The organism is Halobellus captivus, from assembly GCF_003697845.1.
Classification (GTDB): Archaea; Halobacteriota; Halobacteria; order Halobacteriales; family Haloferacaceae; genus Halorubrum; species Halorubrum glutamatedens.
In genome coordinates, this window is sequence record NZ_RDQE01000003.1 from 87,174 (window position 1) to 199,100 (window position 111,927).

General features: G+C 66.7%; 112 protein-coding genes and 3 pseudogenes (1 of these 115 cut by a window edge). 54 read left to right on the plus strand and 61 right to left on the minus strand.

Features of this window, described 5'->3' with window-relative positions; all coding sequences use genetic code 11:
* A partial coding sequence (locus EAO78_RS18720) for an AN1-type zinc finger domain-containing protein (protein WP_394337601.1) occupies positions 1 to 355 on the plus strand: 355 nt, incomplete at its 5' end.
* A 459-nt stretch (positions 356 to 814) separates the two neighbouring features.
* Here the strand turns inward: EAO78_RS18720 and EAO78_RS04240 are convergent.
* The 5 genes from EAO78_RS04240 to EAO78_RS04260 all read right to left on the minus strand — a co-directional run bounded on the left by EAO78_RS04240 (position 815) and on the right by EAO78_RS04260 (position 4,371).
* Complete coding sequence (locus tag EAO78_RS04240; protein ID WP_122104618.1) at positions 815 to 1,435, minus strand: DJ-1/PfpI family protein; 621 nt, start codon at positions 1,433 to 1,435, stop codon at positions 815 to 817.
* 102 nt (positions 1,436 to 1,537) lie between these two features.
* Complete coding sequence (locus EAO78_RS04245) at positions 1,538 to 1,996, minus strand: pyridoxamine 5'-phosphate oxidase family protein (RefSeq protein WP_122104619.1); 459 nt, start codon at positions 1,994 to 1,996, stop codon at positions 1,538 to 1,540.
* A gap of 85 nt (positions 1,997 to 2,081) precedes the next feature.
* On the minus strand, positions 2,082 to 2,771 hold the full coding sequence (locus EAO78_RS04250; protein ID WP_122104821.1) for an SCO family protein: 690 nt from the start codon (positions 2,769 to 2,771) through the stop codon (positions 2,082 to 2,084).
* 143 nt (positions 2,772 to 2,914) lie between these two features.
* Positions 2,915 to 3,778, minus strand: a complete 864-nt coding sequence (locus tag EAO78_RS04255) for a sulfite exporter TauE/SafE family protein (RefSeq protein ID WP_122104620.1) — start codon at positions 3,776 to 3,778, stop codon at positions 2,915 to 2,917.
* Between the two features lie 89 nt (positions 3,779 to 3,867).
* Positions 3,868 to 4,371, minus strand: coding sequence for a winged helix-turn-helix transcriptional regulator (locus EAO78_RS04260; RefSeq protein ID WP_122104621.1), 504 nt, complete (start codon positions 4,369 to 4,371; stop codon positions 3,868 to 3,870).
* Between the two features lie 180 nt (positions 4,372 to 4,551).
* Here EAO78_RS04260 and EAO78_RS04265 point away from each other — a divergent pair, with 180 nt between their 5' ends.
* On the plus strand, positions 4,552 to 4,983 hold the full coding sequence (locus tag EAO78_RS04265) for a pyridoxamine 5'-phosphate oxidase family protein (RefSeq protein WP_122104622.1): 432 nt from the start codon (positions 4,552 to 4,554) through the stop codon (positions 4,981 to 4,983).
* 83 nt (positions 4,984 to 5,066) lie between these two features.
* On the opposite strand, the gene EAO78_RS04270 is transcribed toward EAO78_RS04265, so the two are convergent.
* The 4 genes from EAO78_RS04270 to EAO78_RS04285 form a co-directional block, all read right to left on the minus strand.
* The gene (locus EAO78_RS04270) at positions 5,067 to 5,276 is read right to left on the minus strand and encodes a DUF1328 family protein (RefSeq protein WP_122104623.1); all 210 of its coding nucleotides are present in this window, start codon (positions 5,274 to 5,276) and stop codon (positions 5,067 to 5,069) included.
* A gap of 148 nt (positions 5,277 to 5,424) precedes the next feature.
* A complete protein-coding gene (purM, locus tag EAO78_RS04275) occupies positions 5,425 to 6,417 on the minus strand; it encodes a phosphoribosylformylglycinamidine cyclo-ligase (RefSeq protein ID WP_122104624.1) in 993 nt (330 codons plus the stop codon).
* A 67-nt stretch (positions 6,418 to 6,484) separates the two neighbouring features.
* The gene (locus EAO78_RS04280; RefSeq protein WP_122104625.1) at positions 6,485 to 7,153 is read right to left on the minus strand and encodes a metalloprotease; all 669 of its coding nucleotides are present in this window, start codon (positions 7,151 to 7,153) and stop codon (positions 6,485 to 6,487) included.
* A gap of 18 nt (positions 7,154 to 7,171) precedes the next feature.
* Positions 7,172 to 8,917: a TraB/GumN family protein gene (locus EAO78_RS04285; RefSeq protein ID WP_122104822.1), complete on the minus strand. Its 1,746-nt coding sequence runs from the start codon at positions 8,915 to 8,917 to the stop codon at positions 7,172 to 7,174.
* A gap of 207 nt (positions 8,918 to 9,124) precedes the next feature.
* On the opposite strand from EAO78_RS04285, the gene EAO78_RS04290 reads away from it, so the two are divergent.
* The 3 genes from EAO78_RS04290 (at position 9,125) to EAO78_RS04300 (ending at position 10,985) form a co-directional block, all read left to right on the plus strand.
* A complete protein-coding gene (locus EAO78_RS04290) occupies positions 9,125 to 9,883 on the plus strand; it encodes an ArsR/SmtB family transcription factor (RefSeq protein WP_122104626.1) in 759 nt (252 codons plus the stop codon).
* 73 nt (positions 9,884 to 9,956) lie between these two features.
* The gene (locus EAO78_RS04295) at positions 9,957 to 10,409 is read left to right on the plus strand and encodes a bifunctional nuclease family protein (protein ID WP_122104627.1); all 453 of its coding nucleotides are present in this window, start codon (positions 9,957 to 9,959) and stop codon (positions 10,407 to 10,409) included.
* Between the two features lie 132 nt (positions 10,410 to 10,541).
* Positions 10,542 to 10,985: an acyl-CoA thioesterase gene (locus EAO78_RS04300; protein ID WP_238987623.1), complete on the plus strand. Its 444-nt coding sequence runs from the start codon at positions 10,542 to 10,544 to the stop codon at positions 10,983 to 10,985.
* On the opposite strand, the gene EAO78_RS04305 is transcribed toward EAO78_RS04300, so the two are convergent.
* The 8 genes from EAO78_RS04305 to EAO78_RS04340 all read right to left on the minus strand — a co-directional run bounded on the left by EAO78_RS04305 (position 10,982) and on the right by EAO78_RS04340 (position 17,073).
* The gene (locus EAO78_RS04305) at positions 10,982 to 11,479 is read right to left on the minus strand and encodes a GIY-YIG nuclease family protein (protein WP_122104629.1); all 498 of its coding nucleotides are present in this window, start codon (positions 11,477 to 11,479) and stop codon (positions 10,982 to 10,984) included. The two genes, EAO78_RS04300 and EAO78_RS04305, sit on opposite strands and share 4 nt — an antisense overlap.
* Before the next feature lie 4 nt (positions 11,480 to 11,483).
* On the minus strand, positions 11,484 to 11,918 hold the full coding sequence (locus tag EAO78_RS04310) for a thiol-disulfide oxidoreductase DCC family protein (RefSeq protein WP_122104630.1): 435 nt from the start codon (positions 11,916 to 11,918) through the stop codon (positions 11,484 to 11,486).
* A 73-nt stretch (positions 11,919 to 11,991) separates the two neighbouring features.
* Complete coding sequence (locus EAO78_RS04315; RefSeq protein ID WP_122104631.1) at positions 11,992 to 12,276, minus strand: DUF7545 family protein; 285 nt, start codon at positions 12,274 to 12,276, stop codon at positions 11,992 to 11,994.
* A gap of 142 nt (positions 12,277 to 12,418) precedes the next feature.
* Complete coding sequence (locus EAO78_RS04320) at positions 12,419 to 13,480, minus strand: metal ABC transporter permease (RefSeq protein WP_122104632.1); 1,062 nt, start codon at positions 13,478 to 13,480, stop codon at positions 12,419 to 12,421.
* Entirely contained in the window at positions 13,477 to 14,220 is a 744-nt protein-coding gene (locus EAO78_RS04325; protein WP_122104823.1) for a metal ABC transporter ATP-binding protein, read from the minus strand. The genes EAO78_RS04320 and EAO78_RS04325 overlap by 4 nt, the downstream gene beginning before the upstream one ends.
* A gap of 71 nt (positions 14,221 to 14,291) precedes the next feature.
* A complete protein-coding gene (locus EAO78_RS04330) occupies positions 14,292 to 15,371 on the minus strand; it encodes a metal ABC transporter substrate-binding protein (protein WP_122104633.1) in 1,080 nt (359 codons plus the stop codon).
* Between the two features lie 121 nt (positions 15,372 to 15,492).
* The gene (locus EAO78_RS04335; protein WP_122104634.1) at positions 15,493 to 16,479 is read right to left on the minus strand and encodes an alpha/beta hydrolase; all 987 of its coding nucleotides are present in this window, start codon (positions 16,477 to 16,479) and stop codon (positions 15,493 to 15,495) included.
* Between the two features lie 72 nt (positions 16,480 to 16,551).
* On the minus strand, positions 16,552 to 17,073 hold the full coding sequence (locus EAO78_RS04340) for a YbaK/EbsC family protein (protein ID WP_122104635.1): 522 nt from the start codon (positions 17,071 to 17,073) through the stop codon (positions 16,552 to 16,554).
* A gap of 200 nt (positions 17,074 to 17,273) precedes the next feature.
* Here EAO78_RS04340 and EAO78_RS04345 point away from each other — a divergent pair, with 200 nt between their 5' ends.
* The gene (locus tag EAO78_RS04345; RefSeq protein ID WP_122104636.1) at positions 17,274 to 17,921 is read left to right on the plus strand and encodes a hypothetical protein; all 648 of its coding nucleotides are present in this window, start codon (positions 17,274 to 17,276) and stop codon (positions 17,919 to 17,921) included.
* 39 nt (positions 17,922 to 17,960) lie between these two features.
* Here EAO78_RS04345 and EAO78_RS04350 read toward each other — a convergent pair whose 3' ends face one another.
* On the minus strand, positions 17,961 to 18,686 hold the full coding sequence (locus EAO78_RS04350; RefSeq protein WP_122104637.1) for a ribosome assembly factor SBDS: 726 nt from the start codon (positions 18,684 to 18,686) through the stop codon (positions 17,961 to 17,963).
* 230 nt (positions 18,687 to 18,916) lie between these two features.
* On the opposite strand from EAO78_RS04350, the gene EAO78_RS04355 reads away from it, so the two are divergent.
* Positions 18,917 to 19,792: a helix-hairpin-helix domain-containing protein gene (locus EAO78_RS04355; RefSeq protein ID WP_136516482.1), complete on the plus strand. Its 876-nt coding sequence runs from the start codon at positions 18,917 to 18,919 to the stop codon at positions 19,790 to 19,792.
* A 3-nt stretch (positions 19,793 to 19,795) separates the two neighbouring features.
* Positions 19,796 to 22,495 (plus strand): hypothetical protein, encoded by a 2,700-nt coding sequence (locus tag EAO78_RS04360; protein WP_122104639.1) that lies wholly within the window; start codon positions 19,796 to 19,798, stop codon positions 22,493 to 22,495.
* 92 nt (positions 22,496 to 22,587) lie between these two features.
* On the opposite strand, the gene EAO78_RS18080 is transcribed toward EAO78_RS04360, so the two are convergent.
* The 5 genes from EAO78_RS18080 to glpA form a co-directional block, all read right to left on the minus strand.
* On the minus strand, positions 22,588 to 22,764 hold the full coding sequence (locus EAO78_RS18080) for a DUF7576 family protein (protein ID WP_203227822.1): 177 nt from the start codon (positions 22,762 to 22,764) through the stop codon (positions 22,588 to 22,590).
* Positions 22,765 to 22,842: 78 nt separating this feature from the next.
* On the minus strand, positions 22,843 to 24,246 hold the full coding sequence (locus EAO78_RS04365; protein WP_122104640.1) for a CRTAC1 family protein: 1,404 nt from the start codon (positions 24,244 to 24,246) through the stop codon (positions 22,843 to 22,845).
* Positions 24,247 to 24,373: 127 nt separating this feature from the next.
* On the minus strand, positions 24,374 to 25,945 hold the full coding sequence (locus EAO78_RS04370; RefSeq protein ID WP_122104641.1) for an anaerobic glycerol-3-phosphate dehydrogenase subunit C: 1,572 nt from the start codon (positions 25,943 to 25,945) through the stop codon (positions 24,374 to 24,376).
* On the minus strand, positions 25,942 to 27,321 hold the full coding sequence (gene glpB, locus EAO78_RS04375) for a glycerol-3-phosphate dehydrogenase subunit GlpB (RefSeq protein WP_122104642.1): 1,380 nt from the start codon (positions 27,319 to 27,321) through the stop codon (positions 25,942 to 25,944). The genes EAO78_RS04370 and glpB overlap by 4 nt, the downstream gene beginning before the upstream one ends.
* Positions 27,308 to 29,110 (minus strand): anaerobic glycerol-3-phosphate dehydrogenase subunit GlpA, encoded by a 1,803-nt coding sequence (gene glpA, locus EAO78_RS04380; protein WP_122104643.1) that lies wholly within the window; start codon positions 29,108 to 29,110, stop codon positions 27,308 to 27,310. The genes glpB and glpA overlap by 14 nt, the downstream gene beginning before the upstream one ends.
* A 384-nt stretch (positions 29,111 to 29,494) precedes the next feature.
* On the opposite strand from glpA, the gene glpK reads away from it, so the two are divergent.
* On the plus strand, positions 29,495 to 31,036 hold the full coding sequence (glpK, locus tag EAO78_RS04390) for a glycerol kinase GlpK (protein WP_122104645.1): 1,542 nt from the start codon (positions 29,495 to 29,497) through the stop codon (positions 31,034 to 31,036).
* The gene (locus EAO78_RS04395; protein WP_203227823.1) at positions 31,037 to 32,122 is read left to right on the plus strand and encodes a hypothetical protein; all 1,086 of its coding nucleotides are present in this window, start codon (positions 31,037 to 31,039) and stop codon (positions 32,120 to 32,122) included.
* 23 nt (positions 32,123 to 32,145) lie between these two features.
* Here the strand turns inward: EAO78_RS04395 and EAO78_RS04400 are convergent, their stop codons facing one another.
* Entirely contained in the window at positions 32,146 to 32,547 is a 402-nt protein-coding gene (locus EAO78_RS04400; protein WP_122104646.1) for a hypothetical protein, read from the minus strand.
* Between the two features lie 112 nt (positions 32,548 to 32,659).
* On the opposite strand from EAO78_RS04400, the gene EAO78_RS04405 reads away from it, so the two are divergent.
* The 3 genes from EAO78_RS04405 to EAO78_RS04415 all read left to right on the plus strand — a co-directional run bounded on the left by EAO78_RS04405 (position 32,660) and on the right by EAO78_RS04415 (position 34,853).
* The gene (locus EAO78_RS04405) at positions 32,660 to 32,860 is read left to right on the plus strand and encodes a hypothetical protein (protein WP_122104647.1); all 201 of its coding nucleotides are present in this window, start codon (positions 32,660 to 32,662) and stop codon (positions 32,858 to 32,860) included.
* Positions 32,861 to 32,924: 64 nt separating this feature from the next.
* On the plus strand, positions 32,925 to 34,094 hold the full coding sequence (locus EAO78_RS04410; protein WP_122104648.1) for a Cdc6/Cdc18 family protein: 1,170 nt from the start codon (positions 32,925 to 32,927) through the stop codon (positions 34,092 to 34,094).
* 57 nt (positions 34,095 to 34,151) lie between these two features.
* Positions 34,152 to 34,853, plus strand: coding sequence for an HAD-IIB family hydrolase (locus EAO78_RS04415; RefSeq protein WP_122104649.1), 702 nt, complete (start codon positions 34,152 to 34,154; stop codon positions 34,851 to 34,853).
* A gap of 47 nt (positions 34,854 to 34,900) precedes the next feature.
* Here EAO78_RS04415 and EAO78_RS04420 read toward each other — a convergent pair whose 3' ends face one another.
* Positions 34,901 to 35,179: a ribonuclease P protein component 4 gene (locus EAO78_RS04420; protein WP_122104650.1), complete on the minus strand. Its 279-nt coding sequence runs from the start codon at positions 35,177 to 35,179 to the stop codon at positions 34,901 to 34,903.
* Between the two features lie 116 nt (positions 35,180 to 35,295).
* Between EAO78_RS04420 and EAO78_RS04425 the strand changes: the two genes are divergently transcribed.
* A complete protein-coding gene (locus tag EAO78_RS04425; protein WP_203227824.1) occupies positions 35,296 to 35,490 on the plus strand; it encodes a methytransferase partner Trm112 in 195 nt (64 codons plus the stop codon).
* A gap of 69 nt (positions 35,491 to 35,559) precedes the next feature.
* Here the strand turns inward: EAO78_RS04425 and EAO78_RS04430 are convergent, their stop codons facing one another.
* Positions 35,560 to 36,453, minus strand: a complete 894-nt coding sequence (locus EAO78_RS04430; RefSeq protein WP_122104651.1) for a universal stress protein — start codon at positions 36,451 to 36,453, stop codon at positions 35,560 to 35,562.
* A 104-nt stretch (positions 36,454 to 36,557) separates the two neighbouring features.
* Between EAO78_RS04430 and EAO78_RS04435 the strand changes: the two genes are divergently transcribed.
* The 3 genes from EAO78_RS04435 to EAO78_RS04445 all read left to right on the plus strand — a co-directional run bounded on the left by EAO78_RS04435 (position 36,558) and on the right by EAO78_RS04445 (position 37,885).
* Positions 36,558 to 37,139 carry a DUF7524 family protein gene (locus EAO78_RS04435; protein WP_122104652.1) on the plus strand — a complete coding sequence of 194 codons (582 nt, stop codon included), beginning with the start codon at positions 36,558 to 36,560 and terminating at the stop codon, positions 37,137 to 37,139.
* Between the two features lie 105 nt (positions 37,140 to 37,244).
* A complete protein-coding gene (locus tag EAO78_RS04440; RefSeq protein WP_122104653.1) occupies positions 37,245 to 37,433 on the plus strand; it encodes a DUF1918 domain-containing protein in 189 nt (62 codons plus the stop codon).
* A gap of 14 nt (positions 37,434 to 37,447) precedes the next feature.
* Entirely contained in the window at positions 37,448 to 37,885 is a 438-nt protein-coding gene (locus tag EAO78_RS04445) for an RNA-binding protein (protein ID WP_122104654.1), read from the plus strand.
* Positions 37,886 to 37,928: 43 nt separating this feature from the next.
* On the opposite strand, the pseudogene EAO78_RS04450 reads toward EAO78_RS04445, so the two are convergent.
* A pseudogene (locus tag EAO78_RS04450) lies at positions 37,929 to 38,216 on the minus strand (DUF5779 family protein); the annotation flags it as partial.
* A gap of 73 nt (positions 38,217 to 38,289) precedes the next feature.
* Positions 38,290 to 39,306, minus strand: coding sequence for a methyltransferase domain-containing protein (locus EAO78_RS04455; protein ID WP_122104656.1), 1,017 nt, complete (start codon positions 39,304 to 39,306; stop codon positions 38,290 to 38,292).
* A 54-nt stretch (positions 39,307 to 39,360) separates the two neighbouring features.
* On the opposite strand from EAO78_RS04455, the gene EAO78_RS04460 reads away from it, so the two are divergent.
* From EAO78_RS04460 to EAO78_RS04480, 5 genes are all read left to right on the plus strand, one after another.
* Positions 39,361 to 40,026, plus strand: coding sequence for a DsbA family protein (locus tag EAO78_RS04460; RefSeq protein ID WP_122104657.1), 666 nt, complete (start codon positions 39,361 to 39,363; stop codon positions 40,024 to 40,026).
* Positions 40,027 to 40,103: 77 nt separating this feature from the next.
* Positions 40,104 to 41,345 (plus strand): MFS transporter, encoded by a 1,242-nt coding sequence (locus EAO78_RS04465; protein ID WP_122104658.1) that lies wholly within the window; start codon positions 40,104 to 40,106, stop codon positions 41,343 to 41,345.
* Between the two features lie 100 nt (positions 41,346 to 41,445).
* The gene (locus tag EAO78_RS04470; protein WP_122104659.1) at positions 41,446 to 42,219 is read left to right on the plus strand and encodes an NAD(P)-binding domain-containing protein; all 774 of its coding nucleotides are present in this window, start codon (positions 41,446 to 41,448) and stop codon (positions 42,217 to 42,219) included.
* Between the two features lie 51 nt (positions 42,220 to 42,270).
* A complete protein-coding gene (locus tag EAO78_RS04475) occupies positions 42,271 to 43,719 on the plus strand; it encodes a small ribosomal subunit Rsm22 family protein (protein ID WP_122104660.1) in 1,449 nt (482 codons plus the stop codon).
* 115 nt (positions 43,720 to 43,834) lie between these two features.
* Positions 43,835 to 44,686 (plus strand): VOC family protein, encoded by an 852-nt coding sequence (locus EAO78_RS04480; RefSeq protein WP_122104661.1) that lies wholly within the window; start codon positions 43,835 to 43,837, stop codon positions 44,684 to 44,686.
* Between the two features lie 51 nt (positions 44,687 to 44,737).
* Here EAO78_RS04480 and EAO78_RS04485 read toward each other — a convergent pair whose 3' ends face one another.
* Both EAO78_RS04485 and EAO78_RS04490 read right to left on the minus strand, forming a co-directional pair.
* Positions 44,738 to 45,670 (minus strand): DUF4349 domain-containing protein, encoded by a 933-nt coding sequence (locus tag EAO78_RS04485; protein WP_122104662.1) that lies wholly within the window; start codon positions 45,668 to 45,670, stop codon positions 44,738 to 44,740.
* A 119-nt stretch (positions 45,671 to 45,789) separates the two neighbouring features.
* Positions 45,790 to 46,518, minus strand: coding sequence for an SOS response-associated peptidase (locus EAO78_RS04490; RefSeq protein ID WP_122104663.1), 729 nt, complete (start codon positions 46,516 to 46,518; stop codon positions 45,790 to 45,792).
* Between the two features lie 105 nt (positions 46,519 to 46,623).
* Here EAO78_RS04490 and EAO78_RS04495 point away from each other — a divergent pair, with 105 nt between their 5' ends.
* On the plus strand, positions 46,624 to 47,046 hold the full coding sequence (locus tag EAO78_RS04495) for a universal stress protein (RefSeq protein ID WP_122104664.1): 423 nt from the start codon (positions 46,624 to 46,626) through the stop codon (positions 47,044 to 47,046).
* Between the two features lie 521 nt (positions 47,047 to 47,567).
* Positions 47,568 to 48,371: a serine hydrolase domain-containing protein gene (locus EAO78_RS04500; protein ID WP_238987625.1), complete on the plus strand. Its 804-nt coding sequence runs from the start codon at positions 47,568 to 47,570 to the stop codon at positions 48,369 to 48,371.
* On the opposite strand, the gene EAO78_RS04505 is transcribed toward EAO78_RS04500, so the two are convergent.
* The 6 genes from EAO78_RS04505 to EAO78_RS04525 all read right to left on the minus strand — a co-directional run bounded on the left by EAO78_RS04505 (position 48,295) and on the right by EAO78_RS04525 (position 52,870).
* The gene (locus tag EAO78_RS04505) at positions 48,295 to 48,876 is read right to left on the minus strand and encodes a flavodoxin domain-containing protein (protein ID WP_122104826.1); all 582 of its coding nucleotides are present in this window, start codon (positions 48,874 to 48,876) and stop codon (positions 48,295 to 48,297) included. The two genes, EAO78_RS04500 and EAO78_RS04505, sit on opposite strands and share 77 nt — an antisense overlap.
* Positions 48,873 to 49,442: a CPBP family intramembrane glutamic endopeptidase gene (locus tag EAO78_RS04510; protein WP_162498046.1), complete on the minus strand. Its 570-nt coding sequence runs from the start codon at positions 49,440 to 49,442 to the stop codon at positions 48,873 to 48,875. Before EAO78_RS04510 ends, EAO78_RS04505 begins: the two co-directional genes overlap by 4 nt.
* Entirely contained in the window at positions 49,400 to 49,672 is a 273-nt protein-coding gene (locus EAO78_RS17855) for a hypothetical protein (RefSeq protein WP_203227825.1), read from the minus strand. Before EAO78_RS17855 ends, EAO78_RS04510 begins: the two co-directional genes overlap by 43 nt.
* 436 nt (positions 49,673 to 50,108) lie before the next feature.
* Positions 50,109 to 50,744 carry an IS6 family transposase gene (locus tag EAO78_RS04515; protein ID WP_122104666.1) on the minus strand — a complete coding sequence of 212 codons (636 nt, stop codon included), beginning with the start codon at positions 50,742 to 50,744 and terminating at the stop codon, positions 50,109 to 50,111.
* A gap of 503 nt (positions 50,745 to 51,247) precedes the next feature.
* Complete coding sequence (locus EAO78_RS04520; RefSeq protein WP_122104667.1) at positions 51,248 to 51,967, minus strand: competence/damage-inducible protein A; 720 nt, start codon at positions 51,965 to 51,967, stop codon at positions 51,248 to 51,250.
* 117 nt (positions 51,968 to 52,084) lie between these two features.
* On the minus strand, positions 52,085 to 52,870 hold the full coding sequence (locus tag EAO78_RS04525; RefSeq protein ID WP_122104668.1) for a creatininase family protein: 786 nt from the start codon (positions 52,868 to 52,870) through the stop codon (positions 52,085 to 52,087).
* Between the two features lie 237 nt (positions 52,871 to 53,107).
* Between EAO78_RS04525 and mftA the strand changes: the two genes are divergently transcribed.
* The 6 genes from mftA (at position 53,108) to EAO78_RS04555 (ending at position 58,712) form a co-directional block, all read left to right on the plus strand.
* Positions 53,108 to 53,248: a mycofactocin precursor MftA gene (mftA, locus tag EAO78_RS04530; RefSeq protein WP_122104669.1), complete on the plus strand. Its 141-nt coding sequence runs from the start codon at positions 53,108 to 53,110 to the stop codon at positions 53,246 to 53,248.
* A 1-nt stretch (position 53,249) separates the two neighbouring features.
* On the plus strand, positions 53,250 to 53,489 hold the full coding sequence (gene mftB2 / locus EAO78_RS04535; protein ID WP_122104670.1) for a mycofactocin biosynthesis chaperone MftB2: 240 nt from the start codon (positions 53,250 to 53,252) through the stop codon (positions 53,487 to 53,489).
* Positions 53,479 to 54,456, plus strand: a complete 978-nt coding sequence (mftC, locus tag EAO78_RS04540) for a mycofactocin radical SAM maturase (RefSeq protein ID WP_122104671.1) — start codon at positions 53,479 to 53,481, stop codon at positions 54,454 to 54,456. The genes mftB2 and mftC overlap by 11 nt, the downstream gene beginning before the upstream one ends.
* 3 nt (positions 54,457 to 54,459) lie before the next feature.
* Positions 54,460 to 56,820: an FkbM family methyltransferase gene (locus tag EAO78_RS04545; RefSeq protein ID WP_122104672.1), complete on the plus strand. Its 2,361-nt coding sequence runs from the start codon at positions 54,460 to 54,462 to the stop codon at positions 56,818 to 56,820.
* A 226-nt stretch (positions 56,821 to 57,046) separates the two neighbouring features.
* Entirely contained in the window at positions 57,047 to 57,868 is an 822-nt protein-coding gene (locus EAO78_RS04550) for a mycofactocin-coupled SDR family oxidoreductase (protein ID WP_122104673.1), read from the plus strand.
* 22 nt (positions 57,869 to 57,890) lie between these two features.
* Positions 57,891 to 58,712, plus strand: coding sequence for a mycofactocin-coupled SDR family oxidoreductase (locus tag EAO78_RS04555; RefSeq protein ID WP_122104674.1), 822 nt, complete (start codon positions 57,891 to 57,893; stop codon positions 58,710 to 58,712).
* Between the two features lie 104 nt (positions 58,713 to 58,816).
* Here EAO78_RS04555 and EAO78_RS04560 read toward each other — a convergent pair whose 3' ends face one another.
* From EAO78_RS04560 to EAO78_RS04585, 6 genes are all read right to left on the minus strand, one after another.
* Positions 58,817 to 59,674, minus strand: a complete 858-nt coding sequence (locus EAO78_RS04560) for an electron transfer flavoprotein alpha/beta- subunit (protein WP_122104675.1) — start codon at positions 59,672 to 59,674, stop codon at positions 58,817 to 58,819.
* Positions 59,671 to 60,450, minus strand: a complete 780-nt coding sequence (locus tag EAO78_RS04565; RefSeq protein ID WP_122104676.1) for an SDR family NAD(P)-dependent oxidoreductase — start codon at positions 60,448 to 60,450, stop codon at positions 59,671 to 59,673. Before EAO78_RS04565 ends, EAO78_RS04560 begins: the two co-directional genes overlap by 4 nt.
* Positions 60,451 to 60,452: 2 nt before the next feature.
* The gene (locus tag EAO78_RS04570) at positions 60,453 to 60,743 is read right to left on the minus strand and encodes a ferredoxin family protein (protein ID WP_122104677.1); all 291 of its coding nucleotides are present in this window, start codon (positions 60,741 to 60,743) and stop codon (positions 60,453 to 60,455) included.
* Between the two features lie 84 nt (positions 60,744 to 60,827).
* A complete protein-coding gene (locus tag EAO78_RS04575) occupies positions 60,828 to 62,141 on the minus strand; it encodes an FAD-dependent oxidoreductase (protein WP_122104678.1) in 1,314 nt (437 codons plus the stop codon).
* Complete coding sequence (locus EAO78_RS04580) at positions 62,138 to 63,142, minus strand: electron transfer flavoprotein subunit alpha/FixB family protein (RefSeq protein WP_122104679.1); 1,005 nt, start codon at positions 63,140 to 63,142, stop codon at positions 62,138 to 62,140. The genes EAO78_RS04575 and EAO78_RS04580 overlap by 4 nt, the downstream gene beginning before the upstream one ends.
* A 16-nt stretch (positions 63,143 to 63,158) precedes the next feature.
* Positions 63,159 to 65,087 (minus strand): oxidoreductase, encoded by a 1,929-nt coding sequence (locus EAO78_RS04585; RefSeq protein ID WP_203227826.1) that lies wholly within the window; start codon positions 65,085 to 65,087, stop codon positions 63,159 to 63,161.
* Positions 65,088 to 65,207: 120 nt separating this feature from the next.
* Between EAO78_RS04585 and EAO78_RS04590 the strand changes: the two genes are divergently transcribed.
* The 7 genes from EAO78_RS04590 to EAO78_RS04620 all read left to right on the plus strand — a co-directional run bounded on the left by EAO78_RS04590 (position 65,208) and on the right by EAO78_RS04620 (position 72,683).
* Entirely contained in the window at positions 65,208 to 67,196 is a 1,989-nt protein-coding gene (locus tag EAO78_RS04590; RefSeq protein ID WP_122104681.1) for a VWA domain-containing protein, read from the plus strand.
* Positions 67,197 to 67,234: 38 nt separating this feature from the next.
* A complete protein-coding gene (locus EAO78_RS04595) occupies positions 67,235 to 68,326 on the plus strand; it encodes an ATP-binding protein (protein WP_122104682.1) in 1,092 nt (363 codons plus the stop codon).
* Positions 68,327 to 68,508: 182 nt separating this feature from the next.
* On the plus strand, positions 68,509 to 69,330 hold the full coding sequence (locus tag EAO78_RS04600; RefSeq protein WP_122104683.1) for a mycofactocin-coupled SDR family oxidoreductase: 822 nt from the start codon (positions 68,509 to 68,511) through the stop codon (positions 69,328 to 69,330).
* A gap of 9 nt (positions 69,331 to 69,339) precedes the next feature.
* On the plus strand, positions 69,340 to 70,164 hold the full coding sequence (locus tag EAO78_RS04605) for a mycofactocin-coupled SDR family oxidoreductase (RefSeq protein WP_122104684.1): 825 nt from the start codon (positions 69,340 to 69,342) through the stop codon (positions 70,162 to 70,164).
* 22 nt (positions 70,165 to 70,186) lie between these two features.
* Positions 70,187 to 71,008: a mycofactocin-coupled SDR family oxidoreductase gene (locus EAO78_RS04610; protein ID WP_122104685.1), complete on the plus strand. Its 822-nt coding sequence runs from the start codon at positions 70,187 to 70,189 to the stop codon at positions 71,006 to 71,008.
* A gap of 22 nt (positions 71,009 to 71,030) precedes the next feature.
* Positions 71,031 to 71,855 (plus strand): mycofactocin-coupled SDR family oxidoreductase, encoded by an 825-nt coding sequence (locus tag EAO78_RS04615; RefSeq protein WP_122104686.1) that lies wholly within the window; start codon positions 71,031 to 71,033, stop codon positions 71,853 to 71,855.
* 6 nt (positions 71,856 to 71,861) lie between these two features.
* The gene (locus EAO78_RS04620) at positions 71,862 to 72,683 is read left to right on the plus strand and encodes a mycofactocin-coupled SDR family oxidoreductase (RefSeq protein WP_122104687.1); all 822 of its coding nucleotides are present in this window, start codon (positions 71,862 to 71,864) and stop codon (positions 72,681 to 72,683) included.
* 25 nt (positions 72,684 to 72,708) lie between these two features.
* Here EAO78_RS04620 and EAO78_RS04625 read toward each other — a convergent pair whose 3' ends face one another.
* A complete protein-coding gene (locus tag EAO78_RS04625) occupies positions 72,709 to 72,996 on the minus strand; it encodes a hypothetical protein (protein ID WP_122104688.1) in 288 nt (95 codons plus the stop codon).
* 85 nt (positions 72,997 to 73,081) lie between these two features.
* Between EAO78_RS04625 and EAO78_RS04630 the strand changes: the two genes are divergently transcribed.
* Positions 73,082 to 73,900, plus strand: coding sequence for a mycofactocin-coupled SDR family oxidoreductase (locus EAO78_RS04630; protein WP_122104689.1), 819 nt, complete (start codon positions 73,082 to 73,084; stop codon positions 73,898 to 73,900).
* A 214-nt stretch (positions 73,901 to 74,114) separates the two neighbouring features.
* Here EAO78_RS04630 and EAO78_RS04635 read toward each other — a convergent pair whose 3' ends face one another.
* The gene (locus EAO78_RS04635) at positions 74,115 to 76,070 is read right to left on the minus strand and encodes an oxidoreductase (protein WP_203227827.1); all 1,956 of its coding nucleotides are present in this window, start codon (positions 76,068 to 76,070) and stop codon (positions 74,115 to 74,117) included.
* A 268-nt stretch (positions 76,071 to 76,338) separates the two neighbouring features.
* Between EAO78_RS04635 and EAO78_RS04640 the strand changes: the two genes are divergently transcribed.
* On the plus strand, positions 76,339 to 77,106 hold the full coding sequence (locus EAO78_RS04640) for an IclR family transcriptional regulator (protein WP_122104690.1): 768 nt from the start codon (positions 76,339 to 76,341) through the stop codon (positions 77,104 to 77,106).
* A gap of 349 nt (positions 77,107 to 77,455) precedes the next feature.
* A pseudogene (locus EAO78_RS18665) lies at positions 77,456 to 77,651 on the plus strand (transposase); the annotation flags it as partial.
* A 314-nt stretch (positions 77,652 to 77,965) separates the two neighbouring features.
* Here EAO78_RS18665 and EAO78_RS04650 read toward each other — a convergent pair.
* The 6 genes and pseudogenes from EAO78_RS04650 to EAO78_RS04675 form a co-directional block, all read right to left on the minus strand.
* A complete protein-coding gene (locus EAO78_RS04650) occupies positions 77,966 to 78,997 on the minus strand; it encodes a tyrosine-type recombinase/integrase (RefSeq protein WP_122104691.1) in 1,032 nt (343 codons plus the stop codon).
* A complete protein-coding gene (locus tag EAO78_RS04655; RefSeq protein WP_122104828.1) occupies positions 78,990 to 79,370 on the minus strand; it encodes a DUF5805 domain-containing protein in 381 nt (126 codons plus the stop codon). The genes EAO78_RS04650 and EAO78_RS04655 overlap by 8 nt, the downstream gene beginning before the upstream one ends.
* 421 nt (positions 79,371 to 79,791) lie before the next feature.
* A pseudogene (locus EAO78_RS04660) lies at positions 79,792 to 80,426 on the minus strand (IS6 family transposase).
* Between the two features lie 569 nt (positions 80,427 to 80,995).
* Positions 80,996 to 81,901, minus strand: a complete 906-nt coding sequence (locus EAO78_RS04665) for a hypothetical protein (protein WP_122104692.1) — start codon at positions 81,899 to 81,901, stop codon at positions 80,996 to 80,998.
* Between the two features lie 48 nt (positions 81,902 to 81,949).
* Positions 81,950 to 83,473: a hypothetical protein gene (locus EAO78_RS04670; RefSeq protein ID WP_122104693.1), complete on the minus strand. Its 1,524-nt coding sequence runs from the start codon at positions 83,471 to 83,473 to the stop codon at positions 81,950 to 81,952.
* Between the two features lie 141 nt (positions 83,474 to 83,614).
* Positions 83,615 to 84,448: an MBL fold metallo-hydrolase gene (locus EAO78_RS04675; RefSeq protein WP_122104694.1), complete on the minus strand. Its 834-nt coding sequence runs from the start codon at positions 84,446 to 84,448 to the stop codon at positions 83,615 to 83,617.
* Between the two features lie 243 nt (positions 84,449 to 84,691).
* Here EAO78_RS04675 and EAO78_RS04680 point away from each other — a divergent pair, with 243 nt between their 5' ends.
* Positions 84,692 to 86,188 (plus strand): NAD(P)H-hydrate dehydratase, encoded by a 1,497-nt coding sequence (locus EAO78_RS04680; protein ID WP_122104695.1) that lies wholly within the window; start codon positions 84,692 to 84,694, stop codon positions 86,186 to 86,188.
* Positions 86,181 to 86,714, plus strand: a complete 534-nt coding sequence (gene moaC, locus EAO78_RS04685) for a cyclic pyranopterin monophosphate synthase MoaC (protein ID WP_122104696.1) — start codon at positions 86,181 to 86,183, stop codon at positions 86,712 to 86,714. Before EAO78_RS04680 ends, moaC begins: the two co-directional genes overlap by 8 nt.
* An 11-nt stretch (positions 86,715 to 86,725) precedes the next feature.
* Here moaC and EAO78_RS04690 read toward each other — a convergent pair whose 3' ends face one another.
* A complete protein-coding gene (locus EAO78_RS04690) occupies positions 86,726 to 88,438 on the minus strand; it encodes a formate--tetrahydrofolate ligase (protein ID WP_122104697.1) in 1,713 nt (570 codons plus the stop codon).
* A gap of 153 nt (positions 88,439 to 88,591) precedes the next feature.
* Positions 88,592 to 90,751, minus strand: coding sequence for a formate dehydrogenase subunit alpha (gene fdhF / locus EAO78_RS04695; RefSeq protein ID WP_122104829.1), 2,160 nt, complete (start codon positions 90,749 to 90,751; stop codon positions 88,592 to 88,594).
* A 129-nt stretch (positions 90,752 to 90,880) separates the two neighbouring features.
* Between fdhF and EAO78_RS04700 the strand changes: the two genes are divergently transcribed.
* A complete protein-coding gene (locus EAO78_RS04700; protein WP_122104698.1) occupies positions 90,881 to 91,504 on the plus strand; it encodes a hypothetical protein in 624 nt (207 codons plus the stop codon).
* A 63-nt stretch (positions 91,505 to 91,567) separates the two neighbouring features.
* On the opposite strand, the gene EAO78_RS17655 is transcribed toward EAO78_RS04700, so the two are convergent.
* Positions 91,568 to 91,774: a hypothetical protein gene (locus tag EAO78_RS17655; RefSeq protein WP_136516483.1), complete on the minus strand. Its 207-nt coding sequence runs from the start codon at positions 91,772 to 91,774 to the stop codon at positions 91,568 to 91,570.
* Between the two features lie 160 nt (positions 91,775 to 91,934).
* Between EAO78_RS17655 and EAO78_RS04705 the strand changes: the two genes are divergently transcribed.
* The 7 genes from EAO78_RS04705 (at position 91,935) to EAO78_RS04730 (ending at position 99,066) form a co-directional block, all read left to right on the plus strand.
* Positions 91,935 to 93,104 (plus strand): glutathione-independent formaldehyde dehydrogenase, encoded by a 1,170-nt coding sequence (locus EAO78_RS04705; protein WP_122104699.1) that lies wholly within the window; start codon positions 91,935 to 91,937, stop codon positions 93,102 to 93,104.
* A 90-nt stretch (positions 93,105 to 93,194) separates the two neighbouring features.
* Positions 93,195 to 93,347: a hypothetical protein gene (locus EAO78_RS18085; RefSeq protein WP_185955725.1), complete on the plus strand. Its 153-nt coding sequence runs from the start codon at positions 93,195 to 93,197 to the stop codon at positions 93,345 to 93,347.
* Positions 93,348 to 93,468: 121 nt separating this feature from the next.
* Complete coding sequence (locus EAO78_RS04710; protein WP_122104700.1) at positions 93,469 to 94,521, plus strand: glycerophosphodiester phosphodiesterase; 1,053 nt, start codon at positions 93,469 to 93,471, stop codon at positions 94,519 to 94,521.
* A gap of 323 nt (positions 94,522 to 94,844) precedes the next feature.
* Positions 94,845 to 96,032, plus strand: coding sequence for an ABC transporter substrate-binding protein (locus tag EAO78_RS04715; RefSeq protein WP_122104830.1), 1,188 nt, complete (start codon positions 94,845 to 94,847; stop codon positions 96,030 to 96,032).
* Between the two features lie 18 nt (positions 96,033 to 96,050).
* Entirely contained in the window at positions 96,051 to 96,935 is an 885-nt protein-coding gene (locus EAO78_RS04720) for a carbohydrate ABC transporter permease (protein ID WP_122104701.1), read from the plus strand.
* A gap of 1 nt (position 96,936) precedes the next feature.
* Positions 96,937 to 97,845 (plus strand): carbohydrate ABC transporter permease, encoded by a 909-nt coding sequence (locus EAO78_RS04725; RefSeq protein ID WP_122104702.1) that lies wholly within the window; start codon positions 96,937 to 96,939, stop codon positions 97,843 to 97,845.
* A 33-nt stretch (positions 97,846 to 97,878) separates the two neighbouring features.
* On the plus strand, positions 97,879 to 99,066 hold the full coding sequence (locus tag EAO78_RS04730; protein ID WP_122104703.1) for an ABC transporter ATP-binding protein: 1,188 nt from the start codon (positions 97,879 to 97,881) through the stop codon (positions 99,064 to 99,066).
* A 9-nt stretch (positions 99,067 to 99,075) separates the two neighbouring features.
* On the opposite strand, the gene EAO78_RS04735 is transcribed toward EAO78_RS04730, so the two are convergent.
* The gene (locus EAO78_RS04735; protein ID WP_122104704.1) at positions 99,076 to 100,227 is read right to left on the minus strand and encodes a CobW family GTP-binding protein; all 1,152 of its coding nucleotides are present in this window, start codon (positions 100,225 to 100,227) and stop codon (positions 99,076 to 99,078) included.
* Between the two features lie 150 nt (positions 100,228 to 100,377).
* Here EAO78_RS04735 and fer point away from each other — a divergent pair, with 150 nt between their 5' ends.
* The gene (gene fer / locus EAO78_RS04740) at positions 100,378 to 101,034 is read left to right on the plus strand and encodes a ferredoxin Fer (RefSeq protein ID WP_122104705.1); all 657 of its coding nucleotides are present in this window, start codon (positions 100,378 to 100,380) and stop codon (positions 101,032 to 101,034) included.
* Between the two features lie 70 nt (positions 101,035 to 101,104).
* Here the strand turns inward: fer and EAO78_RS04745 are convergent, their stop codons facing one another.
* Together EAO78_RS04745 and EAO78_RS04750 are read right to left on the minus strand one after the other, a co-directional pair.
* Positions 101,105 to 103,318: a DHH family phosphoesterase gene (locus EAO78_RS04745; RefSeq protein WP_122104706.1), complete on the minus strand. Its 2,214-nt coding sequence runs from the start codon at positions 103,316 to 103,318 to the stop codon at positions 101,105 to 101,107.
* Between the two features lie 96 nt (positions 103,319 to 103,414).
* Entirely contained in the window at positions 103,415 to 104,032 is a 618-nt protein-coding gene (locus EAO78_RS04750) for a YIP1 family protein (protein WP_122104707.1), read from the minus strand.
* A gap of 129 nt (positions 104,033 to 104,161) precedes the next feature.
* Between EAO78_RS04750 and EAO78_RS04755 the strand changes: the two genes are divergently transcribed.
* A complete protein-coding gene (locus EAO78_RS04755; RefSeq protein ID WP_122104708.1) occupies positions 104,162 to 104,626 on the plus strand; it encodes a type IV pilin in 465 nt (154 codons plus the stop codon).
* Between the two features lie 197 nt (positions 104,627 to 104,823).
* Here EAO78_RS04755 and EAO78_RS04760 read toward each other — a convergent pair whose 3' ends face one another.
* The 3 genes from EAO78_RS04760 to EAO78_RS04770 all read right to left on the minus strand — a co-directional run bounded on the left by EAO78_RS04760 (position 104,824) and on the right by EAO78_RS04770 (position 108,380).
* Complete coding sequence (locus tag EAO78_RS04760; protein WP_122104709.1) at positions 104,824 to 106,008, minus strand: M20 family metallopeptidase; 1,185 nt, start codon at positions 106,006 to 106,008, stop codon at positions 104,824 to 104,826.
* A gap of 237 nt (positions 106,009 to 106,245) precedes the next feature.
* On the minus strand, positions 106,246 to 107,376 hold the full coding sequence (locus EAO78_RS04765) for a Gfo/Idh/MocA family protein (RefSeq protein ID WP_122104710.1): 1,131 nt from the start codon (positions 107,374 to 107,376) through the stop codon (positions 106,246 to 106,248).
* 32 nt (positions 107,377 to 107,408) lie between these two features.
* On the minus strand, positions 107,409 to 108,380 hold the full coding sequence (locus EAO78_RS04770; RefSeq protein ID WP_122104711.1) for a sugar phosphate isomerase/epimerase family protein: 972 nt from the start codon (positions 108,378 to 108,380) through the stop codon (positions 107,409 to 107,411).
* A gap of 162 nt (positions 108,381 to 108,542) precedes the next feature.
* Between EAO78_RS04770 and EAO78_RS04775 the strand changes: the two genes are divergently transcribed.
* On the plus strand, positions 108,543 to 109,424 hold the full coding sequence (locus EAO78_RS04775; protein WP_122104712.1) for a PspA/IM30 family protein: 882 nt from the start codon (positions 108,543 to 108,545) through the stop codon (positions 109,422 to 109,424).
* 5 nt (positions 109,425 to 109,429) lie between these two features.
* On the opposite strand, the gene thiL is transcribed toward EAO78_RS04775, so the two are convergent.
* A complete protein-coding gene (gene thiL / locus EAO78_RS04780) occupies positions 109,430 to 110,380 on the minus strand; it encodes a thiamine-phosphate kinase (protein WP_122104713.1) in 951 nt (316 codons plus the stop codon).
* A gap of 118 nt (positions 110,381 to 110,498) precedes the next feature.
* Between thiL and EAO78_RS04785 the strand changes: the two genes are divergently transcribed.
* A complete protein-coding gene (locus tag EAO78_RS04785) occupies positions 110,499 to 111,773 on the plus strand; it encodes a DHH family phosphoesterase (protein WP_122104714.1) in 1,275 nt (424 codons plus the stop codon).
* A gap of 60 nt (positions 111,774 to 111,833) precedes the next feature.
* Here EAO78_RS04785 and EAO78_RS04790 read toward each other — a convergent pair whose 3' ends face one another.
* Positions 111,834 to 111,927: the 3' portion of a DUF106 domain-containing protein gene (locus EAO78_RS04790; protein ID WP_122104715.1), read on the minus strand. Its footprint extends 821 nt past the window's final position; the window shows 94 of its 915 coding nt (coding positions 822–915); its start codon lies off the right edge, out of view; its stop codon occupies positions 111,834 to 111,836.

The window sequence follows — 111,927 nt, forward strand, 5'->3', positions numbered from 1 at the left end:
TTTTGACACCTGCGGGAACTCTGTAGAGCATGCATTCTCATGCAACTTTTGCGGGCAGTCGTTCTGTGGAAGCCATCGACTACCGGAAAATCACAAGTGTCCGTCTCAAAAAATAGGTGGTAATTCAACCAGCTTTGCTGGGGACGGGCCACAAATTCGGGATCGGCGGGGAACGGGTCGGAAACGGCGAGAAAGGGTTCGAGATAAAGAAACAAGCCGAATGAATCCACCCGAGAATATCACTCTCCAAAACAAAGAAAATCAGAACAAAGGCAAATCAGAGACAGATATTTTGACTTGTCCAACCTGTGGAAGTAGTACTGATCAAATCCTTGAGTGTGGGAGATGTAGTTAATCAATCTGTCCAAACTGTGAAGGGGTTGACGAACATGAATGTCCTGAAAGTGATGCGGTAGACGATAGTAGCTCATCAGATGAGGTTTCTCTTTTCGATAAAATATATAACCTATTCAGATGAGACACTCTGTCAGTAGTAGAACTAAGATGATGTTTGTTTTCTCGTAAATAGTTCGTTCGACCGGTTTATACATCATATTAATGCGGAAACGAATGAGACATCCGTGCCGAATATACTCCCTCTATTCAGCAGTCACGTTATGAAATTTTTCGAATAAACCGGTATCTGATCCGGTATCCGCCTCAGCTGTAGTGAGCATCGCGAGCGGAGCGAGCGATTCACCGACGGAGCCGTCGGAGACGGCGGAGTCGGCTTTTTCCCTCCAGGTTTTTCGAGGAGTGGTTCCCGAAGCGAACGCAGTGAGCGAAGGGAATCCGACGAGAAAAAGGTGGACCGTCAGTCGCGACTCACCACCTCGTAGCGCCGCTCGTACTCGATCACGGTCGCGACGCGGTCGGCGACCGCCTCGCCGAACTCCAGTTCCACGACGTACAGCGCCAGGTCGAGCCCCGAGGTGACCCCGCCCGCGGTCAGGAGGTCGCCGTCGTCGACGACGCGGGCGTCGACCACGTTCGCGCCCGACTCCCGGAGCTCGTCGACCGCGCCCGCGTGGGTGACCGCGCGGCGGCCGTCCGTGACCCCCGACTCGGCGAGCAGCATCGACCCGGTACAGACGCTCGCGATCCGCGTCCCCGCCTCGTGGTGGTCGGCGAGCGCGGCCGGGATCGCCCCGCGGTTCGCCTCGGCCCACGCACTCGCGGTCTCGTCACGCGCGTTCCACCCCCCGCCAGGAACGACGAGGAGGTCGGGAACGTCGTCGTCGCCCGCCTCGGGGAGCACGCCGTCGATCCCGACCCGGGTACCGTGGCTCGCGGTCACCGTCTCGCGCTCCTCGAGGGTGACGTAGCGGACGCGTCCCCCTCGGTCGGCGTAGTCGATCGCGTAGTCGAACACCTCGTAGGGCCCGATCCCGTCGAGTTCGTCGAAGCCGTCGTACAGCAGCACGTCGACGTTCATACGCGGAGGAGAACCTCAGCGAGTATGGGCGTTCCCCCTCCGGCAGGCCGTCCACCGTCGCGCGGATGGAAGCGACGGGGCGTCGGACTCACCCGGGAGGGGTCACTCCACGGACCCACCCTGCCGGATCCCCGTCCACTCGTCGATCCGGAACCGATAGCCTCGGACGCCCCGCATCGGCTCGGCGGAGCTGAACAGGTCCGGATGCCAGGCGTTGGCCATCGCCTCCCGGAGGTCGGCCCAGTCGTCCTCCTCGATCGCCTCGATCCGTCCCCGGAGGTTCACGCTGCGCCACTCGTGCGGCGATCGGGCCTCGTACACGAGGAACCGTGCTCCGGAGGCACGCTCGCTCAGCGTCTCCTTCCGACTCTCGGGGCCGAACAGCAGGAACGTGAAGTAGAGCGCCGACGCCCCGTCGTACCCGAACGACATCGGCACGAGGTAGGGGGCGTCGTCGTCGGGGAGTGCGAGCGTCCCGACGCCCTGCTCGGTCAGGAACTCCCGGATCCGGTCGTCGGTCATCGCCGCCGCGCTCGATTCTAGTAACTCATCTGTTGACATATCGCACAATTCCCTCTCAACGATATTAAATCACGAGACGGATCCGGGGGCGTGCTCACCGCCCGAAACGGAGAGTCTCAGCCGATCACTCGGCCGAGAACGACTCGACGACCGCAGAGATGTCGTCGGCCACCCGCTCCCGATCGACGCGCTCGCCGCGGTAGGCTCGCTCGACGATCCCGTCCGGGTTGGCGAGCAACGTCACCACGGCGTGAGTGAAGTCGTATCCCTCGAGACGGTCGCTCTCCGTTGTCCGCTCGAAGCCGATTCCGAGGCGGTCCTCGACGACGTCCTTGGCCCGACCGGGCGACGACGGCCGCAGGTAGTGCCAGTTCCCCGCCTCCAGATCCACGCCGAGAGACTCGGCGTTCTCGCGGAGCGCCCGCTCGTCGTCGCGCTCGGGATCGAACGTGATCGGGAGGAAGACGGTCGAATCGGTCAGCCCCGACTCGGCGACGCGACGTTGAACCTCGACGAGACGACGAAGCAGTATCCCGCACTCCGCGGGACACGACGTGAAAATCGCCGTGACGACCGCGGTCCGATCGAGCGATGCGCCGTCGATCGTCTCCCCGGAGAGCGGCGCTCGGAGTTCGAACTCGGGGAGCGGCTGGCCGTAGGCGGGATACGCGAGGTCGTCGGAGTCGGCGAGTTGGTCCTCCTGAGGATCGAGGACGACTCCCTCGGGTTCGTCGTTCGACAGCGCCGCCGTACAGCCGGCGACGCCTCCGGTCGCGACCGTTCCGATCCCCCCGAGCAGCGCTCGGCGTCTCATGTCGGATCCGACGGACGGCCGGGGCATAACCGGTCTGGTGCGACGTTCGAACGAACCGCGATCGAAGGGATCGGAGCCGAACGAGCCGCAGTCGAACCACTCCGACGCGAACGCACGGACGGTCGCCGCCGACGGCCGTCGGGTCAAAACGGCGTGTAGTACGGGATCGGCGGGTGTGGAAGCGGCACGCCGAGAGTCACCAGTCCATGCTGGAGCGGCACGTAGCCGAGGACGACGAACGCCACGCCGAGGACCCGGTGGAGTCGAGTCCGAGTCTCGACGCTCACCGACTGAAACACCGTTCCGAAGAGGAACATCGCCGGGATCGTTCCGATCCCGAGGGTACCGAGCGCGACGACCCCGCCGGCCGCACTTCCCTGAACGAAGGCGTAGAGGAACGCCGGGTACAAAAGCGGGCACGGGAGCGATCCGTGAGCGGCGCCGAGTCCGAGTATTCGCCAGTCGCCGACCCACGCGTCGACGCGCGGGACGATCCGTCCGGCGACGATCCCGGAGAGGTGATCGACGCCGGGCACGGGAAACGAGTGGAGTTCCAACCGGAGCGCGTACCGGACGCCGAGCGCGACGATGACCCCGCCGACGAGGATCCCCGTGAGCGCGTGGACGTCATCTGCGAGCGTCGTGACGGTTCGACCGGTGACGAACGCGAGGCCACCGGCGAACCCGAACAGGCCCCCGATCGCGGCGTAGCTCGCCGTTCGACCCACGTTGAACAGCGCGTGTTGACGGACCTGTCGAACCGTGAGGTCGTCGTCGCGGCGTCCACCCTCCCGCATTCGGTCGGCGTACGTCGTGACGAGCGGCCCGCACATGCCGAGGCAGTGTGCCCCGCCGAGTAACCCGATGAGGAGGAACACGGCCAGGCTCAACGGTTCGGTCGAGTGGAGGGACCCGGCCGGTTCACACGTCGCCGTGGCGGTCGTCGGAACGGTACCGAGCCAGGTTCGGGCCGGCTCGGAACCGAACGCGACCGGGAGCGCGCGCATGCCTGACGGTCGGGACGGCCGTCCCTAACCGATCTGGTGTGATCGACGAACGGGCGGGCCACCCGGGAGAAACTCGGGTGTCCGATGGCTCACTCGAAGAGGCTGTCGACGGTCCGGACGAAGCGGTCGACGATCCGATCCGGCAGCGACGGCGAGACCACGTCCAGCAGCTCGGCGGTCCGGTCGGGACGAGCCAACGCGACCGTCATCGGTCGGTCCGCGGACTTCTCGACGATCCCCGCGTCGACGAGGTTCGAGACGTGCCAGGCGATCGTGCTCCGGGCGAGATCCAGGTCGTCCGCGAGCGTCGTCGGCCGCGTCGGCCCCTCGGCGTGGAGCCGGAGGAGGATCCCCCTGGCGGTCTCCCGGCGGAGGAACGCGATCGCCCGGCGCTCCCAGGGATCGAACGCCGGGTCGAAGTAGTGGGCACGGCCGGCGACGTGCTCGACGGCGATCTCGTCGTCGCGGACGAGCCGACGGAGATGGTACTGCGCCTGTCCCGTGGCGATGTCGAGCTCCCGGCCGACCCGGTTGAAGTGGACGCCCGGGGTCTCCCGAACGTGGCTCCGTACCCGGGCTCTTGTGTCCGGCATGGTCGTCACCGACGCTACCGGACCTCCGCGTAAAAACCGCTCGTGTGTTCCCTCTCGCCGGGATCGGTTCCTCGTCGCGAGTGGACGGGGAGCGTGGGCGCGAGGGGTTCCGTTTCGGAGCGTCGTCGCTGCTCGTTTTGCCGGCGAGTCTATTTGGGTGAGCGTCGCGTGCCGGTCCACATGGACCACGTCGAGTACGTGTACACCGGCGGAATGGACGAGTCCGAGGTCGACGACCGATTACGATCGGGCGAACACGGCGTCCTCGGGTTGGCGGACGGGAACGACGCGTACGCGATCCCGCTGAGCTATCACTACGACGGCGATCGGTTTCTCCTCAGAGTGAGCGAACACGACGCCGACAGCGAAAAGGGACGGTTCTTGGAGACGACCGAGACGGCCACGTTCGTGTGCTACGACGCATCGACGAACGAGTCGTGGAGCATCCACCTCCGTGGCCCGATCCGTGAGTGGGAGGGAGACGCCGACGAGACGACGCTCAACGAGTGGTTTCAACCGTTTCGTCTCTTCGACGAAAGGGTCGAGACCGTCGAGTTCGCGCTCTACGAACTCCGGATGCAAACCGTCGTCGGCCGACGGACGATCGAGTAGCTTCGTCACGGACACGTCCGGCGGGGCTCGAGGGCACGTGGACCGTAGGGTGGCACTCGGAGCGTTCCTTCACCGGACCCGTCTCACAATACGAACGTCAGGATCGCGAGCACGACGAAGAGGATGACGAGCCACTTGGCGATACGCATGCTTAATCCGGCAACCCCGCCGGCACCCGCGATCCCTGCGATCACCGCCAGAACCAGAAAGGCGATCGCGAGTCCGAGAAGGTCACCTCCGAACTGGAGGGGGATGAGCGTGGCGTAGTCGACGACGGTGCGGACGGGTTCCATGTTCGGTCTTTCGTCTCCAGCCGGTTAGTTAATGCATGGGTAGCGGACGGGTGAACGGAGCGTCTACGCATAGGGTGACGTTTCCGACGGAGCGCGGTCGACCGTCAGGTGGGAAGACCGGCCCTCCCGAGAGAGACGCGAGTGAACATCACAGCTCCAGGCCGCGGATCGAAACCGATCCGTCCGCTCCTTCGGCTTCCTCGACCCGCCCTATCACGCGTCCGCCGGTCGCCGCCGCCAGCGACTCGGCGGCCTCGGGGTCGAGCGCGGCGACGAACCCGGTCCCCATGTTGAAGGTACGATGCATCTCCTCGTCGGAGACGTTGCCGGCGGACCGGACGAACTCGAAGACGGGCTGGGCCTCGAAGGGATCCTCGATCACGTATCGGTGCGCGCCGAGCCGCGTCAGGTTCGTCCAGCCGCCGCCGGTGACGTGGGCCGCGGCACGAACCCCGTGATCACGCATCGGGTCGAGCAGGTCGGTGTAGATCCGGGTGGGCTCCAGGAGCGCCTCGCCGAGCACGTCGTACCCCTCGAACGGGCAGGGATCGTCGTACGCGTGCTCGCGGGTGACCGCCTCGCGTGCGAGCGTCAGTCCGTTCGAGTGGATCCCCGAGGACGCCCAGCCGACGAGCGCGTCGCCGGGCTCCGCCTCCCCGTCGAACACGCCGTCCTTCGCGGCGAGTCCGGCACAGGTCCCCGCGAGGTCGAGCCCGCGGACGACCTCGGGCATCACCGCCGTCTCGCCGCCGACGAGCTCGATGTCGGCGCGCTCCGCGCCCGCGGCGAGCCCCTCGCCGACCTGTTCCGCGAACGTCTCGTTCGGCTCGTCGACGGCGAGGTAGTCGACGAACGCCACCGGACGTACTCCGGCGGCGACGAGGTCGTTGACGTTCATCGCGATGCAGTCGATCCCGACCGTCGAGTAGTCGGAGAGCGCCTCCGCGACGAGCAGTTTCGTCCCGACGCCGTCGGTCGCCAACGCGAGGTAGCGGTCGCCGATGTCGAGCAGGCCGGCGTAGTCGCCCTCGCCCTCGCCAACCATGCCGATCAGCGCGGCGGTCGCCGCCTCGCTCGCGTCGATGTCGACGCCCGCGTCGGCGTACGTGAGTTCGTCGCCGTCACCGTCGTTCTCGGCCATACCCGTGTCGTGGCGCGCCGGAGCAAAAGGACACCGTTTGCCTCCTCGAAGGGCGGTTCGATCGCACTCAGAACGGCCCGCCGAAGCCGAGGCCGAGCACGAACACGAGGAGCACCGTGAGCAGGACCGAGGGGACGAACGCGACCACCCACACGACGCGGCTCCACCCCATCACCGTCCTCCCGTCGAGGGGGCCGTACGGGACCAGGTTGAACGCCGCGAGGAAGACGTTGATCGCGATCCCCCGCTCGCCGACGAGGGCCAGGACCTCGCTGCCGAGGAGGGTTCCGGCGTACAACACCGGGACGAAGACGAGCACCAGGAGCAGGTTGACGACGGGCCCCGCGAGCGCGATCCGGCCGTGTTCGCCCGGAGTCAGCCGTCCGCGATGGTGGACCGCGCCCGGTGCGGCGAAGATGAACCCGAGCAGGGAACTCGCCACCGCGAGGAACAACATCCCGTTGTCCGCGCGGAACTCCGCCACCTGGTCGTAGCGCACGGCGACGACCTTGTGAGCGATCTCGTGGAGCAGGAATCCCACGCCCGCGGTCAGGAGGCCGACGAGGAGCGGGAGCACCACGCCGGCGTCCACGATCCGACCGATACCCGCTGTCCCGCCGACGAAGAAGAGCGTGAACGCCACCCCGAGCGCGAGCCACGCGACGAGGAGGTCTCTGAGTTCGGTACCGCTGAAGTAGAGGCCGCCGATCCGGCGGCCGGTGAGGTTCGTTGACATGTCGTGTGTGTGCGTGTATCAGGGGGCGACCAGTCCGCGGATCAACTCGGCGCTGTTTCGTGCGCCCTGGATCATCAGCCGCGAGACCTCCTCGACGCCCCCGATGTCGCCGAACATCGCGGGCAGGACGTAGACGGCGAAGAGGAAACTCGCGACGATGCTGCCGACGTTCGTCATCGCGACCACCACGATGAGCTTGAACAGCGGGACGTCGAGCATCTCCTTGACGAGCTCTCCGGGCGGTCGCGTCTCGTCGGCCAACAGCTCGTTGAGCGTGCCGATGTCGCCGACGTTCACCGTCAGGTGGCGTAACTCGACGTAGCCGGTGAACCAGCCGGGCGCGAGGAGCGGGTTGATCGAGGTCATCCACGCCACCGCGCCGCCCACGCCCGCCGAGGACCACCGTGCGCCGGCGAGCTTCGCGAACCCGAACGCGAAGGCGGCGTTGATCAGGAACCACGCGCCGAACAGCCGGAGCAGGAACCCGTTTCGGACGCCGGCCATCGCGAGCAGGACGAAGAAGCCGACGAACCCGACCGTGATCGCGTAGCCGATCGCCTTCTTCCAGGGGAATCCCCGTCCCGACTCCTCGCCGACCAGATCCGCCATCGGCGGCAGCGTTCCCGGGTCCGCGAGGTAGCGGTCTATCCCCGCCCGGTGGCCCGCGCCGACGACGGCGACCACGTCGCGCCCGGCCTCCCGTAGGGCGACGAGCCGGTGGGCGATGAACGCGTCGCGCTCGTCGATGAGCGCCTCCGCGCCGCCCGGGGAGAACTGCCGGAACTCCTCCATCATCATCGTCACCACGTCGGTGTCGGTGAGCTCCTCGATGTCGATGTCGTCGATCCCGCCGTACTCCGCGTCGTCTCCGGTCCCCGCCCGTCCGAACAGGCCGAGCAGCGTCGCACCGAGGACGCCGACCGACAGTCCGAGCGCGAGCCCGAGACCGAGGCTGCCGATCGCGCGGACCGTGAGCCCGCCGAGGTAGGTCGCGACGAGCCCGTCGGCGACGCCCGAGACCGCCACCGCGACCCCCGAGAGCGGCCCGATCGCGGCCGCGGCGTACAATCTGGCGTCCGGCGAGAGGGCGGCCTTTCCGACCTGGTCGACGACGAGCGCGACCAGGACCGCGGACAGCATCCCCGCGGTCACGCTCGTCAGGATCGGCATGGTGACGCCGAAGGAGCCGCCGAAGAGCCCGATCGCGGGGCCGGCGATCACCCCGATCAGGATCCCGGCGACCACTCCGACGACGCGGGAGTCCGTAACCCCGAACGCGAGCCCGCCGACCATCCGGAGCTTCTCGACGAGGGTCATGCGCGCCCAGAACCGCTGGATCGTGGTCTGGATGTCGCGGTCGACCAACGCGACGTCGATCCCGAGGTCCTCGGCGGCGTCGACGGCGGCTTTCATGTCCGCGCCGGGCTCGATGTCGAACCGCTCGCCGAGTTGCGTCTGGACGTACGAGAGCATCCAGTAGGCGAGAAACTGGAAGACCGTGTTCCCCTGAAGCAGGTCGCTCGCGTCGAGGTCGTCCGGGGTCTCGCCCTGCATCTGGCGGTAGCGACCCTCGTCCAGCTCGACCGCGACGACGTCGGGCCGTTCGCGCGCTATCGCCTCCTCGACCTCCTCGACGGAGCGCTCCGAGACGTGTGCGGTTCCGACGACCGTCACCGACCCCGATCCGCGGGCCTCGGGGGCGACGGGAGTGCTCTCGGAGGGGGCCGACGCGGCGTCGGCCGGTCCCTCGGGCGTCTCTGTCATCGTCCCGACGTACTGCGTCACGTCGTTTAGGGTTTGTGAGTCGGTATCGAGCGGTCGCGGGCCTCTTTCGCATCGCCGAATCGACCGTGGATCCCTTCGAGTTCGCCGAATCGACCGTGACCCGCCGGGAGTTCGACGGGTCGGCCACCGCGAGTTCATCGAGCCCGTCCCAACAGATTTGTATTCACACCCCGCGCATACCCGCGTATGTCGCGGCTGTTGCCCTCCCTGCCGGACCCCGAACCCGACGACCGCGAACCGCGCGTCGTCGGCGTCGACGACGAGGAAGCCGAGGAGCTGCTCGCGGCGCTCGGCTCCGAGACCGCCCGGAACGTCCTCTCGACGCTCCACGAGGAGCCGGCGACGACCTCCGAGCTGGCCGACGAACTCGACACGTCCCTCCAGAACGTCCAGTATCACCTCTCGAACCTCACCGACGCGGCGGTCGTCGACGTCATCGACACCACCTACTCGGAGAAGGGTCGCGAGATGAACGTGTACGCGCCGTCGGACGAGCCGCTCGTGTTGTTCGCGGGAAGCGAGGAGCAGTCCTCCGGGATCAAGACGGCGCTGACGCGGCTCCTCGGCGGCTACGTCCTCCTCGGACTCGCCGCGTTCGTCGTCCACCGACTCGCGGCGATGGCGGCCCCCGACGCCACGGCGACCGGGGGATCCGTCGAATCCGCGGGCGGCGACGACGCCGGGACCAACGGTGCCGGTGATGGCGGCGGGGGCGGCGACGTCGGGATCGCGACCGAGGATCAGGACGCTCCCGCGCCGGAGCCGACCGTGGACGCGGAGGCGAACGACGGCGTTCTCGACGTCGTCACCGACCTGGCGACCGACCTGCTCGCCGATCTCGCCGCGGCGCTCTCGGAGCCGGGCGTCGTGTTCTTCCTGGGGGCCGCCCTCGTGTTCTCGATCGCCTGGCTCTACTGGTACCGCCGGGGGCGGACCGCGGCCTGAAGGGTCTGAAGGGTCCACCCGATCGCTCCGAGAGCGGGGACAGCTATTCATGCGGGTGTACCCATCTACCCGTATGGAACACGAAGCCGAGGTCGTCGGGGTCGGAGCCGGCTCGGCACCCGGCGGGGACGTCCCGGCGGTGATCCTGAGCGTCCGCGGCGAGTACGTCCCCATCTTCGTCAGCGGCGACCAGGCGCGGTCGATCGCGACCGTCCTCGAGAACGAACCGTTCGACCGGCCGCTCACGCACGACCTCCTCGTCGAGATCCTCACCGAGTTCGGCGGCGCGATAGACCGGGTACGGATCGACGACCTCTCCGACGGGACGTTCTACGCGAAGGTCGACGCCGAACGCTACGAGTCCGGCGAGCCGGAGCGGTTCGTCTTCGACGCGCGACCCTCCGACGCGCTGGCGCTTGCCGTCCGGATCGAGTGCCCCATCATCGTCTCCGAGGAGGTGATCGACGAGGCGGGTCGGCCGCCCGACTCGATCCGCTTCGGCGACGGTCGACGTGACGGCCCGTAGCCGCGGATTCAAGTGATCGCTCGACAGACCGGGGGCATGAGCGATCCAGACGCCGGATCGACGGACGAACCGGACTCGGCCGTCGACGCGAGCGACGCGGACCACGCGACCCTCGCCGACTCCCACACCGAGATGACCGAGATGCTCCTGCCGAACGACACCAACAACCTCGGGCGGGCGCTCGGGGGCGCGGTGTTGCACTGGATGGACGTCTGCGGTGCGATAGCCGGAATGCGATTCTCGAGCCGGCAGGTCGTCACCGCCTCGATGGACCACGTCGACTTCATCGCCCCCATCGAGATGGGCGAGGTCGTCGTGATCGAGGGATACGTGTTCAACACCGGACGGACGAGCCTCGACGTGAAAGTCGAGGTCCACGCGGAGAACCCGCGAACCGGCGAGGAGCGCCGCACCACCGCGTCGTACTTCACGTTCGTCGCGCTCGACGAGGAGGGCCGACCGACTGCGGTCCCGGACCTCGCGTGTCCGACGGACGCGGAGCAGGCACTCCGGACGCGGGCCGTCGAGGGACGCCGCGAACAGCTCCGTGAGGTCGTTGACCGATACGACCTCTAACGGTCGGAACCCTCCGTCCGGACGGTCGCCCCCTCAGCGTCGTAGGCGCGGGTCACGCGCTCGCTCAGATCGCCGAGGCCCTCGGCCGCCGAGAGGTGGCTCGAACACCCGCAGTCGGACGCGCCGAACCCGTCGAGCGGCCCCGCCGGGAGCCGATCGGAGACCGCGCACTCCGCGTCGACGCCGGGCGCGTGGACGACGCGGTCGATCCGGGCGTCCGTCTCGCCGAGCAGGTAGTCGACGTGCCAGTGGCGCACGTCGTGGTCGCCGCGGGCGGTCCGTCGGTGACGTCGGACCCGCGAGAACCCGCCGGACCCGAGCGCGCTACCCGTGTAGGCGTACGCGCCGGCGGGGAATCGGCACTCGCCGAGCGCGCCGACGGACAGGGTGGTCGCGGTCGGGAGCTCGACGACGAGCGTGTACGTGCCGCCGACGGCGCCGTCGGGCAGATCACGGTCGCCTTCCGGCCGGCCGTCCGCGTTCGGTCCGGGCACCGTCTCAGGCCGCCGGCTCCGGCGGCTCGCTCGCGGCCGGCCGCAGCGTCTCGACCAGGCCGGCGGCCTCCTCGGTGAGGTCGTACGCGTCGTGGAAGTCGGCGGGGTCGCGGTCGCGTCCGGACAGCGCGCCGACGACGCCGGCGATCCGGTCGTAGTTGTCACGGACGAGCCCGCCGACGATCCCGGGCGTCCCCGCCCGTTCGGCGAGCTCCTCGGCGGCCGACCGACCCGCGTACACCCGCCGCTCCTCGGGGTCGACGAGCACCATCGCGAACGGCCGCGCGCCGAACTGCGCGTCGAGGAACGGGCCGACGGGATCGGCCTCCCACGGCACCGCCTCCACGTCGTCGAGCCGACGGAGCGCGACCGCCGCGATCGAGCAGTACGGACAGTCACCGTCGAAGATCAACACCGGTGAACCCGCCGTGTCACTCATGAGTGAACGTACGCTCCGTTCCGACTTAAGCGGTCGGCCGCGTCGCCGAACGCCCTTCTCCCGGCCGATACGACTAGTGCGAGTGGCCGAGAGCGTCCTGGAGCGACTGGCCGAACCGCTCCTCGAAGAGCTCCTCCGCGGTCTCGTTCATCTCGGCGATGTCGTCGGGGACGCCGCCCTCGCTGTGGTGGGCGATGACGTGCGCCTGCTGGGCCATCGCCTGGACGATCACGTCGGTGACGACCCGGGTCGACGGCTCGCCCTGCTCGCTGAGCACGTCGACGAGGCCGGCGGGCAGTTCGAACGACTCCTCCTCGCCGTCGGGACCGGTGAGGGTGTAGGTTTCCGTGTCTCCCATACCGGCCACTCGCGGTCGGGACATAAGGGTCTGTGGAAACCGGGTTCGGCGCGCGCACGAACGAGGAAGAGCGAGGGGAAACGAGAGAAAACCAGGGGAACACGCGGTTCGTCCGTGAACGTCGCTCGTTCGGGGACGGCGTTCATCCGTGGGCCGAGATCGCCCGCACGGAGAATCCGGAGGCGGCGACGGTGAGGAGGTAGATCGCGATCGCGACGACGACGATCGACCCGCCGGAGGGCAGTTCTCCACCGATCGCGACCGCGAACCCCCCGATCACCGACAGCTGGCCGAAGATCACGGACAGGTACGTCGTCTCCCGGAAGCTCCGGGCGATCTGCGAGGCCGCGGCGACGGGCACGACGAGCATCGCGGCGACGAGGATCACGCCCAACACCTGCATCGCGCCGACGACGACCACCGCGGTCAACACCACGAGCAGCGTGTTGTAGCCCGTCACGTTCAACTGCGCGACCCGCGCGGCCTGTTCGTCGAAGGTGATGAAGAGCATCTGCTTGTAGGTGGCCGCGACCGCGACGACGACGACGACGGAGAGTCCGGCCATCAGCCGCGCCCCCTCGACGGTCACCACGCCGAGGTTGCCGAAGAGATATCCCTCGATGGCGATCCCGGTGAGGCCGCGGCCGTAACTGACGATCAGGGTCCCGACCGCGAAGCTCCCCGAGAGCATGATCGCGATGGGCACGTCGCCGTAGGCGTCGGTCCGCTCCGTGAGCCACTGGACGCCGATCGCCCCCACGATCCCGACGACCAGCGCGATCAGGAGCAGCGGGCCGTCCCAGCCGGTGACCGCGTTCACGAGGAAGCCGAGCGCGACCCCCGCGAACGCCGTGTGCGCGAGGGTCTCCCCGATGAGCGCCATCTCGCGGTGAACCAGGAAGACCCCGACGAGCGGGGCGACGACGCCGATCAGCACGCCGGTCGCCATCGACTGCCACATGAACGGATGCCTGAACACGTTGGTGCCGAACGCGGCGTCCATCCCGCGTCCGAGCGAGCGGAAGCCGGCGTACAGGCCGCCCGCGACCGGCAGGTCCTGTGCCCAGTAGAGGAGCACGAACCCGATCATCGCGGCCGCGAGGAGGGCCGTAACGGCCACGCCCGAGAGCTCGACGATCCGGCGGCGATCGCGGGTGGAGCCGGTCGCGTCCCCGCTCGCCGCGGCTGATTCCCCGCCGTTCATGGGTGGTGGTGGTGGACGACCTGTCCGGTTGCCCCATAGGCGTCCGCCAGGGCGTCGCTCTCGACGAACGACTCGGTGTCGCCGTGGTGGTATAGCTCGGTGTTGATACACGCGACGTGGTCGGCGCGGTCGGTGACGACGCCGATGTCGTGTTCGATCAACACGATCGTGATCCCGTCGTCGTTGAGCCGGTCTAAGAGCGCGTAGAAGGCGTCCCGGGACTCGGCGTCGACGCCGACCGTCGGCTCGTCGAGCGCGAGCAGATCCGCCTCGCTCGCCAGCGCCCGGGCGATGTACGCGCGCTGGCGCTGTCCGCCGGAGAGCTCGTTCATCAGCCGGTCCGCGAGGTCGACGATGCCGACCGTCTCCATCGCGTTCGCGATCGCCCTCCGGTCGGCCTCGCCGAGCCGACCGTGGCCGACGTGGGCGAACCGACCCATGGTGACGCACTCCCGAACGGTGACCGGCATCGCCCCGCCCCGGTTCGTCGCCTGCTGGGAGACGTACCCGATCCGGCTCCCGTCGTCGACCTCGTCTATCGGCCGGTCGAACAGCCTGACGGTTCCCTCGTCGGGGGTGTGAAGCCCCAACATGAGGTGGAGGAGCGTGGTCTTCCCCGAGCCGTTCGGGCCGACGAGCCCCAGAAAGTCGCCCGCCTCCACCGTCAGCGAGACGTCTCTCACGGCGACGGTGTCACCGTACGCGAACGTCACGTCCTCTAGCTCGATGACCGGCTCCACGGTGTGTGGCGACCATCCGTCCTCCGGACGTTTAGCTCTTCCATTCGATGCGGCGATCCGGTCGACGTCCATCACTCCGCGCCGAGCGCGCGTCCGAACGCGGGGACGTTGACCTCGAGCATCTGCTCGCGGTAGCCGTAGCCCGCCTCGTTCCACTCTCGGGTCGACCCGCCCACGGCCGTCACCGCCATCGTCTCGCTCGCGCCGCTGTCCTCGACGATCGTTTCGGCGAGGTTCGACGACTCGAACCGGTCGTGCAACACCACGTCGATCCCGTTCTCGTCGACGACCTCTATCGTGTCGGCGATGTCGCTCCCGCTCGGTTCGTTCTGCGGCGACACGCCCACCGGCGAATGGATCTCGAAGCCGTACCGTTCCGAGAGGTACTGAAAGGAGTCGTGGCCGGCGAGCACGACGACGTCTCGTTCGGCATCGTCGACCAGCGAGGAGAACGCCTCGTCGACCTCATCGAGGTCCGACTTGTACGCCTCGGCGTTCTCGACGTAGTCGTCGGCGTTGTCCGGGTCGACGTCGCCCAGCCCGCCCGCGATGGTGTCGACGACCTCCGTCGCGAGAACCGGATCGACCCAGACGTGCGGGTCGATCTCGCTGCCGTGGTCATGTTCGTCCTCACCGTCGTGGTCGTCCTCCTCCTCGTGGTCGTGATCGTCCCCTCCGCCCTCCTCATCGTGGCCCTCCTCCTCGTGTGACTCCCGTCCGTGATCCCACGCGAGCAACTGTTCGTCGAGGTCGCTCAGTCCGTCGATGACCGCCACGTCCTCGTAATCGGACTCGAGCGTCGACGCGAGGTCCTGCGCCCAGGTGAACTCGGCACTGTCGAAGTACACGAACGCGTCGGTCGAGGCGACGTCGGCGGCGAGCGTCCCGCTCGGCTCCCAGCCGTGGCCGAGCTGTCCCACGTCGACCGGGTTCGTGAACGTCGCGTGGTCGCCGGCGACGCGGTTCGCCCAGTCGTGGAGGGGAAAGAACATCGCGTAGCCGGAGTCGAGCCCGTCGGCCGCCTCGCCATCTCCTCCGTCGCCGGCATCCGATCCGCCGCCCGTACCGGCACAGCCGGCGAGGGACCCGGCAGCGCCGACGCCGAGGAGTCCGGCGCTTCGACGCAACACCGACCTGCGTGTGTCGTCCATACCGATCGATGGGTTCGATTAACACAAAAAGGTTATTATTTCATAAACAGAATTTAATAACTCAGGACAGATACGGTCGGTCGAGTTAACAACGGCCGACGGATCGGGTCGCCACTCCCCGTCACTCCTCGCCGAACGCCCGATCGAGGGCGTTCACGCGCGCGTCCCACGTCTCCCGCGAGAGCCGGGCCTCGGGGGCGAACGTCTCGTAGGCGTGGTACGCGCCGGGCCAGAGGTGGAACTCGGTCTCGACGCCGCCGCCGAGCAGCCGCTCGGCGTAGGTGCTCGTCTCGTCCCGGAAGACGTCGTGGGTCCCGACGTCGAGGTACGTCGGCGGCAGCTCCGAGAGGTCCCCGACCCGCCCGGGCGCGGCGTACGGCGGGAGGTCGTCCGCACCGCTCGACTCGCCGAGGTACGCCTCCCAGGCCCGGACGTTCATCCCGCGGTCCCAGATCCCGATATCGGTGACCTGCTCGCTCGACTCGGAGACGTTCCGGTCGTCCAACATCGGGTAGATCAGGTGCTGGTGGCACAGTTCGGGTCCGTTCTCGTCACGCGCACGAAGCGCCACGGCGGCCGAGAGCCCCCCGCCGGCGCTCTGCCCGCCGATCGCGACCCGGGAGGCGTCCACGCCGAGGTCAGCGGCGTTCGCCGCGACCCACTCCAGCCCGGCGTAGCAGTCGTCGACGGGTGCGGGATAGGGGTGTTCGGGCGCGAGCCGGTAGTCGACCGAGACCACGACGCACCCGACCTCGTCGACGATCCGCTCACAGGTGGGGTCGTCCCGGTCCAGGTCGCCCAACACCATGCCGCCGCCGTGGATCCAGTAGAGACACGGCAGGGGGCCGTCGCCGTCGGCGTCGACCGGACGATACGCCCGGAGCGGGAGGTCCCGGTCGTCCGTCGGACCGGGGACGGCCACGTCCTCGGACTCGACGCCGGGACGATCGGGCACCTCGGCCAGCATCGCCTCCAACAGCTCGGTCATCCGCTCGCGCGTCGCGGGCAGGTCGTCGAAGTCGACGACGTTCGCGAGGAGGAACTCGTCCGGGATCTCCTCGAGGACGGCCGATAGCTCCGGATCCATCGGGGGTAAGTCTCGTGCCATGCTACCGCTTGGGCTTCCTGACGCGATAAACGTCAGGATCGATCGAGTGAGTTTCCGCTACGCTCTCCTCGGTTACGACTCCGTCAGGTCCACGACCGTCGCGTCCGCCAGGTCGGCCAGCCGGTCGGGCTCGATCGGGAAGACCGCGCTCGGGGTTCCCGCGGCCCCGTACACCGTCTCGAACGTCCGGAGGGTCGGGTCCATCACCGTCGGGACCGCCTCGTCGTGACAGATCGGGGGAACGCCGCCGATGCTCCAGCCGACGACCTCGCGGATCCGTTCGGGATCGCCCATGGTGGCGGACGTGGCGTCGAAGTGCTCGGCGACGGCGTCCAGATCGAGACGGTTCGCCCCGCTCGTGATCGCGGCGACGAGGTCGTCGGACGAACCTCGACTGCCGGAGGCCCGTCGCGCCTCGCCGTCGCCGCCCGACAGCTCGACGACGATGGTCGAGGCGATGGCCGCGGTCTCACAGCCGACCGCGTCCGCCGCGGCCGCCGCCGTCTTCGTTCCGGCGTCGAACTCCAGGACCTCGAGGTCGACGTCGTAGCGGTCGTGCGCGCGCTCCGCGAACTCCGAGGCTCGCTGGTGCATGACCGATCCGGCGCGGTCGTGCGGCATCAAGCCTCGGAATGCGGTAGACCCCGACGCATCCGGAAGCCGGAGCGACCGTCCCGCGGAAACAGCTGATGGAGTCGTCCGGCCCCTCGACGGAGTCCCGCCACGGATGTCATTCGCGACGGCCTGCCCCGCCCGGCCGATCAACGTATATCCCCTCACGGCCTGTCTGTTGCATGACATCGACACGACGACGCTACCTCCGTGGCGTCTGTGGGTCCGCGTCCGTCGGCCTCGCGGGGCTCGCCGGCTGTGCGATCCGCGCGCCCACCGCCCCCGGTGACGGAGGGCTCGACGGCGACGACGACACGGACGGGAACGGATCGGGCGGCACGCGCCCCTCCGGAACCGGCGGGCCGGGCGTCACCGTCGTCGCCGTCGACGACGGGCCGGATCTCCCGATCCGCCCGGCGATCGAGGTCGTCCGCGAGGCCGCCACGCCGGAGGCCCCGCCGCAGCTCCGGACGACGCTGACCAACGCGGGCGACGAACGCGTCAGGATCGGCGAGGGACGAGCGGCCCATTTCGAGTACGTCGCCGACGACTCCGGGCTGTTGATCCTCCTTCCGCCCGCCGACGAGTATCCCGCGGAGCCCGACTGCTGGCGGCTCGACGAGGGGATCGCCGTCACCGAGGAGTACCGAACGTTCGAGGTCGCCGCCGGCGGGTCGAGCGACCGCGTCGTCGACCTCTACGCGACCTCCGAGGCGGACGGCTGTCTCCCGGTCGGGGAGTTCCGGTTCGAGACGACCGTCGCGGTCGTGTCGGCCGACGCCGAACCGCTGTCGTCGGGGCAGTGGGGGTTCACGGTCCTGTTGGAGTAGGCGACCGGCACGGCGACGACCTGCCGCCCGACCCCGGCTTCACCGCGTCCGAAGCTCGTCCTTGTCCTTGATCACGCGGGCGTCGCCCTCCCCGGAGGTGACCTCGTTGACGAGTTCGTAGAGGTCGTTCTGTAACCCGGCCGGGAAGGTGAGCACGCCGACCCACGAGCCGTCGTTCTGCCACTCCTCGCGCTCGAGGTCGCCGAACTCCCTGACCCGTGCCTGTCCGGATCCCGCGTAGTCCGCGGGGAGTTGAACCGCCATCGTCACCTCCTCGAACCGGATCGGGATGACGGGTCGCAGCGCCTCGAGCGCGTCGTCGACCTGGTTCTCGACCGGCTCCATCGGATCGATCTGGAACCCGGCCTCCTCCAACGCACGCTCGATCCGCTCCGGCGGATGCGGCGAGTCGTCCATCTGCGGGTTCACGGCGTTGCGCGTGATCGTGTTCACGAGCCCTCTGTGCTTCCGCTCCTGCATCTCCTCGCGCTGTTCGGCGGTGATCTGGATCTCGCCCCGCTCGACCACCTGTGGAATGATCTCCAGGGGGTCCGTCGTCCCGAAGACGGTCTCTAAGTCCTCCTCGGCGGGTCGATCGCCTCGAGAGGCGTTCTCGAAGACGTCCTCGGCGGCGATCACGTCCTCCAGCTCGCCCTCGAACTCCCCGCGTTTCATCGCCAACGCGGCGTCCGGGTCGATGAGCACCTCGAATCGCTCCCCGTGTGACTCCAGCCTGGCGGTCACCGCCTCGTCGAGTGATATCATACGTGTGGATACCACCCCTGCGATAAAAAGCCTCCCGCGCCGCGGCGAACCGCGCTCCTCCGTCCCGAGAGCCCGAGAACCGTTTCGACAACGACCACTGATCATTAAATTACCATATATATTTATTACAAATTGAGGCCATTATCGGGAATGGTTCCGGAAGCGCACCGTCGGGGATCGGAAGAAAGGAACGCTGAACGGGTAGGTATACGGATGCCGGCGGTGTGTCGATGAGCGAACCGTCGCTCGAATCGCTCGACGGCGTCGGTGAGAAACGAGCCGAACTCCTTCGACGACACGGGTACACGAGCGTCGAGTCACTGGCGAAGGTCGACCCGAAGGAGCTCGTCGGGATCCAGGGGATCGGTCCGGCCACGGCGACGGATCTCCTCGCGTCCGTGGTGCGAGTGTTGGACGACGCCGATACCGCGGTAAGGACGTCGGACGCCAGCGATCCCGTAATGACGACGCCGCGTTTCGGAACGCCGTTCTCCGCGGTCGATCGAGTCGCTCGGTCGCCGGCATGGAGACGATCGAAACCGGGTGCGGGCGCAGCGGCGGACTCGACCGCGGAATCGGATCGATCCGAAGCCCCGGATGTCGGGATCGCTCCCGGCCGAAGGAAGACGCGGTCGGACGACGCGCCGACACACGAGTCGGGCGGGGACGTCGCGGCCACGGTCGCGCTCGCCCACGAACTGCTGAGCCGGGAGGCGGACGGGACGGGTCGTATCGGCCGCACGCCGATCGACACCTCGAACGTCGACGCGAACATCACCCTCCGATTCACACGCGCCTCGCGCTTCGACGCCGATCCCGCCGCGGTGCTCGCGAACGCCCGCCTACCGAAGCGAACGCTCGATTCGCTCCCGGAGTTCGAGGACCGCGTCCTCGATCGGCTCGCGACGGATTCGGGATTCGCCGCGGATCTAGTGGCGTCGCCGGAGACCGCGATCCGCTCGCTCGACGCCGACGATCCGATCTCCGAGCTGTTCGCGCTGCCACCCGCGTCGCCGGGGCGGTGCGCGGGACGCACGCTTGCGCCGGTCGGCCTCGCCTCGCTCCGGATCGAGACGGACGACGCCTCGTCCGCCGGGGGTGACTGACGGATGCGAACGCCGTACGAGACCGGCGACTACGATCTGGTCGTTCAGATCGCCGAGCGGGAGTACAACGACCAGCTGGCCGCGTTGTACGCCGCGGGGTCCGACGTGTTCCCCGCACAGATCCGCCGGCCGTTCGACACCCTCGTCTCGGGCGAGGTGAACTTCCTCTTCGACACCCCGTGGATGGCCTTCGAGCGGGACCCACAGGTGCGCCGCGAGGTCGCGCGATACGACTGGGGCGTCTCGGACGCGCAACTCTCCACGAGCGGCGAGCAGATCACGCTGTGTCTCCCGTTCAGCGAGGCGTTCGTCGCGCTCGACGGCGGGGCGACCCTTAGCGACCTCGACGGCGCGATACTCGTTCAGGAGACAGTCGCCGTCGGAACGCCCGCGACCGACGGGAACGCCCGGGTGGTGGGGCTCGACTTCGAGGACGGCATCGACCGGATCGAGGTCGGGTTCACCCCGGAGACGGTCGACCGACTGAACGACGTCCACGCCGCCTTCCCGGGGCTCCTTCGTGGGACCGTTCAGGGCGAAGTCGAGGACCTGTTGGTCGACGACGTCGAGTGGATCCCGCTCTCGCCGCGACCCATCCCGATCGGCGGGGACGACGACCCGACCACGCCGATCGACGTCGAAACCACCCTCGTTCGGAACGGCGAGGACGCGCTCGCCTTCCTCCTGCCGACTCGGGAGGGAGCCGACGAGGACGGGATCGAGAGGGACGCGGCCGATCTCACGACGGCGAGCACCGCGCCGGGATCTCCCGTGGTCGTCCTCGTCGACGCCGAGACGCTGCTCGCCGACATCGTCCGTCCCTCGCTTTCGGACTCGCTCGACGCGCCTCCGGAGGCGTTCGCCCGACCGTGTCGGCTCACGACTCCGGTTCCGCTGGACGTCTCGGACGAGGGGACCATCGACACCCTCGTCGTCACGCGGCTGGAGGCCCGCATCGCGAACGGCCGCATCGACGTGACCGGGGCGTTCGAGGGCAACGGCTCGGCGGAGGGTGCCCCCTTCGACGTCACCGGCGACTTCCGTGTCCGGGTGTATCTGGAGATCGAGGACGGAGCGATCGACGTCCGCGTCGAGATGGACGACCCGAACGTGGACGTGAGTTTTCCCTGGTACGTCGTGCTCGCGGGGATCGCGCTGGGGGCGATCACGGGCGGCATCGCGGGCGTCGTCCTCGCCGCGGTCGCCGTCGTCGTCGCCGACGCGGTCGCCGACGGCGTCGCGAAGGGGATCGCGAAGGACGTCTTCGCGGATCGGCTCAGCGACGTGGACGACCTCTCGATCCCGCTCGGACCGGCCGCCGAGGGGTTCGAGCTCACCGAACTCGACCTGACGGCCGACGCCCTCGCGATCGGGGGGCGACCGGTGACGGACGCGTCCCTCCCGGTGGTCTCGTCGTCGACGCGACGCTCGCTTGCCCCCGGCCGATCGATCGACCTCGACGCGGGGACGGTCCGGTCGGGCGTCTTCGACGGTGCCGACCTCTCCTGGAGAAGCGGTCCCGACGGACCGGGACTGTACGCCCGGTCCGCCGCCGTGATGGCACCGCTCGCCGGGTCCGCCTTCGACGGTCTCACCGTGGTGGACCTCGAACAGGCCGAGTACGAATCCACGGCGTTCCGCCGACACCTCCCGGCGTCACGGGTGCCGACGCGGGTTCAGTTCCTCGGCGTCGAGTTCGGCGGAACGATCGTAGTGGCCGTCCAGACGAGCGAGAACCGCTACGCGAAGGTCCGCTGCTCGCAACGCGACGGCCGGCTTCGGCTGGAGTACGTCACCTACGGTCGGCCGACGCCGCAGGTCGCGATCGACGCTCGGTCGCGGGTGACCGACGCGGTCGAAATCGAGAGCGGGACCGAGTCGTGGCCCGTCGTGGGTTGTTTCCCGTCGTTCGGGTTCGACGGAGGACGGGTCGGCGGCGGCCTCGAGGTGGAGAACCGGTCGGCGGAGTATACCGTCGAGGAGGTCAGTTATCGAATCGTCGCCACGGCACGAACCCGGCTGCTCGCCTGGCCGCTCGACGGCTACATTTGGACGTTCGACGGCCGAACCGTCGACGGTCAGGGGACGCTCGTCCACGACGGGAACACCGTCACCTACGACGTGAACGGATCGACCTGCGTCCTCGAGACCGAGCGAGGCGCGGGTCTCTCGGGACGCCTCTCGGTGAGCGTCACCGACGATCGCGGGATCACGGTCACCGATCGCGACCGACTCTCCTACGCCGATACCCGGAAGACCGGCGGGCTCCCGTCAGGGGCCATCCGGGAGGCGAACGACGAGATCACGCGATGTCTGGCGGACCGCCATCGACGGTTCCCGCCGGACGGACCGGGCGGACACTGGTCCGGCGGACCGGGCAGTGCCGAACCCGACCCACTCCCGCCATGGGCCCTGGACGAGCACGTCCAACCGCCAGCGATCGGAGGGCTTCCGGCGACCGATCCCGGCGCGTTCGAGCGACTCCTCGACGGGGTGATCGCGACCGGCGACTCGACCACACGGCCGACGGGAGTCGACGCGTCGAACGCTCCGGCGAAGAGGGTCGATCCGCTTCGGCTCGACCCCGATCGACTCGCCTCGTTCCGGATCGACCCCGTCCGGTCCGATCGTCCCGCTCTCGACGAGCGTTCGGTACGGGCCGCGCTCGAACGAGGGATGGTGACCGATCCCGACCGGATGTGAACCGGTTGCGATCCAGGCTCGGTAGCAACGATCCACGCTCGGCCGCGATCGCATAAGGGAGCCCCGGATCGACGGAGCGCCGCTCTATCCGGCTACTCGGTCACCGCCTCGCGACACGCGTCCCCGCAGAAGTGCCGTCGTTCTACCGCGCCGTTCTCCACCCACGTGGTCGTCCGTCGGCCGACGCCGAACGCCGGCTCCCCGCAGTTCTCACACCGCGGCGCGGACGCCTCGTCGTCCTCGCCGAGGTCGGATGTCGGGTCCACCATACGACCCCCCTCGGGCCGCGCACACTTGAACCCGGCAAGCCCGGCAGTTCTGGCCGGCCGGAGGACGACCGGCCCGCCTCACTCGTCTCGGTCGGTCGGGTGGGCCACGTCGAGTTCGCCGTCGGGCTCCGGGTCGCGGATCGTCCGCTCGCGTCCGTCGGGCCAGCGCACGACGACGCGGTCCGGATCCGCCCCGCCCAGCCCGAAGTGTGCGACCGGCTCGGTCTGACAGAGGTAGCCGCCGCCGGCGTCGATCACGCGCCGCTGGGTCCTCCCGTCGGCGTGGAGCCGGACGGTCGCGCCACGGGCAGGCGCACCCTGTGGGGTCGTCGGCCGGACGCGAAGCCACCCGTTCTCGGCCGCGTCCGGGACGGCGAACACCGATATCGGCTGAGCGGCCACCTCGCCGTGGACGACGAGGAGTTCGAGAGCCCCGTCCCCGTCGAGGTCGGCGGCGACCGCCCCCGTCCCGAACCCCGTCCGTTCGGCGGCCGCCCCGACGTCGCCGGGGCCCCACCGCGGTCCGCGCTCAGCGGGATTCCCGCCGAGCGGGTCGACCCGCTCGAACAGCCGGCTCGGTTCGCCGAACCCGTTACAGAACAGCTCCTGTCTGCCGTCGTTGTCGAAGTCGGCTGCGACGACCGAGCGGACGCTCTCGGCGGCGCTCAGCTCCGGCGGGGCGACGTCGCGGTACACCCCGGACGCGTCGGGCCTGAGCAGCCGGCTCCGACCCTCCCAGTTGCCGACCGCGAGCGCGAACGTCCCGTCCTCGTCGACCAGCGCGACCCCGCGGGCGTCCCCTTCCGGATCCGCGAGCGCCCGGCCGCCGTCGACCGCCTCGTAGTGGCCGCCCTCGTTGCGGAACAGCCGGTTCGGCCCCCGCTCGACGCCGACGAACAGGTCGGTGCCGGGCGAGCAGAGCGGGCCGGGGAGCAGCGACCGACAGCCGTCGTCGACGGCGAGCCCGACCGCGTCGGCCATGTCGGACGCCTCGCCGTCGTCGCCCAGCTCGTAGAAGGCCAGCGGCGCGCCGTAGCTGGCGACCGCGACCCCGTACCGGCCGGTCCCGAACCGGTCGAGCGCGGCGACGGACCGGCCCGCGCGGAAGTTGAGCCGGTCGGCGTTGATCGGGAGCGCGAACGCGTCGGTCCAGCGGTACCGGTCGGCCTCCAGCCGATCCAGGAGGAGGTCGGAGTCGCCGGCGACCCCGGCGCTGTTGGCGCAGTTGTGGACGTAGATCTCCTCGCAGCCGTCGGCGTCGACGTCGGCCGCGCAGACCCCCATCGCGTGCCTGTCGCCGTCGGCGACGATCCCGCAGGCGGTGTCGGCGAAGCGGCCGTCCCCCTCACGGGCGTACAGCCGGTTCGGCTCCCCGTATCCGGCCACGAACACGAGCGGCCCGTCCCGTCCCGGAGTCACGGCGACCCCGTACCCACGAACGGGATCGGCGTCGACGAGCAGGTCGGAACGGTCCGCGAACATGGCCGTCCGTCACCGCCCGGGGGTTATGAACTCACGGGTTGGGATACCCCCGAACCGCCGGGGGTCGATCCACTTCGAAGCGATCCGCCCCGTCCTCCCCGGCGCTCGAGGGGACTATCCGGGCGGTTCAGGCGACGACGGTTTCTTCGAGCAGCTGGAGCGGATGTTCGATCTCGTAGCCGGTGCCGTGTTCCATCTGCATCGCGCAGGTGGGACACTCCGTCATCCCCACCTCGCCCTCGGCGTCTTCCATGTGATCGAACATCTCCTCGCCGATCTGCATCGACTTCTCGTACTTCTCGCTCTTCCAGCCGTAGGTGCCGGAGATCCCCGAACAGGAGTCGCCGACGTCCTCCATCTCGACGCCGTCGACGTCGCGGAACGTCTCGACCGCCTGCCGCGCGAGCCCCTGGTTGCGGGCGTGACACGGCGCGTGGTACGCGAGTTCGCGGTCGTCCTCGGGGCCGCCGCTCTCGGCGAGCGCGCCGTCCAGGTCCTCGTGGATCCGGAGGTACTCCAGCGCCTCGAAGGTGTGATCGGAGACGTCCTCGATCCCGTGGATGTCGAACAGCTCGGGGTACTCCTGGCGGAGCGACATCGAACAGGAGGTACACGACGCGATCACGTCCGCCCCGTCGCCGATCGCGGCGACCAGGTTCTCGACGTTCGTCTCGGCGTGCCGGCGGGCGTCCTTCAACATCCCGTTCGCGAACATCGGCGTTCCCGAGCACTTCTGCGGGGGAACCATCACCTCGTAGCCGAAGTGCTCGTAGACGCGCACCATCGCCTTCCCGACCTCCGGCGTGTTGTAGTTGGAGTAACAGCCGTGGAAGTACGCCACGCGCTTGTCGGGGTTCTCGACCTGCGCGCCGCCGCGGTCGCGCCACCACTCGCGGAACGTCCGGGTCGCGAACTCGGGGAACTCCCGCTCCTTCGGGATCCCCAGCACCTTGTCCATCGCCCAGCGGGCGGGACCGAAGTTCATCGCGAACGTGGAGAGCCGCGGGACCACGCTGGCCAGCCGCGCGGAGGTCCGGTAGTTCGCGAGGATCCGGTTGCGGACGTACTCCAGGGAGAGCTTCTCCATCTGCTCCTCGACGAACTGGCCGCGCGCCTCGTTGTGCATCTGCGAGAGGGGGACCGAGGAGGGACACGCGTCGTCACACCGCATACAGTTCGAACAGGAGGTGATCGACTCGTCGATGTCGTGGTCGTCCTTCCGCTTGAGCCGCCACTGCTCGGGCCCCTGGAACTTCGGTCCGGGGAACTCGTCGTCGACCTCCGCGACCGGACACGAGGTGTCACAGGAGGTGCATTTGTAACAGGAGTCGGCTCCGTCGCGCAGGTCGAGGTCGCCCTCGGGGAACACGTCGATCGGGTCGTAGGCGTCGGGGTCGAGCTCGGCCGAGTCGCTGCCGCCCGTTGCGCTCTCGACGCCGCCGTCGGTCGCGGTTCGTTGGTCGGTCGCGGTCCGCGGATCCGTCGAGGTTCGCGGGTCCATCGCTTCCCCGGCCCCGCTTCCGGCAGCCTCGTCCCCCTCGCCCTCCTCGTCGTCCGGCACGAAGATCGCCGGCTGCTCGTCGCGGCCGAGCTCCGGAACCCCCGGCCGTGAGCGCGTCCCGTCGTCCGCGTCGCCGTGCCGTTCGGAAGCCCCGGTTCCACTCGCCTCGTCGCCGTCGTCCCCTGTGTGTCGTGTCATTGCTGAACCTCCCGTGCCGCCTCCCGACCGGCCACGAGGCCGGTCGCGAGCGAGACGCCGCTCGCCGATTTCTCCCGTGCCACGTCCGCGCCGCCGACGACGCCGCCGGCGACCCGGACGTCGTCGTACGCCACCTCTCCCGCCGCGTCGAGCGGGCGGAGCCGCTCGTCCGGTCGCACGCCGAACCGCGCGTACGGCTGCTCGCCGAACGCGTCGTCGACGAACCACTCGTACCGGTCCGCCGGCTGCGGGACGTGGAGGTCGAGGACGGGCTCCCGGACGCCCTCGCGGTCCGAGTCGAGCCCCTTCCCGACCAGCCCGCCCGTCGCGAGCACGACCGCCTCCGCGCCGTACGGCACCTCGCTTCCCTTCCGGTCCATCACGAGGTGGTCGATCCGGTCGTCGCCGTCGACCTCGTACCCCACCGCGGGCGTCCCCGTCTCGAACCGAACCCCCGCGTCGTCGAGCGCGTCGTACAGCAGGTCCTCGAGCCGGAGCCCCGGCAGGCTCGGCGGGCCCATCGGTATCTCGAAGACGTCCGCGCCGAGCCGGTCCGCGAGGTCGGCCCGGACCTCCGCCGCGTGGTCGTCGCCGAGGAACGCCGGAAACCCGACCCGCTCCACGCGGTCGACGCCGCCCTCGTCGTCGACGACGTCGTGGAGGTGCGGCCCGACCGCCTTCGCCAGCGCCTCGCGGGCCGGCGTTCCGTCGATCGGCTCGTCGCGGTCGAGCGCCTTCGCGAGGCGCGTTATCTTCGCGTCCGCGCGGAACGCCTCCGCGAACTCCACCTCCGTTCCCGCGACGTCGAACGGGACGCCCGCCGCCGCGAGCCGGTCGGCGAACGCCCGCGCGTCGTACTCGGTGAGCGAGCGGAACCCCACGATCAGCGTCGGGCGGTCGTCGCTCGCGAGCGCCGCCGCCGCCGACGCGGGATAGCGGGCGGTGGGCTTCACGCTCCCGCCGAAAGTGGGGACCAGGGCGTTCCGGTCGGTGTGTCCGCCCAGGTACGCGTCGCCGACGAGGTCGTCGAACAGTTCGAGGCCCTCCCGCAGCGCGTCCGCGCCGACGAGCCGATACGGGTGGTCGTCGGGGAGCCGGTCCATCGCCTCGAACGGGTCCGCGAGCGGCCCCTCGGGGTCGGGCCACTCGTCGGGATCGAGGTTCCGGCCCGCGGTCGGCGGCCCCTCCCGGAGGGGTTTCGACGGCTCGGTCGCCGGGACGTAGCCGAGCGCGTCGATCAGCCCCGACGCCTGCCGGAGCGTGCTCGCCTTGTGGGAGACGAGCCGGACGTCGGCCCCCTCCCGTGCGGCCGCGACCGCGGCCGTGATCCCCGCGAGCCCGCCGCCGACGACGAGGACCTCGCTATCGATCGCCATGCTGGCCCCCGTTCCTCTCGTCGCCGTCGGCCGTCTCGAGCCCGCCGTCCGTCGCCGTGACGCCGGCCGGGGAGTCGTCCGAGCCGGACCCGCCCGTCCCGGAGCCCTCGGCGTCCGGGTCGACCCCGGCGTCGAACGCCCCGAAGTCGACGTCGGCGTCGGTCGTCGCGGGGTCGCCGTCGCGGTTCATCGTGGTGGCGTGGAGCAGGTGGTTCAACATCGCCTGCGAGAGCTGTCGTCCCCACAGCGCGTGCCGCTGGCCCTTCCAGCGCTCCTGGTAGAGTTCGTCCTCCGCGTCGCGGACCACCCTCCCGGGGTACTCCTGTGCCAGCTCCGACGCGATCCGGTGGGTACAGAAGCCGCCCTGACAGTTGCCCATCGAGGCGCGGGTGCGGAGCCGGACCGCGTTCAGATCGGAGCCCGCGTCGTCGATCGCGTCGCGGACCTCCGCGCGGGTGACGCCCTCGCACTCGCAGACGACGGGGTTCGGATCGGTACCCGAGAGCACGTCGTCGGTCCGGGAGCCGAGCCGCTGGGCGGACCGGCGGCCGATCGGCGACCGGATCCCGAACTCCTCCATGTAGTCGCGCAGGACGCTGAAGTCCTCGGAGCCGGGCAGCGGCGCGTCGGCGGTGTCGCAGTCGGCGTCGTGGTCCAGCTTCTCACAGACGTGGTCGGTGATCGACTCGGCCATCATCCGGTAGGTCGTGAGCTTCCCGCCGACGATGCTCGTCATGCCGGGGAGCTCGTCGCGCTCGCCGTGGTCGAGCAGGAAGTAGTCACGGGTGATGTCGGTGGGGTCGTCGGTGCCGGTTCCGGGCGGCTCATACAGGGGTCTGACGCCCCAGAACGACCGGAGCGTGCGGGCGTCCTTCAGGGCGGGTACGAGCTCCGAAAGGGTCTCGATCATGAGGTCGACCTCCCACTCCTCCTCGGGGTAGTCCTCGGGGTCGTCGACCTCCTCGTCCGTCGTCCCCAGGATGCAGGCGGTCTCGTGGGGGACGACGATGTCCGCGTCGCCCTTCGGTCGGCAGCGGTTGATCACGGTGTCGACCTGTCTGGTGTTCATCACGGTCATCACGCCCTTCGAGGGACGGACCTCCACGTCGACGCCGGCCATCTCACCGATCTGCCCGGCCCACGCGCCCGTCGCGTTGACGACGTAGCGCGCGTGGATCTCCTCGGTCGTCCCCGGCTGGCGGTGGACGCGCTTGCCCGGACCGCTGTCGTGTTCGATCTCGACGCCGACGACCTCGTCGTCCTCGACGAGCACGTCGGTCACCGCCGCGTGGGTCTCGACGCGCGCGCCGTGCTCCCGGGCGTCGGCGGCGTTGGCGACGCAGAGCCGGAAGGGGTCGACGGCCCCGTCGGGGATGACGATGGCCTTCTCCACGTCCCGTGCGAGGTAGGGCTCGCGGCGGCGCGCCTCCTCGCCGTCGATCACCTCCGCGGGGATGTCGCACGCGCGACACCCCTCCAGCTTCTCCTGGAAGTACTCCTCGGAGTCCTCGGGGCGCTTGACGAACATCCCGCCGGTCTCCTCGACGCAGTGGGCGGCGATGTCGCGCAACACCCGGTTCTCCTCGATACACTCGCGCGCGCTCTTCTGGTCGGAGACGGCGTAGCGACCCCCGCTGTGGAGGAGCCCGTGCATCCGCCCGGTCGTCCCGTGCGTGAGGTTCCCCTTCTCGACGAGGACCGCGTCGAGCCCCCGCCGCGCGAGGTCCCGTATCACGCCGCAGCCGGTCGACCCCCCACCGACGACGACGACGTCCACTTGATCGTCCATGTCATACCGCTTGGACCGGGATCACTTTACTTTACCTCCTGCACGGACCCGATCATAACTATCAGGGATATTCATACACTGACATCGGCGGTACCTCCGATGGATATATATACTACCCTTTTTTATGCTGGCTCCCTCCCGGATTTTAACAGGAAGATTATTATGGTAGTACATTATGTTCACGAATGGCGTGGTAGCTTCCGTGAAGATATGCCGTGGCGGCGACGACAGCGACCCCGCGTCCCCGGCCTTCGGGCCGGACGGCGGCCCGAAGACGACGTTTCGGGGCGGGGAGGATGACGAGTTGGGTCCCGGATCGGACCGGGACACGGACGGTGGCGTCGTCGTTGCGGCCGGACCAGCGCCGCAGGAGGGATCCAAAACATGACACAGTACGTCGGTGCGATAGACCAGGGGACGACCGGAACCCGCTTCATGGTGTTCGACCACGGCGGGCAGGTCGTCGCGAACGCCTACGAACAGCACGAACAGATCTACCCCAACCCGGGATGGGTCGAACACGACCCGATCGAGATCTGGGAGAACACCCAGGAGGTCGTCCTCGACGGGCTCGAGGACGCGGGCCTGGAGGCGGGCCAGCTCGACGCGATCGGGATCACGAACCAGCGCGAGACGACGATCGTGTGGGACCGCGAGACCGGCAAGCCGGTCCACAACGCGCTGGTCTGGCAGGACCGCCGGACGACCGACCGCGTCGAGGAGCTTCAGGACGCCGGCATGGTCGAGGAGGTCCGCGAGAAGACCGGCCTCGAGGCCGACGCGTACTTCTCCGCGACCAAGACCGAGTGGATCCTCGACAACGCCGAGCCGCTCAAGATGCAGAGCTCCCGCGGCGGCGACCTCCGCGACCGGGCTCGCGAGGGAGAACTGGTGATGGGCACGATCGACTCGTGGCTCATCTACAACCTCACGGGCAACCACATCACGGACGTGACGAACGCGTCCCGGACGATGCTGTACAACATCCGGGACCTGGAGTGGGACGACGAGCTCTTGGCGGAGTTCGGCGTGCCGAAGGAGATGGTTCCGGAGGTACGGCCCTCCTCCGACGAGGACTACTACGGCCACACCGACGCCGACGGCTTCCTCGGCGAGGAGATCCCCGTCGCGGGCGCGCTCGGCGACCAGCAGGCCGCGCTGTTCGGGCAGACCTGCTTCGACGAGGGGGACGCGAAGAACACCTACGGCACCGGCTCGTTCTACCTGATGAACACGGGCACCGAGGCCGTCGAGTCCGACCACGGACTCCTGACGACCATCGGCTTCCAGATGTCCGGCGAGCCCGTCCAGTACGCGCTCGAGGGCTCGATCTTCATCACCGGCGCGGCGATCGAGTGGCTCGAGGACGTCGACCTGATCAACAACGCCGCCCAGACCGCCGAACTGGCGCGGTCGGTCGAGTCGACCGACGGCGTCTACATGGTCCCGGCGTTCACGGGCCTCGGCGCGCCCCACTGGGACGGTCGAGCCCGCGGCACCATCGTCGGGATGACCCGGGGGACGAGCAAGGAGCACATCGTCCGCGCGACGCTCGAGTCGATCGCCTACCAGACCCGCGACGTGGCGGAGGCGATGGAGGCCGACTCCGGCGTGGAGACGACGAGCCTCCGCGTCGACGGCGGCGCGGTCAAGAACAACTTCCTCTGTCAGCTCCAGTCCGACATCATCCAGACGGAGATCGCGCGCCCGGAGGTCGACGAGACCACCGCGCTCGGTTCCGCGTACGCGGCCGGCCTCGCGGTCGGTTACTGGGACACGGTCGACGAGCTCCGCGACAACTGGCAGGTCGACCGGGAGTTCACCCCGGAGAAGGAGCAGGCCGAGGTCGACAAGCTGTACGACCGGTGGGGCGACGCGGTCGAGAAGTCGCTCGACTGGGCGAAGGACGACGAGGGGGACGAGTAGATGAACTCCGCAGTCGCGACCGGAGTGCTCGCGCAGGCCAGCGGCTGGAGCGCGGGCTCCGTCGACGCGGTGCTCGAGATCCTGCTCGACCCGACCATCTGGCTCGGCGCGGCCGCGGGCGGCGCGTTCGGTGCCGCCCTGGGCGCGCTCCCGGCGTTCATCTTCACCGGGTTCCTCGTCATCGCCGGCGTCTTCGGCGGCGACGCGGCCAGCGGAGCCGGCGTCGGCGTCGGCTTCGGCCCCGTCTTCGGTCCGCACATCTCCTTCGCCGGCGGCGCGGCCGCGTCGGCGTACGCCGCCAAGAACGGTCTGATGGAGTCCGGCTTCGACTACCACAACGCGAAGGACATCGGCTTCGCGCTCGGGAGCAAGCCGGACATCCTCGCCGTCGGTGCGGCCTTCGGCGTGTTCGGGATCGTGCTCGAACAGGTCTTTCGGAACCTCGCCGTTCCGACGGACCCGATCGCGTTCACCGTCGTCGCGAGCGCGCTGCTCCACCGGGCGGTGTTCGGCTACTCCGTGATCGGCACCGTCAGCGACAAGGCGAACGGGTTCATGGACATGGGCCCGTTCGAGCGCGGGGAGATGCGTGAGGCCGGCGAGGTGCCGGGCGACGGCGAGAAGGAGAGCGGAGATCGGCTCGCCGTCGAGCCGTGGCTGCCGAACATGTACAAGTGGTCGCACGTCGCGGCGATCGGGCTGACCGCGGGACTGGCGGCCGCCTACGCCGCGATCCAGACCGGGAGCCCGTTCCTCGGCTTCGGGATCAGCGCGGCGACGCTGCTGTTCTTGAACCTCGGCGTCGAGCGGATCCCGGTCACCCACCACATGACCCTGCCGGGGGCGACGGCGTACCTCGCCACGGCGGGGACCGGATACAGCCCGATCGTGGCGCTGCTTATCGCCGGACTCTTCGGGTTGCTCGGCGCGGTCGTCGGCGAGGCGTTCCAGCGCGTCTTCTACGCGCACGGGGACACGCACGTCGACCCGCCGGCCGCCTCGATCGCGATCACGCACACGTTCATCGCGATCCTCTCGATCGCCGGCATCCTGGGATCCGCCGTGTGGGTTCCCGGGGCCGTCTGAACGCCGCGTTCACGGCCGGTTTTTCACGCGGTCGGAAGCGCCGACGAAGACACTACGTACGCGACACCTCCGGACATGACTCCGACACCAATCGCGGTGATGAACCCGTGACCGAGACCGAACACGCCGGTTACTGCGAGCGAGGCGACGACCAACGCGATCCCCGCCGCGCCGTGGTGATAGGTTCCGGCGGTCGGATGCTCGGCCAACGGCTTCCGCTCCGACTCGGGAACTCTGACGCTGGCGTGATACGGCACGTACAGCCGAACGCCGATCCCGGCGATCGCCGCCACGATGGAGGCGACCTGGACGTCGACGACGACCTCCCGAACCGCCAGGAAGGCGAGGATCGCGACGACCAGCGCGAGCGCCTTGCTCCACCGGTCGGCGGCGACCACCGACTCGTGGAACGATCCTTCGGACATGCTCGCCGGAAAGCGGCCGGCCGGGTTAAGTGTGTGGTCGACGCGGGCCGCGTCGTCGGAACGAACCACGCGACCGGGGTGGATTTAACCCGGAGCGGGGCGAGCGGACGACATGAACACGTTGGGTCTCGAGAAGCGCGACGGACGGAACATGCTCGCGGTCGCGGCCGTCGTGACGCTCCTCATTGCCTGGACGGCCGAGGGAGCGCTCGGCGTCCGGATCGTGGCCGGCGCGATAGCCGGCCTCGTCAGCGCCGCAGTCTTCGTCGTCTCGACGCTTCTCATCAACCGATACAAGCCGGACCACTGGTAGGGAAGCGGCATCGACCCGACCGCGGTTCGCATCGGTTTTATTCCCGTATCCAGGAGGGGGTAGCGTGAACATCGACGACCGGATCGAGCGGCGCCTTGGATACGACACCGGGGCGGGCGTCTTCGTCGACTTCGACGCCGTCTCCCCGGTGTTCCACCTCGAGGCGCCGATCGGGCGCGGACCGGCGCTCGAGCGCCTGCTCGACGCGTTCAGTCCGGCCTTCTCCGGTGCGCTTCCCCCGAGCACCTACGTCCACGGTCCGAAGGGCAGCGGCAAGTCCGCCGTCGTCTCCGCGCTGTTCTCCCGTCTCACGACCCACAGCGGGCCGCCGCAGGCCATCCAGACGTCGACGCGGGCGGTCGAGCCGACGCTTCCGGGGTTCGTCTACGTGGACGCCAGGCGGGCCTCGACCCGGTTTCGGCTCTATCACGACACGCTCGCGGCCGTCGGCGACGAGACGGTGCCCGACCACGGCATCGGGACCGACGACCTCGCGGAGTCGCTCCGGAACGCGATCCGTACCGGACCCGACGTCGTGGTCGCGGTCGACCACACGAACGAACCGGAGACGCCGAGCGCGGCGACCGTCGTCGAGTGGCTCACCGACGTGAGCGGACACATCGTCCCGGTGTGTCTCGGCCGCGAGCCGCCCGAGGAGATCGAGTGGAGCCCCGACGAGTCGGTGCCGTTCTCGCGGTATCGCCGGCACGTGCTCGTCGAGTTGCTGACGAGCCGGTGTTCGACGGGGCTCGGCCGCGACGCGCTCACTCACGACCAGGTCCGGGAGATCGGCGAGTGGGCCTCCGGCGACGCTCACGACGCGCTCGCCGCGATCGCGGGCGCCGCCATCCGTGCCGAGCGCGCGGGCGTCTCGACGATCCGGCCCGAGGACGTCGACGCCGGGATAGACGAGGTCCCGAAGCCGTGCGTCTCCCTGGGACGCGTCCTCTCGCTCTCCGACAGTCGCCGCCGACTCCTCTACGAACTCGCGACGCTGCCCGAGTCGGATCGGTCCTCGGTGAGCGCCGCGACGGAGACGATCGCCTCGCGGCGGCGCGTCGACCTGTCGGCCTCGACGGTGCGTCGAGTGCTCTACGAGCTCGCGGACGCCGGACTGCTCGACCGGGTGACCGTGCAACGAAGCGACGGCAAGGGACGACCGCCGAGCCGACTCGTCCCGCGATTTCCGACGCTCGTCTACCGCGAGCTGTTCGATCGATCGGCGCATACCTGATCGGAACGCTCCGAACCGAACGGAAGACAGTTGTCGACGGCCCTCCGGACTTTCCGTATGGTTCCGCCCCTCGCGTTGGACATCGACGGGACGCTGACGACGGCCGACGGCCGGCTCGACTCCCGCGTCCTCGAGTTGCTCCCCGACTGGGAGGCGCACGTGGTGCTCGCGACCGGCAAGGCGTTTCCGTATCCGGTGGCGCTCGCGGGCTTCCTCGGCCGTGACGCGACCGTGATCGCCGAGAACGGCGGGGTCGTCCACGTCGACGACGAGACGAGCGTTCTCGCGGACCCCGCCGTCCCGCGCGCCGTGATCGAGGCGTTCCTCGATCGCGGCGGCGACCTGGGATGGGACGACGACGAGACGGTGAACCGGTGGCGCGAGACGGAGGTGGCGGTCGCCTCCGACGCCGACGAGGCGCTCCTCCGTGAGGTCGTCGCGGCCGCCGGCGACGACGTGACGGTCGTCGACACCGGCTACGCCTTCCACGTCAAGTCGCCGGGCGTGAACAAGGGGGACGGGTTGGCACGGGTCGCCGATGCGCTCGGCGTCGATCCGGCCGAGTTCGTCGCGGTCGGCGACAGCGAGAACGACGTCTCGACGTTCGAGACCGCCGGGACGGCCTACGCCGTCGCCAACGCGGACCCGGCGGCGACCGCGGCGGCCGACGTCGTCCTCGAGGCCGCGTACATGGACGGCACGGCGGCGGTTCTCGAGGCGCTCTCCGCGGGCGAGACTCCCCCCGGTCGCCGTCGTTGATCTCGATCGGCGTGCCCGCTGATCGCGGCCCGCGTCGGCACGTCCTCTCAGGCGTACGGGTACCGACCGGTCTCGCCGCACTCGCGACATCGAACGACCACGCGGCCGGGGCCGAGCCGGACCCGGCTCGTCTTTCCCGGCCGGAGGTACACGTCGCAGTCGTCGCAGGTCTTCCGCTCGAACTCGCGGGGGACGCCACAGCGGTTCCGTTCGGCGATCCGTCGCGCCAAACGGACGTACTCCCGCGCGCGGTCGTACTCGTCGTCGACGACCGCCTCCCGGGCGAGCCCGAACAGCCGCTCGATCCGTTCCTCGGGGATCCCCATACGCGTTCGGGGCGACCGCGGCACAAAGGCGTTGTCGTCGGGACCGGGACCGGCTCTCGAGTCCGAAACCCGGCCGACCCGCATCCTTTTTGAACGGTCCACGCCAACCGGGCGGCATGAAGGAATCCCTGATGGACGTGATCTGCTGTCCGCTCGACAAGGCCGACCTCGACCTCGACGTCGACGAGCGGGACGACGAGGAGATCCTCGAGGGGACGCTGGCGTGTACCGAGTGCGGCGAGGTCTACCCGATAGAGGACGGGATCCCGAACCTCCTCCCGCCGGACATGCGCGAGGAAGCCGCAGCGTAGACCGCCGTCACCGCGATCGAGACGGTCCCCTCGTCGTTCGCCCGAGCCGTCGCCGCCCGCTCTTTCGTTTCACTCTCGAACAGTGATCACCGGCACCGGCGCGGTGCGGACCGTCCGCTCCGCGACGCTCCCGAGCAGGACGCGATCGTCGCCGTGGTCGCCGGTCGCGCCCATCACGACCGCGTGGGCGTCGAGTTCGGAGACGGCGTCGACGATCGTCTCGACGGGATCACCGCGCTCGACGTGCCGACCGAACTCCGTGACCCCGTGACGCTCGGCCGCGGCGGCCAGGTCGTCGAGGGCGGCGGTCGCGGCGGCCGTCCCGTCGACGACGCTGTCGGGGGCGTCCGCGCCGTCCGCGCCGTCTCCGAGGAGTCCCGAGAGCGGGTCGAATCCCTCGTCGTCGACGACCGCCAGGCCGTGGACGGTGGCGTCGAGCGCGGCCGCGAGCGCGAGACCGTGTTCGACTCCGACCGCCGCGCCGGCGCTCCCGTCCGTCGGGATCAGGACCCGTTCGTACGGAAACACGCGACGCTCGTCCGGGCGCATCCGTGTCGTGAGCACCGGGACCGTCGAGTGCCGGACCACCTTCTCCGCCACGCTCCCGAGGAGGTGTCGCGGGATCCCCTCGCGGCCGCGCGTCGGCATCACGATCAGGTCGTGCCCCTCCCGTTCCGCGTGATCGATGATCGTCGGCGCGGGGTTTCCTTGGCGGACCGTGGCGTCGTGGTCGACGCCCGCGGCCTCGAGCGCCTCGGTCGCCTCCGAGACGACGCGGTCGCCCCGCCGTTCGAGGGCGTCGACGGTCTCGCCGCCGATCACGGTGACGCTGTCGCGGGCGGTGTCCGCGACGAACAGTACGTGAACCGTCGCGTCGGTACCGCTCGAGATGTCGGCGGCGTGGCCGAGAACGTCGGCGGCTCCGTCGCTCCCGTCGAACGGCAGCAGGAGGTCGTCGTACATGGGTCTCCTCGAGGTAGGACCTCCGGTGGCTAATGGGTTCGCATCGGTCAGATCCGGTCTCAATTAACTGAATCTTTTTTTGACCGCGGCGTGAGGTACCATCCGTGTCGACCCTCGCCGTCGAACTGAACGGGGACGAAGTCCACTCCATCAGCGCCCCGGACCGGTTCACTACGACCGCCCCGTTCTCGATCGAACTCGCGAACCGCGGCCGATCGACCCACGTCCACCTCCACCTCGACGACGACCTCGACCGGGTCGCGTCGATCGCCACCGTGAATCACTACGTCGAGGACGACGCGGTCAAACGCGTCCACGTCTCGGCCGTCGAGGTCGACGAACCCGTCCGCGGAAAGCTGAAGGTCGTGACGGGATACGGCTCGAACACGGCGTACGTCGACGTGCGGATCGAGCCGCCGCCGGAGGTGGCTCCCGACGAGGTGGTCGTCGACGAGCGGTTCGCGAAACCGCCCGAAGAGAGTCCCCCACAGCCGTGGCCGAGCCGGCTCGTGGCGGGGATCGAACGGGCGATAGAACGGGGCGGCGTGCCGGCGCTTCTCGTCTCGTTTCTCGCGGTCGCACTCGGCGTCGTCGCCGCGTTCGCCATCGACAGCGTGCTCGTCTTCCTCGCCGTCGGCTTCGTCCTCGCGGTGACGCTCGCGGCCACGCTGTACCTGTTGTCGTGAGGATTCGAATCCGCCACCGCGACCCTCCGGAACCGGGTCCGCGTCCGCTCCCGTCGTTCGGAGCGGATCCGCGCGCTTTTAAGCGTCCCGGCGGAACTGAGTGACATGAGCTTCGAGAAGGAAGACGAGGTCGTCCTCCACGACAAACACAGCGAGTACGACGGCGACACCGGGAAGATCACGCAGGTGATGGAGACCATGTTCGGCGACGCGACCTACACCGTGAGCTTCGAGGACGGCCAGGAGACGGGCGTTCCCGAGGAGTCGCTCGAAGCCGTCGAGAGCGAGGAGTAACCCCTTCTACCGCCGTGCCCGCAGTACCGTTCCACTACGTCGACCTCCGGGCGTTCTCGTACGCGACCGAGGACGAGAAGCGCGTCGAGCAGGCGCTCCGCTCGCTTCTGCCCGAGGACGCCGAGCTCGACCGCGTCGAGAACGTGGGCCACCACGGCGACCGGATCGTCGTCCTCTCCGCGCGGATCGAGCGAGCCGACGGGATGCGCCACGTGCTCGACCGGATCGCCGAGCTCGACGACCTCGACCGCGTGCTCGACGAGCTCGACCAGCGCGTCGACGACAACTGTGCGCTCTTCATGCGGCTGGACAAACAGGCGGCGTTCCGCGACGAGGTCCGGCTCGGCCCCGGGATCACCGTCAGGGCGAAGGTCGAGGCGTACCCGGCGAAGAAGGAGGCGGCCGTCGAGAACGCCCGCGACACCCTCTCGCGGCTCGCTGACGCGTCGTAGCGCGTCGTGGCGACGGTTCTCCGGCCGCCCGTTCCGTCTACTTCAGCCGCTCCGTGTCGATGCCGGTCCCGGGGGGCGAGACGATCAGGAAGCCCCGAAAGTGCATCAGCTCGCCGCCCATGTCCTTGACCTCGCGGGCGAAGCCCGCCGCGAGCTCGTTGAGGTCGCCCTCGACCGACAACACGAGCGTGTTGCCGTAATCGACGGTGCGGATCCACGTCTCCGGATCGGTCGTCCCGTCGAGGACGCCGAGGACGACGTCGCCGGCGTCGGCGAACGCCTCGTCCATCTGCTCTTCGGCGTCACGGAGGTCGAGGTCCCAGTCGCTCATACTCGAGCGTCGACTCACGCCGGCAAAAGCGTTCGGGCGCGTCCCCAGGCTCGGAACGCGCACGGATAAAAGCTCAATCGTCCGACTCGACATGTGCGAGGACGTCGAGGTTGTGTGCCCCGAAGGTCAGCTGACCGTTCGTGATCGCGCAATGTCTCGCGTCGGCCCACTCCCCGACCATTCCCGGCGAGAGCCGGTCGACGGTGTCCTCGTCGGCAACTGCCGGGGATCCGTCCGCGAGTGCCCCGCCGACCGCCTCCTCGATCCCGTCGACGAGGTGGTGGAGGAAGTACGCCTCCTCGCCCGGGTAGGGGGGCGTCACGAGCCAGTCCGATCCGCCGCCGGCGACGACCTCGGCGTCCGCGGCGGGCAGCGCCGGGAACAGTTCACGCCCCGTTCGGCTCCCGCCCGCCCGGTCCGGCGCGTCCATCGTCGCGTGGTAGACGTCGAGGACGGCCCGCTCTGTCGCCTCGTCCACGGTCCCGTCCCCCTCGAGCGACGGGACGAGGAACGTCTCCCCGTCGTAGGTGATCGGGAAGTACGCGAATCCGTCCGGAACCAGCCCGAGGAGCGGGTCGAGCGCTCGGTCGATGTCGACGAGGTCGAGGAACGCACAGCCGACGAGCAGGTCGTACGCCGCGTCGGTCCGACGAGCGACCTCGACCGCGTCGGCCGCGGCGAACGTCGCGGTCACGGACGAGCCGTCGGGGCCGTCGAGGCGGACCGTCCGCGTCGCTTCGGGATCGTTGCGGACCTCGCCGAGAGCGTATCCTGTCCCCTCGGCGTCTTTCACTCCCTCGGCCCACGCTTTCAGCTCCTCGACGGCCCGGTCGACCGACTCCTCGCGGAGGTCGTACCCGCGGTAGACGACCTCGTCGGGGAGGACCCCCCACTCGAGGAGCCGACGGAGCATCGATCCGGTCCCGCAGCCGACCTCGACGACGCGGAGAGGAGCGTCACGAGCGTCGGCGGATCGCACCGCGAGGGCCTCCCGCAACCGGTCGAGCGTCGGGCGGTGGAGCGCGCGGTCGTCGACGGTGCGTTTGGCCTCCAGGTATCGGGAGTGTTCGTACGTCGACGGTCGGGTCACGTCCGGTTCGAGGCTCTCGGAGTGGTTAAGTGCGTCCCACCCCGAACCGGGGACATGGAACACACGCGGCGGGTGCTGCTCTCCGGCGTCGCGGCGGGCGGTGCCATCGGCGTGACGGGTTGTCTCGGCGGAGGCGGCGGAAGCGGCGGGAACACGCTCGACACGGGCGAGTACGACTGTGACCTGACCGAGCCGAGCGCCCCGGACCTCGAGTACCGCCCGACTCTCGGCGATCCCGATGCGGACGTGGTCGTCCGGGCGTTCGAGGACTTCACCTGCGGGCACTGTGCGACCTACAAGCTCGAGCACTTCCCGGCCGTCCGGGAGGAGTTCATCGAGCCGGGCGAGATCCGGTACGAACACTGGGACTTCCCGATCCCGGTGAACGAGACCTGGGCGGTTCCCGTCGCCAGCGCGGCCCGCGGCGTCGGCGAGCACGGCGGCGACGAGGCGTTCTTCGAGTTCGCCACGGCGGCCTACGAGTCGCAGGGCGACTACAGCGGCGAGGCGGTCGGCGCGGCCGCGGAGACGGCGGGCGCGGATCCCTGTGCCGCCATCGCCGACGCCCAGTTCTCGACGTACGAGGACGCGTCGATGAGCGATCGCGACGAGGGTGAATCGATGGGCGTGAGCGGGACGCCGGCGATCTTCGTGAACGGCGAGCCGGTCGACGGCTACGACTCGGGAACGATCATCGACGCGATCGAGTCGGCGCTTTGAGCGGCCGACCCCGACCGGGTCGAGACGGCGACCCCCGAACGTCGGCCTTTTGACGGTTCGACGCGTTTTATAAACCAATGACGAGCGACGACCGCGAGGACCGCCGGCGGCTCGGCGCGGTCGTGCTCGCGGTGTTGGTCTCGCAGGTCCTCCTCTACCCCGGCGTTCCCGACCTCGTGGTCGAACTCGGCGCGCCCGCGGGCATCGACGCGGGGATGTGGTTCCTCGTCGCGGAGTTCGCGGCGTTCGTGACGTTCGCCGTGGTCTGGGGGGCCGCGAGCGACGCGCTCGGCCGGCGGGTCCCGCTCGTCGTCGCCGGCGCGCTCGGCGGGGCCGCCTCCTACGCCGCGCTCGCCGCGGTCCCGCGGCTCGGCCTCGGATTTTCGGCGGCCCTCGTCGTCCGCGTCGTCGGCGGATCGCTCACGATCGGGGCGTTCTCGCTCGCGATCACGATGCTGATGGACCTCGGCGGCGGCAACGGCCGCAACATGGGCGCCGCCGGGCTCGCGATCGGGCTCGGCGCGGCGGTCGGCTCCGTCGTCGGCGGGGCGCTCGCCGACGTCGGGCCGTTCTACCCCGTCTACGCCGGCGCGGTCGTGCTGGCGGGCGCGGGGCTGCTCGCGACGACCGTCGACGACCGCACGACGGGAGGGACTTCCGCGAGTTCGGGGGACGGCGATGCCGACGACGAGCCCGGATTCCGGGAGGTGATCGCACGCGCTCGCGAGACGCCCGGCCTCCTCGTCCCCTTCGCGTTCGGCTTCGTCGACCGCCTGACCGCCGGTTTCTTCGCGCTGGTCGGGGTGTACTACTTCCAGGACCCGGCCACTTTCGGGCTCTCGGCGACCGGAGCGGGCGCGACGCTCGCGCTCTTTTTCGTCCCGTTCGCGCTGTTACAGTCGCCGTTCGGGTCGCTCTCGGACCGGATCGGTCGGTTCGTGCCGGTCGTGCTCGGATCGATCGCGTACGGGATCGTCACGATCGGCGTCGGCGTCGCCCCCGTCTACCCGGTCGCGGCGGGGTTGATGACCCTCGTCGGCGTCTGTGGCGCGCTCATGGCCCCGGCGACGATGGCGCTCGTCACCGACCTCGTCGACCCGGCCGCGCGCGGGGCGGCGATGGGGGCGTTCAACGTGTTCGGCTCGCTCGGGTTCCTGACGGGGTTTCTCGTCGGCGGCGGCGCGACCGGCGCGTTCGGCTACCGGGCCGCCTTCCTCGCCGTGGGCGGGCTCGAGCTCGCCATCGCGCTGGCGCTTCTCCCGGCCGTACGCGCGGTCGCACCGCGGGTCGGTTCCGCCTCGTCGACCGGAGACGACTGACTCGGATCGCGACTCCTCGAGACGCTCGACGACGACCGTCGAACCCGACGGGTCGAGTCGAGCCTTTTTACCGCTCGCACGTCCTGGGATCGGACGACGAATGGACCTGCTCGTCGTCGGCGCGGGGGAGATCGGCCGATGGGTGGCGGACACCCTCACAGCCGAGGGCTCGCCCGTCGACGCGAGCGTGGCCTTCACCGACCGCGACGCCGACGTGGCGGCCGACGCCGCCGACGGCCGGGACGCCACGGCGGTTCCGGCCGACGCGGAGACGACACACGACGCCGTCTGTCTCTCCGTCCCGATGTCGGCGGTGCCCGACGCGGTCGCGGCGTACGCGCCGCGGGCCGAACGGGCGATGTTCGACGTCTCCGGCGAGATGACCGCGTCGATCGCGGCGATGCGCGAGCACGCGCCCGGCCTCGAGCGCGCGAGCTATCACCCGCTCTTCGCGCCGCCGCGGGTCCCCGGCAACGTCGCCGCCGTCGTCGACGAGCCGGGGCCGGCGATACGCTCGGTCTCCGCGGCGATCGAGGCCGGCGGCAACGAGGTCTTCGAGACGACCGCGTCCGAACACGACCGCGCGATGGAGACGATCCAGGCGGGCGCACACGCCGCGGTGCTCGCGTGGCGGCTCGCCGGCGAGGAGGTCCGCGAGGAGTTTCATACCCCCGTCTCCGCGGCGCTCGACGACGTCGCCGACACGGTCACGGAGGGCGCTCCCGGAGTGTACGCCGAGATACAGCGCGCCTTCGGCGGCGCCGACGAGGTCGCCGAGGCGGCCCGCGAGATCGCCGACGCCGACCCGGAACGGTTCGCCGAACTCTACGAGCGTGCCCGCGGCGACCGGGACCCGCGCGAGCGACACGAGTGACCCACCTCTGAACCGATCCGATCTCCATCCCCGAACCGACCGATACCCACCATGATCGACAGAACGGCGGTCCGCGACACTGCCAACTACCTGCGCCAGGTCCGCCCCATCGACCCCGAGGAGATAACCGAGTACATCGAGGGGACGCCGCATCCCGCGGTCGTCCGCGAGACGCTTCGCGAGGAGGCGTTCGACCTCCGGCTTCGCGAACGCGGGGACGGCAGCTTCGTCCCCGTCGACGACGACCCGGTCCGCCCGGCGGGGTGGGCACCGGACGCGTTCCCCGAGGCGTACGCGTTCGCCCTGGAGGACCTCCTGATCTCCGAGTTCGGCGCGAACTGGCACGTCGGCGACTCCGGCGACGAACTCCGGGAGACGATCCGCCGGCTCAAGGCCGACTACCTCTACGGCAACGACGTTCGATACGACCGGATCGCCGCCCTCGGCTACGCGATCTATCACATCTCTGACTACTACGCGGCGATCGGCTACGTCCTCGACGACCTCGCCGAGAACGGGCTGCTGGACCGGACGCTCCGCGTCCTCGACGTCGGCGCGGGCGTCGGCGGCCCGGCGCTGGGGCTCCACGACTACCTCCCCGAGGACGCGGTCGTGGAGTACCACGCGGTCGAGCCCAGCGCCGCCGCGGACGTCCTCGACCGCCTGCTCGAGGAGACCGGCCGGAACTTCCGCGCGACGGTCCACCGGACGACCGCCGAGTCGACGTTCGGGCTCGAAGATACGGGGAGCGACGCCGGCTCGATCCTGGACGACCCTTTCGATCTGGTGCTGTTCGGGAACGTCCTCTCCGAACTCTCGGACCCGGCGGCCGTCCTCGAGGCCTCTCTGGACGCGCTCGCCGCGGACGGGAGCGTGATCGCGCTCGCGCCGGCGGACCGCGAGACCGCGATCGGGCTCCGCCGAGCCGAGCGGGCGGTCGCGACCCCCGACGGCGGCGTCGAGATCTACTCGCCGACCCTCCGGCTCTGGCCCGACGCGAGCGCGACCGACCGGGGATGGTCCTTCGACGTGCGGGCGGACCTCGCGGTCCCGCCGTTCCAGCGCCGGCTCGACGAGGCGGCCGTCCGCGAGGCGACCGACGAGCCGGGCGAGTTCCACAACGTCGACGTCCAGTTCGCCTACTCGATCCTCCGAACCGACGGGAAACGTCGAGTGGACGTCCAAGCGAGCGACGACCGCTGTGCGAGAATGGCCGACTCCGAGGAACACGTCACCGACCGCGTGAACCTCCTCGCGGTGAAACTCAGCCACGACCTCAGCGACGGGAAAAACGCGGTGTACCGCGTCGGCGACGGCTCACAGTCCGTCGACCACTACCTCGTCTGTACGCGCGAGACGGTCCTCAACGACGGCCTTCGGGAGGCCGACTACGGCGCGGTCCTCTTCGTCGAGAACGGACTCGTGCTCTGGAACGACGACGAGGCCGCGTACAACGTCGTCGTGGACGACGAGACCGTCGTCGACGTCGTCGCGCGCTGACGACCGCTCGGAGGACGCGGCCGGACCCGGGAAGTCGGGACCCGGTCGGTCGAACGCCCCGGTGGAAAACCGATCGGATCGACATCTCCATCAGCCCGCTCCACCTCCTTCGGACATGGACTCTCCGACCGACGACGACTGGACGATCCCCGAAGAGACGCACCTCGGCCGGGTCGCCCTTCGCGTCGGCGACCTCGAACCGATGACCGCGTTCTATCGGGACGTGATCGGACTCTCGGTGCTCGATCGGAACGGAACGACCGCGACGCTCGGTACGGGCTGGACTCCGCTCCTCGAACTGACCGCCGACCCCGACGCGGCCGGGCGCGCCCGGACCGAGGCGGGACTGTTCCACACCGCGTTCCGGGTCCCGTCCCGTGCCGCGCTCGGCGACGCCCTGGAACGGATCCGGAACCGATGGGAACTGGACGGTGCCTCCGACCACGACGTGAGCGAGGCGCTGTACCTCGACGACCCGGAGGGAAACGGGGTCGAGGTGTACCGCGACCGCCCCCGTGAGACGTGGTCGACGGTCGGCGACGATCGGGTTCACATGGTGACCGAACCGCTCGACTTCGAGGGCGTCGCCGCGGCCGCGACCGGCGAGGAGCGAGCGCCGGCCGACACCGACGTCGGTCACGTCCACCTCGAGGTCGCGTCGCTCGAGGCGTTCGAGCGGTTCTATATAGCGGCATTCGGTTTCGACCTCCGAGCCACCTACCCCGACGCGCGGTTCGTCGCCGCCGGCGGCTACCACCACCACGTCGGGGCGAACACGTGGAGCGGGCGCACGGAGCCCGCAGGGGACGGACGCGGACTCGACTGGTTCGAGGTCGTCGTGTCGGACGACGCGCTCCGTCGAGAGCTCCGGGACCGTCTCCCCGCGAACCTCGAATCGACGATCGAAAACGGGTTCGCGGTCGCCGATCCGGACGGGATCGAGATCCGGGTGGTCGACGGATCGTAGCGGGCCGTCGCCGAGGAAAGAGACGACCGACTCCACGTCGATGAGGCGTCGTCACTCCTCGCCGTCCGACCGTGAAAGCCGGCGACGGACGGCGAGTCCGACGCCGAGAAGCGGCAGCCCGGCCGCGAGGACGTATGGGGCTGCGTAGGCGGCGGCGACGACGGCGGCCCGGAGGACCGTTCCGAGGCCCCGAACCGACTCGAGGAACGCGGTCACCACGCCGGTGGCGTACCACGCCGTCGAGACGGCGGACGGTTCGGGCGGCTCCTCGCGGAGTTCGACCCGGATCGTCGACAGCGCGACGCGCTCCTCCAGAGCGGCCCGTTCGGCCTCCATCCGCTCGATCTCCTCCTGGACGTCGGCGAGTTCCCGCTGGACCGCCAGCACGTCCTCAGTCGTGTTGGCGCCCTCGTAGAGTTCCCTGAGGCGGTCGCGTTCGGCCCGCTTGTTCTCCAAGCGTGCCTCGAGGTCCGCGATCCGATCCGTGACGTCCCGGCTCTCGGTCGTCGAGCGCTCGACGTCCCCCAGCGACTCGAGGTCGGTCATCGCGGCGTCGAAGTCCTCGCTCGGGACGCGGAGCGTGAGTTCGCCGACGGTGAACTCCTCGTCGCCCCGCTCGTGGGTCTCCCGGGTGGAATCGCTCACGAACCCGCCGTACCCCTCGGCGATCGTGCGCGCCTCCGCGTCCGCCTCCGCGAAGGTATCGACGGTGAGACGGAGGTCTCCGGTCCGTATCAGTCGTCGATCTGCGGCCGCCGCGGCGGTTTGGCCCTCCCCGTCGGCCATCGCGTACGATCCGTCACCCGAACCGTCTCCGGCCTCCTCCGTGACCGATCCCGCCCCGTCGGCCCCGCCACCGTCCACGGATCGTGTGACGTCGGCGTCGCCCGCGCCGCCGGCGTCCCCGCCGCCCGCACCGGCACAGCCGGCGAGCGCCACGAGGCCCGCGAGCGCCACGACACACAGCAGTCGTCTCGTGTCCATATCGGAGACGTCGACGCCGATCGTGGTAAAGGATTTCAAGGGACAAACGTCGGTTTGTCCCTCGATCGCGCCGATCGGCGGCCGCGATCGTGGTCGACGGGCGGACGACGTCGCGTTCCTCAGCCGGCGTCGACCGGTTCGATCAGCTCCGAGCCGTCCGTTCCCGTGGCGTTCACGCGCGTCGAGACCGGATACGCCTTCATCTCCGTCGCCGGATGCGGGTCCATGATCGCCGCCGCCTCGTCCGGGTCGCCGTGGAGCCAGCGCTCTTCCTCGTCGGGCGCGAGGATCACCGCCATCCGATGATGGAGGTCCGCAACCAGATCGTTCGGCTCGGTCGTCACGACGGTGAACGTCTCGCGGACCCGGCCTTCGTCACCGGGGTCGGCGTCCCCGTTCGCACCCGTCCCGCCGCCGAACGCGCCGAGTCCGGTCTGGGTCGTCTCCGGTTTCGGCGGTTTCCATCGCTCGTACAGGCCGGCCATCGCGAACGGACGGTCGTCCTCGAAGGCGACGCGGTACGGCCGTTTTCCGGTCCCGTCGTCGACCCACTCGTAGAACCCGTCCGCGGGAACGAGACATCGACGGGACTCGTATGCGTCCGCGAAGCTCCGCTTGTCTCGAACCGTCTCCGCTCGGGCGTTGATCAGATCGAACGGTTCCTCGGCCCACGACGGGGTCAATCCCCACGTCATTCGGGTCGCTCGATCCGGGTCCTCGACCGTCACGACAGGGAGGTCCTCGCCGGGTGCGCAGTTATAACTGGGTTCGAGGCCGTCCCCGAACGTCGCGTCGAACCGCGACTCGAGTTCCCCGACGGGCGTGAACAGCGTGTACCGGCCACACATTCTCTGTCGACCTTTCGGTCGAGTGGTCTTAAATGGAGAACCCTGTCGCCGATCGGGGGGTGTAGCCGGGGGAGAATTATCCGGGTCCGCTTGGAAGACGTCCGCATGGAACACCTCGTCGCGATGGATGACTCGCCGTTGGCCCGTGAATCGCTCGTGTACGCGCTCGAGGTCTTCACGGACGCCCGGGTGACGATCGTCCACGTCGCGTACCCTGAACTGGACATGCTCTCGACCGATATCGAAGAGGTGTACGGCGCGGATCCGGCGGAGTTGGACGGAGTGGGTGACGAGACCGCCCGGAACGTCTTCGAGACGATCCGTGACGTCGTGGACGACCGATCGGTCGCCGTGACGTATCTGCTGGGCGAGGCGGATCGGCGACTGGTCGAATACGTCCAGGAGGGAAGTTTCGATCACGTCGTGATGGGGACCCACGGTCGCGACGGTCTCTCACGCCTCTTGATCGGAAGCGTTGCCGAGGCAGTCGTCCGTCGGACCGACGTTCCGACGACGCTCGTCAAATAGCCTCGGAGATCGACTCGAACGACGTCAGCGTCGCCGTTCCGGAACGTCGCGCCGTTCGCGGGTGCCGCAACCTCGGAGGACGGATTTGAGGCGTACCTTCTATTCAAACCAGTGTTCACTAATATATGATTAGTCACATTGATGTACAACGGCTGTATCATAGCTCTAAGCCTTCGATCGCTGTACTACTAACTACACACTGCCAAGGGTCTACGCTGTATCTTTATGCTCATAAGCGTCGATCATTCGATAGAGCTGCCAGTAGTACAGGTCAAGTACCAGTCAAAAGAGACCGACCGATGTCCCGATCACAGACAGCAACCGATACCATCGCTGGTCACGACCAGCCCACCACGCACTCTCGACGTACTGTACTTCGGGGTCTCGCGGCGACAGGGTCCGCGGCGTTCGCTCTCCAACGTGGAGCCGGCAGCGCGAGTGCAGCCGAACCCAGCCAGCAGGGACGGCCCAACGGACCGCTCTCCGATCCGGAGTCCTTCGAGACGTTCCTCGACGGCGTGATGAACGCCCAGCTCGAGGCCCACGACATCCCCGGTGCAACGGTCGCGGTCGTCGACGGTGATTCGACGTTCACGAAGGGATACGGCGTCCGAGACGTCCGCACTGATGCGCCAGTCGAGGCGGGCGATACGCTCTTTCGCATCGGATCGACGTCGAAACTCTTCGCGTGGACGGCAGTCATGCAGAGGGTCGAGGCTGGCCGGCTCGATCTCGAGACTGACGTGAACGACTACCTCGACGGTGTCACGATACCGGACACGTACGACCAGCCCATCACGCTCGACCACCTCGCGACGCATACTGCGGGATTCGAGGAGCGCGCTCGTGGAACGTTTGTCCTGAACGAAGCGGATCTGCGCCCGCTCTCGACGATGCTCCAGAACGAACGACCGGCGAGAGTTCGGCCGCCGGGTGAGTTCACCGCCTACTCGAACTACGGGGCCGCGCTCGCTGGCCATATCGCCGCCGCGACTGCCGACTCGTCGTTCGGTGAGTACGTCGAAGGCGACATCTTCGAACCGCTGGGGATGGATCAGAGCACGTTCGACCAGCCTGTTCCCGATGCTATCGACGGGACACTTTCGAAGGATAGTACTATCCGACTCTATTGGGGCGATATCAGCACCCTCATGACTACCAGAGAATCGTCGAGTGAGGATCAGACAGACGATGCCCTAGTTACGGAGTATGGAATGTCTCGGCCGCTCGTCCTCCAGTGGACCGTCGTCAGTATCTCGAATCCTCCGGGGTGTCCGGGGCGACGCCGAGGCGGCCTTCGACGAACGCGGAGACGTCCGCTGTGAACGCGTCGACCGCGTCCCAGTCGGTGAACTCGACGTCTCCGTTCGGCGCCCGTTCCTCGGTGAGTAGGTCCTTCGCGATCCGCTTCATCATCAGGCGTTTGAGGAACCCGTACTCGGAGAACCGAAGCGCGCCGCCGAACTGCCCGATTCGATCCGGGTGCCACCCGGTTTCCGTGAGAAACGACTCGACGTATCCCGCAGCTTCTTCGCGTTTCTCCTCGTTCGCCGAGGACAGCGAAACCTGGAAGAACGCGGTCGGCATCTCTGAGAGGATGTCTCGATTGTCGGTGATGAAGTCGTGAACCTCCTTCTGGTGTTTCCCGACGTGGATCGAGGCACCCACGACGACGGCGTCGTAGACTTCCAGGGTGAACGAGTCCGGTCGGTCACGCACGTCGATCGCGCTCGCCTCGTGGCCGCGCTTGCTGATTGTGGCCGTGATCCGTTCTGCGATCTTCGCCGTCTGGCCTTCGCCCGTCCCGTAGAGTACCAGGAAAGAGCTCACGTGTTCACACACCTCTGTACGTGCGTTCGCCGCGTCAGCAGATAAATTCCGGTAGATCCTGTGATTCCATCCGATTCACGGCTCGACGCAGGCATTGATTCGCGCCGGAGCAACTCGGTACTTGCAATGGATGTCCATCGTCGGTGGGTTTCATTCTGCGGCGTCTGATTCAGTCTCCGCTGGGAGGCCGGCGTCTTGGGGGTCGGTGGATCGCGGTTCGCGAGGCGGTCAGCGCCGTAGACGACGACTAGGAGGATCGCGACCAACACGAGGGGAACGGCGCCGGTGACTTCGGCGAGCAGGTTCAGCCAGGGATCCGGCGCACCGTTCGGGATGAGCGCCTCTTGGTCGGCGGGGTGGAAGATCCCCATGACGTTAATGCCGGCGTGGAACACTGCGACGGCGAGGACGCTCCCGACAGTGCTGTTGTACATCCACGTCCAGAGGGTGGATCCAGCAAGGATGGAGACCATCCGGAGGAGTTGCTGGGAGAGCGGCCAGCCGCCGTGGGTTGTGGTAGCGTTCAGGAACAGCGGGAGGTGCCAAGCCGCCCACGTGACGCCCACGACGGCACTCGACACCAGCGCGCTGTAGGATCCTGGAGGATGGGCAGCATGAAGCCACGCCACCCGAGGTCCTCTTGACCGCCATCCCACACGGTTCCCCACGCCATCGCGAACAGGTAGATGAACGGCGATTCGAACTCGGTAAGGTCGATCGGGCCACCGGCGACGACGAACAGCAGAACGCCGAGCGAGAGGATGATGAACTGAAATCCGAGTGCGAGCGCCACCATTTCGCGCCGATCCGCCATTTGAACGTCTGGCCGACCCAGGTGCGGAGGCTCCCACCGGAGGCCCAGATGACGACCGCCGCGCCGATGGGCGGGCCGAACCCGCCGAAGCCGATCAGGATCGAGTGCGTCCAGGAGGCTTCCATACCTGAATAGGCGAGGGTGCCCTGGATCGTCCAGGTGAACGCGTACGCGATTGCGACGAAACTCAGGGGGCGATGCCGATCGATCCACGCACGGATCCCGGAGTTCATCAACAACATTTGTACTAGAGATCGGGCTTGATCATACTCCTTCAGTATCCGGACGAAATTCGTGTATGAGTCACTGAGGTCAGTAGTATCCCTAGAGGATAGTTCGGTGGAGAGCGCCGTATATTCCGGCTTGGTCGCTCGTAGAGACGTTTCTGAGGACGGTGACCGTGTATTCGAGGTAGTGTTCAGATAAGCAGATTCCATGCGAAGCCGAACGATCTGAGCCATTCGTCGGCAGTTTCTGCTTCGGCGTTGCTGAAAGAGTTTGAGAAGATGATAGTTCTACGTTTTATCCCACGAGAGACACGTTCGACACTGTTCCGGTTTCCATGTCGTTCGTATCTGAAACCGAGGCCGTGTTTGCGACAGGATCGCTGAAGTGGAGCCGCGCCATCGACGAGAACGGTCGCGTCATCGACATCGTGTTTGTCGAGGAGTTCCGCGAAGAATTGATCGGCGATCGCGTTATTTCTCGTCGGCTCGAGCCGTGTATGTAGCGGATCGTTTGATTGAGGATCGACAGCAGCGTACAGCCAATAGTGTTCATCGTCGAGTTGAATCACGGTCCCGTCAACCGCAACGTGATTCGGGCACCGACCAGTTTCTGGCTGTAGATCCGCTTTGTGAACCCAGTTATGAACGGTCGATCGAACTCGATCAACACCGGATATCTCAAGAAACGAAACAGTATTTGAGAGCGATAGTTCAGACGAATAGAGCCGAATACTGAGCTTCATCAACAGCCTCGGTGTTGCCTCTCGCTCCACAAACTCTACCGTGATCTCGTCTAAACAGCCACTGAGGCGATCGTTTTCGGGCATAGATCACTTTGAAAACGCACCGCCTCTCCTTTCCATCCTTATCTGAACACCGCCACACTCTAATCATTGAGCGCTCGACTGGGTCAGAGGCACTCTTAGACACCGATGCGGAGTGGATCGAAGATCACGCACCCTGTGACGTTATCGAGGTATCGAATCTCGATCACGACACGACCAGACACATCGGCGTCGTTACCGACGAGGGACCATTCGATCCAACAAAGGTTGCACTGGCCGACGCGCTGGCTACTGCGGTCGGTGCCACGATCACATGTTACTCCCCTACCAGTACCGAGTCGCCCGAAAGCCGCCGGAACACTATCGAAGATTACCTCTCAGAGTTGGAAGCACTCTGTGAATCCCCGGTTGAAACGCAGATCCTCCAGTCGGGAACTGACTCGAGGGAGAGATCCAGTGACAGCCGGAACGGAACACGGTACACCCGTCGTTTATGTAGTGAGCCAGCCCGGACGACTCCGTCAGGCAGTCGAACGGCGATTATTCTAACTGCTTTCGGATATCTCCGGGTGTTCCATTAGCCACCGTGCGGCCGCTTCCACCACGCTAGAGTTGGTTGATCTGACCTTGATACGTTTGTTTTCTCTCCCCTCCTCAGGGTAACAACCGACCGTCACGTCGAATTCCGTCCGGACGCCGTCGAGTATCTCGTTGAGGTGGCTCTCGGTCTCAGTCGAGCGGAGCGTCTTCGTGAACACGTCCCCTTCGAACTTGGAGACGATCTGCTCGAAGGTGGATCGCATCTCGGATGGCATACCCGGGATCACAAACACGTTTTCACAAACGAACCCGGGAGCGATCCCCACATCGTTCTCGAGCACTTCGCTTCCCCTGGGTCGAAGGGCAGCTCGTTCGAGATCGAACTCGAATTCCGGAGCGTCGTTTCGGATCTCCTTGACGGCAGTCGATATCTGCTGATATGTCCGATGATCCCTTTCGATATCTAGGTTAAGTCCTTTGGCCACGCCCTCGACCGTGACGTCGTCCGGGGTTGACCCGAGTCCGCCCGTGACGACGACTGAATCGTAGCGTTCGCTGTGGTCGGCAATGGTCTCTGCGATCCGGTCGACTACGTCCGGGATGACGGTGATCTCCGTCACGTTGACGCCGCGTTCGGTAAGTCGCCTCGCGAGCCAGCTGGCATTGGTGTTCTCGATGTCCCCCGCGAGTAATTCGTCTCCCACGGTTATGATGGCGACGCGCATACCGGAGAGTATAGCGGGAGATCGAAGATAGTTTCGCAGACAAATCGTATCAGCGTGTCGTACCACGGGTTCGCTCGAGTCATGGTGATCGGTCCCGAAATGACCCGTGAGCGTCCTTCACGGGTTCGCGGCAGTCCGTTCGCTGTGGATCCAGTCGGAGAATTCCTCGGTCAGCACCGATAGGAGGTGTTCTCCGGCCTCTGTAGTCGCCACCGTCGGGTCGCCGAGAACGCCTGACTCGGTTACCGCCTCGAATCCATGATTGAGGATACGGGCGTACGATACGTCACCCTCGTGGCCGGGGTCGGCATCCTCCATCGAGACGAGGTCGGGTTCGATCGCCAGCATCGCCGCGGTTTCGGTTGCCCCCGCGTGAATCACTGGTTCGTCGATCTCAATACCCACCTCGGAGAGGGCTCGGTTCATCGCCTTCGTGTATCGATCCAGATCAGCGATGGGGACTACGGTCGTCTCGGGTAGTTCGTCGGCGAGTTCGGGGGCGATCGTTCGCACCGGCGGGATATTCCCGCCGTGTGTCGGGAGTAACACGACAGTTTCGACTCCGTGAGTGGCAACCGATCGAACGTGTCCGCGGATGGTTTCGAACAGCGCGTCGATCCCGACGCTTATCGTACCGGAGAACGAGGTGTGTTCCTCAGAGACGCCAACTCGAATGACCGGTGCCACCAGCGCATCGCCCAATTCCGCCGCGAGACGACACCCGAGAGACTCACCGATGAACGAGTCAGTACCAAGCGGCAAGTGCGGTCCGTGTTGTTCAACGGCGCCGATCGGGAGGATAACTGTACGGGACCCGTTTTCGATACGTCTCTGGATATCGGGCCACGAGAGTCGTTCAAGCAGATACTGGTTGCGGCGTTGTCGACGTTTCTCCTGGCTCATAGACCGAAATTCGCTCGTGCCCGCGAATAATCTTTGCGCCGACCCCTGACCCTGAGGAGAATGGATATGATCTCGAAGTCGAAACCTGTTGACCCCCCTTCGTCGAGCCGTCTGTTTATCACTGCCGAACCAGAAACAGGTGGGTTTTGGTTGCGTGTAATCGGAGTTGGTTGCCCTACCTGAATCGAGGGTCGCCTATCCAAACGTATTTGTGGATCGGATACACAACGCTACCATATGTCACGGAGAGTATCAGAAACGGATCCGGAGGAATCAGCCACCGACAAGACGGCTTCTCGGTCCGACGACGATCCGGATATTGAGGAGGACCTGTTCGAGGAGGAACTCCGGATCGACGGAATTTGTGGCGTGTACTGAGATGGCGACCCTTGCCAGACCTGACCACATCAAGTTCCGTCGGGAGGCGGACGGGGGACTGGTGTACGACCACGAAAACTACGGTTACGAGGATGCATCGATGTACGAGGTGAGCGACACCGTCATCGACGTCCTAGAGTTCGTCGAAAACGAGAACGACCGAGAGGCCGTCGAGAGCCAGTTCTCTCCGGCCGTGGTAGCGACGCTGATCGACCGGGGGGTGCTCGCGGATGTCGAGTGAGTCCCGTGCGTCGAGTGAGCCCCTGTCAGCACCGGTCACGATCACGTGGGAGGTGACGCTTGGTTGTAACCTTCATTGCGATCACTGTCTCTCAGGTAGTGGTCCGGGCCACCAACTCCCGAACGAGCTCACGACTGAGCAGGCCCACGCCTTCATCGGCGAACTAGATGAGATGGACGTGTTCCAAGTCAACATCGGCGGCGGTGAGCCGTTCGTCCGCCCCGATATGTTGGAACTACTCGAAGACCTCACTAACCGGAACATCTCCACCTGCGTGAGCACGAACGGTACCCAACTCGATGAGGCTACGCTGGATCGGATCGAGGCGATGGATCCGCTATTCCTCCAAGTTAGTATGGATGGCCTCCAGCCCGAGAACGACGCGATCCGCGGCGAGGGCGTGTACGACCAAGTCGTCGATACGCTGGAACGGCTGGAGGACCGTGACATCGGGACGACCGTCAACACCGTCGTCACGCGGCGGAACGTCGAAGACCTGCCGGAGATCTACGATCTCGCAGAAGCCCACGGTGCCGGCCTGCGCCTGAACCGCTTCCGCCCCAGTGGTCGGGGCGAGGACACTTGGGACGAGTTCCGGCTGACTGAGGAGCAGATCCGATTCCTCCACGGGTGGATCGAGGACTATCCCGACGTCCGGACTGGGGACTCCTTCTTCTACCTCAACGCGCTGGGCGAGGTACGAAACAATACGCTCAAACAGTGTGGCGCGGGCTCGATGACCTGTCTGGTTGACCCCGCAGGCGACGTGTTCCCGTGTGCGTTCACGCAATGGGACCACCTCGCATCAGGCAACGTCGTCGAGGACGGCTTCCAGACCGCATGGGACGAGATCGCCAACCTTCGGAGCCAGATCGACGACCACGAGGGCTGTCCCGCGGTCGCAATGGGGAGTTCGGACCCCGACGGGGAGGACCCACAGCTGCGGGCGATCCTCTCTGGCGATTGAATCGTGCCGACCTCCGCCGCCGCTTCCGCCGTTCACGGCAACGATCGAACCACCCACGGCGTCGGCGAGTACCGTCGACGCGACACTGTTTCGATCGTCGACAACGTGGTCGTTTCACGGCGCCCGTTGACCGCAACCCGGATCAACGATGCCGCCATCTCGCTGCTCCACGAACTCGACGACGACAATTTCCGAACACCTGCCAGCGTCGCCGCTGAGACGAATCACGACCTCGAGACTATCCACCGCCTGTTCGAGCGTCTCGCAGCACGGGACTTCTTGGAGTGGCAGCCCTCACGAGATCCCGATCACCAGCCACCAGTGTCGATCGTCATTACGGTTCGAAACGACCGCGATCATCTCGCACGCTGTCTCGACACGCTGGCCGAACTGGACTATATCGACTACGAGGTGCTCATCGTCGACGACGGCTCGACTGACGGTACGAGGGAGACGGTCACGGGTCATCCGCTTGCCCTCGACGGACGGGTACGGTACATCGAGGTCGGGACTCCCGACGAACCGCTCGGTATCGGCGCCGCGCGGAATCGTGGCGTCGAGGAGGCGAACCACGAGGTGATCGCGTTCACTGACGCAGATTGTCGCCCGCGATCGACGTGGCTCTCCGAACTCGTACCGTATCTCGCCACGAACGACGTGGTCGGGGGGCGGATCCGTCCGGCTGGCGAGAGCGCCGCGAGCGTGTACGAAGGGATCAACTCGTCGCTCGACATGGGACGATACGCATCACGCGTCGATCCCGACGGCTCCACGCCGTACCTCGCGACCGCGAACCTCGTGGGACGGCGTCGCGTCTTCGAATCGATCCCGTTCCCCGATCGGAACATCGCGGAGGACGTCGACGTCTGCTGGCGGGCTCTCGACGCCGGATTCGATGTCGTCTACACGCCCACGGGTATCGTCGAGCACGAGTACCGTGAGAGCCTGGGTGCGTTCGCCACACGTCGGTCGACGTACGCCGCTTCGGAAGCGCTGCTGGCGTGTGAGTACGGGCGCGACCGCGGCGACCGAGTGGACATCCCGATACACCTCCTCCTTTTATTCGCGGGTGTGGCCGTCGCGCTCCTCGGTGACGGTCCGGTCGCGACTGTAGGACTCGTCGGCGCCGGCGTTTTTACCCTCGCAGCCGTCGGTTACGACGGGTCGCGTGTGAGACGCCGATACAGACGCCTTCCGGGACCGGTGTCTCGTTCCGACGTGCTTCGAAGTCGAATACGAGAGTGGTTGTCGACGACGTACGCGACGACACGTGAGATAACTCGGTACTATGTGGTTCCGATCCTCCTCGTCGGCGTTGGTATCTGGATCGCCGGCGAGCCTGTACTCGCGGTCGGCGTCCTCTGTGGGACAGCAGTAGCAGTCGCGCTCCCGTTTGCCGTCGAATACCGTGTTCACGACCCGGACACGTCGATCACGGAATACGGCCTGTATTACCTCGCGGATCACTTCGGATACCAGCACGGTGCCTATCGTGGGACGTTCGAACACCGTACTGCCGCCCACCTCGATCCGCGAGGGCGCTTCCGTCTCGTCGGACCTGGCACTGGAATGCTCACTCGTTTCCGATCGATCCGGAAAGAGGACGGAGACCCGTTCCGCTCAGTGACTGTGGGCGACGTCACGGCACGCTTTCACGTCCAATCGAGCGCGGAGCGGTGGTGGTTCGAGTCGACATCGCTCCGCGGAGAACGGTTGGTGCTCCGAGATCTGCTCGAACGGATCGATTCCGACGACGTGTTCCTCGACATCGGCGCGAACATCGGCCTGTACAGTTGTCTCGTCGGCTGTACGCTCGACGACGGCACCGTCGTTCCCGTCGAGCCGCATCCAGAGAATGCAGCACGGCTAGCCGAGAACCTCGTGGCGAACGATATCGATACGGACGTCGTTCGGCGTGCCCTCGGTGGTGCGGCCCGAAACGGGACACTCTCGGCGGCGGACGAGCCACCGGGAACAGGGACTCCTGCCCTCGTCGGCAACACGCCGTTACCGGACGGTGCGACCGTGGACACCGATGAGAACACCGTCGAGACGCCAGTCGTCACTGGCGACTCTTTGGTCTCGGCAGGCGAGATACCACGGCCATCGATCGTCAAGATTGACGTGGAAGGAGCGGAGGCGGCTGTCATCGAGGGTCTCTCGGTAACTCTGTCGACACCGGCTTGTCGGCTCGTCTACTGCGAGGTACATCCGGAAGGATTGAAGCAACGAAACCGCGAGCCTGACGATATCCGCGAAGCGCTCCGTAATCGGGGCTACGATGTCGAGACGGTACAGGAGCTATCGGACGGTCGGACGATTCTCAGAGCCAAGGTGGTAACACCCGCCAAGGGCTTGCAGTAGTTCAGGAGGTGCGAACGCTCGCTTTCGATGGTGGGAGAAACGCCAGCGTGCGTACGGGGATATATTGAACCTCTTTGTCGTCGGATAGGGCCGTGCCAAAAGTCATTGATAGAATATATAACGGTCAATAGGGAATTTTCCCAAATAGTTAAAAGAGATGGTTGGTATCATTCTTGTGGGGACAGATAGCATGGACCACTCGAACATCTGTCTCCGGTGAATGCCAATGCCAACGTACGATTTTAGCGGGAAGGTCGCGTTCGTCACCGGTGGCGGACGGGGTCAGGGACGCTCACACGCACAGCACTACGCGAAACACGGCGCCGACGTCGTCGTCACCGATATCTGCGAAAACATCGGAACGAACCCCTACGAACTCAGCACGAGCGACGATCTCGCCGAGACGGCGAGCCTCGTCGAGGACGAGGGGCAGGAGGCGCTGGCGATCGAGATGGACGTTCGAGACGAGAGCGACGTCGAAGCCGCCGTCGACGAGGCGCTCGACGAGTTCGGCCGGATCGATATCCTCGCCAACAACGCCGGAATCTTCAACGCATCGGAGGCGACGGAAATGGACGAGGCGATGTGGGACGAGATGATCGACACGAACCTGAAGGGCGTGTGGCTCTGTAGTAAGCATGTCGGCCAGCATTTCATCGACCGCGGCGACGGCGGTAAGATCGTCACGACCTCTTCGACTGCGGGCTTCGTTGGAACACCGGCGAACGGCCACTACGTTGCGACCAAACACGGAGTACGCGGCCTGACGAAGACGCTGGCGCTGGAACTCGCCGAGTACGACGTCAACGTCAACGCCGTCGCACCGACCGGTATCGACACGCCGATGATCTCCGGTTACGTCGAGTCGTACGGCGAGGAGATGCTCAATCAGATCGCTGAGCTGACCGGACCCTTCAACGTTTTCGGTGACGGGGGAATGATCGAGGCGAAAGACATCAGCGAGGCATACATGTGGCTCTCCAGCGACGCCGCACGCTACGTCACCGGGATCACGCTCCCGGTCGACGCCGGAATGCTCGCGAAGTGACCGACCAGTTAAGCTACAGACGATGCCAGAGTACGACTTCAGCGGCAAGGTGGCGTTCGTCACCGGCGCCGCACACGGCCAAGGACGATCGCACGCACAGCACTACGCGAGACACGGTGCCGACGTCGTCGTCACCGATATCGCCGAGAACATGGAGACTGTTCCATACGATCTCGGCACCCAGGACGAGTTGACGGAGACGGCGAGCCTCGTCGAGGACGAGGGGCAGGAGGCGCTGGCGATCGAGATGGACGTCCGTGACGAGGCCAAGGTCGAGGCCGCCGTCAACGAGGCGCTCGACGAGTTCGGCCGGATCGACATCCTCGCCAACAACGCCGGGATCGCTCATTTCTGTGAGCTCGTCGAGATGGACGAGGCGATGTGGGACGAGATGCTTGACACGAACCTGAAGGGCGTGTGGCTCTGTGCGAAACACGTCGGCCAGCACTTCATTGACCGTGGCGACGGCGGCAAGATCGTCTCCACGTCGTCCATCTACGGGAAGGTAGCAGGACCCGGTTCCGGTCACTACATCGCCGCGAAACACGGCGTATTGGGGTTGACGAAGACGTTAGCGCTTGAGCTGGCCGAGTACGACGTCAACGTCAACGCCGTCTGCCCGACCGGCGTCGACACGCCGATGATCACCGGAGTGACGGAAGCGTACGGAGCGGAGCCACTGGAGGCCGCAACGGACATGACCGGTCCCTGGAACATCTTCAGTGACGGGGGAATGATCGAGGCGAAAGACATCAGCGAAGCGTACATGTGGCTCTCCAGCGAAGCCGCACGCTACGTCACCGGGATCGGACTCCCCGTCGACGCGGGAATGCTCGCAAAGTGAGCCCTAACGGCTTCGAGCAATCGATTTTTTCGGTGTGGTTATTTTTGGACGCTCGTCTATCGGGTGCTCGAATACCACCGGCCGAGTGCTCGGTTCCGTCTCACCTAGAGCAGGCCGTTCCGCTGGAGGTACGCTACGACCTGCTCCGCCGCCTCCTCGGGTGACGCGTCGATCCGCTCGCCGGCGCTTGTACCGTCCTCGGTCCCGCGACCGAGCATCCGGTAGATCCGCTCCTCGACGGTCCCCGTTCGCGGCGGGCGCCCCCGCCCCCAGCGCTCGTTTGGTGTCACGTCTTCCACCGTCGCGGCACCGACGCTCATTGAAAACCGGGACTCGCCCGGCGCGACGTCCGACAGCGCCACGGTCTCGATGTCGGCCTGCTGCCCGTCGATGACGGTCGACAGGGGCGCTCGGTCGGGATCGGTGTAGCCGGCATCGACCCCGAACACGGCAGGGGGTTCGACGGCGACTGCCTCCTGCCGGCCGATCGCTAGCTTCCGCTGAACGGCGAGTTCGTCCTGCTCGACAACGACGTCCGCGTCGAGGTTCGACGCCCCGAGTTGCGTCATCCGGGTTGCGGTCGGCCAGTCCAGATGCTCCCCGACGAACGTCGCGATCTCGGAACCGACGAACGACGACGACTGCCCGACTACGACGAGGTCCGGGGACTCGCGAGCAACGACGCGGGCCAGCACGGTCGCGTACTTGTCGCCGGCGGCGTCCTCGATCGGATCGTACTCGACGTGCAGTCCCGAATCGGCCCCGCGTTCGAGCGCGGTCCGGACGCAGCCCCGGGCGGGCTCACCGCCGATCCCGACGGCCGTTACCTCGTCGGCGACGTCGCGAGCAGCCGCGAGCGCGACATGGTCGTCGATGCTCAGCTGGTGCCGATACGGCTCCGCGTTCCCGTCCCGGTCGACCACGCGGTGTGGCTCCGGTCGGGTAGTGACGATCGCCTTCATCGCGCCGTGTACCCCCCGTCGACCGGGATCGTCGCCCCGGTGACGAACGCCGCGTCCTCCGACGCCAAAAACGCGATCGCACGGCCAACGTCCGCCGGGTCGGCGATCCCCAGCGGCGTCTCCTCGATCATCTCCTCGGTCGTGGTGGGGAGGTCCTCGTCGCTCTCCTCGGCCAGCGCCTGCTCCAGCATCGGCGTCTCCACGATTCCGGGGCAGATCGTGTTGGCCCGGATCTCGGGGGCGTACTCGACGGCGATGGAACGGGTCAGCGAAACCAGCGCCCCCTTCGTCGCCGTGTAGATGTCCATCCCCGGCTCCGCGATCAGCGCCGCGATCGAGGCGTTGTTCACCACGACGCCTGTGCCGTCGCCGGTGTCGAGCATCGCGGGAATCGCGTGCTTGCAGGCGTACATCGGCCCCTTGAGGTTCACACCCGTCAGGAACTCGTAGGCCTCGTCCTCGAACTCGGCGATCGGTCCGTCGGCCTCCTGCGAGGCGACGGCGGCGTTGTTCACCAGTATGTCGACGCTTCCGAACGCCTCCTCTGCGTGTCCGACCATCGCCGCCACGGCATCCTCGTCACTGACGTCGGTCTCGACGAATGAGGCGTCCCCATCCTCCTCTGCAGTGATGACTGCCGCCAAGGCTTCGCCGTCCTCGACTGCGAGGTCCGCGACGACGACGTCCGCACCGCGCTTGGCGAGGGTTTCGCACGTCGCCGCGCCGATGCCACTCGCGCCGCCAGTCACGATCGCCGTCCGGTCGTTTAGGTACATAGTCAGCCGAAGTCGAACTCGACTCCCTTTCCGCCCTCAGCCTTCGACCAAGAGACTGCGCCCTTGTCGGGATCGTTCGCACAGAACACCATGCAAGCGCCACACTCCACACATGGCTCGTACGCGAAGTAGATCCCACCCTCCTGATCCTCTTGATAGTCGAAGCACTGCGCGGGACAGAGGTGTAGGCAGGGCTTGTCTTCACAGGTGATACACTGCTCGTTGTCGACGGTGATGTGGGCGTCCTCGCTCACGTCCCAGTTCACCGTCTCCAGGTCGTCCTGAACACTCATCGCGCGATACCCCCACTGGCCGTACTCCGTGTTGTGTGTGAATTCATAGCTATGTATTCGTGTCTACAGGTATTGCTTTTTGGGTCACAGCGATCTGAACCCCCGGTAGCCGTCCTTGACGAGATCGAGGAGTCCCGCGTCACTTCGCCGGAACGCGCGATACGCCTGTCGCCACGTTAGTCCCGTGGCGTCGGTCTCCGCGGAGTACATCGCCCTGAGCGTCTCGGTCGCGATCCCCGGGTACGCGTCGTACATCCGCTCGTTCTTCAGGAACTTCGGAAGGTGACGGTGCTGTTTCATGTCCTGCAGCACGTACGAGTTCTCGAGCCGGTCATCGTACCGCCGACCGAACGCGTCCCAGTTCCCGTCGGCCTCGCACTCGATCGCGGCCTCGGCCGCGACGAGACCGCTCTTGATGCCGTAGTCGAGCCCGCGGAACGTGTACCCCTTGTTGAGCACGAGGCCCGCGGCGTCGCCGACGAGTGCGACCCGCCGGTCCTGTCGGTCCGGAAGGGTGTCGTAGGAGTGTTCCGGCACCAGAATGCCCTGGTACTCCTCGACGGCGTCACCCTGGACGTACGGTCGGACGGTGTCCAGTTCCATGAACTCCTCCAGCAGTCCGTACAGGGGTGTCCCGGAGTCGCCGTACCCCTCGTCGCCCAGCCAGCGGAGCGTCTCGAGGCCGCCGACCGCGCCGACGGAGATGTACTCGTCGAACGTGTAGATGAAGTAGCCGATCGTCGGCGCGCCCTCGGGGAAGCCGGTGTAGATGTACGCGGCCCCCTCATCGCTGTCGAGGTTGAACCGCCGGTCAATCTCGTTGCGGCCGACGTCGACGACCTTCTTCACCGACAGCGCCATGTCCTCGTTGCGCATCGTGCGCTGGATCCCGGTCCTCCGACCGACCGTAGTGTTCACGCCGTCGGCGCCGATGACCGCGTCACAGACGATGTCGCCGTCCAGGCGGTCGGTGTGGACGATCGCCCGATCGTCCTCCTGGGTTACGTCCTGCACCGACGTCTCAGAGACGAACGTCACCCCGTGCTCGACCGCGCGGTCGACGAACCACCGGTCGAACTTCCCAAGCATCAGCGTGTAGTTTGGCTCTTCACGGAGTTCGAGGTCGCGGTAGCCGATCGACACCTCAGCGTCGCCGTGGAGAAGCTTGATGTTGTGTTCGACCACGTGGCGCTCCAGCGGCGCCTCCTCGGGGAACCCCGGCAGCAGGTCGTCGAGGATACTGCCGTAGAGCACGCCACCGGTCACGTTCTTCATCCCGGGCTGTTTGGCCCGTTCGACCAGCGCGACGTCGAACTCCTCGTCGGCGAGCTTGTACGCGGCCGCGACGCCGGCACGGCCCGCGCCGACGACCACCACGTCGAAGGCGGCGTCGGTCATTCGGCCACCCCCTCGGCCGTCGCCGACTCGTCGTCGGCTCTGGCGCGGCGGACCGCCTCGGCCAGCGCGGGGCCGTACTCGTAGGCGTCGCCGACGATACCGATATCGGCGAAGTTGAAGATCCGCGCGTCGGGATCGGTGTTGATCGGGATCAGGTGGTCGGCGTTCACCGAGCGCATGTGGTACGAGTCACCCGAGATCGCGCAGGGGACGTACAGCTCCACGTCGATCTCCTTGCCCGTCACGCCGATCTGCCGGTCGTAGGGGACCCACCCTTCGTCCGACGGCGGGCGGGAGGCCCCGACGGCGGCACCGAACGCGTCGGCGAGCTCATCGATCAGCTCGAACCCGTCCGCGCCGCCGAGGCCGAACCCGCCGGCGACGATGCGCCGCGCCTTCGAGAGGTCGTCCTCCGGGACTTCGAGCGTCTCGACGTGTCGGAGCCGGTCGTCGTCGGTCACGTCGACCTCGACCGTTCGGCCCGTGGGATCGCCCTCGGGCGGCTGGTCGGGCGTCCCCAGCGCTTCGGTGTTCAGCGTCACGACGGGTGGCTCCCGCTCGAAGGCGAACTCCGCGTACGCACGGCCGCCGTAGGCGGGTCGCCCCCCGAGCAGTTCGCCATCCCGCACGCGGAGCAGACAGTCGGTGACGCAGACCCCTCGCTGACGGCGCGCCGTCGCCGCCGCGAGGTCGGCGCCATCGGCAGTGTCGGGCAACAGGACGGCACGGGCATCCTCGGTGAGTTCGGCCAGCGCTTGCGACCGTGCGTGGACACCCGCCGCGCCCGAGGCAAACGTGCCGGCCGGCCGGGTCACGTGCAGTACCTCGTCAGGGGACCCTGCCGCCACGTCGTCCGGCGCGACGATGCCGTCGAAGGCGACGGCGAAGACATCGGGCGGCTCGGAGACCGAGTCCGCGTCACCGAGCGCCTCGGCGAGTCGGTGCGCTTCGTCCAGCAGTGCGATATCGTCCGCGTCGGGAACCGCAACGATCTGGCTCATAGTTGATCCCTCGAAGTCATGTCGATAGCTCCCGGGCGAGCATCTCGCCGTCGTAGATCGCCTTGTCGATCAGTCGCGGTGCGACACAGTCGCCGATGCGGTGGACCGAACCGGCCGCGAACCCCTGTTCCTCCAGCGCGCCGGCGAGGCCGGTCCGAGCCTCCCGGCGCTCGGCTACGACGAGCGAATCGGCGGACACAGTGTCTACGTCCTCGGAGTAGACGTTGAGCAACTGCGCGGTGTTGTCCTCGAAGCCAATGACGGTGGCGTGGGTCTCGATGTCGACGTCGTGTTCGTACAACGTCTCCATGAACGGCGGGACGTTCGTGCCCTCCAGTTGGTCGCCCGGGTGGTAGGAGGTCGTCACGAACGTCACGTCGTGGTCGGCCGCGAGGTACTCTGCGACGCCGACCCCCGCGGCGTGTTTGTTGTTGTCGAAAACGATCACCGAGCCGCCGACTGCCTCGCCCTGTAACACGTCCCACGAGCGGTGGACGTCCGGCCCCTGGAGATCCGGCTGGCTCTCACTGGCTCCGATGGCGACGATGACGTCGTCCCACGCGTTGGGATCGACGTCCTCCGGGACGACCTCGGTGTCGGTCTCGACGGTTACGTCGCGGTTGCCGAGTTGGTTTTTGAGGTTTCGGACCGCGTCGCCGAACTCCTGTCTGGAGTCGACCCGTGTCGCGATGTTCGACTGCCCGCCGAGCTCGGTCTCACGCTCACGGATGGTGACCTGATGGCCGAGATCTGCGGCCGTCACCGCGAACGAGAGCCCTGCCGGCCCTCCACCGACGACGAGTACGTCCCGCGGCGTCGATGCTGGTTCGCGGTCCTCGATGTGGGGGATCCTCGTCTCCCGGCCGGAGCGCGGCGTCTGAATACAGCCAACGTGGCCGTTGGTGTGGATCCCGCCCAGACAGTTCTGATTGCACGCGATACAGTGTGTCACCTCCTCGTCCGCGCCACGCCGGACTTTCCGGACCGTGTCGGCGTCGGCGATGAGCTGGCGACACATCCCGACGAAGTCCGCCCGGCCCTCCTCCAGCACGTCGTTGGCCTTGGTGAGGTCGTTGATCCGGCCGGCGGCGATGACCGGGATGTCGACCTCCTCACGCGCCGCGCCGTAGTACTCGGAGGTGTACCCCAGCGGCGCGTGCATCGGGGCGTCGGTGATGTGCAGCTTCGAGATGGTGGCGATGTCGGAGTCGATGAAGTCAAGACTCGGATGGAGTCGTCGGATCACCTCGACCGCGTAGTCGTAGTCGTAGCCACCCTCCTCCATCTCGTCAAGCGTGAGGCGGATCCCGACCGGGAACTCCTCACCGACGCGGTCCCGGATCGCTTCGACCACCTCGTTGACGAGGCGGACGCGGTTGTCGATCGAGCCGCCGTAGTCATCGTCGCGGGTGTTGTATTTCGGGGAGAGGAACTGTCGAAGGATCCCGTCATGTCCCGCCTTTAGTTCGAGACCGTCGAGGTTTCCCTGCTTGACGTGTTCAGCGGTCTTGGCGAAACCGAGTTTGACTTCCTCGATATCCTCGCGCTCCATGCGTTTTGGCATCTCATAGCCGAACTCCGAGGGGACCGCCGACGGCGCCCACGTCTCCCGCATGGCGTGCTCGCCGGTGTCCTCGCCGCCGGTGTGCTGGAGCTGGGCGAACACCTTCGTCCCGTGCTCGTGGACTGCGTCCGCGATCATTTTCAATCGTGGAATCACGTCCGGATCGTATCCCGAGGCGTACATAGGGTTCGACGCACTCGGGTGGACGAGCATACTTGACGGCCCGACGATGAGCCCGACGCCGCCACGAGCCCTGGCCGCGTAGTACGCGGCGTCACGCTCGGTCGGCAGGCCGTCCTCCGCGAACCCCGTCTCGTGGGCGAGGAACACCGTTCGATTCGGGATAGTCACCGATCCGATCCGTCTCGGTGTGAAGAGCATGTCTGGCATAGCTTGGCAGTGGTTCTCTATCACCTTTTGTCCGGATAGGGATAAAGGTGTACCGCCGATGATAGGCCCGGTACTTGTTTATAACCTTACAACCCATTGTGGGATGCTGGCATGGATATAGTATACCCGTTCGCCGGGATCGTCGACCAGACGGCGATGAAACGGGCGTTGTTAGTCAATGCCGTCAACCCTGACGTGAGCGGTGTGCTCCTTCGCGGTGAACGCGGAACGGCCAAGTCGACCGCCGTTCGGGCACTGACGGACGTATTGCCGCAGATCGAAGTCGTCGCGGACTGTCCCTACGGGTGTCAGCCGGACGCCCCTGACCGGATGTGTTCGGACTGCCGGGAGCGACACGAGGCTGACGAGGACCTCTCGACGGAGCGACGACAGATGCGCGTGGTGGATCTCCCGCTGAACGCCTCGGAGGACCGTGTGGTCGGCAGTATCGACCTCCAGCGGGCCGTCCGATCGGGCGAGTCGACGTTCGAGCCGGGGATCCTCGCGGAGGCCAACCGCAACATCCTCTACGTCGACGAGGTGAACCTCCTGGACGATCACATCGTCGACGTCCTGCTCGACGCGGCGGCGATGGGCGAAAACATCGTCGAACGTGAGGGCGTCTCCTTCCGGCACCCCGCGGAGTTCGTCCTTGTGGGGACCATGAACCCCGAAGAGGGGGGGCTACGACCGCAGCTGCTCGATCGGTTCGACATCGTCGTGGACGTCGAGGCTAGCGACGACCCTGCCGAGCGGGTCAAGATCGCCGAACGCCGCGAGGCGTTCGACGCGGACCCGGAAGGGTTCCACGCCGAGTATGCGGCTGAACAGGACGCACTCCGTGAGCAGGTTCGGGCCGCGAGAGAGCTCGTCGAGCGCGTCGAGATGCCCGAGGAGCGACAGCGCGACGCGTCCTACGACGCACTCCGAAAGCGCGCCCACGGCATGCGGGCGGACATCGCCGTCTCGCGGATCGCTCGCGCCATCGCTGCGCTCGAGGGCGAGGCGGAAGTCGCCGACGCTCACGTCTCGGAGGCGCAGTACTTCGCGTTCCCACACCGCGTCGAGGGCGTCCCGGAGATGTCCTTCGGTGAAGCGGCGCTCTCGACCGGGAACGACGAGGAGGCCGAAGAGGGTGAGGACGACGACGATGAGCCCGAAGGCGACGACTCCGCCGACCAGGAGGGTGGGGGGATCCCCATCGCCGAGGGTGAGGAGTCCTACACGGTCGACCGGACTGCTATCGACCCGCCGAAAGACCGGACGATGCGGAGCGCACTCGCACGACGGACCCCCTCGCGGGTCGACGTTCGCAGCGGCCGGTACGTCCGCTCGCGCATCCAGGAGGACGTCGACGACGTGGCCATCGACGCCACGTTGCGTGCGGCAGCGCCGCACCAGCGACAGCGGGGGCGGGGGGACGACGATCTCGTGATCGAACCCCGCGATCTCCGGCAGAAGCTCCGCGAGCGGACTGCCCGGGCGCTGGTGGTGTTCGCCGTCGACGCTAGCGGGAGCGTGATGAGCGGCCGACAGATGATGGAGACCAAACGCGGCTTGCTCTCGCTGATCGAGGACGCCTACCGCGCCCGGAACCGAGTCGCCGTCATCGTGTTCCGGGGCGAGGACGCGTTCACGCTGGTCGAACCGACCCGGAACCACCGCCGCGCCCGTGACGCGGTCTCGCGCCTGACCGTCGGCGGCAACACGCCGCTGGCCCACGGACTCGTCGAGGCGTACCAGCTGGTGCAGCGAGAGAAGCGCCGGGATCAGGACCTCTATCCGCTCGTCGTGGTGCTGTCGGACGGCCAGTCGAACGTCGAGTACCGCGAGGACGGCGACGGAAAGGAGGACGCGTTCCGGGCCGCAGCGCTGTTCGACGAGGACGACATCCCCTCGGTGTTCGTTGACACGGGCCACCAGATCGACACCACGCCCGACGAGATCTGGACCGACCGGAAAGCTAGGCGCATGAAGCGTAAACGCCACGAGCGGAATCGCGAGTTCGCAGCCACGATGGGTGCGGACTACCTGCCGCTGATCGACCTGCCGCGCGACGTCGATCTCGAAGCGCTCGACTGGGAGGAAGGAACCGCATAGTCTGAACTACCGCGACGAAACGGAGTCGACCACGATCGATGACCGACCACGACATCACACACGACACGCCGACGACCGAGGAGGAATCGCAGGCCACGGGAACGTTCCCGTTCACGGCCATCGTCGACCAGACCGAGATGAAACGCGCCCTGGTGCTGAACGCCATCAACCCCGACGTCGGTGGCGTACTGATCCGGGGCGAGCGTGGAACGGCCAAATCCACCGCCGTCCGCGCGCTGGTGGAGGTGTTACCCGACGTCACCGTCGTCGCGGACTGTCCCTACGGCTGTCCCCCCGACGACCCCGACCGAATGTGCGACGACTGCCGCGAGCGCCACGACGCCGGCGAGCGCCTCCCCACGGAGACGCGGGCGATGCGCGTGGTGGACCTGCCGCTGAACGCCTCGGAGGATCGCGTCGTCGGCAGTATCGACCTCGAACGCGCGGTACAGGCAGGGGAACGGGAGTTCGAGCCGGGAATCCTCGCGGAGGCCAACCGCAACATCCTCTACGTCGACGAAGTGAACCTCCTGGACGACCACATCGTCGACGTGCTGCTCGACGCGGCGGCGATGGGCGAGAACATCGTCGAGCGCGAGGGCGTCTCCTTCCGGCATCCAGCGGAGTTCATTCTGGTCGGGACGATGAACCCCGAAGAGGGGGATCTCCGACCCCAGCTTCTCGACCGGTTCGGCCTCGTCGTCGACGTCGAGGGGGTCACCGAGGTGGACGACCGAGTCGAGATCAGCCGCCGGCGCGCGGCGTTCGAGGCCGATTCCGAGTCGTTCCGCGCGGAGTACGACGACGAGCAGGCGGGGCTCCGGAGCGACATCTCTGCCGCCCGGGAGCGACTCGACGAGGTTACTCTCGGCGACGACGTGGCCAAGCTGATCGCCGGGATGAACATCGAACTCGACGTCGACGGTCACCGCGGCGACATCACGCTCAGGCGCGCTGCCCGAACCTTGGCAGCGTTCGAAGGCGACGACGAAGTCACCGTCCGCACCGTGCGCCGCGTCGCACGGATGGGCCTCGAACATCGTCTCCAGCGGCTCCCCTTCGAGGAGGAAGAAAAGGACATCATGAGCGTCTTCCACGACGTTCGACGCGATCTCGGCCTCGAGGACTGACTGGCCCGGTCGACCTGTTTCGCTATCCGTCGTCGATCCCGGTAACTGGTCGTTTGATTGTGATTTCTTAGCCCCCCAGGGAATGATGATTTGAGGTACACTTATTGTGGATGATAGAACATGACGATGTGGGAACGCGTAACGGAGTAGCACACACCAGGAGCGTTCCCGGAACCGAAACCATGCCAGAGTACGACTTCAGCGGCAAGGTGGCGTTCGTCACCGGTGCCGGTCACGGTCAGGGACGCTCGCACGCACAGCACTACGCGGAACACGGCGCCGACGTCGTCGTCACCGACATCTGCGAGAACATCGAGACGAACCCGTATGACATGAGTACACCCGACGAACTCGAGGAGACGGTCGACCTCGTCGAGGACGAAGGGCAGGAGGCGCTGGCGCTCCAGATGGACGTACGGGAGGAGGACGAAGTCGAAGCCGCCGTCGAGGAGGCGATCGATCACTTCGGCGAGATCGATTTCCTCGCCAACAACGCGGGCATCTTCAACGCCGCCGACGCGACGGAGATGAGCGAGCAGCAGTGGGACGAGATGATCGACACGAACCTGAAGGGCGTCTGGCTCTGCTCGAAGCACGTCGGCCAGCACTTCATCGAGCGCGGCGACGGCGGCAAGATCATCTCGACGGCATCGACGGCCGCGTTCACGGGCTCCCCCGGGAACGGTCACTACGTTGCGACCAAACACGGAGTACGCGGCCTGACGAAGACGCTGGCGCTGGAACTCGCCGAGTACGACGTCAACGTCAACGCCGTCGCACCGACCGGGATGGATACGCCGATGATCTCCGGTTACGTCGAAGCCTACGGCGACGAACTCCTCGAGGAGACTATGGCGATGACCGGGCCGGCGAACGTGTTCGAGCCCGGGGAGATGCTCCAGCCCAAGGAGATCAGCGAGGCGTACATGTGGCTCTCGAGCGACGCCGCCCAGTACGTCACCGGCACGACGCTGAAAGTGGACGCTGGCATGACAGCGAAGTGATCCAGGACGATGGCCGAATACGACTTCAGCGGCAAGGTGGCGTTCGTCACCGGCGCCGCACATGGACAGGGCGAATCGCACGCGGTCAACTACGCGAAGAACGGTGCGGATGTCGTCGCCGTCGACCTCAACCGGAACAAGGAGACGGTCCCGTACGACCTCGGTACCGCGGACGAGCTCGAAGCGACCGCCGAGGCGGTCCGAGAGCACGGACAGGAGGCGCTTACCGTCGAAGCCGACGTCTCCGACGAGGCCCAAGTCGAAGCGGCGGTCGAAGCGGCGATCGACGAGTTCGGCAAGATCGACATCCTCGCGAACAACGCCGGGATCGAGTCGTTTTCCGAGGCCGTAGAGCTCGACGAGCGGATGTGGGACGAACTCCTCGACACGAACCTCAAGGGGATCTGGCTGTGCGCCAAACACGTCGGCCAGCACTTCATCGAGCGCGGTGACGGCGGCAAGATCGTCAACACCGCGTCGGTGTCGGGGATGACCGGTATCCCGCTCGGCAACGCGCACTACGTCGCCTCCAAGCACGGCGTGATCGGCCTCACGAAAACGCTGGCGCTCGAGCTGGCCGAGTACGACGTGAACGTCAACGCGGTCGCGCCGGGCGGGATCGACACGCCGATGGTCACCGGACTGATCGAGGCCTACGGCGAGGAGGTACTGGGCGAGTCTCAAGAGCTCTCGGGTCCATGGAACATCTTCGACGAGGAGGGGATGCAGGACTCCCAGTCGATCACCGACGCGTATCTCTGGCTCTCGAGCGACGCCGCCCGCTACGTCACCGGCATCACGATCCCCGTTGACGCCGGCTTCACGGCGAAATGAACCACGACAGAACACGAAGACAATGGTAAGCTACGACTTCAGCGGCAAGGTGGCGTTCGTCACCGGCGCCGCACACGGGCAGGGGAGATCGCACGCACAGCACTACGCGAGACACGGCGCCGACGTCGTCGTCACTGACGTCGGGGAGAACCTTGATCACGTCCCCTACGACATGGGGACCACGGACGAACTGGAGGAGACCGCCCGCATAGTTGAGGACGAGGGGCAGGACGTGCTCGCGATCCAGATGGACGTTCGTGAGGAGGAACGAGTCGAGGCGGCGGTCGATCAAGCCTTGGAGGAGTTCGGTCGGATCGATATCCTCGCGAACAACGCCGGTATCTGGCCGATGGCGGATCTGGTCGAGATGGACGAGGCGCTCTGGGACGTGGTAATCGACACCGTTCTCAAGGGTGTCTGGCTCTGCTCGAAACACGTCGGCCAGCACTTCATCGACCGTGGCGACGGCGGGAAGATCGTCTCCACCTCCTCGACCGCCGGTCTCGTCGGTGCACCCGGGGCTGGCCACTACGTCGCGGGCAAACACGGCGTCATCGGACTGACGAAGACGCTCGCTTTGGAACTAGCCGAGTACGACGTCAACGTCAACGCAGTCTGTCCGACGGCGCTGGACAGTCCGGGAATGAACAACTACATCGAGACGTACGGCCCGGAGATGCTCGAGGAGATGGGTGAGATGACCGGGCCGATGAACGTGTTCGAACCGGGCGAGATGATCGAGGAGCAGGACATCAGCGAGGCGTACATGTGGCTCTCCAGCGACGCTGCACGCTACGTCACGGGTATCGCATTACCCGTCGATGCGGGAGCGACCGCAAAATGATCACAGTCAAATCACGAGATAGATGGTAACATATGACTTCAGCGGCAAGGTGGCGTTCGTCACCGGCGCCGCACACGGGCAGGGGAGATCGCACGCACAGCACTACGCGAGACACGGCGCCGACGTCGTCGTCACTGACGTCTCCGGGGATGTCGAATCCGTCCCCTACGATCTCGGAACGGAGGACGAACTCAACGAGACCGCCAGCATGGTCGAGGACGAGGGCCAGGAGGCACTCGCGATCGGGATGGACGTTCGCAAGGAGGACGAAGTCAAATCGGCCGTCGAGGAGGCGGTCGATCACTTCGGCCGGATCGATATCCTCGCCAACAACGCTGGGATCGTCACCATCTCGGACATGACCGAGATGGACGAGGCGATGTGGGACGAGATGATCGACACGAACCTCAAGGGCGTGTGGCTCTGCGCGAAACACGTCGGCCAGCACTTCATCGAGCGGGGTGGTGGCGGGAAGATCGTCTCTACCTCATCGACAAACGGGCTCATCGGTTCACCGGGGAACGGTCACTACGTCGCAGCGAAGCACGGCGTCATCGGCTTGACGAAGACGCTAGCGCTCGAGCTGGCCGAGTACGACGTCAACGTCAACGCCGTCTGTCCGACTGTCGTAAACACGCCGATGATCACTGGAATGGCAGAGGCCTACGGCGAGGAAGTCCTCGCGGATATCGGAGAGCTCACGGGTCCGATGAACGTCTTCCAGCCCGAAGATCCGGGTATCGAGTCGTCCGACATCAGCGAGGCATTCCTGTGGCTCTCCAGCGACGCCGCACGCTATGTGACTGGGATCGCACTCCCGATAGACGCGGGCACCTCCGCGAAGTAATCGACGATGGTAAGCTACGACTTCAGCGGCAAGGTGGCGTTCGTCACCGGTGCCGCACATGGACAGGGTGAATCGCACGCACAGCACTACGCGAGACACGGCGCCGACGTCGTCGTCACCGATATCGGTCACAACGTCGATTCAGTCCCGTACGACCTCGGGACGTCCGACGAACTGGAGGAGACCGCGGGTTTGGTCGAGGACGAGGGCCAAGAGGCCCTGACCATCGAGATGGACGTCCGTAGCGAAGACGAGGTAGCGTCCGCCGTCGACGAAGCCATCGACCACTTCGGACAAGTCGATATCCTCGCCAACAACGCCGGGATTGGGTCGATGTCGGACGCGGTCGAAATGGACGAGGCGATGTGGGACGAGATGATCGACACGAACCTCAAGGGCGTGTGGCTCTGCGCGAAACACGTCGGTCAGCACTTCATCGACCGTGGCGACGGCGGAAAGATCGTCTCGACTGCTTCGACTGCAGGAGCGATCGGAATCCCTTCACAGGGGCACTACGTCGCCGCGAAACACGGCGTCGTCGGCTTGACGAAGACGCTAGCGCTCGAACTCGCGGAGTACGACGTCAACGTCAACTGTATCGGGCCGACGGGCATCGATACGCCGATGATTTCCGGATTCAACGAAGCATACGGTGAAGAGGCACTCGGTGAGATGGCGGAATTAACCGGCCCATGGAACGTGTTCGGCGACGGCGGGATGCTCGATTCGAAAGACATCAGTGAAGCGTACATGTGGCTCTCCAGCGACGCCGCACGCTACGTCACCGGCATCTATCTGCCAGTTGATGCCGGCTTCCTCGCGAAGTAGCGGCCTCCGTTTTCACTTTTCCAGCTCAGTCCTCCCCACCCCAGTACGACGCCAGTCCCACCGCCATCGCCGTCCCGGCGACGAACGCGATCGCCAGTGTGGCCGGCTCTACGGCATCACGGTACACCCACGCCAGCGAGCCGGCGACGAGGACGTTCACGCTTCCCCACACCGCGTTCGCTACCGCGCTCGACTCCGGACCCATCGGCGTCATGTGGCGCTCGCCGGTGATCCCCTTGACGAAGTGTGGAACCGCGTTCGCGCCGAACAGGCCGATCACGGCGTACACGACGAGTTCGACAACTGTTGGCATACGTATCCCTGCGGGTCGCGTCGTAATAGTCCTAAGGCCGACACCACCGCAAGCTAATTCGGCTCGCAGCGCGAACGACCCGACCGTGCCTCGCTACGAGTTCGACGGACAGGTCGCGTTCGTCACCGGCGCCGGCCGCGGACAGGGGCGCTCCCACGCCCAGCACTACGCGAAACACGGCGCCGACGTGGTCGTACTCGGCGAGAGCCGCGGTATCGAAACCAGCCCGTATCCGCTCGCGTCGGCGGCCGAGCTCGAGGAGACGGCCAGGCTCGTCGAAGACGAGGAGCAGGAGGCGCTCGTCGTCCGTGCGGACGTTCGCGACGGGGATCGCGTCGAAGCTGCGGTCTCGACTGCGCTCGACGCGTTCGGACGGATCGACATCCTCGCCAACAACGCCGGGATCTGGAACGTCACCGACCTCGTCGAGATGGACGAGCAGCGCTGGGACGAGCTGGTGGACTCGGACCTCAAGGGCGCGTGGCTCTGTGCGAAACACGTCGGCCAGCACTTCATCGAGCGCGGCGACGGCGGCAAGATCGTCTCGACCGCGTCGACGGCCGGTCTCGTCGGCGCGAAACGATCGGGTCACTACGCGGCCGCCAAACACGGCGTCGTCGGCCTGACGAAGGCGCTCGCGCTCGAACTGGCGCCCCACGACGTGAACGTCAACGCGGTCGCCCCGACCGGCGTCGCGACGCCGATGATCGACGGCATCCTCGAGACCGTTGGCGAGGAAGCGCTCTCGTCGGTGTCCGACGCCAGCGGATCGATGAACGTGCTCGACGAACAACTGATCGAGCCACGCGACGTGAGCGAGGCGTACATGTGGCTCTCCAGCGACGCCGCACGCTACGTCACCGGCGTGACTCTCCCCGTCGACGCGGGCATGCTTGCAAAGTAACCATGAGTCGAACCACTCTCGTCGTCCTCATCACCGGCTTGTTCGCCCGGGATCGGTCGCGCGACTACACGGCGCTTTCTCGACGCCGGCTAGGAGTTCGTCACCGACCGTGAGGATCACGCCGGTCGTACCCATTCGTATTCATCGGTATTTCGCCGCCAGTAGTCTAAGTCTATGGCCGCCGGTACGCGATCGAATGCGCTACCGTCCGGGGTTACAGCCGACGAGCGAGCAGTTCGCCATCGTAGTATGCCCGGTCGAGTTTTCGGGGGGAAACGGCGTCGCCGATCCGGTAGACGTCGTCGCGACGCTCGTCGAGTTCGAGGTAGAGCGACTCGTCGGCCTGTCTGCGCCCGGCGACGACGACCGTCTCCGGCTCACGGCTCTCGGTGTCACCGGTCAGCGTGTTCCGAAGTATGGCCGTCCCGTCCGCGTCGACCGCATCCACCACGCGGTTCCCAGTGAACGCCGCCCCTTGTGCCTGCAGCGCGGCGACGAACCCCGGGAGGTTGGGCTGTTCTGTTCGGAACGCGGGGTAGTGGTCGCTGGAGACCATCTCTACCGATGCCCCACGACCGAGGAGTTCCAGTCCGGTCTGGACGGTGATCACCCAGCGGTTCTCGTCGAAGAGCAGCACGTCCTCGCCCACCTCGGCCCCCTCGAGCACGTCGAACGCGTTCACGACGTTGCCCTCGAACCGTTTCGAGGTGTCGGGCCGGGTTGCCCCGGTGGCGACGACGACAGCATCCCACGATGGATCCACGTCGTCAGCGCTCACTGGTGACTCCAGCTCGACGGTCACGCCGGTGTCATGGACGGCGGCTTCGAGATCCTCCGCGGCACGTTCGAACGGTGCAAGTGGTCCCTGTGCTGCGAGCCCGAGTTGCCCGCCGAGACTGTCGCTCGCCTCGCGCAGGGTCACGTCGTGCCCCCGCCGGGCTGCGACGGCGGCGAAACGGAGGCCGGCAGGTCCACCGCCCACGACGAGGACCTCCTGCGGGAGCGCCGCATCGTCGATGTCCCCGAGTGCCGGGAGTTCGGACTCGCGACCCGTTCTGGGATTCACAACGCACTCGACGTGGCCGCCATGAGCGTGGCCGTAGACGGCCTCCAGACACTTCTGGTTACACTGGATACAGCGGTTGTAGTGCTCCCCGTCCGTAGCCTTCGCGAGCGTCTCGGCGTCGGCCAGCAACTGGCGGGTGAAACCTACGAACTCGGCACCTGCGTCGAACAGCGCGTCGGCGTCGTCGACGGTCGTGAACGGTAAGCGACCGATAACAGGCACATCGATCGCATCGGCAACTGTGGCGATCGGGTCGATCAGATTTGGCGCTTCTGCCGAGACGCCGGCATGGGTCTGGTTGTAGGTCGCGTGGCTTCCCACTGTACATGAGAGGTAGTCGAATCCCGAGAGAGCGTCGAGTATTTGGGGCACATCGTCGAACTCGTAACCGCCGTATTCTAATTCCGCGAGCGAAAGATGGAGACCGACCGGGCCGTCGATCCGGTCGTCGACGGCGTCGATCGCTTCGTTCACGAAGCGCGAGCGAGCGACCCAGTCACCGCCGTACTCGTCGTCCCGGGCGTTGTACCGCGGTGAGAGGAACTGCCGCAGCACCGAAAACGGGCCTGCAGTCAATTCGACGCCGTCGAAGCTAGCGGCGTCGAGGTTCGCTGCGGCGTCGCCGAATCCTGACAATACCGCCTCGATGTCGTCACGGGTCATCGTCTTTGGCATCTCGTAGGCGGCATCTGAGGGTGATGCTGAGGGAGCCAGCTGGGGCTGCATCTCCCAGTCGCCGCGGGACTCCGCCCCCGTGTGGGTGAGTTGACCGATGATTTTGGCGTCGTGTTCGTGAACCGTATCGACGACGCTCCGTAGTGCCGGTATCGCATCGTCGTCGTATGCATTGACGAACGCTGATCCGCTGGCCGATGGGTGGACAAGCATCTCTGCAGGGCCGACGACGAGCCCCGCTCCACCGGCTGCGCGGGCACCAAGATGGGCAGCGAGTGCCTCAGTCGGCCTACTGTCGTCGACGAATCGGGTACGAACCGGTCGGAAAACGCCACGATTCGGCACCGAAAGAGATCCGATCGTTGCTGAACCGAAGAGATCCATGCTAATAGCTATCAAGTAGTTATACTTGAAGATAGCGGCGTTCACTCATCTCTTCTTCTAGACTGAACAAACATCTTTAATTCACGATCTATGTTTAGCACAGCTGAACAATAATAAACGATCAACCATGATGAATAGGGTTGTTTTTGCCCCTTGGAGACAAGAATAGAGACTAAGTCAGAGAATCATCATAACTATAGAAAACCACGGCCTGATACAGTATAAAGAACGATCATTTATTCTGGTAGAACAGTCATCCATTCCAGCTATACAACCAGTCAATTTATGTTAATGGATACTCCATCGACACCTCATGGGAACAAATAATAATAAGGAAGTAAGCGCAATCAGCCGGACGATTCGAATCGTCGAAACGCTTCATGATCTTCAAATCGCCGGCGTCACCCAGATCGCCAATTCCGCAGAGTTACCAAAAAGTTCGGTATACAATCATCTCAGAACCCTTGAGAACAGAGGATACGTTATCAAGAATGATGGTGACTACGAACTAGGTCTACGTTTCCTCCCACTTGGTGAGGCTGCTAGACGGCGACTCGACATATATCGGGCTTCGCGTACTGAGATCGAACAACTTGGCGACGATACGGGAATCAACGCGTACCTATCTGTTGAGGAACGAGGACGGGCAACAGTGATTTTTCGCCACTTGGAGAACGAGATTGACCTCGGCTCGATCGGAACGACAGTACCCTTGACTACATCGTCAATGGGAAAGGCAATTCTAGCACAACTTCCGCAAAAACGCATTGACGAGATCATCGAACAACATGGGCTTCCCGAGATGACCGAGTCCAGTATCGTTGACAGGGATGGTCTCGACGAAGAGTTGGAACAGATCCGACAACAGGGCTTCGCTCTCGACAGGGGAGAACACGTCAAGCGACTTAGAGGCGTTGGTGCCCCTGTTTTGGGGCCTGACGGTGGGGTGTGTGGAGCAGTCAGCGTAGCGGGCCCGGAACGTGAGTTACAAGACGAGTTCTTCAATGAAGAACTTCCGGATACGGTTCTAGACACGACGAATATTATCGAGTTACGATTGATGGAGAATATGTCTGTGTAAGACCGGTCGCCTTCAAGTCACGACACCGGAGTTACACGGCCACGGCAATTTCCTAACACGCTGTAATTACCTGAATTCGAGGACTAAGTACCTCTCAAGTTTGACGCAAACAACGAGACCAGTTCAAAGATCAGCGATTTGAGCGACCGACAGTCTTCCATCCGTGAACGATGAAACGAACGCGAGCACTGACTAGGGTAGTACTTTTTTTGAATTATATACTGTAGGGATTACACCACTAGTGATGTAATCTCTTGGTTGAGCAACGACCCAAGAGTGAGATCGTCGAGGCTTGCCGGGCTGAGAACACTTCCTCCGAGGACACGCAATTTTTCGAGCTACAGACGTTTTTCTCGTCAAGACCTCCTCGACAGACTACCGCGTTCGCCTGTTCTATTTGATGTTGGCGGTACTCTTGTACAATACCAGGAGCTCACCTACTTCCTGCTGAAAGCGGACGCGACGGTGAGATGGACTACGCATCCGTGTTGACTGCGGATGAGTGTGTTGAGTTCGTTGCCTCGTCGTTGATTCTACACGACTGATCGGCTGAACCTTCGCTGAGTCTGCCGTTCCTGAGTGACAACCCTGCTCAGCAGCGTCAAAATCAACGCAATTTCGCACGTTCACCTGATAAATACGACCAAGAGAGCCCTAAATCGGTACCTGATCGGTGAGAAGGACCACGAATTGAAGCCAACTTAATCCAAACTGGCTTATCCTCCGAAACTGTGGGGGTGCGGAGAGAGATAATTGATATAGCGGAATATCGTTTATTTGATCGATGCGAAACGACGTTCGACGGCTGATCGCCGCTGGAACGAGGAAGTGCGGGTGTGGACGGATCTCGTTACCGACGCTATAACAGCCGATACACGTTGGCCTCGTAGGTCTCCCGCACCTGGTCCCCCCAGTTGTGGGTGTAGGTGTCGATCACGTCGTCGGCGACGTCTCCGCGGAGGTATTTGACGACGCCACGGTCGCCGGTACGGTCCCTGAGGTGGGTGGTAAAGAAGTGTCTGAAGTAGTGGGGGGTGACGTTCTCGCCCGCTCCGCCGCCGGTTCGATACCAGCCCGCATCGCGGGCGTATCGCTCGACGATGTGACGGACCGCCTGGGGGTCGAGTCGCTCGCCCCACCCCTCCGACGTGCCGACGAAAAGCGGTCCGGCCGGAGACGTCGTGTCGGGTCGTATCGCGAGCCACCGTTTCAAAACCGTGTGAAGTTCGTCGTCGACCGGTATCACCGTCTCCCGTTTGCGCTTGTTCGAGGCGGTACGGACCGCTCCGTTCAGCTCCTCTCCGACCGCCGCATCGGGAGTCACGTACAGCGAGTTCGGCCGATCCGTAAGCGCCGGACGCGTACCCAGCGGGTACGTCGTCTCGAGTTCCGGATCCGCCACCGAGAGATCGCGAAGATCGAGGTTACAGAGCTCTCCCACCCGCATTCCGGTCTTCAGTAGCGTACAGACGAGCGCCCTATGGAGCGGATGGGTGATCCCGGCGACGAACGACCGCATTCGTGGGATCGATATGTCCCGTCGAGCGGGGTCCTTGTCTATCGTCTCGTCCATCTCCTCCATCACGAGCGTCATCGGGTTTCCGTCGAAGACGCCGACCTCGGTCATGTACCCGTAAAAGCGGTGGAGATACGCCGCGTACGTCGCAACTGTGCTCTCCGCGAGGTCGCCTCGTAGCGAGTGGACGAACGCCATACAGTCCCGATGCGTCGCCGTCCGCGGAGTGGTCCCGTCGTCGAGAAACGCCTCATATCGCCTGAGAACGCGTTCGTAGGACCCTCTCGTTCGATCCGTCTTCCCGTGATACAGTAGGTCCTCGATGAAGTAGCCGACCGGATCCTCGACGTTCTCCGTCGTCTGCGTGCTACTCATCGACGAGGGTGTACCCTCCTTCGCGTCCGCTGTATCGGACGCGATCTCGTTTCTGTAGGGATTCCAACGTCTCCTCCAGTCTGTCCTCGAAGTCGTCGAACACCGCGTCCACGAGATCGTCCCACGACGAGTGGCCGTCGGCGATCGCCGATTCGATCCGTGTTTCGAGGTCGTGACCCCCGGGGTTTGACCCCTTGGATCGGGTCTCCTCGGGGGTACTCCCCTCTCCGACCGTGAATCCACGTCTGCCGGCCTGTACCATCGTTCTGACGAACTCGCTCTGGGACATCCCGAGCTCGTCGGCGTGTCGTTGCCAGCGCGTTTTCTGATCGGCCGGAACGTACGTCTTCACCGATCGGCGGTCATCGCTCATTCGTTTCGTCCCACTCACCGTGTCGACTTGAATGTATCCCATATTTGCGGATAAGGTCACTTATCCTCATTCTCAAACCTACTTTTACGCGGCTTTTTGGTTCGTATTTTCCGGATAACTCTTTTTTAGTCCCATATCCCCCGATTAATACACCTCCAGATATAGGTTCAGAACCCCGGATTAGTGATGTGGGATCGGATGCGGTGCGTTCGTGACCGATCTCTCGAGCGGGACGTCGTCATCGTCCATGATGTCGGGCTCCGTCTCGAGGACTTCTCGCGGAACGCTCGTCACTCGTTCGAGGATCACGCGCTCGATCCGTCGATCGATCGGCCCTCGTCCGATCCGCCGAACCGGATAGTTCCCAGAGGAGGTCGGTCGCGCCTTTCGGTACGGGTTCGGGTCGTGCGGGCCATCGTGTTTAGTTAAGCGAATTCCACCGGACTGCGAAGGCTTGGAGCCACGTTTCGGCGGTTGATGGATCGACGTGGCTGAAATTGTTACTGAACGAGGAAGTACGTTTTTTATCTCTCTAAAGATATGTTCGACACTGTTCCGATCTCCATGTCGAACCGGCTGAAATCGGAGCCCAGATCGGCGAAGTACAGCCGCGAGATGTTGCGCGTGATCGACGAGAAACTCGGCATCTTCGACGTCGTATCTCTCACGAAGTTCGTGAAGAAATCGCTGCGTCAATGCCGTGATTGTCGCCGTAAACTGCCTTAGATGGAGGAACTCGTTCGTTTTTGGATCGACAGCAGCGTACAGCCAAAACTGCTGGCCATTGATTCGGATCACTGTTTCGTCAAGTGGGATCTGATCCGGGCTCGCGTCGCTGGCTGGCTGTAGATCGGCTTTCTGTATCCAATCGTGAATAGCTTTTCGTGACCGCTCGACATCAAACTTTTCAAGTTCTGAGACGGTATTCGAGAGTGATAGTCCAGCTAGATGGAGCCGAATACCGAGCTTCATCAGCTCGCTCGGTGTCCACTCTCGCTCCACAAACTCCAAGTTGAGCCAGTTGCTACAGCCACTGAGGCGAGCGATTTCTGCCATAGACACTCAGAACATCGCTCCGCCTCACTCTTCATTCCTAACTAAACACGACGGTGCGGGCCAGGCGAACACTCAAACCACACGATCCAGCAGCGGAACACCGGGTCGACTTCGGGGCGGCCCTCGTATCACCTCGTGATCATCGAGCGGATCCGTTCGAATTCGGTCTTCGGAGGAGAACACAGTGAGGTTGCACCGTTTTGACGATCCATGCTCTCGAGAGCGGATAGTGTTTCCGCGACCGAGATCCGTATCTCGGCGATGGACGTGCGTTTGGCTGACGGTCGACACAGGAGTCGAACCTCGCGGAACCGTGGACTTCATACGTCAGCCTGATCCGGGGGCAGTGCGACGATCAGTCAGAACATTCTTGTCAATTTATGAGAATAAATATCGTCGCGTTTCGATCTGATAAATCATATAGTGCGATATTATCTCGCCGTCCGTCCTGTGCTCGCTCCGGACCCACCTGACCGTCCACGGTGGAGGACCTCGTTTCTCGTATCCCGTCCCGGATCCCCTCCGTCCGACTCTCGTCCTGGAACGGCTCCCGTCGAGTACTCCCGTCGCTAGACGGTTATTTCCGAGGCGGTCTCCAGTCCATCGAAGAGCGCGAGCGCCCGGTCGAGTTGTGCGTGATCCTCCGCGGTGTTGCGCATCACGACGGTCTCGCTCGGGAAGAGATGCTCGCCGAGTACGAGTCCGTTCTCTCGCGCGGTCGATCCGGTGACGGTGAGATACACGCCCATCCCTGTGTCGGCGATGGCCGCTTCCTCGGAGTTCTCCGGGCCGGGATAGACGAACTCGACGTTCTCGAGCGTTTTCGTCCCCAACACGGCAGTGACGAGCCGTTCGTATCGCGGCGAGATACATAGTGGACCCTCGTAGCCCGCGAGGAACTCCCGATCCAACTCCTCGCCCGGCGCGAGCGCCTCCGGACGGCCCATCAGCGTGTGATACACCGTATCGCCGAGCCCGCTCACGACCCGGACGTCCGTATCGACCGGGTCGATCCGATCGTTGACGTCCGCGAGCCCCGCGAGTCCGGTCTCCCGGATCCCGACGACCTCCTCCAACACGAGGTCCGCCGAGTCGAAGCCGAGCGCGAACTCGTGGGTTCGGAGCGCCCGAAACGGCTCCTCGCGTCCGACCAGTTTGAGGTCGACTCCGTCGACGGTCATGGTCGCCGCGTCGAAGACGATCCGGCGGGGTTTCCCCTCACGATCGTCGCGGAGCAGAGTGAACTCCGGGTTCCCCGGCTCCGAGGGGTCCGAATACTCCGCGAGCCGGTGGTACGGGCCCTCCTCCGCCTCGACGGACCCCTTCGTCACCGCCTTCTCGTACCGGAGCGTGTTGCTCACGCTGTCCGCGAGCTCGTCGAGTTCGTCGGTTCGCCCGGCGTCGGCGATCCGCTCGAGGACGGCCTCCAGCGGACGACCCTTGCGCGGAACGGCGACCGGGAGCGGGTCGGTCATTACCCGCTGTGGGTCGCCGCGGCTAAAACGGGTTGCGCTTTCGACCGGCTACGGTCCGAACGCCTCGTTGAGCCGGTTCCGGAAGGCTTCGAGCTCCTCGAGGTGGTCGTCGATCGCCTCGAGCTCGGCCTCGACGTCCTCCAAGTCGTCCCCGAGCCGTCCTTCGATGTCGGTCAGTCGCGAATCGACCTCCGCGAGGTCGTCCCACAGGTCGTCGAACTCCTCGTCGAAGCGGCCGAACCGCTCCTCCACGTCGTCGATCCGCCCGTCCGCTCGTTCGACGCCCGCCGCGGCGTCGTCGACCTCCTCGTAGAGCGTCTCGACGTCGTCGTCGAAGTCGTCGAGCGCGTCGTCGAGCCCGGCGAGATCGGCCTCGAGCGAGGTCACGTCCCCGGCGACCCCCTCCACGGTCTCCTCGAGCCCGGCCGCGGTCGCTTGAACCGCCGAAACGGTGTCCTCGAACTCGTCGAGCGTCGTCTCGACGCCGTCGACGTCGTCCCGGAGGCCACTGACGTCGGACTCCATCCCGTCGACCTCGTCGACGAGTTCGCCGTGTGCCCGCTCGCCGGCCTCGACGCGGGTGTCGAGCGCGTCGACGGTGGACTCGACGTCGTCCACGCGGGCGTCGAGCCCGTCGAGGACCTCCCGTGCGGTGCCCTCCTCGTCGATGAACTCGGCGAGCGCGTCGGCGTACGCTTCGATGTCCGACACGCTCGACTGGAGTCGACTGATCCGGACGTCGACGCTCCGCGGGACGCCGAGGTCGAGTTCCGAACGCAGGACCTCCATGTCGTCCTCCTCGACCGCACCGGATCGGATCTCCTCCGCGAGCGCGGCCGCGACGGATACGCCGTCCTCGTCGTGGGCGTCTCCGTCCGTGTCGACGTCGGTCTCCTCGGTGGCCTCGTCGGCGTCGATCTCCCCGGCGGCCTCGTCGTCTTCGGCGTCCTCACGCGGCGTGACCGCCGCGGTCGTTCCGTCAGCGACCGTCCGAGGTTCGGGTCCTCCGACTTCCGGTTCGTCCGAATCGGCGTCCTCGTCCGGCTCAGTCGCCTCGCCGTCGGTGTCGGCTTCGGCGGCGGGTTCGTCCTCGGACGGGGGCTCGTCGAGGGGTTCCTTCTCCATGCCCGGGAGGGTATCGCGGTCGCCCGCGAGCACCTCCCTCACCGCGTCGGTCTCGCCGGACCCGAGCACGTCCCCGATCTCCTCGCCGACGGGGACGTGTTCGATGACCGGCGTTCCGAGGAACCCGTCCAGATCCGGGTCGTCGTCGCGGATCCCGAAGACCGTCTCGACGGACTCGCCGGGTTCGAGAACCCGCTCGAACTCCACCCGATGGTCCTTGTAGGCCGTCCAGTTCTCGCTCTCGTAGTCGGGATGGAACCCGACTCGGTCCATGGGGAACTCATCGGGGATCCGGTCGACGATCCGGACTCGAACCGCGTCCTCGCGACGGGAGGAGAGGTCAAAGGTCACTGCGGGTACCGGGAACGCGTCGTCGGTGAAGGACTTCTCGACGCGGACGCCGTCCTCCTCGACGGTGGTCGTTGCTTCCGCCGTCCGTTCGTTCATACGCTATCGTCCGCAAGCCAGGGCTTAAATTCCACGGGCGACCTCTCACGCGTGATAACTGCTCTCGGTACGCGGCGATGGGTGGCGGCGCGCGCCGAGGGTAGCTACGCGCGGCGAGCGGTGGCTACGCGCCGGTGACGCTCACAGCTCGATCCGGTCGCCGATCTCCACGACCTCCAGCCGCTTCGGGTGCTCGAAGCTGCGGGCGTGCTCGTGGAGCGCCGTCGGATCGGCCGTCAGTCCCTTCCACATGTCCCAGTGCGTGGGGACGAGCCGGTCGAGCTCCAGCGCGCTCGCGGCCTCGATCGCCTGGTTCTCGTCGCTGTACCACTTGGTCCGGACCGGCTCGCCGGTCTCCTTGTCGGGGATCGTTCCCACCGAACCGAACGCGAGGATACCCAGGTCGATGTCGTACTCCGTGGCGAGTTCGGAGAACGACGGCGAGGGTTTGCTGTCGCCGGCGTGGAACACGGTGCCCGTCGGGTGTTCGATCACGTAGCCGACCGGATGGGTCGCGTCCGGGTCGTGCGTCTCGACGACGTGGACCGTGAACTCCCCGACCCGGAGCTCGTCGCCCTCGGTCACTTCGGTGAACTGCTCGTCGTCTACGGCCCACTCCTCCGTCCACTGCTCCTCGTCGCGGGCGACGGCCAGCGAGTCGTCGGGAGCGACAAAGTCACACCCCGTGTTCGCGAGGATCGGGGCCTGTGAGGGACCGTGGACGTGGTCCGTGTGTTCGTGGGTCGCGAGCACCGCGTCTGCGTCGGCGACGTCGTCAGGGTCGAACGGAACCGGGACCATCCGCACCGTCCGCGGGGGGTCTCCCGTGCCCACGTACGGATCGATCCAGAGGACCGTGCCGTCGCGACCCTTGATCGCGAACCCGTTACAGCCGAGGTACCATAGCGACACCGTCTCGGGGTCGGCCTCCGCGACCGCGCGCGGCAGCCAGTCGCCCCAGTCGGAACTCGTCATGCGTGTTCCTGTCTCGGCTCGCCCCCTAACCGTTCCGGAGTCGCCCCGATATGTGATAGTCGATGTCGTGATCCGTGTCCGGCCTCCGTCGGATAAACTTCATCATGCGATATCGAATCTTCGTCCGTTCGGGAACGAGCGGGATCGTCGAACGGAACCGGGGCTCGAACGGGACCACCCTCGGGTCTTTCGGCTCACCCCACGAGCCACCACCGTTATGGCCGTCACCCACGGATCGACGATATGATCTCGAGCGAGCGGATGGCGGCCGTGGACGCGAACGCGGCCGCACTCGGCGTCCCGCGGAAACAGCTGATGGAGTCGTCCGGAAACGCGGTCGCCCGGGAGGTCCGGGCGGCGAGCGATCCCGGCGACGCGGTCGCGCTCGTGTGCGGCCGCGGGAACAACGGCGGGGACGCGTTCGTCGCGGCCCGCTTCCTCGCCGACCGTGACGTGACGGTCCACCTGCTCGGCCGACCGGAATCGATCGGGACGACGATCGCCCGCGAGAACTGGGAGGCGTTGCGTGCGGCCGAGATCCCGACCACGATCGTCACCGACTCCGCCGGGGTGAACCTCGGAGCCCCGGACGTGGTCGTCGACGCGATGCTCGGCATCGGGATCGCGGGCGGACTGCGCGAGCCGGCACGGACGGCGGCGGAAGCGATAACCGAACTGCGGGGAGACGCGGACGACGGATCCGCCGGCACGACCGTGATCGCCGTCGACGTCCCCTCCGGGATAGACGCCGACACGGGCGAGCCGACCGGCGGGGAGGCGGCGATCGCCGTCGACGCGGACCGCGTCGTGACCTTCCACGACGCGAAGCCCGGGCTCGTCCGGCTCGAGGCGAGCGTGACCGTCGCCGACATCGGGATCCCGGCGGCCGCGGAGCGGTACACCGGTCCCGGCGATCTCCACGGGCTCGGCCGGGATCCGGACTCGCACAAGGGCGAGAACGGGGAGGTCCTCGTCGTCGGCGGCGGTCCCTACACCGGCGCGCCCGCGCTCTCGGCGCGAGCCGCGCTCCGGGCCGGTGCCGACCTCGTCAGGGTCGCGTGTCCGGCGGGCGTCGCCGACGAGGTCCAGGGGTACTCCGCGGATCTCATCGTTCGGGAGCTGCCGGGGGACGCGCTCGCGCCCGATCACTTCCGGCGGGTCGCCGATCTCGCCGCGGACCAGGACGTCGTCGTGATCGGGCCGGGGATGGGGGATTCGGAGGGATCGCTCGAACTGGCCCGTCGATTCCTCGCCGACTTCCACGGCCGGGCGGTGGTCGACGCCGACGCGCTCCGAGTCGTCCCGGAGGTCGAGACGGACGCCGAGCTGATCTGTACGCCACATCAGGGGGAGCTTCGGAGGATGGGCGGCGAGACCGCCGCCGATCCCGACGAGCGGGCGGAACTCGTCCGGAAGTTCGCCGCGGAGCTCGGCCACACCCTCCTCGTGAAGGGGCGGTACGACGTGGTCGCCGGACGGACGGCCGATGCCGACGCCGGGGAGACGTGGACGGTTCGGCAGAACCGCACCGGTAACCCGGGGATGACCGTCGGCGGCACCGGCGACGTGCTCGCGGGGACGGTCGGCGCGCTCGCGGCTCGGACGGCTCCGTTCGAGGCGGCGGCCGCGGGCGCGTACGTCAACGGGCTCGCGGGAGATTCGGCGGCGGCGGAGAACGGACACGGGCTCGTGGCGACGGACTTAATCGACCGGCTCCCGCACGCGCTGTACGATGAGTGAGGAGACGGACACGGACGAGGCCCCCGGTCCAGCCACCGACGACGACTTGACCCACACCACCGCCGACGGCGACGTCCAGATGGTCGACGTGGGCGACAAGCCCGACACGGCCCGACGGGCGGTCGCCCGCGGAGAGGTCCGGCTCACGCCGTCCACGATCGAGGCGATCCGCGCCGACGGGATCGCGAAGGGCGACGTGCTCGCGACCGCGCGGATCGGGGCGATCCAGGCCGTCAAACACACCTGGGAGACGATCCCGATGTGTCACCAGATCCCGATCACGAACGTCGACACGGAGTTCGCCGTCGACGACGACCGCGTCGAGCTGACCGTCGCCGTCGGGACGACCGGCAAGACCGGCTGCGAGATGGAGGCGCTCGAGGGGGTCACCACCGGACTCAACGTCGTCTGGGACATGGTGAAGGCGGCCGAGAAGGACGCCGACGGCGGCTATCCGGACACGCGGATCTCGGACGTCGAGGTCGTCTCGAAGGAGAAGCGGGAGGTCGGTCCCGACGCCGAGTAGACGGACCGGGCTCAGAACAGCCCGGAGATGTCACCGTCGGCGTCGATGTCGATCTCCTCGGCGGCCGGCTCCGCGGGCAGTCCCGGCATCGTCATCACGTCGGCCGTCTTGACCACGAGGAACCCGGCTCCCGCGGAGGGGGTCACCTCCCTGACGGTGAGCGTCCAGTCCTCCGGGACGCCGGTGAGCGAGGCGTCGTCGGAGAAGGAGTACGGCGTCTTCGAGAGACACACGGGAAGGTCGCCGTGCCCCCACTCCTCGAGACGGTCGACGTCGTCCCGCGCGCCGTCCACGTACTCCACGTCGTCGGCACCGTACACCTCGCGAGCGACCGTCTCGATCTTGGCTTCGACCGGCTCGTCGACGTCGTACAGCGGCGTGAACTCTCCCGTCCCCGCGAGGTTCCGGACCCGCTCGGCGAGGTCGGTCGCTCCCTCGCCGCCGTCGCTGTACGCGGTCGAACGCGCGACGGCTATCCCGTCGTCGACGAGCGCGTCCTCGAGCGCGGCGAGTTCCGCCTCCGTGTCGTCGGGAAACACGTTGATCCCGACCACTGCCGGAACCCCGAACGACTCGACGATCTCGACGTGGCGGCGGACGTTGTCGACGCCGGCCCGTACCGCCTCGGGGTCCGGATCCGCGAGCGCATCGAAGTCGGTCGGCCACATCTCCAACCCGTGGCGCTTCGCCCCGCGGACCGTCGCCACGACGACCGCGACGTCGGGGACGATCCCCTCGCGGGCGACGATGTGGGCGAACTTCTCCGCGCCGAGGTCCGCGCCGAACCCCGCCTCCGTGACGAGGTACTCCGAGAGCGACGCCCCGACTCGGTCGGCGACGAGGGTGTTGGTGCCGTGTGCGATGTTCGCGAACGGCCCGCCGTGGACCAGCGCCGGGACGCCTTCAACCGTCTGGACGAGGTTGGGGCGGAACGCGTCACGGAGCAGCGCCGCGACCGCGCCGGTGACGTCGAGATCCGTCGGCGTCACGGGGTCGCCGTCGGCATCCTCGGCCAGCACGATCCGGCCGATCCGGGACTTGAGGTCCTCGAGATCGGAAGCCAGCCCGAGCACCGCCATCAGCTCCGACGCCGCGGTGATGACGAACTCGTCCTCGCGAGGGACGCCACGGGCCGGGCCGCCCAGTCCCACGACCGTCTCGCGGAGCGCGCGGTCGTTGACGTCGAGCGCCCGCGGCCAGTGGATCCGGCGAACGTCGACCTCCTCGTCGTTCCCCTGGTGGAGGTGGTTGTCGAGGGTCGCGGCGAGCAGGTCGTGGGCGGCCGTCAGCGCGTGGATGTCGCCGGTGAAGTGGAGGTTGATCGCCTCCATCGGCAACACCTGGGAGTAGCCGCCGCCGGCGGCACCGCCCTTGATCCCGAACACCGGTCCGAGCGAGGGCTCCCGGACCGCGACGGTCGTCGACTCGCCGAGCGCCGCGAGCGCCTGGCCGAGCCCGACCGTAGTCACCGTCTTCCCCTCGCCCTTCGGCGTCGGCGTCATTCCCGTCACGAGGACGGTCGTTCCGTCGGTGGCGTCCGCGGTCGCCGACCGGACCGCGTCCAGGGTGAGCTTCGCGACCCCCTCACCCCGTGGTTCGACGTCGTCGGGCGTCAATCCGAGGTCGGCGGCGACCTCCTCGATGGGGCGCGTGGTCGTCGATCGGACCACGGCGAGGTCGGATTCGGGCGTTCCGTCGTCGAGGTCGGGATCCGTCGTCACCATACCGACCCTTCACGGGGGCGGGTCAAGAGCGTTGGAGGTGTTTCCGATCGATCGAGAGAGCGAACTCCCAGTGGGCTCGAAAGGGGAACACCCGCGAAAACACGGAGGCGATCGGAAAAAGGTGGAGGCGATCCCGAAAACGCCGAGACCGCCTCAGTCGTCCGCGGGTTCGGGGTCGTCTCCGGTCCCGTCGGCCGGTTCGCCGCCGTCCGAAACCGTCACCGCGATGTCGGCGGCGGCGGCCTTGTACTCAGGGATCTTCGCGCGGTCGTCGAGCACGTCGTTCGTGAGCCGGTTCGCGGAGGCGGCCGCGAAGTGCGGGGTCGTCCAGACGACTCCCTCCTTGATGTCCTCCGTCACCTGCGCTTTCACCTCGATCTCGCCGCGGCGCGACCTGAGCTGGACCATGTCGCCGTCCTCGATGCCGTACCGCTCCGCGTCGTTCGGGTGGACGTCGACGAAGTTCTCGGGATGCTGTCGCGAGAGCGTCGGCGAGCGACGGCTCATCGTCCCCGTGTTGTAGTGTTCCTCGAGCCGGGCGGTGGTGAGGATGAGCGGGTACTCCTCGTCGGGAACCTCCGCGGGCGGCTGATGGCGGACGCCCTCGATCTGGCCGAGCCCGCTCTCGGTGTCGAAGGAGTCCTCGTAGAGGAACTGGTCCCCCTCGTCGCCCTCCTCGTAGCACGGCCAGTGGAGTCCCTCCTCGCCGAGCCCGTCGTAGGTCATCCCGTGGTAGATCGGACACACCTCTCGAAGCTCCTCGAAGACGGCCTCGACGTCATCGAATCGGAACCCGTCCTCGCCGAACAGCCGGCTGCCGACCTCCATCAGGATCTCGAGGTCGTGTTTCGTGTTCTCGTGGACCTTCTCGACGCCGCGCATTCGCTGGACGCGACGGTCGGTGTTCGTGACCGTGCCGCCCCGTTCGGCCCACGTCGTCGCCGGGAGCACCACGTCCGCGAGCTCGGCGGTCTCGGTCATGAAGATGTCCTGTGCCACCATGAACTCGAGCGAGTTCAGCCGCTCCTCGACCCGGTTTCCGTCGGGTTCGCTCATCAGCGGGTTCTCGCCCATCACGTAGAGCCCGTGAACCGACTTGCCGGCCTCGTGGGAGATCTCGACGTTCGTGAGGCCGGGCTCGTCGGGCACCTCGAATCCCCACACCTCCTCGACGGACTCGCGGACCTCGTCGTCGTCGACGAGCTGGTAGCCGGGCAGGACGTTCGGCATCGCGCCCACGTCGCTCGTCCCCTGGACGTTGTTCTGGCCGCGGAGCGGGTTGACGCCGGTGCCGGGCTTGCCGAGGTTGCCCGTGATCAACGCGAGGTTGATCTCGTTCTGGACGTTGTCGACGCCGCAGGTGTGCTGGCTCATCCCCATCCCGGTGAAGATCGCGGCGTTGTTCGCCATCGCGTACTTCTCGGCGGCGAGCTCGATGTCCTCGAGCGGGACCCCCGCCTCCTCGGCGGCCGCCTCCTCGTCGAAGTCCGCGAGCGTCTCCTTGAGATGCTCGAAGCCCTCGGTTCGCTCCGCGATGAACTCCTCGTCGATCCAGCCCGCGTCGGGCTCCTCCTCGTGGCGTTCGAGGATCGTCTTGAGCACGACGTTGAGGAGCGGGATGTCCGCGCCGGGGTTCACCTGGAGGTGCATGTGGCGGTCCGTCTCCCCGATGTCGAACGACCGCGTGGTCTTGTTCGCGTGGGGGTCGACCTGGATGACGGTCGCACCCTCCAGGACCGCCTGCCGGAAGTACTGGCTGTTGGCGATCGGGTGCTGCTCGCCGGGGTTCGCTCCCTGGATCCAGAAGACGTCAGCGGCCTCCTCCAAGTCCTCCATGCTGTTCGTCATCGCGCCCGCGCCGAGGCTGGTCCTGAGCGCCCAGACGGTCGAGGCGTGACACATCCGGGTACAGTTGTCGACGTTGTTGGTGCCGTAGCGGCGGGCGAGCTTCTGGAGGAGGTAGTTCTCCTCGTTCATCGTCTTCGAGGAGCCGTAAAAGCCCATCCCGTCGGGGCCGTGCTCCTCTCGGATCCGCTCCATCTCCGAGACGATCCGGTCGTACGCCTCCTCCCACGTCGCCTCGCGGAACTCCCCGTCCTCCTTGATCAGCGGCTCCGTGAGTCGGTCCTCGTGGTCGATCACCTGCGTCGCCGCGCCGCCCTTGATACAGATGCGACCCTCGTTGACCGGGGCGTCGCCCCACGGTCGGAAGTTCACGTCGCCGCGGTCCTCGCCCTGCTGGATCTGGATACCGCAGCCCACCCCGCAGTACGGGCAGATCGTCTTGACCGCGTCGTCACCCTCACTGGACATGCCGATCACCCGCTCGGAACGCGTTCATGTGTCACGATCTATGCCGCTAGTTCCATGAGTGTGTCGGTGGTTCGCCCGGATCGTCCGCCCGCGCGGAAGCGTTAGGTGCGCGGCGACCGATCGCGAGGTATGGATCTCTCTCGGGACGACGTGGAGGCCGCGATCGAGGCGTACCGTGAGTCGGAGCCCCTGTACGCCGTCGAGTCCGAGGCCGTCGAGACTCTGCCGGACGCGTTCCGAAGCGGCGAGTACGGTCGGCGGGACGCCCAGTGGGTGGTCCGGTGGTACGGCCGCCGCTACCTCGGCGACGAGCCGCCGGGAGCGGACCGGAACCGACGAGAGGAGGCGTTCGAGGGGGCCGACTTCGAGGCGGTTCGTGACGCCATCGCGACCGCGGTCGAGGCGGAGCGGAGAGGATCGAAACGAGAGAGGACGGAGCGGGAGGAAGCGGAACGAACGGGCTACTCGGGGGCGGTCGACGCGCTGACCGCGCTGCCGGGCGTCGACCTCCCCGTCGCCTCCGCGTTCCTCGCGTTCGTCCACCCGGACCGGTTCGTCGTCGTCGGCCCCGACGAGTGGCGGATCGTATGCGACCTGACGGGTCTCGAGGGACGGTATCCGGATCCGCCCTCGGTCGACGAGTACGACGACTATCTCGCGGCGTGTGACGAACTCGCGGAGCGGTACGGGATCGACCCGTGGGAGCTGTACATGGTCGTCTGGCGACGACGCGGGGAACGCGCCGAGACGTGACCCGGTCTCGGCACACGAACCGGCCTCGGCACACGAACCGGTCTCACGCGGCGGAACGCGCCTTCACGCTCTGAGCCAGGCTTTCGGGTGCTCCGCTTTGAGGTGTCGCTGGTAGGCGCCGATCAGTTCCGGATACGAGTCGGCGACGACGTGCCACTCGCAGTGGTCACAGCCGCGCTCTACCGCGTCGTCGCCGCCCTGGACGTACCCCCCGCGTCGATAGGTCACCATGGGAATCCCGCGCTCCGAATGGGTGTCATTCGTTCGCACGGAGGTTCTCGAAGGATTTGAACCCCTCGGCGGGAGCGGTCGCGTCGCGGCCGTCTCTCATCGAAGTAGTGTTGCTATCGATCGTTATAAATTTGTTAATGGTAATTGACCTGTAAATAGACTTACGTCAAATGATGCCCTTCGTTCTCATGGATCACTTGTGAAAGCAGTAGTGTATCAGGGACCGTACGAGGTCGCTGTCGAGGACGTGGAGGAACCGGAGATCGAGCACCCGAACGACGTGGTCGTAGACATCACGACGTCGTGTATCTGCGGGTCGGACCTTCACATGTACGAGGGCCGAACCGCAGCCGAGGAGGGGATCGTCTTCGGCCACGAGAACATGGGGATCGTCAGCGAGGTCGGCGAGGCCGTCTCCACGCTGGAGGAGGGAGACCGCGTGGTGATGCCGTTCAACGTCTCCTGTGGGTTCTGTCAGAACTGTGAGGAGGGATACACCGGCTTCTGTACCAACGTCAATCCCGGATTCGCGGGCGGCGCGTACGGCTACGTCGCCATGGGACCGTACCCGGGCGGACAGGCCGAGAAGCTCCGCGTCCCGTACGCGGACCACAACGCGCTGAAACTGCCGGAGGGGCGCGAACACGAGGACGCGTTCTCGCTTCTCGCCGACATCTTCCCGACCGGCTGGCACGGCACCGAGCTGGCCGACCTCCAGCCCGGCGAGTCGGTCGCGATCTTCGGAGCCGGCCCGGTCGGGCTGATGGCCGCCTACAGCGCCAAGATCAAGGGCGCGGCGGAGATCTACGTCGTGGACCAGGTACCGAGCCGGCTCGAGCTGGCCGAGGAGCACTGTGACGCCCACGCGATCGACTTCTCGGAGGGCGACCCGGTCGACCAGATCCTCGAGGAACACGGCGGGATGGTCGACAAGGGCGTCGACGCGGTCGGGTACCAGGCGACGGACCCCGAAGACGTCGACACCGACACGGAGGACTACTCCTACCAGCCGGCCAAGGAGAACCCGGCGGTCGTGATCAACAACCTGATCCGGGTCGTCCGGCCGACGGGACAGCTCGGTATTCCGGGGCTGTACGTCCCCGAGGACCCCGGCGCGCCCGACGACATGGCCGCACAGGGGCGGCTCGGCATCGACTTCGGGAAGTTCTTCGAGAAGGGCCTCAAGTGCGGGACCGGCCAGTGTAACGTGAAGTCGTACAACCGGTACCTGCGCGACATGATCATCGAGGGCCGCGCGGACCCGAGCTGGGTCGTCTCCCACCGCGTCGACCTCGAGGAGGCGCCCGAGATGTACGAGGCGTTCGACGCCCGCGAGGAGGGCGTCACGAAGGTCCTCCTCGAGCCCTGAGTCGGCCGACCCGTCCGATCGACGACGGCTCCGTTCTCGCGTTTTTTGACGCAGCCAACGCTTATGGCGCACCGACGCGTTCGCCGATACATGTGCCAATACTGTAACTGGGCGTTCCACGACGGGTGGGGCGAACTGCTCCAGTACGACGAGGTGTACCAGTCGGCCGTCGGCGCCGAGACCGAGTCCACCCACGGCTTCCACGAGGACTGGGACGACCTCCAGGCGGAACTCGGGATCTGAGCGGACTCGGAGAGCGAAACGGGCCCGTGATCGGGACGACGACGCGACCGGTACGTCCCGGTACGGAGCCCTCGGGAGACCTCATAGCAGGCCCTATACGCGGAACGCGACACGACGACCCATGACTCGATCCGACGATCCGGCTCGGTCCGGCGGTGGAGACCGGTCCGACGATCCCGGCCTGTCGACGACTGACGCGACCGAGACGACCGTCTCCCGTCGTCGAGCCCTCCTGGCGGGGACCGCGGGGATCGCGACCGTGGGGGCGGTCGGGTTGGCGTACACGGACGGTGGGACGCGCGAGGAGGGGACCGAGCCGGCACCGCTCGAGTCGTTCGGTCCGGAGACCCGATCCGACCTCGCGCTCATCGCCCATCGCGGATTCGCCGGCGAGAACCCGGAGAACACGGTCGCGGCGGTGGAGGCGGCCGCGGGTCGCGACGTCCCCGACGCCCGACGGGCCGACCTCGTCGAGGTCGACGTCGTCGCGACCGCCGACGGCGACGTGGTGGCCTTTCACGACGATCGACTCGCGGGACCCGCCGGCGGTGCCCTCGGGCTCACCGACGCCGAGGGCCTCGTCCGCGAGACGGACACGGAGACCGTCACGAGCGCGGAGGTGCTCGGAAGCGGCGAGACGGTGCCGCTGCTTCGGGACGTGCTCGAGGCGCTACCCGCGGACGTGGGCGTGAACGTCGAGTTGAAGAATCCCGGTCGCGGGGACCTTCGACCCGCCGGAAAGCTCCCGGACGACGAGTTGGCCGAGCGCACGGCGGCGTGGCGCCCGTTCGTCGAGCGCGTGTGTTCGGCCCTCGACGACCACGACAACGAGGTGCTCCTCTCGTCCTTTCACGAGGCCGCGCTGGCGGCGAGTCGCGAGGTCTCGTCGTATCCCGTCGCGCCGATTCTCTCCGAGTCGGTCGAGGACGGTCTCGCGTTCGCGAACGCGTACGACGCCGAGGCGATCCATCCGCCGATCGGAATGATTCGGGGAACGCCCTTCTCCGAGATCGGCGAAAACGCGGGCGTCGATCTCGTGGAGGCCGCCCACGCCGCGGGCCGCGAGGTGAACGTCTGGACGGTCGAGACGTGGTATCAGGCCCGGTGGCTCGCCGCGGTCGGCGTTGACGGGATCATCGCCGACTACGCGGGGCTTCTCGGCGGATCGTCGTGAACGGACGGGCAGTCGGAGCGGACGGATGTCGGAGCGGACGGGCGGTCATGATATCGAACCGGGGAGGGTGCGATATATAGCGGTCCGTACGGCTCGGATCGGTCCGTAGAACTCTTAGCAGAGGCTTTTAGGCCGCTTTCGTCACCTTCGGTCGCATGACGTCGAACAACGACTCGACGCGCGGTATCTCACGCCGAAACACGCTCGCCACGACCGGGGCGGCGCTGGGTGCAATGACCGGGCTGGCGGGATGTATGGGTGGAAGCGGGGGGAACGAGGCGCAGTTTTCCCCGATCGCCGACGAACTGACCGTCTGGCACGCCATGGGCGGCACTAACGGCGAGACGCTCGACGGGATCGCCGCCGGCTTCGAGGAGGAACACGGCATCGAGGCGAACATGGAGTTTCAGGACTCCTACGAGAACGTCCTGACGAACACGCTCGCGGCGTTCGACTCCGGAAACGTCTCCGACATGCTCCAGGTCGACAGCCTGTTCGCCCAACAGGTGTTGGACACGGAGCAGGTTCGGCCTGTCGCGGAGATCCTTCCCGACGACTTCGACACGGACGTCTTCCTCGACAACGTCGCGGAGTTCTTCACCGTCGACGGCGAGCTCGCCTCGCTCCCGTTCAACAACTCGAACGCGATCATGTACATCAACCGCGACGCGTTCGAGGAGGCGGGACTCGACCCGGACGACCCGCCGAGCACGCTCGCGGAGGTCCGGTCCGCCTCGGAGACGCTCGTCGATCAGGGCGTCACCCAGTACGGGATCACCTGGCCGAACCACGTCTGGTTCGTGGAGACGTGGTACGGCTTCGAGGGCGAGCTCATGACCGACGCCGAGAACGGCCACGCCGGCGACCCCTCGGAGTTCTACACGCCCGACGCCGTCCACGACCTTTACGAGTGGTGGAAGGGGATGGCCGACGACGGCCTCTACACCAACCCGGGGATCGAGGCGTGGGGCGAGGCGACCTCGCTCTTCATCGAGGAGGAGGCCGCGATGGTCCTCACGAGCACCGCGTCGGTCGCGGGACTGATCGCCGACTCCGAGGGATTCACCGTCGACGCGGCCCCGTATCCGTCCATCAGCGACACGCGAGTGGGGCCGGTCATCGGCGGCGCGTCCTTCTACGTCCCCGACGGACTCCCCGAGGACCGGTACGAGGAGATCGGGCAGCTGCTCCAGTACATGGCGCAACCCGAGGTCCAGACGGAGTGGCACAAGGGGTCGGGATACTACCCGATCACGCAACCCTCGGTCGACTCCCTGCGCGAGGAGGGGTGGTTCGAGGAGAACCCGATGTACAACGTCGCGCTCAAGCAGCTCCAGAACGGCGACGCCTCCGACCCCGCCACGAAGCGGGCGCTCCTCGGTCCGGCCCGAAACGTCCAGACGGTGATCCAGGACAAGTCGGTCGACGTCGTCAACGCCGACGACGTCGGATCGGAGATCGAGACGATGAAGTCGGAGGTCGAGTCCGTGCTGACCGACTACTACGAGTGATCGAGGTCGACGGGTCAGATGTCCACACGAGAGATATTCGACGGACGACTGGAGGCGGCCCTGCTTTTAGCGCCGACGCTCCTCGTCTCGGTCGTCTTCCTCTACTATCCGACCGCACTCGCGTTCCGGACCAGCCTCTTCGATGCCGGCTTCGGCCGGGCCGAGGAGTTCGTCGGCCTCGAGAACTACCTGACGCTTCTGGAAAGCTCGGCGTATCACCGGAGCGTCGCGATCTCCGTCCTCTTCGCGGCGCTCGTGGTCGTCGGAACGATCACGGTCTCGCTGTACCTGACGTTCCTCATCCACGAGGTCGACGACGGACAGGGATGGTACCTGATCTCCGTGATCTGGCCGTACGCCCTCCCGCCGGCGGTCGCCGCGCTCGTGTTCCTCTTCATCCTCCACCCGACGCTCGGCGTTCTCACGGGGCCGATCGAGGCGGTAGGGTTCGACGTCGACTGGTTCAACGACGGCCCGCAGGCGTTCCTCGTCGTCCTTCTCGTGGCGATCTGGAAACAGATCGGGTACAACGTGATCTTCATGATCGCGGCGATGAAGGACGTCCCGGACGCGCTCACGGAGACCGCCGAACTCGACGGGGTCGGTCGGTTGCGTCGACTCGTCTCGGTGTACGTCCCGATCATGACCCCGACGCTGTTCTTCCTCGTGATCATCAACACGATCTACGCGTTCTTCGGCACGTTCGCGTTCGTCGACCTGCTGACGAGCGGCGGTCCCGCGAACGCGACGAACGTCCTGATCTTCGACCTCTACCGCGAGGGGTTCTCCTTCTTCAACTTCGGGGTCGCCTCGACGAAGTCCGTTGTGTTGTTCCTCGTCGTCGCGGTCCTGATGGTGATACAGTTCAGACTGACCGAGGAGTACTCCTACTACGGAGCGTGAGATGACGAACGCGATCCAGTACACGAAACGACGGTTCGAGGCGTTGAAGGGGGCGATAGCTGCTGGTGACGAGGACGAACCGCTGGCGGTGACCGGGCTCGGGGAGGGCGTCGGCGTCCACCTCCAGCTCTGGCTCCTGGTCGGGATGGTGGTGTTCCCGATCCTCGTCGCGGTCGTCGTGAGCACCAAACAGCAGGGGATCGTGACGAGCCTTCCCGACCTGATCCCCGGGACGTACGCGGTCGAGAACTACCGGGAGGCGATCGTCGACTACGGGTTCGGCCGGTTCATGTGGAACTCGCTCCTGATGTCGGTGGTCGTCGTCGTCGGGAAGCTCGTGATCTCCGTACTCGCCGCGATGGCGATCGTCTACTACCGGGTCCCGTACAAGGACCTCGTCTTCCTGTTCGTGCTGTTCACGCTGTTGTTGCCGGTCCCGGTTCGGTTCATCCCGCTGTTCCAGCTGATCAACGACCTCGGCTGGGGCAACAGCCTGCTCGCGATCACGGTCCCGTATCTCGCGAGCGCGACGACCGTCTTCATCCTGCGACAGCACTTCCTCTCGATCCCGAACTCGATCGTCGAAACCGCCAAACTCGACGGTGTCGGACCGGTGAAATTCACGCTCCAGGTGTTGATCCCGATGTCGAGAGGCGTCCTCGTCGGCGTCTCGATCATCATGTTCGTCTACGCCTGGAACCAGTACCTCTGGCCGCTGGTCATCATCGACTCCGAGGCGAACCAGGTCGCACAGGTCGGCTTACAGCTGCTTCAGGGCGACGTCCAGGGCGGACAGCTCTCCTGGTCGCTCGTGATGGCCGGCTCGGTGTTGACGCTTCTCCCCCCGCTGGCGCTCATGGTCCTCTTCCGGGAACCGCTTCTGGAGACGTTCGCGATCCAACAGAAGTGACGTGACCACGATGACGCTACGAAACCGAATGACATGACCACGATAACGCTACGAAACCTCCGCAAGGAGTTCGACGACGTCGTCGCAGTCAACGGCGTGGACCTGACGGTCCGGGACGGCGAGTTTCTCGTCGTCGTCGGCCCGAGCGGCTGCGGGAAGAGCACGACGCTCCGACTGCTCGCCGGGCTCGAGACGGCGACCGACGGGGAGATACGCATGGACGACCGCGACGTCACCGGCACGGAGCCGAAGGACCGGAACGTCGCGATGGTGTTCCAGAACTACGCGCTGTACCCGCACATGACGGGACGACGGAACATCACGTTCGGCATGAACGCCACCGACTCCTTCACCGACGAGGAGATCGACCGACGGGTCGCGGAGGCGGCCGAGACGCTCGACATCACCGATCTGCTCGACCGCAAGCCGCAGGCCATGTCCGGTGGGGAGCGCCAGCGCGTCGCGCTCGGCCGGGCGATCGTCAGGGACCCGGACGCGTTCCTGATGGACGAGCCGCTGTCGAACCTGGACGCGAAGCTGCGGATCCAGATGCGCGCGGAGCTCACGCGGCTCCACGCCGAACTCGGCACGACGACCGTCTACGTCACGCACGACCAGACGGAGGCGATGACCCTCGGCGAGCGGGTCGTCGTGATGGACGACGGCGAGATCCAGCAGGTCGACCCGCCGCAGGCGCTGTACGACTTCCCGGAGAACCGGTTCGTCGCGGAGTTCATCGGCGACCCGGCGATGAACATGATCGACGTGGCGGTGGAGGGGGGCGTCGCGGTCCACGACGCCTTCCGTATCCCGCTCCCGACCGGAGAGGCCGGCGACGGGAAGAACGTCGAGAACGGAACGGCGGCCGAGTCGCTCGCCGACCCCGAAGCGGGGGACCGTCGGAAGGCGGTCCTCGGCGTGCGACCGGAGGACCTCCATCCGGCCCGCGACCGGCCCGACCTCGGGGAGACCACGTTCGACGCGACGGTCGAGGTCACGGAGCCGCTCGGGGACAGCCTCCTCGTTCACTGTTCGGTCGGGGACGCGACGTTCAAGATGGGGGCCGAACCGCGCTCGTCGCTCGAGCCGGGCGGGACCGTCTCGGTGACCTACGACCCGGAGCGGCTCCACCTCTTCGAGCCCGAGACCGGCGAGGCGTTCTACCACTCCTCGACCGCACCGGTCACGTCGGATCGGCTCGAGCGGGTCGCGAACGACTGAGTCACCGCCTCAGATCGGGAAGACGTCCTCGGCGGTCCGGTCGTCGTCCTCGCCCGATCCGTTCTTCACCGTCAGTTCGTCGAGTTCCGCGCGCAGTCGGGACTCGTCCATGTCCTCGCCGATGAGCACGAGCCGCGTCCGGCGGTCGTCGTCGGGGTCCCACTCGCCGATGGGTCCGGCCTGGACCGACGGGCCGGCCTGGCTCACGCCGATCACCTCGTCGGTGCCCGCGACGGCGACGAACCCCTTCGCGCGGATCACGGAACCGTCCCAGTCGTCGAGCCAGTCCGCGAACGCCCCCGGCGCGAAGGGGTCGTCGGCGCGGTAGACGAACGAGTCGACGCCGTGGGCCGCAGCCGCTCCCTCGGCGTGGTCGTGGGTGTGGTCCCGCCCGTCCTCGGCGTGGTCGTGACTCGGATCGTCTCCCTCGCTTTCGGCGATCGCACGCTTCCAGCCGGCCGAGCGCTTCGCCTGCTCGAAGTCGAACAGGCCCGTGTCGAGCACCCGATCGGGGTCGACCGACGAGTAGGTCGTTCGGATCCGCTCGGCTCGCGGGCCGAGCCGTTCGGCGACCGACTCGATCCGCTCTATCACGTCGTCGGGGACCATGTCGGTCTTGTTCAACAGCAGGACGTCACAGAACTCGATCCCCTCGACGAGCACGTCCGCGAGGGGGCGATCCGCGCCCGCGTCGGCGTTCGCGCCGCCCGGTAGGTCCTCGCCCGCGTCGAACTCCTTCCAGAAGCCGTACGTGTCGAGGACGGTCACCATCGTGTCCAGCCTGAACCGCTCCGTGGGGTCGATATCCGCGCCCTCGGTCCCCTCGAGGAACGCCCGCGCTATCGGGACGGGCTCGGAGATCCCCGAGGACTCGACGAGGAGGTAGTCGAAGTCGCGGGAGTCCGCGAGCGCGGTCGCCTCGGTCAACAGGTCGTCCTGGAGCCGACAGCAGATACAGCCGTTCGAGAGGTCGATCACGCCCTCCTCGTCGTTCTCACGTGCGATCAGCTCCGCGTCGACGTTCACCTCGCCCATGTCGTTGAGGATCACCGCGATCCGCCGGTCGCCCGGGTTCTCCAACAGGTGGTTCACCAACGTCGTCTTCCCGGCGCCGAGGTATCCGCTGAGGACCGTGACGGGGATCCGATCGTCGCGTGTCATGCGTACTCATACGCAACCGTGCCGGCGGTATGAAACGATCGATCGGCCGGATCCTCTCCGACAGCTCTCCGGAAAAACCCCTCCCGATACCGGCGGCGAGCGGCGGTTGTGAGACGTTTATGTGTCTCTATCGGCTAGGTCACACACCGAATGGTCTCCCCGTTCGACGTGTTGGGTCTCGACGAGGACGCGGACGACGCCGACGTCGAACGGGCCTACCGCGATCGGGTGAAGGAGGCACACCCGGACACGGGCGGATCGATCGAGGAGTTCCAACTCGTCAGGCGAGCCTACCGTGAACTCTCCGAGCGCGACCTGAACGGCACGGGATCGAACGGAGCCGGCGACCCCGCGGACATCGACCTCACGGAGGGAACCGGAACCGGATCGATCCGCGTGGAGTTCCTCGATTACGAGGCGATCGCCGACCGCGGATGGGACCTCGAGGACGACCGCCTCTTCGCGAAGGCGGCCGACGCCGACCTCGCCCCGGCCGATCACGGTCGTCTCCTCGTCGAACCCGACGAGAGCCTGCTCGAGGCCGCCGAGAACCGCGGGTTCTCCTGGCCCTTCTCGTGTCGCGGCGGCGCGTGCGCGAACTGCGCCGTCTACCTCGTCGAGGGCGAGCTCTCCCAGCCCGCGAACCACATCCTCTCGGAGGAACACGCCGAGCGCGGCTTCCGGCTCTCGTGTAACGGCTACCCCCTCTCCGACGAGCTGAAGGTCGTCTTCAACGTCAAGCACCTGCCCGAACTCGACGAGCTGCGACTGCCGCCCGGGCCGTTCCGGCGGGTGACCTCGGAGTGAGAGGGTATCAGTGTGGCGACGACGACGGGATGGTGACGACGAGAAGACGACGGAGCGACGACGATCGGATCTAGAACTGTTCGGCGATGGCGGCGACGACGGCGTCCTCGACGGCGTCGCGCTCGCCCGAGAGGAAGTCGATCTTCCCCTCGCGGAGCCCGGCGGTCGCGACGTCCGCGGCCGGCGCGATCTCGTCCGCCCGAGCGGCTATCTCCCTGACCGACAGGTCCGCGGTCGACCGGACGTACAGCTCGTCGGTGCCGATGCCGACCGTGGCGAACGGGTCGCCGTTCGCGTGCCGGCGGTGGAGGTCGTCGAGCAGCAGCGGCGTCGGCGGGAAGTCGAACCGGTGGGTGTACTCGTCGGTGTCGAGCAGCGCGAACTCGACCCCGTCGACGGACTCGCTGACGACGTTGGCGCTCGCGGTCTCGATCTCGGTCTCGAGCTTCTCGCGGAACTGCTCGGAGACGTGTGCGGCGAGGTCACCGCCGTCCTCGAACAGCAGGTCGGCGATGAGCTCGCGCTTGTCCTGGTACGACTGGTAGTACGCCTCGAGCGCGACCGCCTCACGGAGTTCCGCGATCCGCTCGCGATCGTAGCCGGCGTCGCGGGCGAGGTCGACGTACCGGTCCGGCGTGTCGCTCCAGTAGCTCACGGCGGGCAGGTGGACGAGATCCGACCGAACCTCGTCGTTGACCGCCGACGCGAGCGACGCGACGAGCGCGCCCGTCGAGAGGTCGTCGTCGACCTCGGCGAGCTCCGGCGACACGAGCGTGTCGACCCGCTCTCGCGTCTCGGGGTCCGCGACCGCGGCGTCGACGACGACGGCCTCCACGCCGTAGACGGAGAGCAGGTCGAGTCCGTCCTCGGACTCGACGGTCGATCCGGTGCCGACGAGGAGGAACAGCGGGAGCTTCTCGTCGTGCCGGTCGCGGTCCTGAAGCATGCGGGTGACGTCGTTCGTCGCCGCGTCCATGTCGTAGACCGGCTCCTCGGTCGGTCGACGGGTGAAGTAGTGGTACTCCGCGTCGCTCTTCGCGTGCTCGTCGCGGATGAGCGGGAGCACGGCGCGTTCCACCGCGGCACCGGCGACGTAGCCGTCGGCGGTCGCGGGGTGACGCACCACGATGGGGCGCGACTCGAGGACCGCACGGCGGACGGCCTCCGCGGCGTCAAGCAGCCCCTCGCCGAGCTCGGCGACCGCCCCGTCGCCGGCGAGCGGCTGAAGTCCCTCGGGGCGGGCCTTCGCGGCCAGCGCCTCGGCGAGCCGGCGACGGACCGTCTCGGCGTCCTCGCCGTCGAGCACCGCGAGCGCCTCCGTCTCCACCTGGATGTCGCCGCGGCGGCGCTCGACCTCGCCGTCGATCCGGATCGCGTCGCCGACCTCGACCTCGGGATACGCCCGGACGCCGGGCTCGACGAACGCGGCCGCGTCGACGACGCCGGTCGCGTCGCGAAGCTCGAAGATGGTCGGTCCGCCCGTCTGGTGCGTGCTCACGACCTCGCCCTCCAGTCGGACCGTCTCGCCGACGCGGTCCGGGAGCGTCTCGACGTCGACACGCTCGTACTCCGCGTCCGACTCCGACTCGGTGTCCACCTCGCCCTCGTCTTCCTCGCTATCGCCGCTCCGATCGTCGACCCGGTCGACGACCGTGTCTTCGGTGGGCGTCTCGTCCGCTGCCGCTTCGGCTTCGACCGTCCCGTCGGCGTCCGCCTCCGATCGTCCGCTCGACCGGTCCGGGTCGTCCGCGGTCTCCGTCCCGTCGGACGCCCCGGAGCGCTCATTTCCCGCGGCGTCCTCGGTCGTGCCCGACTCCGCCGCGTTCGCGTCTTCGACCTCTGTGCCGTCCGGGTCCGCGCTCTCGGCTTCCGCGCCGTCCGCCTCGTCCTCCGCGTCCTCGTCGGGCACGTACTCGGTCTCGCCGTCCTGGACGAGCGCCCCGCGGAACTCGCGGTCGGCCTGGCGGATCGACCACGCGAGGTCGATGTTCCCGTTGTCCCGGACGCCTTTCACCTGGACGAACACGTCGTCGCCCGGCTCCCACTCGAGGCTGTCGAGTCGTCTGTCGAGCTCCGAGCGGTGGAGCAGTCCCGTGACGCCGGGCGCGAGGTCGATGAACACGCCGAACTCGGCGTAGCCGTCGACGACGCCGCGGTAGAAGCGGTTCGCGACGAGCCCATCGGGGCTGTCGCCGCGGAAGTCGAAGACCACGTCCTCCTGGTGTGAGCGGCAGATACGACCGCCGCCGTCGACGTCGACGCCACAGATGATACAGGATCCCATTTGAGTCTCTCGAGTGGCTCACGCCTAAAACGGTTGTCGAAAGTCGTCCGGGGGGCGATCGGTGGCATCCGCCACGGGGACGGGTCAGCCCTCAGATCAGCCGGCGAAGAGCGCCCGCACCGCGGCCACGACGCGGTAGCCGATCCCGTATCCGAACGTCGCCGCCGGGATCCCGGCGAGAACCGTCCGGAACGGCGTCGTTCCGTGGACGGCCCGGAACCCGATCAACAACAGCAGCGTCGCGTACCCGCCGCAGAGGACTCGAAGCGCCGGGACCGCCGGTCCCGCGAGCGCCATCGGCGCGCTCGCGTACGCGACCACCTGCACCGTCTCGCTCACGCCGCCGCGGTCACGAAACGAGACCCCGCCGTCGAACTCCAGACTGGCGATCACGAGCGACACCGTCGCCAGCGCGGCGGTCAGATGGAGCCCGACGGGAGCCGCGAGCGCCGTGACGAGCAGGACCACGACGGCCGCAGAGAGGACGAAACTCCCGGCGATCGACGGCACCACGGTCGGCTCGGTCGCGACCCAGCCGAGGACGAAGACGGCGGCGACGGCCGCGGCGAACGTCAGTCCCGGGGCCTGATCGCCCGGAGCGACGCCGTTCACGAAGAAGCGCCGCGGCCGGATCAGCACCTCGATCCAGGCGCGAGCGAGCCCCCGAAGGCCGCGGTCCCGTCCGCCCTCCGGGTTCTCGATCCACGAGTTCACGCCCGACGGTACGGGGCCCTCGAATAACCTGGTTCCGGTTCGAGACGGGACGCCCGCGTGAATTCGCGTTATCCGGACTGATAGTCGGCGGAAAAACCCTTATATCGCTCGCGGCGGAGCGGGAGACGAATGAGCGGGTATCGAGACGACGAACGGGGGTTCGCGCCGATGGCGGGGACCGGCGTGCTCGTCGGCGTCGTGGTGTTGGTCCTGGCGGTCGTCGGGGCCGCGGTCTTCGGGCTCATCGACGGGGTCGCCCCGCCGGACGCGGAGTTCGAGGTCGAACGGGAGGCCGACGGTCTCGTCGTGGTCGCGGCCGGCCCGGAGCCGGTCCCGGCCGAGGAGCTGTACGTCCGCGGGGAGGACCCCGACGACTCGGTGACGTTCGGGGCGTGGCCCGGCGAGGGCGTCGTCCGTCCGGGCGATCGGGTGACGGTGCCCAACGCCACCGGCGACGAGACGATGGAGGTCGTCTGGAAGCCGGTGGCGTTCGACCGCAGCGAGACGCTCGGCAGCTACGAACCCGACGAGGAATCGGAGATCGACGAGTGGGCCGAGGAGAACGGGCCGGCGGCGGCCCCGGTCGCGGCGTAGGGAGACGGGGGTCCGTGAGTTGGCAGCCTCCACCGATCAGAGCTCCACCCACTCGCCACACTCGTCGGACCGTTCGATCGTGTCGAGGACCCGCTGGACCTGGTACCCCCGTCTTCGAACGACGGCTCCGCCCTCGCTCGGCGTAGCTCAATCGCTTCCGATGACTCGTCAGGACGGAACTGAATATCCGGATCGAGTTAGGTCTCTTCAACCGAGACCGAACAGAGATCTTCGACGGCGCGACAGAGGACGTCGACACTGTCATGTAGGAGATCGACCCGTGCCCACTCGTCAGTCGTGTGCGATTGGGCCGAGGTACCTGGACCCCAGATGATCGCCGGAATGCCGGCGTCGTTGACGAAATTTCGTTGATCGGTGGCCGCGTTTTTGCCGGCAGGGGCGGTGTCGACACCGGCGACGTCGTTTGCGTGTTTCCTGAAAACCGTCGCGACGTGCTCGTCGGGGTCGATCTCAGCCGCCTCATACGTCCGAACCCGGTTGATCGATACGTCGAATCCTTCCTCGCGGAGCGGATCGAACACACCGTCGATCTCTTCGTCGAGATCGTCGACGTCCTCCGATGGCAGAAACCGACGATCCATTCGGAGTTCCGCAGACTCCGGGATCACGTTCTCCTTGGTCCCCGCGGAAACCATCGTCGGTGTACACAGCGACTCGCCGATGAGCGGGTGAGTCCGTTCGGCGATCCGATGACGATAGGCGGAGAGTCGAGCTTCATTCCCGAAAAGCGCGTCGAGTGCGTTTTTTCCGAGTTCCGGCTTGCTTGCGTGGCTTGACTTCCCTCCGATCTCGACAGCGTACCACGCGAGTCCCTTCGCGACCGTGTGTACGTGTAGTTCTGTCGGTTCCAGAACCACTCCATAATCGGCATCGATGCCTTCCAACAACGTTTTCGTACCGGGCTCAGCGGTCTCCTCGCCCATCACGAACGTAAGGATAAGCTTTCCATCGACAGCACCGGAGGACTCCGCAGCTCGCCCCGCAAGCATCGCGGCAGCGAGACCGGCTTTCATGTCGCTGGTACCGCGACCGTACACCCTCCCGTCGGCGACGACGCCGTTAAACGGATCGACAGACCAGCGATCGCGGTCCCCCGGTGGTACAACGTCCATATGGCCGTTGAGAACCAGCTTTCCCGCGTCCGGATCGCCGGCGCCTATCTCCGCGACGACTTGCGGACGATCGGGGTCGGGACGGTCGACAATTTCCGCGTCGATCTCCCGACTTTCCAGCCACTCGTAGATGAATTCGGCTAGAGGTTTCTCCCGACCCGGTGGGTTCCGGGTGTCGATCGAAACGAGTTTGGCAAGGAGATCGGCTGCTTCCTCTTTGGACGTCTCAGGAGGGACTTCTCCGGTCATATCGGTACCGCAATGAGAATGAATATAAATACCGCGGTTGTGCGGGACGTGAGTTCCTGTGATCTCGTCGGATCAACGGTACTGCGTTCACCTCCGGTACTGATTCATTCTGATAGAGGAGACATCATCGGAATTCATCTCTCCTGTCGGTGGCTCATATCTGAAAATTAGGATCGGCCGGGCTTCCTCCCCGCGCTGAAGCGCGAGGAGTCCTCCGTGGATACTCCAGTCAGTCCGTTATAAGTCAACCCGTTCACCACGCTCGTCGGACCGCTCGATCGCGTCGAGGGTACGCTGGACCTCGTATCCTTCCGCGAACGACGGCGAGAACTCGCCGCCCTCCGCGACCGCCGAGAGGAACTCGTAGTTCTCGTGGACGAAGGTGTGCTCCCAGCCGAGCACGTGCCCCGGCGGCCACCAGTGGTCGACGTAGGGGTCGGACTCGTCGGTGACGAGCACCGTCTCGTAGCCGCGGTCGCCCTCGCGGAGCACCTCGAGCTCGTTCAGCCGCTCGAGCGAGAACCGCAGGCTTCCCTTCGATCCGTGGACCTCGACCGTGTGGTCGTTCTTGTGGCCGGTCGCGAACCGCGACGCCTCGAAGGTTCCCATCGCGCCGGACTCGTAGGCGACCTGCGCCGAGAACGCGTCGTCGACCGTCACGTCGCGGTACTCCTCGACCTCGCCATCGTCGTCGAGGACGGGTCGCTCCTCGACGAACGTCTCGAGGTGTCCGGAGACGCGGTCGACCCCGCCGACCGCGTCGCCGAGGAGGAACCCCGCGAGGTCGATCGAGTGCGCGCCCAGATCGCCGAGCGCTCCGGAGCCGGCGAGGTCGGCGTCCATCCGCCACGCCCAGGGAGCGTCGGGGTCGACGAGCCAGTCCTGGAGGTACCGTCCGCGAACGTGTCGGATCTCGCCGAGTTCGCCGTCGGCGATCAGGTTCCGCGCGTGCTGGATCGCCGGAACGAACCGGTAGTTGAACGCGCAGCCGGCGGGAACGTCGGCGTCGGCGGCCGCGTCGCGCATGCGTTCCGCCCCCTCGAGGGTGGGCGCGAGCGGCTTCTCACAGAGGACGGGAACGCCCGCCTCCAGCGCGGCGACCGAGGGGTCGACGTGGACGTGGTTCGGTCCGAGGTTGTAGAAGACGTCGACCGCCTCGATGGCGTCGGCCCAGTCGGTCTCGGTGTGCGCGAAGCCGAACCGGTCGGCCGCCTCCGCGAGCGCCTCCTCGTCGCGCCCGACGAGCGTGTGTCGCTCGACGTCGGGCGCGTCGGGGAAGAACATCGGAAGCCGCGCCATCGCGTTCGCGTGCGCGTTGCCCATGAATCGATACCCCAGAACGCCGATCTTCAGTGGTTCGTCGGTCATCGTTGTGCGTCGTTGTGATCCCGGTCTCCCGATTACTCCGCCCAGTACACGTCGCCCGGCCGCGTCTCGAAGACCGCCCGCGAGAGCACGTCGACGGCCTTCTCCAGTCCCTCCCGCGAGGAGGTGAGCGAGTCCTCGTGTTCGATGGAGAGCGCGCCCTCGTAGCCGACCATCCGGAGCGTCGAGACGAAGTCCTTCCAGTGGGCCTCGTCGTGGCCGTACCCGATCGAGCGGAACAGCCACGAGCGGTCGGCCTCCTCGGTGTAGTCCGTCGTGTCGAGGACGCCCTTCACGCGGGCGTTCGACTCGTACACCCTCGTGTCCTTGGCGTGGACGTGGTGGATCGCGTCGTGCTCGCCCAGAAAGCGGATCGCCTCCGTCACGTCGATCCCCTGCCAGTAGAGGTGCGAGGGGTCGAGGTTCGCGCCGACGCGCTCGTTGGTCGCCTCGCGGAGCGCGAGCATCCCGGTCGGCTCGTAGACGAGCATGTTCGGGTGCATCTCGATCGCGAGATCGACGCCGTGGGCGTCGGCGTGTTCGGCCAGGTCGCTCCAGTACGGGATCGCGACCTCGTCCCACTGGTACTCGTGTGCCTCCGCGTGTTCGGTCGGCCACGGAGCGGTGATCCAGTTGGGCGTCGAATCGCCGGGCGCGCCCGCGGGCAACCCGGAGAAGCAGGTGACCGTGTCGACGCCGAGCTCGGCGGCCAGCTCGATCGCCTCGCGCAGCTCCCGGTCGGCCCGCTCGGCCCGTTCCTCGTCGGGATGGAGCGGGTTGTTGTGGGTCGCCAGCGCGGAGACGCGCAGGCCGTGCTCGTCGAGCAGGTCGGCGAGCTCCGCCTGCGCCGCGTCGTTTCCGAGGCACTCCTCGCGGTCGAGGTGGTCCTCGCCGGGAAAGCCGCCGACGCCGATCTCGACCGCGTCGACGTCGAGCCCGGCGAGGTACGCGAACGCGTCCTCGATCGATTCGTCACCGAGCGGAACGGTCAGTACGCCGATGTCCATGCGTAGGAATCTAACTACGTCCCGAATAAACCTTTAGGATACGGTCAGGTGGTCGCCGGTTCGATCCGCAAGGGCTCGAACCACGCACGAGCGAACCACGTACGACGTGAGACCGGACGCGAACCACATGAGGTTTTAACGGATGGAGCGTGTATGACGCCCATGGGAATCCTCTCGCGCGCCTCCTACGTCATCCGCTCCAAGGTGAACGCCCTCCTGAACCGGGCCGAGGACCCGACCGAGTCGCTCGACTACTCCTACGAGCAGATGCGCGACGAGCTCCAGGACGTCAAACAGGGTATCGCGGACCTCACGACCCAGAAGAAGCGTTTGGAGATACAAAAGCGCAAGCTCGAGGAGAACGTCGAGAAGCACAACCGGCAGGCGAGGGAGGCGGTCCAACAGGACCGCGACGACCTCGCCCGGAAAGCCCTCGAGAAGAAGAAGTCGAAGATGACGCAGATCGAGGAGCTGGAGGGGCAGATCGCGAAGCTGAACGACACCCAAGACCAACTCGTCGAGAAGAAGAACAAGCTCCAGAACCGCATCGAGGAGTTCCGCACGAGAAAGGAGACGATGAAGGCCCGCTACGAGGCCGCGGAGGCGTCCTCGCGCGTCTCGGAGGCGATGACCGGCGTCGGCGACGAGATGGAGGACGTGAGCCGGTCGATCGAGCGGGCGGAGGAGCGGACCGAGGAGATGGAGGCGCGCGCGGAGGCGATGGACGAGCTCGAGGAGACCGGCGCGTTCGAGGACGCGCTCTCGGACAAGGACAGCATCGACCGCGAGCTGGAGGGGCTCTCGACGAACAGCGAGGTCGACGCCGAACTGGAGACGCTGAAAGGCGAGCTCGGGAAGGCGGACGCCCCGAGCGAGGACGCGAACGGCGCGAGCGAGAGCACGGACGAGGAGATCGACGCCGAACTCGACGACCTCCAGGCCGAGGTCGACGGCGCGGACCTGGAGGCGGACCTCGATGAGGACCTCGAAACCGACGTGGAACTCGAGGAGTCCGAAGTCGACGCGGACGAACCGAAGAACTAAGCGGTTCAGCCGTGGGTGTACCCGCGGTCCGGAAGCGGGTCGCCGTCGGCGGCGACCCCCTCGTCCGCCTCGACGACCGTCCCGACCCGAACGAGGCCGGCCGGACACTCCTCCCGAAGCCGGTCGACGTCCGCGTCCGGCACCGTACACACCAACTCGAAGTCCTCGCCGAAGTGTGCGGCGAGCTCGAAGCGTTCCTCGTCGCCGTCGCGGTCGGCGTCGTCGACGCTGCCACCCTCCCCGTCCCCGATCACGTCGTCGACGGCGGGGTGAACCGGAACCGCGTCGCGCTCGAGCGCGAACCCGACCCCGCTCGACTCCGCCAGCTGGTGGAGCGACCGCGCGAGTCCGTCGGAGGAGTCCATCATGGCGGTCGCGCTCCCTGCCAGCGCCCGCCCGTCGGCGACCCGAGGCGTAAAGCGGAAGAGGTCGTTCGCGCGCTCCACCGCGTCGTCGGTCCCGCGCTCGAAGAGCCGGAGCGCGGCCGCCGACCGACCCCACTCGCCGGTCACACAGAGCGCGTCGCCCGGCTCGGCCCCGCCGCGGGTGACGCCGCCGGAGCCGGCGGACGCGTCATCCTCGTCGACGGTGCCGATGGCGGTCGTCGCGGTCGTGAACTCCACGTGCTCGTCGAGGTCGCCGCCGACGTACTCCGCGCCGACGGCCTCACAGACGTCGACCGCGCCGGCGACGAACCGGTCGAGCTCGTCCGGGTCGAACGTCTCGTCGGCGTAGACGGCGACGGCCGCGGTCGCCGCTCCCCCCATCGCCGCGACGTCGGACAGCGAGGCTCCCACCGCGCGCCACCCGGCGGTGTACCGGGTCGTTCCCGGCGGGAAGTCGGTCCGATCGTGGAGCATGTCCGTGGTGATGACGGTACCGTCCACGACGGCCGCGTCGTCGCCGGCGCGGGGGAGGTCGGACGCGAGTCTCCGGAGGGCGTCGCGCTCGTTCACGCTCCCCGAACGGGCCGGCGACGGGTTAGGTGGTTCGGTCGGCGACCGACCGCTCTCGTTCTCGGCGGTCACCGTCGCGGAGCGGCGGAGTTTTCCCGCTGCCGCCCGGCCTGCGGGTATGGACGACGACCTCATCGACGAGACCGGGACCCCGCTGTCCCGATACACCAAACTCCCCGGGACGGGCTTTTTTTACCCCGATTCGCTCGACGACGAACGCGCGGAGCGGCGCGCCCGCGAGACGATCCAAGGCAGCGAGGCGGTCGTGATCGCCGACGGCGACGCCGACGGGCTCGCCTGCGCGGCGATGGTCCGCGAGGCGCACGACGCCGCCCTCGACGTAGCCGACTTCGAGTCCGTCATCGCGGATCGGATCGCCGACGAGGAGACGGGAGAGAAAGAAGAAACGGAAGACGAGGCGGCGACCGTCGATGACGGCGACGACGGTGACGACGGCGACGATCCGACTGCGAACGCCCACGCGGAGTCGCCGGTCGGGCTGATATCGACCGGGCCGTACTCGCTCGACACCGCCCTCGAGCGCGTCGTCGCGTACGCGGACGACGGGATCGACCTCTACGTCTGTGACCTCTGTCCCGACGAGTTCGAGCCGATCGAGGAGGCGCTGGACGCGCTCTCCGAGTCGTGCGCGTCGATCCGGTGGTTCGACCACCACCAGTGGGACGACGGGGTCGCGACCGCGGTCCGGGAGCGCGGCGTCGACCTCGTCGTCGGCGAGTCGGACGAGGAGTGTACCGCGGACGTGACGCTCCGCTCGCTCGACCACGACTTCGACGAGCGCTGGACCGACCTCGCGGCGGTGACCCGCGACCACGACCTCTGGATCAAGGAGGATCCGCGGTCCGACGACCTCGCGGACTACTCCTACTGGTCCGGCGGCGAGGAGTACGCGACCGTGATCGGCGCGTACGGCGCGGACCTCCCCGAGATCGTCCGCGAGTACGTCGAGACCCGCCGGGTCGAGAAGGCCGCTCGGATCGACGCCGCCGTCGACCGCGCGGCCACCCACGAGGTCGGCGACTGGCGCGTCGCGGTGACGTACGGACGGTGTTCACAGAACGAGGTGGCCGAGGCGCTTCGTGAACGCGGGGCCGACGCAGCCGTGATAGTCAAGCCCGCGGGGTCGGCGTCGATCCGGGGCTCCGAGGACTTCCGGCACGCTCACGAGGTCGCAGGGAAGGTGAACGGCGGCGGCCATCCGCAGGCTGCGGGGTGTAAACCCGACATCTACGACGACATGCTCGATTACGCCCACCACTGGACGACCGAGGGACAGGCGTGTAAACGCGTGATTCTCGCCGCCTTCGAGGCCGTCGCGGAGGCGGTCGAGGCGGGCGAAGTCGCCGAGGCCGTCGCTGACGACGATCAGTAGACGAGAGAAAACGACGGCAGGAACCAGCTCCGTTTCGGATCGGCTCCGACGACGCGCCGCCTACGACGAGGACGGCGACATCGAGATGTTCAGACTCTTCTGGACCAGCTGGGTGAACGCCATCGAACAGAGGAAGTACCAAACGATCCACATC

Bases quoted from the DNA above. Each gene is read 5' to 3' on its own strand.
- EAO78_RS04240 (WP_122104618.1), bottom strand. From the start codon at position 1,435: ATGAACGTCGACGTGCTGCTGTACGACGGCTTCGACGAACTCGACGGG.
- EAO78_RS04245 (WP_122104619.1), bottom strand. From the start codon at position 1,996: ATGTCAACAGATGAGTTACTAGAATCGAGCGCGGCGGCGATGACCGAC.
- EAO78_RS04250 (WP_122104821.1), bottom strand. From the start codon at position 2,771: ATGAGACGCCGAGCGCTGCTCGGGGGGATCGGAACGGTCGCGACCGGA.
- EAO78_RS04255 (WP_122104620.1), bottom strand. From the start codon at position 3,778: ATGCGCGCGCTCCCGGTCGCGTTCGGTTCCGAGCCGGCCCGAACCTGG.
- EAO78_RS04260 (WP_122104621.1), bottom strand. From the start codon at position 4,371: ATGCCGGACACAAGAGCCCGGGTACGGAGCCACGTTCGGGAGACCCCG.
- EAO78_RS04265 (WP_122104622.1), top strand. From the start codon at position 4,552: ATGGACCACGTCGAGTACGTGTACACCGGCGGAATGGACGAGTCCGAG.
- EAO78_RS04270 (WP_122104623.1), bottom strand. From the start codon at position 5,276: ATGGAACCCGTCCGCACCGTCGTCGACTACGCCACGCTCATCCCCCTC.
- purM (WP_122104624.1), bottom strand. From the start codon at position 6,417: ATGGCCGAGAACGACGGTGACGGCGACGAACTCACGTACGCCGACGCG.
- EAO78_RS04280 (WP_122104625.1), bottom strand. From the start codon at position 7,153: ATGTCAACGAACCTCACCGGCCGCCGGATCGGCGGCCTCTACTTCAGC.
- EAO78_RS04285 (WP_122104822.1), bottom strand. From the start codon at position 8,917: ATGACAGAGACGCCCGAGGGACCGGCCGACGCCGCGTCGGCCCCCTCC.
- EAO78_RS04290 (WP_122104626.1), top strand. From the start codon at position 9,125: ATGTCGCGGCTGTTGCCCTCCCTGCCGGACCCCGAACCCGACGACCGC.
- EAO78_RS04295 (WP_122104627.1), top strand. From the start codon at position 9,957: ATGGAACACGAAGCCGAGGTCGTCGGGGTCGGAGCCGGCTCGGCACCC.
- EAO78_RS04300 (WP_238987623.1), top strand. From the start codon at position 10,542: ATGACCGAGATGCTCCTGCCGAACGACACCAACAACCTCGGGCGGGCG.
- EAO78_RS04310 (WP_122104630.1), bottom strand. From the start codon at position 11,918: ATGAGTGACACGGCGGGTTCACCGGTGTTGATCTTCGACGGTGACTGT.
- EAO78_RS04315 (WP_122104631.1), bottom strand. From the start codon at position 12,276: ATGGGAGACACGGAAACCTACACCCTCACCGGTCCCGACGGCGAGGAG.
- EAO78_RS04320 (WP_122104632.1), bottom strand. From the start codon at position 13,480: ATGAACGGCGGGGAATCAGCCGCGGCGAGCGGGGACGCGACCGGCTCC.
- EAO78_RS04330 (WP_122104633.1), bottom strand. From the start codon at position 15,371: ATGGACGACACACGCAGGTCGGTGTTGCGTCGAAGCGCCGGACTCCTC.
- EAO78_RS04335 (WP_122104634.1), bottom strand. From the start codon at position 16,479: ATGGCACGAGACTTACCCCCGATGGATCCGGAGCTATCGGCCGTCCTC.
- EAO78_RS04340 (WP_122104635.1), bottom strand. From the start codon at position 17,073: ATGCACCAGCGAGCCTCGGAGTTCGCGGAGCGCGCGCACGACCGCTAC.
- EAO78_RS04345 (WP_122104636.1), top strand. From the start codon at position 17,274: ATGACATCGACACGACGACGCTACCTCCGTGGCGTCTGTGGGTCCGCG.
- EAO78_RS04350 (WP_122104637.1), bottom strand. From the start codon at position 18,686: ATGATATCACTCGACGAGGCGGTGACCGCCAGGCTGGAGTCACACGGG.
- EAO78_RS04355 (WP_136516482.1), top strand. From the start codon at position 18,917: ATGAGCGAACCGTCGCTCGAATCGCTCGACGGCGTCGGTGAGAAACGA.
- EAO78_RS04360 (WP_122104639.1), top strand. From the start codon at position 19,796: ATGCGAACGCCGTACGAGACCGGCGACTACGATCTGGTCGTTCAGATC.
- EAO78_RS18080 (WP_203227822.1), bottom strand. From the start codon at position 22,764: ATGGTGGACCCGACATCCGACCTCGGCGAGGACGACGAGGCGTCCGCG.
- EAO78_RS04365 (WP_122104640.1), bottom strand. From the start codon at position 24,246: ATGTTCGCGGACCGTTCCGACCTGCTCGTCGACGCCGATCCCGTTCGT.
- EAO78_RS04370 (WP_122104641.1), bottom strand. From the start codon at position 25,945: ATGACACGACACACAGGGGACGACGGCGACGAGGCGAGTGGAACCGGG.
- glpB (WP_122104642.1), bottom strand. From the start codon at position 27,321: ATGGCGATCGATAGCGAGGTCCTCGTCGTCGGCGGCGGGCTCGCGGGG.
- glpA (WP_122104643.1), bottom strand. From the start codon at position 29,110: ATGGACGATCAAGTGGACGTCGTCGTCGTCGGTGGGGGGTCGACCGGC.
- glpK (WP_122104645.1), top strand. From the start codon at position 29,495: ATGACACAGTACGTCGGTGCGATAGACCAGGGGACGACCGGAACCCGC.
- EAO78_RS04395 (WP_203227823.1), top strand. From the start codon at position 31,037: ATGAACTCCGCAGTCGCGACCGGAGTGCTCGCGCAGGCCAGCGGCTGG.
- EAO78_RS04400 (WP_122104646.1), bottom strand. From the start codon at position 32,547: ATGTCCGAAGGATCGTTCCACGAGTCGGTGGTCGCCGCCGACCGGTGG.
- EAO78_RS04405 (WP_122104647.1), top strand. From the start codon at position 32,660: ATGAACACGTTGGGTCTCGAGAAGCGCGACGGACGGAACATGCTCGCG.
- EAO78_RS04415 (WP_122104649.1), top strand. From the start codon at position 34,152: ATGGTTCCGCCCCTCGCGTTGGACATCGACGGGACGCTGACGACGGCC.
- EAO78_RS04420 (WP_122104650.1), bottom strand. From the start codon at position 35,179: ATGGGGATCCCCGAGGAACGGATCGAGCGGCTGTTCGGGCTCGCCCGG.
- EAO78_RS04425 (WP_203227824.1), top strand. From the start codon at position 35,296: ATGAAGGAATCCCTGATGGACGTGATCTGCTGTCCGCTCGACAAGGCC.
- EAO78_RS04430 (WP_122104651.1), bottom strand. From the start codon at position 36,453: ATGTACGACGACCTCCTGCTGCCGTTCGACGGGAGCGACGGAGCCGCC.
- EAO78_RS04440 (WP_122104653.1), top strand. From the start codon at position 37,245: ATGAGCTTCGAGAAGGAAGACGAGGTCGTCCTCCACGACAAACACAGC.
- EAO78_RS04460 (WP_122104657.1), top strand. From the start codon at position 39,361: ATGGAACACACGCGGCGGGTGCTGCTCTCCGGCGTCGCGGCGGGCGGT.
- EAO78_RS04465 (WP_122104658.1), top strand. From the start codon at position 40,104: ATGACGAGCGACGACCGCGAGGACCGCCGGCGGCTCGGCGCGGTCGTG.
- EAO78_RS04470 (WP_122104659.1), top strand. From the start codon at position 41,446: ATGGACCTGCTCGTCGTCGGCGCGGGGGAGATCGGCCGATGGGTGGCG.
- EAO78_RS04475 (WP_122104660.1), top strand. From the start codon at position 42,271: ATGATCGACAGAACGGCGGTCCGCGACACTGCCAACTACCTGCGCCAG.
- EAO78_RS04480 (WP_122104661.1), top strand. From the start codon at position 43,835: ATGGACTCTCCGACCGACGACGACTGGACGATCCCCGAAGAGACGCAC.
- EAO78_RS04485 (WP_122104662.1), bottom strand. From the start codon at position 45,670: ATGGACACGAGACGACTGCTGTGTGTCGTGGCGCTCGCGGGCCTCGTG.
- EAO78_RS04490 (WP_122104663.1), bottom strand. From the start codon at position 46,518: ATGTGTGGCCGGTACACGCTGTTCACGCCCGTCGGGGAACTCGAGTCG.
- EAO78_RS04495 (WP_122104664.1), top strand. From the start codon at position 46,624: ATGGAACACCTCGTCGCGATGGATGACTCGCCGTTGGCCCGTGAATCG.
- EAO78_RS04500 (WP_238987625.1), top strand. From the start codon at position 47,568: ATGAACGCCCAGCTCGAGGCCCACGACATCCCCGGTGCAACGGTCGCG.
- EAO78_RS17855 (WP_203227825.1), bottom strand. From the start codon at position 49,672: ATGGTGGCGCTCGCACTCGGATTTCAGTTCATCATCCTCTCGCTCGGC.
- EAO78_RS04515 (WP_122104666.1), bottom strand. From the start codon at position 50,744: ATGCCCGAAAACGATCGCCTCAGTGGCTGTTTAGACGAGATCACGGTA.
- EAO78_RS04520 (WP_122104667.1), bottom strand. From the start codon at position 51,967: ATGCGCGTCGCCATCATAACCGTGGGAGACGAATTACTCGCGGGGGAC.
- EAO78_RS04525 (WP_122104668.1), bottom strand. From the start codon at position 52,870: ATGAGCCAGGAGAAACGTCGACAACGCCGCAACCAGTATCTGCTTGAA.
- mftA (WP_122104669.1), top strand. From the start codon at position 53,108: ATGTCACGGAGAGTATCAGAAACGGATCCGGAGGAATCAGCCACCGAC.
- mftB2 (WP_122104670.1), top strand. From the start codon at position 53,250: ATGGCGACCCTTGCCAGACCTGACCACATCAAGTTCCGTCGGGAGGCG.
- mftC (WP_122104671.1), top strand. From the start codon at position 53,479: ATGTCGAGTGAGTCCCGTGCGTCGAGTGAGCCCCTGTCAGCACCGGTC.
- EAO78_RS04550 (WP_122104673.1), top strand. From the start codon at position 57,047: ATGCCAACGTACGATTTTAGCGGGAAGGTCGCGTTCGTCACCGGTGGC.
- EAO78_RS04555 (WP_122104674.1), top strand. From the start codon at position 57,891: ATGCCAGAGTACGACTTCAGCGGCAAGGTGGCGTTCGTCACCGGCGCC.
- EAO78_RS04560 (WP_122104675.1), bottom strand. From the start codon at position 59,674: ATGAAGGCGATCGTCACTACCCGACCGGAGCCACACCGCGTGGTCGAC.
- EAO78_RS04565 (WP_122104676.1), bottom strand. From the start codon at position 60,450: ATGTACCTAAACGACCGGACGGCGATCGTGACTGGCGGCGCGAGTGGC.
- EAO78_RS04570 (WP_122104677.1), bottom strand. From the start codon at position 60,743: ATGAGTGTTCAGGACGACCTGGAGACGGTGAACTGGGACGTGAGCGAG.
- EAO78_RS04575 (WP_122104678.1), bottom strand. From the start codon at position 62,141: ATGACCGACGCCGCCTTCGACGTGGTGGTCGTCGGCGCGGGCCGTGCC.
- EAO78_RS04580 (WP_122104679.1), bottom strand. From the start codon at position 63,142: ATGAGCCAGATCGTTGCGGTTCCCGACGCGGACGATATCGCACTGCTG.
- EAO78_RS04585 (WP_203227826.1), bottom strand. From the start codon at position 65,087: ATGCTCTTCACACCGAGACGGATCGGATCGGTGACTATCCCGAATCGA.
- EAO78_RS04590 (WP_122104681.1), top strand. From the start codon at position 65,208: ATGGATATAGTATACCCGTTCGCCGGGATCGTCGACCAGACGGCGATG.
- EAO78_RS04595 (WP_122104682.1), top strand. From the start codon at position 67,235: ATGACCGACCACGACATCACACACGACACGCCGACGACCGAGGAGGAA.
- EAO78_RS04600 (WP_122104683.1), top strand. From the start codon at position 68,509: ATGCCAGAGTACGACTTCAGCGGCAAGGTGGCGTTCGTCACCGGTGCC.
- EAO78_RS04605 (WP_122104684.1), top strand. From the start codon at position 69,340: ATGGCCGAATACGACTTCAGCGGCAAGGTGGCGTTCGTCACCGGCGCC.
- EAO78_RS04610 (WP_122104685.1), top strand. From the start codon at position 70,187: ATGGTAAGCTACGACTTCAGCGGCAAGGTGGCGTTCGTCACCGGCGCC.
- EAO78_RS04615 (WP_122104686.1), top strand. From the start codon at position 71,031: ATGGTAACATATGACTTCAGCGGCAAGGTGGCGTTCGTCACCGGCGCC.
- EAO78_RS04620 (WP_122104687.1), top strand. From the start codon at position 71,862: ATGGTAAGCTACGACTTCAGCGGCAAGGTGGCGTTCGTCACCGGTGCC.
- EAO78_RS04625 (WP_122104688.1), bottom strand. From the start codon at position 72,996: ATGCCAACAGTTGTCGAACTCGTCGTGTACGCCGTGATCGGCCTGTTC.
- EAO78_RS04640 (WP_122104690.1), top strand. From the start codon at position 76,339: ATGGGAACAAATAATAATAAGGAAGTAAGCGCAATCAGCCGGACGATT.
- EAO78_RS04650 (WP_122104691.1), bottom strand. From the start codon at position 78,997: ATGAGTAGCACGCAGACGACGGAGAACGTCGAGGATCCGGTCGGCTAC.
- EAO78_RS04655 (WP_122104828.1), bottom strand. From the start codon at position 79,370: ATGAGCGATGACCGCCGATCGGTGAAGACGTACGTTCCGGCCGATCAG.
- EAO78_RS04665 (WP_122104692.1), bottom strand. From the start codon at position 81,901: ATGACCGACCCGCTCCCGGTCGCCGTTCCGCGCAAGGGTCGTCCGCTG.
- EAO78_RS04670 (WP_122104693.1), bottom strand. From the start codon at position 83,473: ATGAACGAACGGACGGCGGAAGCAACGACCACCGTCGAGGAGGACGGC.
- EAO78_RS04675 (WP_122104694.1), bottom strand. From the start codon at position 84,448: ATGACGAGTTCCGACTGGGGCGACTGGCTGCCGCGCGCGGTCGCGGAG.
- EAO78_RS04680 (WP_122104695.1), top strand. From the start codon at position 84,692: ATGATCTCGAGCGAGCGGATGGCGGCCGTGGACGCGAACGCGGCCGCA.
- moaC (WP_122104696.1), top strand. From the start codon at position 86,181: ATGAGTGAGGAGACGGACACGGACGAGGCCCCCGGTCCAGCCACCGAC.
- EAO78_RS04690 (WP_122104697.1), bottom strand. From the start codon at position 88,438: ATGGTGACGACGGATCCCGACCTCGACGACGGAACGCCCGAATCCGAC.
- fdhF (WP_122104829.1), bottom strand. From the start codon at position 90,751: ATGTCCAGTGAGGGTGACGACGCGGTCAAGACGATCTGCCCGTACTGC.
- EAO78_RS04700 (WP_122104698.1), top strand. From the start codon at position 90,881: ATGGATCTCTCTCGGGACGACGTGGAGGCCGCGATCGAGGCGTACCGT.
- EAO78_RS18085 (WP_185955725.1), top strand. From the start codon at position 93,195: ATGTGCCAATACTGTAACTGGGCGTTCCACGACGGGTGGGGCGAACTG.
- EAO78_RS04710 (WP_122104700.1), top strand. From the start codon at position 93,469: ATGACTCGATCCGACGATCCGGCTCGGTCCGGCGGTGGAGACCGGTCC.
- EAO78_RS04715 (WP_122104830.1), top strand. From the start codon at position 94,845: ATGGGCGGCACTAACGGCGAGACGCTCGACGGGATCGCCGCCGGCTTC.
- EAO78_RS04720 (WP_122104701.1), top strand. From the start codon at position 96,051: ATGTCCACACGAGAGATATTCGACGGACGACTGGAGGCGGCCCTGCTT.
- EAO78_RS04725 (WP_122104702.1), top strand. From the start codon at position 96,937: ATGACGAACGCGATCCAGTACACGAAACGACGGTTCGAGGCGTTGAAG.
- EAO78_RS04730 (WP_122104703.1), top strand. From the start codon at position 97,879: ATGACCACGATAACGCTACGAAACCTCCGCAAGGAGTTCGACGACGTC.
- EAO78_RS04735 (WP_122104704.1), bottom strand. From the start codon at position 100,227: ATGACACGCGACGATCGGATCCCCGTCACGGTCCTCAGCGGATACCTC.
- fer (WP_122104705.1), top strand. From the start codon at position 100,378: ATGGTCTCCCCGTTCGACGTGTTGGGTCTCGACGAGGACGCGGACGAC.
- EAO78_RS04745 (WP_122104706.1), bottom strand. From the start codon at position 103,318: ATGGGATCCTGTATCATCTGTGGCGTCGACGTCGACGGCGGCGGTCGT.
- EAO78_RS04755 (WP_122104708.1), top strand. From the start codon at position 104,162: ATGAGCGGGTATCGAGACGACGAACGGGGGTTCGCGCCGATGGCGGGG.
- EAO78_RS04760 (WP_122104709.1), bottom strand. From the start codon at position 106,008: ATGACCGGAGAAGTCCCTCCTGAGACGTCCAAAGAGGAAGCAGCCGAT.
- EAO78_RS04765 (WP_122104710.1), bottom strand. From the start codon at position 107,376: ATGACCGACGAACCACTGAAGATCGGCGTTCTGGGGTATCGATTCATG.
- EAO78_RS04770 (WP_122104711.1), bottom strand. From the start codon at position 108,380: ATGGACATCGGCGTACTGACCGTTCCGCTCGGTGACGAATCGATCGAG.
- EAO78_RS04775 (WP_122104712.1), top strand. From the start codon at position 108,543: ATGGGAATCCTCTCGCGCGCCTCCTACGTCATCCGCTCCAAGGTGAAC.
- EAO78_RS04785 (WP_122104714.1), top strand. From the start codon at position 110,499: ATGGACGACGACCTCATCGACGAGACCGGGACCCCGCTGTCCCGATAC.